The sequence below is a fragment of the Mesorhizobium helmanticense genome (genome assembly GCF_003034915.1).
Taxonomy (GTDB): domain Bacteria; phylum Pseudomonadota; class Alphaproteobacteria; order Rhizobiales; family Rhizobiaceae; genus Mesorhizobium; species Mesorhizobium helmanticense.
In genome coordinates, this window is the sequence record NZ_PZJX01000002.1 from 1 (window position 1) to 115,343 (window position 115,343).

Below are 115,343 nucleotides of genomic sequence, written 5' to 3' on the forward strand. Positions count from 1 at the left end.
TTGCCGGACATGGCCATGGAGCGGGGGCGAGGAGCGCAGCGCCTTCAAAATGACGAACAATTCACTTTGCCTCGGCCTTGAACCCTGCCTATCGTCTCGCCACGACAACCGGAGCCATCGATGAAACCTTCTGAATGGCTGCGCGCAACGCTGCTGACGCTGGCTCTGGCGACGACGCCAGCGCTCGCCGCCGACGATGGCACGGTGACGAATTTCCTGCTCGACAATGGCATGGAGGTGGTGGTCATCCCCGATCACCGCGCCCCGATCGTCACCCATATGGTGTGGTACAAGATCGGCAGCGCCGATGAGCCGCCGGGCAAATCCGGCATCGCGCATTTCTTCGAGCATCTGATGTTCAAGGCGACGACCAACCATGCCGCTGGCGAGTTCGACCGCGCCGTCTCGGCCATCGGCGGCTCCAACAACGCCTTCACTTCCTATGACTACACCGCCTTCCACGAGACGGTGGCGCCGTCGGCGCTCGGTGAGATGATGAGCTTCGAGGCCGACCGGATGCGCAACCTCATCCTCACCGACGATGTCATCAAGACCGAGCGCGACGTCATCCTGGAAGAGCGCCGCTCGCGCATCGACAGCAACCCGCAAGCGGTGCTGGAGGAGGAGGTCGACGCCACGCTCTGGCAGAACCAGCCCTACCGCATTCCGGTGATCGGCTGGATGCAGGAGATGGAGCAGTTGAACCGCGCCGACGCCAAGGCCTTCTACGACAAATATTACACGCCCAACAACGCCGTGCTGATCGTTGCCGGCGACGTGACGCCCGAGATGGTCAAGGCGCTGGCCGAGAAGACCTATGGCAAGGTTGCGCGCGGGCCGGACCTGCCGCCGCGCATCCGCCCGGTCGAGCCCGAGCAGAACACGAAGCGCACGGTGACGCTGACCGACGCGCGCGTTTCCGTGCCAGCCTTTACCACGCAATGGGTGGTGCCGTCCTATCACACGGCAAAGCCCGGCGAGGCGGAAGCGCTGGATCTGCTGGCCGAGATCCTCGGCGGCGGCAATCGCAGCCGGCTCTACCAGCAGCTTGTCGTCAAACAAGGCATCGCCGCCACTGCCGGGGCCTATTTCCAGGGCACCATGCTCGACGCCACCAATTTCACCGTCTACGGCGCGCCGCGCGGCGACGCCAGGCTGGCCGATGTCGAGGCCGCCGTCGACGCCGAGATCGCCCGCATCGCCAGCGGCGGCGTTACCGACAGCGAGTTGGAGAAGGCCAAGGACCGCTATGTCAGGGCGATGATCTTCGCCCGCGACAAGCAGGACGACATGGCCAACATGTATGGCGCGACGCTGGCGACCGGCGGCAATGTCAGGGATGTCCAGGAATGGCCGGATAGGATCCGCAAGGTCACCGCCGACGAGGTCAAGGCGGTCGCCGCGCGCTATCTCAAGCTCGACCATTCGACGACAGGCTATCTCTTGCCGCAGACACAGGCGGGGAATTGATGATGACGAACCAGCATAGCCGCGCGCCTTCCCTTCTCCCCTTGTGGGAGAAGGTGGATTGGCGCGCAGCGCCAAGACGGATGAGGGGTGTTGGCCGGAGCGCCATCGGTGCCAAGCTGGAGCACCCCTCATCCGACCGAGCTGCGCTCGACCACCGCCCGGGGGCGAGCCACGGGTCTCGCCCCGTCCTTCGGACCCCACAAGGGGAGAAGGGAAGGCCGCGCATAGAGGCTCCCCTCGCCACCTTGCTCCTCGCCATCCTCTTCCTCATCCTGCCCCCGCTCACCGCCCGCGCGGCGATGAACATCCAGCAGGTGACCTCGCCCAAGGGCATCACCGCCTGGCTGGTCGAGGATTATTCCGTGCCGATCATCGCCATCCGCTTCGCTTTCGATGGCGGCTCGACGCAGGATCCCGCGGGTAAGGAGGGGCTGGCCAATCTGATGAGCGGCCTGTTCGACGAGGGCGCCGGCGATCTCGACAGCGAGGCCTTCCAGGCGAAGCTGGACGAGGTCGGCGCCGAGATGAGCTTCGATGCGCAGCGCGACGGCACCTATGGCTCGATGCGCATGCTGGCCGAAGAGCGCGATGGGGCGTTCGACCTGCTCGGCATGGCGATCAACCATCCGCGCTTCGACCAGGCGCCGATCGACCGCATCCGCTCCCAGGTCCTGTCCGGCATCATCGCCAATGAGCGCGACCCCAACACGATCGCCCAGACCAAATGGCTGCGCGCCATCTACGGCGCGCATCCCTATTCCAGGCCCGACCAGGGCACCCGGCAAAGCATCGCCACCATCACGCCGGCCGATCTCGCCGCCTTCCACAAAGCGAATTTCGCCCGCGGCGGCCTGCATGTCGCAGTGGTCGGCGCCATCGACGCCGAGACGCTGAAGCAGAAGCTCGACTCCGTGTTTGGCGACCTGCCGGAAAAGCAGACGCTCGCCCCTGTCGCCGATGTCGCTCCCAAGCTGGGCGAGCATGTCGAGGTCGACTACGACCTGCCGCAGACCTCGCTGCAACTCGCTTATCCCGGCGTCGACCGCCAGGCGCCGGATTTCTTCGCCGCCGCGCTGATGAACGAGATCCTCGGAGGCAGCGCCTTCACCTCGCGCCTCTACCAGGAAGTGCGCGAAAAGCGCGGCCTGGCCTACGGCGCCAGCTCCGGCCTGGTCGACCACCAGCACGCCAACGCTTTGGTCGTCACCACCGCGACGCGCTCCGACCGGGCGGCCGAGACGCTGGCGCTGGTGCGCAAGGTGGTCAAGCAGATGGCCGATGAGGGCCCGACCGAAGCCGAACTCGAGGCAACCAAGAAATACATGGTCGGCGCCTATGCCATCAGCAATCTGGATTCCTCCGGCTCCATTGCCGCGACGCTGCTCGAGCTGCAGCTCGACAAGCTCGGCATCGACTACATCCAGCGCCGCGCCGCGCTCATCAACGGCGTGAGCCTGGATCAGGTCAAGGCGGTGGCGAAGAAACTGCTGTCGCCCGAGCCGTCGATCATGGTGGTGGGGCCGAAGCTGGGGAGCAAGGGATGAGCCGTTTCTCGCATCGCTCCCCCTTCTCCCCTTGTGGGGTCCGAAGGACGGGGCGAGACCCGTGGCTCGCCCCCGGGCGGTGTCGCCGAAGGCGACGGATGAGGGGTGCTCCAGCTAGGCACCTACAGCACTCCGTCCAACCATCCGTCTCGGCGCTACGCGCCGATCCACCTTCTCCCACAAGGGGAGAAGGGAAGGCGCGCGGGAGCCTCAAAAATGCCCGCTAGCCCCACCTTCGGCATCGCCTTTGGCGGCGGCGGCGCGCGCGGGCTGGCGCATATCCATGTCATCGAGGCGCTGGACGAGCTCGGCATCAGGCCGGTGGCGATATCGGGCTCCTCGATCGGCGCCATCATGGGCGCCGGCATGGCCGCGGGCATGACCGGCAAGGAGATGCAGGACTATACGCGCTCGATCCTCTCGCGCCGGGTCGAGGTGGCGACCCGCATGTGGCGCGCCAGGCCCGGCACCTTCGCCGAGGCGCTGCAGGGCGGCCTGCGCGTCAGCCAGTTCAATGTCGAGCGCATCCTGAAAGCATTCCTGCCCGAAGCCATCCCCGAGACCTTCGCCGAATTGAAGATCCCGCTGAAGGTGACGGCGACCGACTATTACGGCCACAGACTGAAAGTGATCAGCGACGGCGACCTGCATTCCGCCCTTGCCGCCTCGGCGGCCATTCCCGCCGTGTTCCGCCCGGTCACGCGCGACGGCCGCCTGCTGATCGACGGCGGCATCTACAACCCCGTGCCGTTCGATCTCATCGAAAAGGACGCCGACATCATCATCGCCGTCGACGTCGTCGGCGGGCCGACCGAGGCCGAGCGCAAGCACCCGACGTCCGTCGACCTGATGTTCGGCGCCACGCAGCTGATGATGCAGTCGATCATCGCCAACAAGCTGAAACAGTGCCGCCCCGACATCCTGGTGCGCCCGGCCGTCTCGAAATACCGCGTGCTCGACTTCATGAAGATCGACGCTTTGATGAACGAAACGGTCGCCATCAAGGACGAGCTGAAGCGCGAGATTGCGCTGGTGATGGAGGCGAGGGCAGGTGCGACGGTGAAGGGCAGGCGGGGGAAGCGGTTGGGGTAGAGCCCGACGCCGAAGCTGCCAATCTCCCCCCTCGTGGGGGAGATGGCCGGCAGGCCAGAGGGGGGCGCTGTCCCGCCAGCCTATCCACGAAATCGCAACTGCTACCGTTACGCTAATTGCTGACCGATCGCAGCCTGATCCTCAAATGCATGCGTTCCTTCGCGCCCCCCCTCTGCCCTGCCGGGCATCTCCCCCACGAGAGGGGAGATTGGCCGTCATCGGCGCCCCGCCTCACGCCTTCCCCGCCTCATACTCCAGCGCCACCACGCCATTGCTGAACGGCACGGCCGAAACCAACCCCAGCGCCACCTTCTCGCCTACCGGGAACAGCCTCTTCCCCAGCCCAACAGCGGCGGGATAAGTCAGCAGCCGAACACGGTCGACCAGCCCATGCCGCAGCAATTCCTGCGCGACGCTGAGGCTGCCATGCACATAGATGTTGCCACCGCTGCCTTGCTTCAGCGTCCTGACCGCATCCGGCAAGGCGCCCGTCAGCAGCTCGGCCGGTTTCCAGTCGAGCGTCTTCAAACTGGACGACGCGACATATTTCGGCAGCGCGTTGAACCGCTCGGCGAAGTCCCCGGTTTCGCTCGGCCACGAGCCGGCAAAAATCTCATAGGTCGTGCGCCCCAAAAGCATGGCGCCGCTGTCGGCAAGCTCATCCTCCTTGAACCTGTTCATCTCATCGTTCCAGGTCACGCCCGGCAGCTTCTCGACCTCGGCAATGCCATCGACGCTGATGAATTCGGTGACGATAAGTTTTCGCATGGCGCTCTCCTTTGGTCAGAGGACGGATGGCGCGGGGCTTTTGCGACAGGCTTTGTGAATTAACGCGGCGCTTTGTTGTTAGTCGATGTCAAAGGCAAGCCTCCATCGGCTATGCCCGAAGCCAATTGATGACTGGCGGCAAAAGGCAAGGACGAGTTGAAGCGGAATGTCGAGAAATCGCTGTACTTGCCACGACGCGCGGGCTACGATCACGTGAATGAATCAGGCTGAGCGGCATAATCATGAATATGGAATGGGCGAGCGCATTGGGATTGGCAGTTACGCCAATGTTTGCTCAAGAAATGTCGCCGCCCGGCCAGCATTTTATGCTGCTTGATGGCGTTCGGGGTAGCTTTGCTCTCTCCGAACAAACGATTTTAGACGAGGAGGTAGACGTTCAGAATTGGGCTTGGTCGGCTGGCGTCCTTCATCACGTTACTACAACTCCTGATCAAGTCATTGTAAAGCGCTGGGATCGTCCAGAGGTTTTGCGTTACACCCGTCAAAGCGTTTCCGATAGACTTGATCGGTTCTACGCACAACTCGCTGATAGCCAGTCGGCGACAAATCGAACGATTGCTAGTCACGCGGTTGAGTGTTTTGGGCGACTACGTTCAAGCTTCTCGGTCGATGAGCAACAGGACGCGTTAGCGGTTTTTCTCCTACTGCTGGGCTCTATGCTGCGCTCGCATGAGGATGTTACCGTATATGACCATGCGGATGAGATAACGAACGAATTCAGTTTGGACGGAGTTGCACCTAGTGCTTTGCGTCGCCTAAGTCCGGAGTTGTTGAGGCACTTCACGTCGGGTTTCCGTAGGCCCCTTTTTGCTCAGGCCCAGAAGATCGAGACAAAACCCTCACTAGTTGTGCGTCATGCAGGAGCGATGGTTTTTCAAGAGGCTCACTTCCAATTAATCCAACGGGGATCATCGGACTTGTTCGGTGTGCCTACTGCCGCCACGGTGGCACTTAACACCGGCAATGGTGTTCATTTCACCCCTCCGGGTCTTGCGCGTGCCCTTGTCGAGCAAGCGCTCGATGCTTACGGGGACCTCCCTCCCAGACTTACAATCTTGGATGCAGCGTGTGGATCTGGGTCGATTTTGCATGAGGCTCTCCGCATACTTCAGGATCGAAAATGCAAAAGCATTATAACAGTTATTGGATTCGATGAGTCGGAATATGCCGTTCAGATGACGAGGTTTTTGCTTGCTGCAGCAAAACACGATTGGCCTGAACTTGAATTTTCGATAGTAGTTGAGCAGCGAAATTCTTTGGACGAGCGGCCGTGGCCGCGGTCAGACATAATTCTGATGAATCCACCCTTTGTCTCCCTGCGTGATCTTACGTCGGAACAGAGGCAGCTTCTGACGGTTATCCTTGGGATATATGCCAAAGGGCGCCCGGATTTGTCGATGGCGTTTGTGGAGCGTGCCGTACATTCTCTAGCCCCCCATGGGGTTCTAGGAACGTTGGTGCCGGCCGGTGTCTTGAGCATGACTTTTGCGCAAGACTGGCGCCGACATTTGCTTGATGAAGCATCAGTGTCCTTTTTGGCTCTTTTTGGCGAGCTAAGCCTTTTTCGTCTCGCGACGGTAGAGACAGGCTGTATTGTGCTTCGAAAAGCACCGGCTGATGAGCATGAATTGTATAGATCCCTGTGGGTTGGAGAGAAACGAAACGCAACGCCAGAGGCACTTCGGTTTCTTAGGCGAGCTACCGCCCAACCTTCCAGTGATATCGAGCGGGATGCATGGACGTTGGCAGAACTTCCCGCAAAAACGTTGAAAGACGGCGCAAATTGGCGCCCTTCGCCTCAAACTTTGAGACGAGAGCTCCAAAAAATTGAGGCTCACGTCCCCACAACCGTGAGTTCTCTTTTTGATGTCAAGCAGGGCGCGCTGCCTGCACCCCGCGAAGCATTCATTCTCGCCGAACAAAAATGGAAGGAACTGCCTGAGAGGGAACAACGATGGTTTCGGAGCATCGCTGAGAACCAGAACATTCGCGGTGGGCAAATTTTGATTGGAGATAAGATCTTCTATCCAAAATCACCTGAACTGCCGCTTCTTCCAAGTGAGGAAGTTCTTCTGAAGGAGCTGCCGGCCTTTTCTGCCCACCTGTTTAGATTCAAGCCCGTGCTAGAAAGGCGCCGCGGCAAAGGGGAGCGTTGGTGGGAACTCGGAGAAGATAGAAAATGGCTTCGTGTACCGAGCAAAAAAATTGTTTCAACCTACTTTGGCCAAGCAGGCTCGTTCGCATATGACAAGGACGGCGATAGAATTGTGGTCCAAGGCTATGGCTGGCTTCCAAAATGGAGGCCATCTCGCTTTCTGCAAGTTGACTTTCTATTGGACGCATATGTCGCGATATTCAATTCTGTACTGTTCTCTGCGCTTCTTGCAGAAACATGTCCAACTGTTGGCGGTGGACAGCTTAATCTGAGCAAGAGATATTCTGAGAAGGTTCGACTACCAGACTTGGTCGAGAGGGTTGAGATGGCTGCAGGGGTAGATTCCGTGACTAAGGAGCTATCTTTCTTTGGTAACATTATTGGCCAAGCGGGATTGTCAGCCGTTCCGAGGGCGAAAATCGAGGAGTTGGTTCGAATTCTATACGGAGTGTAGAGGCGATGCCTCTGCTGACTAAGAGAGCCGACGAAATTAAAGGGCATTGGCACGCTGTTGCGTATGGTATGGGAGGGACACTACCTGGTCCCCCCAACACTTATCGAGCGATCTGGGAAGAGCCTGCGGCAGCCACCGCTACTCTCAAGTGTCAAAATTTTCCGGAAGAGATAGCGCTTCGGTACAACGGTGTAAGAGTGCCGGTTGTGCCCTTGATTGCTGCTTCGCCAGATGAATCACCTGTCTACTGGATGTCTTGGTTTGAAGAATGGGTTGCAGAGCCCAAAGTCAATTCTCGCCGTCTTCAATTCCAAGCATCAGCGATCACAATATACTATGGAATAATGGGTGAGCCAAAGCGGCAATTATTTCGTGCTGAGTGGGCTGGCGTTCAAAGGGTCGAAAAGCAGGTCGACATGTTTCCAGGTAATGGGGCGGCACATCCCCACTGGCATGTAGACGCAATACGCGGCTACGTTGATGGTATTAAGCAACAGCTTGAAGAGTTGCGCCAAGATGCCGAGTTGAACAGAGAGTTGGTTCTGGGTCGTGTACGCGACTTCGGAGACGGAGAAGCTGAGAGGGATGTCGCGGGTCTATTCTCGGCTCCGCAATTGCAGCTACCTACAAACGGCGAAATGAGTTGGACTGGAGTTCACTTGGCTGCAGACGCTAGATGGTCGGAGCAGCCTTGGCCGGGCCCCGCGGGGCCACATGACGTTCACGCAAAAGGTCCAAAAGACCTAGACGCCCTGCGCTGCTGGTTGGTATCGTGCGTCCGATATATACAAGCCGAAATCAACAAGGTTTAGCCCTCAGTTTTTGGCATAAAGATTTATGCTCAGCGGACTTTTGTTGCGGTGGTTCTAGGGTTAGCCTCGGCATTTCCCACCCCCCTTGCCATCCCCCACACCTTCCCCTAATCTCCCTCTGAGAAAACCTTTTCCCAAATCGCATTACACCCGCTGACCTCACCACCCAGCACCTCGCAGGCCAACAAGAGAAAACCTTTTCCCAACTAAGGAATTCGCCGCGCACCATGTCCTCCGACGCCTCGCCAGCGCAAACTCCCGTCACCCTCCGCGAGGTGGCCGCGGCCGCCGGCGTCAGCGTTGCCACGGCCTCAAAAGCGCTGAACGGGCAGGGGCGGATGAAGGCGCAGACGCGCGAGCGTATTCGCGAGACGGCGCAGCGTCTGGGCTTTCGGCCGAACAGCCTGGCGCAGAGTCTGCTCAGGCGGCGCTCCTTCACCGTCGGGTTGCTCACCAACGATACCTATGGCCGCTTCTCGCTGCCGCTGATGTCGGGCGTTTCCGATGCGCTGGTCGATGCCGGCGTCTCGGTGTTCCTGTGCAATGTCGAGGACGACACGCGGCTCGCCCAGCTGCATGTCGAGGCCATGCTCGACAAGCGCGTCGACGGCATCATCGCCACCGGCAAGCGCATCGACCGCCATCTGCCGGTCGATCTCGCCAATCTTCGCATTCCCGTGATCTATGCCTTCACCCAGCCCGATCCCGGCGCCATCGCCTTTGTGTCCGACGATGCCGGCGGCGCGCGTCTGGCGGTCGAGCATTTCTGCCGGCTGGGGAAGAAGCGCATCGCTCATGTCACCGGGCCCGCGAGTTTCGCCGTGGTGCATGCCCGGGCCGAGGCCTATCGCGACGTACTGACCGAGCACGGCCTGCCGGTCAGCGAGCCGCTGCTTGGCGCGTGGTCGGAAGCCTGGGGGCATGACGCCGTTGCAAAACTGTTCGGCGACAAGGCGGGCAGGGAAGGGGCGCCGGACGCCGTGTTCTGCGGCAACGACCAGATTGCGCGCGGCGTCATCGATGCGCTGCGCGAGCGCGGCATCGGCGTGCCCGACGATGTCGGCGTCATCGGCTTCGACAATTGGCAGATCGTGGCCGAGGCGACGCGCCCGCCGCTGAGCTCGGTCGACATGAACCTGGCAGCGCTCGGCCGCGAGGCCGGGCTCGCTCTGCTTTCGCTCGTCGGCGGCAAACCCGCCGAGCCGGGCATCAGGAAACTGCCGTGCCGGCTGGTGGTGCGTCAGTCATGCGGCCGTCCGCCGGGCGGTTAAAGTCAATGCAAAGCGAATGGCCGTTGCGCGGGAGGCACGGCCAAATGAGGAGGAGAATACAACCATGAGGAGGAGAACCATGAAGACCATGATTGCCGGGTTCGCGCTCGCCGCGAGCATCATTGCGTTACCGGCGGCAGCCGCCGAGACCGCCAACATCTGGGTGCGCGCCGACGGCTCGAATTTCATGCCGCGCATCGTCGATGCCTTCAACAAAGGGCATGAGAACCAGATCAAGCTCGACATCATCCCCAATGCCGAGATCATCCCGAAATATGGCGCCGCCGCCGCCGGCGGCACGGCGCCGGACGCGCTGTCGCTCGACCTGATCTACACGCCGGCCTTTTCCGCCGCCGGCCAGCTCGAAGACATCACCGACTGGGCGAAATCGCTGCCCTATTTCGCCAGCCTGTCGCCGGCGCATGTCAAGACCGGCACCTACAAGGGCCGCATCTACGGCCTGCCGTTCTCGGCCGATAGCTCGGTGCTGATCTGGAACAAGAAGCTGTTCAAGCAGGCCGGGCTCGATCCCGAGAAGGGCCCGGCGAACTGGGCCGAGATCGAAGCCGACGCCGAAAAGGTCAACGCGCTCGGCGGCAACATCAAGGGCTTCTACTTCTCCGGCAATTGCGGCGGCTGCAACATCTTCACCTTCACGCCGCTGATCTGGGCCTCGGGCGGCGATATCCTCTCAGAAGACGGCTCCAAGGCGACGCTGGACAGCCCGCAACTGCGCGGCGCCATCGACCTCTACCGCTCGATGGTCAAGAAGGATCTGGTGCCGTCGGGCGCGCAGACCGACACCGGCTCCAACTTCTTTGCCGCCTTTGCCGCCGGCAATATCGGTATTTCGCCGTCGGGCGCCTTCGCCATCGGCGCGCTCAACACGCAATATCCCGATGTCGACTATGGCGTCACCTTCCTGCCGGGCAAGGATGGCGGCTGGTCGTCCTTCGCCGGCGGCGACAATTTCGTCGTCACCAAGGGCACCACGAAGCTTCCCGTGGTGAAGGAGTTCCTCGACTTCGCCTATTCGCTCGAAGGCCAGACCATTTTGGCCAAATATGGCAGCCTGCCCGTGCGCGGCGACATCGCCAAGGACGCGCTGAAAGACCTCGACCCGCGCTACCAGATCGCCGCCGAAGCCATGGCCAAGGGCCGCACGCCCTATTCGGTGGTGTTCAACGATCTGATCAACTCCGCCAACGGCCCGTGGAACCAGATGGTCAACGAGGTCTTCTTCGGCGACGATGTCGACGGCGCGATATCGAATGCGCAGGAGACCATGCAGTCGATCATCGACCAGGCGCCGCAGAAGTAGACTGGCGCCGATCCGGCCGCCCGCCCGTCTCCCTGGTGCGGCGGCCGGACATTTGCATTCGTCCAACATCACGGCTGTCTTGCATGGAAGCTTTGAAGCATCTGTCCGGTCTGCTCTCACCTCTGATCCCTTTCCACGAGGAGGAGAGCAATTCTAGCTTGGGTTCCTCGCCCCCGCGGAGTGGGGGAGAGGTGGCTCGGCGAAGCCGAGACGGAGAGGGGGCTTTCGTAGGGCGCAGTCCCCCTCTCCGTCCGCTTCGCGGCCACCTCTCCCCCGCCGTTGGCGGGGGCGAGGAACCCAAGCCTTGTCGGGTCGTGCCGCAATCTTCCTACCCTCGCCACAAGGGGGAGGGTAAATGACCACCATCGCAACCACCTCCGCCCCCGCGCGCCGGCGAAAACTGGTCGGCGCCGGCCGCCGGCAGTGGATCGGCTTGCTCTATGTCGCGCCGGCCGTGGCGCTGGTCACCGTCTTCTTCATCATACCGCTCGGCATGACGGCATGGATGTCGCTGCACAACTGGCCGCTGATGGGCGCGCATAGCTTCATTGGCCTCGACAATTACGCGGCGATCCTGCGCGACAACAGGTTCTGGAATGCACTGCGCTTCACCGGCTATTACACGGTGATCGTCACCATCGCGATCTTCGCCGTCGCCTTTCCGCTGGCGCTGTTCATCGAGCGGCCGCGCCAGCTCACCGGCTTCTACCGCACGTCCTTCTTCATGCCGGCCGTCGTCGGCTTCGCCTCGGCCAGCCTGCTGTGGTCTTGGCTCTTGAATGTCGATTCCGGCCTGTTCAGCCCGGCCGCCTTCCAGCTCGGTCTGACCGAGAAGAAGGTCAATCTGCTGGCCACCTTCCAGCCGGCCTTCTGGTCGATCATCGCCATGGTGGTCTGGAAGGTGGCCGGCTTCACCATGATCATCCTGATGACGGGCCTGCAATCGATCCCGCCCGACCTGCAGGAGGCGGCAATGATCGACGGGGCAGGGCCGTTCGCCCGCTTCCGGGCGATCACGCTGCCCCTGATGCGCCGCACGCTGGCGCTCGCCCTGATCCTGTCGGTCGCCGGCTCGGTGCTCGCCTTCGACCAGTTCTACATCATCCTGCGCGGCGGCCCGCGCAACCAGACGCTGACCGCCGTCTACTGGATCTTCAACCAGTCCTTCGTCTCGTTCAAGCTAGGCTATGGCGCAGCCCTGTCGATGATCCTGCTGGTCATCCTGGTCGCGCTCAGCCTCGTCCAGCTCTGGCTGCTGCGCAAGCCCGAGGGGGTCGACTGATGGCGCAGGCAAGAAGCCGCAACAGCCGCCTCTGGCTCGGTTTTGCCGAGCATGCCACCGGCATTGTCGCCTCGCTGCTGTTCCTGGCGCCGATCGTCTGGACCGTGTTGTCGGCCTTCAAGCCGGCCGGCGAAGCGCGCCTGCCGCCACTGCCGCCCTGGCCGACGACGGGATTTTCGGTCGAGAACTATGCCACGCTCAACACCTTCGGCGACGGTCTGTGGCTGCCGGCGCAAAACAGCCTCTATGTGTCTGTCATGACGGTGGTGTTTTCCGTCATCGTCGGCGTGCTCGCCGGCTACGGCTTTTCACGCTTCCGCTTTCCGTTCAAGGACGCGCTCTTCATCGTCATCCTGTCGACGATCATGATCCCGTTCCAGTCGATCCTGACGCCGATCTTCCTGGTGCTGACCAAGATCGGCCTGCACAACACACTGACCGGGCTGGTCTGCGTCTATGTCACGCTGCAATTGCCGTTCTCGATCTTCATGATGCGCAACGCCTTCGACGCGGTGCCGCGCGAGATCGAGGAGGCCGCCCGCATGGACGGCGCCAACAATGTCACCATGCTGCTGAGGGTGATGCTGCCGCTGGTCTGGCCGGGCATCGTCACCATCGCGCTGTTCGCCTTCCTCGGCGCCTGGAATGAGTTCCTGGCGGCCCTGGTGCTGATGACCGACCAGTCGAAATTCACGCTGCCGATCATGATGACCGCGCTGCAGTCCGGCCGCTTCGGCGCCATCGACTGGGGCGCGGTGCAGGCCGGTGTCACCGTGATGATGGTGCCGTGCCTGATCCTCTTCCTGCTGCTGCAGCGCTTCTACATCCGCGGCCTCATGGCAGGGGCCGTGAAGTGACCAACCGCATTCGAACGGAGTTAAGTTGATGACCGCATCGCAATCCGCCAAAAAGATCTCCGCATCGGGCGGGCCGAAGCTCGCCTTCCGGCCGCTGCCCGTGCCGCAGGTCGATATCAGAGGTTTTTGGGGCGACCGTGTCGATGCGGTGGCATCGCGCACCGCCGACATCCTCTATGATCGCTGTGTCGAAGCGCGCATGCTGGAGCAGATCGACCCCGACCGGCCATCGCCCGGCGTCGTCATCCCGTTCCATTCTCCCTCACCCGACGAGGCGGCAAGCCAGGGCGCCGAATTCACCGGCTCGACGGTTACCACACAGATGTTCTGGGATTCCGATTGGGGCAAGACGATCGAGACCGCCGCCTACTCGCTCTACCGCCGCCGCAATGACAGCCTGGAAAGGAAGATCGACGCCGTCATCGACATGTACGGCAAGCTGCAGCAGCCCGACGGCTATTTGTCGAGCTGGTATCAGCGCATTGAGCCCGGCAAGCGCTGGACCAACCTGCGCGACTGCCACGAGCTCTATTGCGCCGGCCATTTGATCGAAGGCGCGGTCGCCTATTACCAGGCCACGGGAAAGCGCAAGCTGCTCGACATAATGTGCCGCTATGTCGACCATATCGCCGACACTTTCGGTCCCGGGCCCGGCAAGAAGAAGGGCTATTGTGGCCATGAGGAGATCGAGCTGGCGCTGGTCAAGCTGGCGCGGGCAACGGGCGAGCAGAAATACATGGACCTGGCAAAATACTTCGTCGACCAGCGCGGCCAGCAGCCGCATTATTTCGACGAGGAGGCGCGCGCACGCGGCACCGACCCGAAAGCCTATCATTTCAAGACCTACGAATACAGCCAGTCGCATAGGCCTGTGCGCGAGCAGGACAAAGTCGTCGGCCATGCGGTGCGGGCGATGTATCTGTTTTCCGGCATGGCCGATATCGCCACCGAATATGGCGACGACACACTCAGGGTGGCGCTCGACCGTCTCTGGGACGATCTGACGACCAAGAACCTCTACATCACCGGAGGCATAGGCCCGTCCGCGCACAATGAGGGTTTTACGGCTGACTACGATCTGCCCAATGAGACCGCCTATGCCGAGACCTGTGCCTCGGTCGGCCTGGTGTTCTGGGCCAGCCGCATGCTCGGCATGGGGCCGAACGCGCGTTACGCCGACATGATGGAGCGGGCGCTCTACAATGGCTCGATCTCGGGCCTGTCGCTCGACGGCTCGCTGTTCTTCTACGAGAATCCGCTGGAAAGCCGGGGCAAGCACAATCGCTGGAAATGGCACCGCTGCCCCTGCTGTCCGCCCAATATCGGCCGCATGGTCGCTTCGATCGGCAGTTATTTCTACGGCCTGTCGGACGACGCGCTCGCCGTCCATCTCTACGGGGACAGCACGGCCCGCTTCGACATATCAGGCCGGCAGGTCGAACTCATCCAGACCAGCAATTATCCCTGGGACGGCGCGATTTCGATCGAGGTTGAGCCGGAAGCGCCGGTCGAATTCACGCTGCATCTGCGTATCCCTTCCTGGTCCCGCAAGGCGGCGCTCACGGTGAATGGCGCACCAGTCGATCTCGATACCGTCATGGGCGACGGCTATGCCGCGATCCGGCGCGAATGGCGCAAGGGCGACCGCGTCGATCTCGATCTCGAAATGTCGATCGCCCGTCTCTTCGCCAACCCGCAGGTGCGCCAGGATATCGGCCGCGTGGCACTCGCGCGCGGTCCGCTGATCTATTGCGTCGAGGAAACCGATAATGCCGGCCAACTCCACCGCATCACTCTGCCGCGCACGGCCAAAGTCGAGGCGCATAAGGAGCAAAACCTTCTGGGCGGCGTCGTTACGCTCTCGGCCATCGGCAGCAAGGAGGCGGTGGAAAATTGGGAAAGCGGCCTCTACCGCACCGATCCGCCGGCCACCGAACAGGCTAAGCTCAAGGCCGTGCCGTACTTTGCCTGGGACAACCGCGAACCGGGCGAGATGCTGGTCTGGTTGCGGGACGGGTGAGGGGCCGCAGCGCCTTCATGCGTTGCGTCGTTTGCCAAACAGCAGCTTGCGCTACAGGCGCACGAAGGCCGTGAGCGGCAGATGATCGGAGGCGACCCGCGAAAGCGGGGTGTCATGCGCTTCGACGGCCGAGATCATCCCGTGCCGGTTGGCCATGATCCGGTCGAGCGCCAAGAGCGGAAGGCTCGATGGAAAGGTGGGAACCGCCGGCGGCAACGGGCCAAAGGTCGTATGCAGCGTGTTCAGGGAGGAACGGTTTCCGAGCCGCCATTCGTTCAGGTCGCCGAGCAGCAGCGTCGGCCTTTCGTCGGCGCTGCTCATGATGTCGAGCACGACACGGGCCTGCTCGGAGCGCGAGCGGCGCAGCAGGCCGAGATGGGCCGCGATGACGCGCAGCGTCGGTTTGTCGTCGAGATCGATCTCGGCAACGAGCGCCCCCCGCGGCTCGAGCCCCGGCAGCTTGATCTGGTGCACGTCGCGCACGGTGCCGCGCTTGAACAGAAGCACATTGCCGCGCCAGCCATGTCCCTTGCCGTTTCCGGCAATCGGCACCGGCACCAGTCCCGTTTCCATTTCCAGGCGGGCAAGATCGAGCAGTCCGGCTCGATCGCCAAAGCGGTTGTCGGCCTCCTGCAGCGCGATGACATCCGGGCTGATTTCCCGGATGACGCGAGCGGTGCGTTCGGGATCGAATTTCCGGTCGACGCCGATGCATTTGTGGACGTTATAGGAGGCAACCACCATTTCGGTGTCGTCAGTCCGCTTGCGCTGCTCGGATTTTGCCTTCCGCGCATTTCTGGCGCGGATCGACACCAGCACGGTCTCCGGAAGGCTGCGTTCGTTCTTATGCATGCGCCTGCTGCTTATTCCCTTGCTTCTAGAGATAGGGCGATCCCAACCACAGCACACGGTCGAACAGACGAACGATGAATGGTCGTGCTCGCAGGGCTTCGAGCGTTACGGGCACGGCACAGGCGATCGCCGAAGCGATCCTCTCCTCGACCTCCGAGGCAAAGCCGGCGTCGAGAACCTCCATATCGATCTCGAAATTCAGCCTCAGCGACCGGGCATCGAGATTGGACGATCCGACATAGGCCCACACGCCATCGATCGACATCAATTTCGAATGGTCGAACGAGCCCTCGTGGCGCCAAACGCGGCAATAGTGCTTCAGCACCTGGTCGAACTGGGCCGTCATCGCGCGGTCGACGAGGAAAAGGTTGTTCACGGCCGGCACGACGATATCGATTTCGACACCGCGCCGGCCGGCTGTCGTCAGCGCGCTGATCAGTTCCCGGTCCGGCAGGAAATAGGGCGACATGATGCGGATCGATTTGCGGGCGACGGAAAATGCCCCGATCAGCAATTTGTGGTTCGTTTCGATGCTGGCATCCGGCCCTGTTGCCACGGCGCGCACCAGCATCGGCTGGCCGGGCGGCGGCGAGAGGTCTTCTATTTGCCAGATGTCGCCTTTCAATGCCTCGTTGCCGGCGAAGCGCCAGTCCTCGGCCGCAACCGAGAAAAGGTCTGATACCACCGGGCCGGTGACCTGGAAATGCGTGTCCCTGGAGCTGTCGGGGCCGGCGAATTCGGCTGAAAAGCCCTTGCGGATGTTCATGCCTCCCGTGAACGCGACCATGCCGTCGATGACCAGGATTTTCCTGTGGGTTCTCAAATTAGCATAGGGAAGTCTCAGGCCCATGACGATATTGCCGTTGAAAAGATCGACGGTGATATCAGCCTCCTTGAGCTGCTTGAGGATGCTGGGCACCGAGTAGCGCACGCCGACCGCGTCGATCAGCACGCGTACGGTCACGCCGCGGCGGACGGCACGGCCAAGCGATTCGACGAAAAGCCGCCCGGCGGCATCATTGTCGAAGATGTAGGTCTCGAGAAGGACACTTCGCGTGGCGCCATCGATCGCCCGGCACATCGCCCCATAGGCCTCATCGCCCGTCCGCAGCACCGAGATCGTGTTTCCATAAGTCAAAGGGCGCCGCGCCACCCTGTCGCCCAACGTTTTCAGTCCGGCAAACCGCTGGCCGTATTGTGCCGTGATCAATGCCTCCGTGGCGGTGTCGTGGTCTTGCTTTGCCGAAGCGGCCTCGCCGGGCAAGGGCCGCATGGCGCTGATCGTCGCGCGGCGGATTCGATTGATGCCGGCGATGGCATAGATGATTACGCCAAGGAATGGCGAAAGCAGCATCACGCCCACCCACCCGGTGGCGGCGCGCACGTCTTCCTTCGTCATGACGGCATGGACGATGCCGACTGTCGCCATCATCCCTGAAATGATCGCGAGGATCTGGGGCCAGTGGGTCGCTAGGGCCTGCAACATTGCCGAACTATCCAGCGCGCGGCCGCGGAACGCAATGCATCTGCTTATTCCCGGTGTTGACGGGCTGTGCCCTGCGCCTCACTGTCGAAGGGCGGAGCCGGCCGCCTGTCGATGGTCGTAGTGGCGCACATGCCGCTTCGCCCATTGCAGAAGCGGCATCGGGACAATAGATGGTGCTGCAACGGCCGCCCCAATAGCCGGCTGAAAAAGCAGGATCACCAGTATGACGAATACGCTTGACGCAGCGAAATTGACCGATCGCGTCGCCGCCCTGGTCGAGGCCGCCAAGCGCGCCGGCGCCGACGCCGCCGACGCGGTCGCCGTACGCGGCCGCTCGGCAGGCGTGTCGGTGCGGCTGGGCAAGGTCGAGGCCACAGAGGCGTCCGAGAGCGAGGATGTCTCGCTGCGCGTCTTCGTCGGCAAGCGGGTGGCGAGCGTCTCGGCGACGGCGGCATCGGACCCGAAGCTGCTCGCCGAACGCGCCGTGGCGATGGCGAAAGTATCGCCGGAAGATCCCTATCAGGGCCTCGCCGATCCGGCCTTGCTGGTCCACAAGCCGCGCGATCTCGATCTGTTCGACGCGACAGAAGTCTCCGCCGACCAGTTGAAGGAAGCAGCGCTCGCCGCGGAAGCCGCGGCCCTGGCCGTCAAGGGGGTCACGAATTCGGCCGGCAGCGGCGCCAGCGCCGGGCTGGGCGGTCTGGTATTGGCCACCTCGCACGGCTTTGTCGGCCAGTATGTCGCGTCGCGCTTTTCGCGCTCCACCAGCGTCATTGCCGGCGAGGGCACCGGCATGGAGCGCGACTATGAATTCTCCTCGCGCCAGCATTTTTCCGACCTCGACGCGCCTGAGGATATCGGCCGCAAGGCCGGCGAGCGTGCCGCGCGGCGCATCGGCGCGCGCAAAGCGGCGACCGGGCCGGTCGATGTGGTGTTCGACCCGCGCGTCGCGCGCGGCATTGCCGGCCATCTCGCCGGCGCCATTAACGGCGCGTCCGTGGCGCGCAAGACCTCGTTCCTGCGCGACATGATGGGCAAGCAGGTCGCCGCCGCCGCGATCACCGTCACCGACGAGCCGCTGCGCCGCCGTGGCCAGGCGTCGCGTCCCTTCGACGGCGAGGGCGTCGAGGGCGAAAAGCTGTTCATGGTCGAGAAGGGCGTTCTGAACCACTGGTTCCTCTCGACCTCGGCGGCGCGGGAACTCGGTCTTGTCACCAACGGGCGCGGCTCGCGCAGCGGCTCCTCCGTCTCGCCGTCATCGACCAACCTCGCCATCGAGCCCGGTGAACGGACGCCGGAAGAGCTGATCAAGTCACTGAAGACCGGCTTCTACGTCACCGAAGTGTTCGGCCAGGGCGTCGACATGGTGACCGGCGAATACAGCCGCGGCGCCTCCGGCTTCTGGATCGAGAATGGCGAGCTCGCCTATCCCGTCGCCGAAGTGACCATCGCCTCGAACCTGAAGACCATGTTCCTGAACATGGTTCCCGCCAGCGATCTCGACCGCAATTTCGGCACCGCGGCGCCAACGCTGCTGATCGAAGGAATGACCCTTGCCGGAGCTTGATTCGATCACGGCAGCCGGGGCCGGCGAGGATTTGCCGCTGCTGCGCGACGCCGCCCGCGAGGCGGGCGCCATCGCCATGCGCTATTTCGGCAACAACCCGCAAGTGTGGATGAAGGGCGGCACCTCGCCGGTGAGCGAGGCCGACCATGCCGCCGACGCCTTTCTGCGCGACACGCTTTTGGCGGCGCGGCCGGACTATGGCTGGCTGTCGGAGGAAACGGCCGACGATCCGATAAGGCTTGCCGCGCGCCGCACCTTCGTCGTCGATCCGATCGACGGCACGCGCGGTTTCCTCGAAGGCCTTCGCTCCTGGTGCGTCAGCGTCGCCGTTGTCGAGGACGGCCGCACGCTGGCCGGCGTGCTCGAATGCCCGGCCAAGGATGAGACTTACTGGGCGCTGCCAGGCCAGGGAGCGTTCCGCAACGGCAAGCCCATTGCCGTGCGCCGCCCCACAGCGACGGTCGAGATCGGCGGGCTGAAGCAACTGATCGACCTCATGCCGGCGCAATGGCAGAGCCGGCTGCAGCGCGCGCCCCATATTCCCTCGCTCGCCTACCGGCTGGCGATGGTCGCCAACGGCGCGCTCGACGCGACCTTCATCAAGCCCAACGCGCATGACTGGGATATCGCCGCGGCCGATCTCATCCTGCGCGAGGCGGGTGGCGCTTTGCTCGACCAGAACGGCCGTGCGCCGCTTTATGCCGGCGAGGTGATCCGCCACGGCGCCCTGGTCGCCGGCAGTGGCGAACTCCTTGCCGTGCTGGCCGGGGTGATTGCCGGGCTTGACGGTTGAACGGACATCAATGGTTCCAAAGTCGGCGGCTTTGGTCTAGACCTGTCACAAACTCACGATATGTGAAGGACCGACATGGCCGCGGAAGACGGAAAGAAGCAGCTTTTGCACCTGGTGTTCGGCGGCGAGCTGAAGCAGCTGGGCGGGACTGAATTCCGCGATCTCGACGCGCTCGACATCGTCGGCATCTACCCGGACTATCAATCCGCGCGGACGGCGTGGAAAGCCAAGGCGCAAGCCAGCGTCGACAACGCCCATATGCGCTATTTCGTCGTTCACCTGCACCGGCTGCTCGATCCCGACAGCAAGGCTGCCGGTTGAAATCGATGGAGCATGAGGCAGTGAAAGGGTCCGCCACCAGGTCCGCGGTCGGAAGGCATCCCGGTGGCACGCCCAAGACACTCTGGCGCAAGATTCGCGAGCCTTTGGCGCAGTCGCGATTCGTCAAGAACATCATTGTCGGCTTGCTTGCCCAGTTCGTCCGCCTGGTCCGCCTGACCAACCGTGTGGTCGACGGGTCGGCAAAGATATCGGGCGGCGCCTATGCCGAGTTCGAACCCGGCATCATTGCGTTGTGGCACGGTCAGCACCTCCTGACCCCGGCCTACTATCCGAAAGGGCGGCCCCTGGTCGCCATGGTGTCGCGCAGCGCCGATGCCGAGCTCAACGCGCTGATGATCGAGAAATTCGGCATCGAGGCGGTGCGCGGTTCCGGCGGGCGCGACAGCTCCAGGCATCTCGACAAGGGCGGCGCCAAGGCGCTCATTGCCCTGAAAAAGTCGCTCACCGCCGGCAAGAACGTCGCCATGATTGCTGACATCCCCCACGGCACGCCGCGCGACGCTGGGCTCGGCATTGTTCTCCTGGCGCGGCTTTCGGGCCGGCCGATCCTGCCCGCCGCCATCGCCACCAGCCGCCGCAAGGTGCTGGAGAAGAGTTGGGACAAGACCACCATCAACCTGCCTTTCGGCCGTTCCTCGATCATCGTCGGCGCGCCTGTGTTCGTTCCGGCCGATGCCGATGAGGCCGAAATGGAACGCAAGCGCCAGGAGGTCACGGCCTCGCTCAATGCCGCGACCGCCGAGGCCTACCGTCTCGTGGATGGCCCGAAATGAGCGAGCGCTGGGCGCGCGCCTTCCTGACGGCGTATCGTTTTGCAGGGGCCGCCGCCTATCCGCTGATCGGACCTTACGTCGCCTGGCGCACCTCCATGGGCAAGGAAGACCGAAACCGACGGCGCGAGCGCTACGGCATCGCCGGGCGCGAGCGCCCCGACGGGCCGGTGATCTGGATCCATGCGGCAAGTGTCGGCGAGACGCTGGCCGTCATACCGCTGGTCAAGAGCATTCTCGACTACGGCGTCAACATCGTGCTGACAACGGGCACGGTTACCTCGGCGCAGGTAGCCGATGAGCGGCTCGGCGACCGTATCATCCATCAATATGTGCCGCTCGACCTCAAGCCGGCGGTCAGCCGCTTCCTCGATCATTGGCGGCCGGACCTGGCGATCATCGCCGAATCGGAGATCTGGCCGATGACCATCCTAGAACTTGGCGCGCGTCGTGTGCCGCAGGTGCTGGTCAATGGCAGGCTGTCGGACCGCTCGTTCAAATCCTGGAAGAAACGCGCCAACATCGCCGAGGCGCTGTTTGAGAATCTCGCCCATGTCGTCGCCCAGTCGGATGTCGACGGCGAGCGCTTTCTTTCGTTGGGCGCCCGGCCGGTCACGGTATCCGGCAATCTAAAGGTCGACACCACGCCGCCGCCGGCCGATGAAAAGGTATTATACGCATTGAGGCGCCAGATCGGCGCCCGCCCGACCTGGGCGGCGATATCGACCCATGACGGCGAGGAGGTGGTGGCCGCCGAGGTCCATGCGATGCTGCACAGGCGTCACCGCGGTCTTTTGACGATCATCGTTCCGCGCCATCCCGATCGCGCCGAAGCGCTTGCCGCGCAGATTTCCGGCATGGGCCTGAAGCTCGTCCGCCGCTCCAAGGGTGACAAGATCACCGCCGACACCGATATTCTGCTTGGAGACACGATTGGCGAGATGGGGCTCTATCTCAGGCTGACCGAAATCGCCTTCGTCGGCCGTTCGCTGACCTCGGAGGGCGGCCAGAACCCGTTGGAGCCGGCCATGCTCGAGACGGCGGTGCTGGCCGGCCGCAATGTCCAGAATTTTCGCGAGGCCTATCAGCGCCTGCTCGACAGCGGCGGCGCCAAGCTGGTGCGCGACCGCGACATGCTTGCTGGCGCCGTCAACTTCCTTTTGACCAACGAGGCGGCGCGCCACGAGATGATGGCGGCGGGTGCGGCGACCGTCGACGAGATGCGCGGCGCGCTGGCGCACACGCTGAGATCGCTCGAACCCTACATCCAGCCGCTGGTCGTCAAGTCGCGCCTGCAGGGCGCCAACGGCCGCTAAGGTGGCCAGCGAAGCACCACCCTTCTGGTGGGAAGAACCCGATTGGCGGGCGCTGGCGCTGACGCCGCTGTCCGCGATCTATGCACTCGTTGCCGGCCGCCGCATGCGCTCGGCGGCGCGCGAGAAGGTCGAGGCGCCGGTGCTGTGCGTCGGCAACTTCACCGTTGGCGGCACCGGCAAGACGCCGGTGGCGATCGCGCTGGCAAGACAGGCCAGGCGCATGCAGCTCAATCCCGGTTTCCTGTCGCGCGGCCATGGCGGCTCGTTTGGAGAGCCGCATATCGTCGATCCGCATCACGACGCCGCCAGGCATGTCGGCGACGAGCCGCTGCTGCTGGCCGAACACGCGCCGGTGGCTGTGACGCCGAACCGCGCAGCCGGCGCCAGGCTTTTGCTTGAGAAGCATGGCTGCGACTTCCTGATCATGGATGACGGCTTCCAGAGCGCGCGCATCCATATCGACTATGCGCTGGTCGTCGTCGACGCGCGCTACGGCGTCGGCAACGGCCGTGTCATCCCAGGCGGGCCGCTGCGGGCAAACATCGTCGACCAGCTGGTTTTCACCAGCGGGCTCCTCAAGATGGGCGAGGGCACCGGAGCCGATGCGGTCGTGCGCCAGGCGGCGCGCGCCGGCCGGCCGATCTTCGAGGCATATACGAGGCCAAGCCGGAAGACGGGGCTGGCCGGCAAGCGGTTTCTGGCTTTTGCCGGCATCGGTCACCCCGACAAGTTCTTCGATACGGTCCGTGAAGCCGGCGGCGAGGTGGCGCTGACCCGTTCGTTTCCAGACCATCATTTCTACGGCGCGGACGAACTTGCCGAACTGGCGGCGACGGCGCGCCGCGAGGGGCTCGGCCTCGTCACCACCGCCAAGGATGCCGCCCGGCTGCGCCATGACGCCGCCTCAGCCGATTTTCTTCGGCAGCTCGACGTGCTGGAGATCGACACCGTGTTCGAACCCGAGCACGTGCCCGAGCGCATCATCGGCGAGACGCTGGATGCCTGGCGGCAGCGCAAGCTGAAGGGTTGATCAGCGCCGGCTGCGCAGTTCCGGATGCGCCTCGATTTCGCGGCGCAGCGAAGCGATTGCGCTCACATAGGGTTCCTGCCTGGCGACGCTCCAGTATTTGAGTTCGTCCAGAGGAATGCTCTCGCCGGTCACGGCGCAACGCACGAAGGCGCCAGGACTGGTCACCTGGAAGTCGCCGTCGAGATAACGGATACGGGCTTCCTTGCCGCCGGGGCCTTCGAAACGGTTCATCATGGGGTGGCGCCGAAATTCATGACGATGTCATCGCCATAAATCCTGGCAAGGTCAAGCTTGGAGCGAAGTGACACCAGATTTGGTCACGTACGTCTCCCGGGAGCGCCAGGTCGGTCAAGCCGGCAAATGGATGTCTTATCCTTCGGCTACGATAAAATCCTCGATCTTTTCGGCAGAAAGCCCGGCCTGGCTTGCAATGCGGCGAGCGAGGTCTGCTGCCGCGGCGCGCGGCCGCCCCAGCGGCCGGTCGAGCCAATAGGATATCGGGCTCAGCACGCTGCGCTCGTCGACCGCGACAATGCGGCCCGACTTCAACTGATCCACCGTCATTGGCGGCCGCGCCAGCGCGATGCCAAGCCCGTGGGCTGCCGCATCGAGCACCAGATTGTAGTCCTCGAAGCGGCGGTCCTGCGGGCGCGGGCGGTAGTCCATGTCCTGCGCGGCAAACCAGGCGCGCCAGGCCGAAGCGTCGGAATCGTTGATTAGCGGAAATTTGAGCAGCCGGGCAGGGTCGCCGCGGCCGATTTCCCTGGCGAGCTCAGGCGAGGCGACGGGGAAAACATATTCCTCGAAGAGCTGCACCGAGACGCGGCCCGGAATGCGGCCGCGTCCGCAGCGGACCGAAAGATCGATGCCCTCGTCGGCAAGGTCGGCCTGGCGGTTGTCGACATCGAGCACGATGCGCAGCTTGCTGGGGTTGCTCTCAAGCGCGGCCATGCGCGGCATCAGCCACAGGCCGCTGACCGAAGGGATCGATGCCAACCGTACCACGGCGGTGCCGCGCGGCTCGATCCAGCGGTCCGAATTGCTGGCTATCAGCGCGAAGGCTTCGGTGGTGCGCAGATGCAGGCGCGTTCCCTCGATGGTGAGTGAGACCCCGCGCGCGCCACGGTCGAACACTTTCAGCCCGAGCCAGTCCTCGAGCTTGGCGATCTGTCGGCTGACGGCGCCATGGGTGAGATTGAGCTTTTCGGCGGCGGCAGAAAAGCTGCCCGTGCGCGCCGCCGCGTCGAAGGCGCGCAAGGTCTCGAGCGGCAGCATCTGTTCTGAGCTGTGATCCATACTCACAGGTGGCCCTCGATTTTGTCGTTTGTCAATTGGCCGGGGATGGCGTTTTCTCCTTTCATGACACCAAAGAGCGAGGACAGCGAGATGAGCGCTTACACCGGCACGTTGAATTCGACACAGCGCATGGATAGCACCGCGGCCATCGCGGTGGCGCTCACGGTGGTCGGCTGGGCCTCCGCTTTCCCGGCCATCCGCGCCGGTCTCGCCGCCTTCGATCCGCTGGAACTCGGCGCGCTGCGCTTTGCCATCGCCGCCGTGCCGGCCGCGATCTTCCTTGCCGTCAAGCGTCCGGCGCTGCCCAGGGTCGCCGAATGGTGGCGCTTCGCCTTTGGCGGCACCGTCTTCGTCGCGCTCTACACGGCCATGCTCAATTTCGGCGAACTGACCGTCTCGGCGGGTGCGGCCGGCTTCATCATCAATGTCAGCCCGATCTTCACCGCCATCATGGCGATGGCGCTGCTCGGCGAACGCTTCTCGGGCATGGCCTGGGCAGGCACAGCCATCTCCTTCGCCGGCATCGGCATCATCGCCATGGGCGAGGGGCAGGGCCTGCACTTCAACACCGGCGCGCTGCTCGTGCTGGGTTCGGCGCTGTGCTCGGCGGTCAACACCATCGTCCAGAAGCCGCTGTTTGCCCGCCACCACCCGCTGACCATCGCCGCCTCCAACATGGTGCTCGGCGCGCTCTGCCTGTCGCCCTTCCTGCCGAACGCACTCTCACAGGCAGCAGTCGCCGACACCGCGGGCCTCGGCGCCGTCGTCTTTCTCGGCATCGTGCCGAGCCTGATCGCCTACGCCGCCTGGGCCACTGCGCTGTCACGCCTGCCTGCCGCCCGCGCCTCGAACTTCCTTTATCTGGTCTCGCCGGTGGCGACGCTGATCGGCTTCTTCTGGCTCGGCGAAGTGCCGACCCTGCTCGGCATCATCGGCGGCGCGCTGGCGCTCGGCGGCGTAATCGTGGTGAATTTGAAGAGGTAAATCAGGGGATTGGGGGCGTCCCTTGACTCGAAAAGAGCCGCTGTACAGCGGCTCTTTTCGGACCCCCACCCCGCTGCTACGCAGCGACCCTACCCACAAGGGGGAGGGGTAAGCTCATCGCGAGGCGTCTGCCGCCAAGCTCCCTACCTCCCCCTTGTGGGGAGGTAGGACCGAAGGTCCGGGTGGGGGTCTGCGCCAGCGAACCTCGTAAGCCGCAGCCTTACCGCCGCCCAAACAGCCGCTCGATATCGGCAAGCTTGAGCTCGATATAGGTCGGGCGGCCATGGTTGCAGGTGCCGGAGCCCGGCGTCGCCTCCATCTGACGCAGCAGCGCATTCATCTCGTCGGCCTTGAGCAGTCGGCCGGAACGCACCGAGCCGTGGCAGGCCATGGTCGCCGCGATTCTGTCCAGCCGGCCTTTCAGCGTCTCCACCGTGTCATTGTCGGCGATCTCGTCGGCAAGGTCGCGCACCAGCTGCTGAACATTGGTTTCACCGAGCATTGACGGCGTCTCGCGCACGGCGACGGCACCGGGGCCGAAGCGCTCAATGCCCAGGCCGAAGCGGGCAAGCGTTTCGGAGTGAAAGGCGAGCCGCTCGGCATCCTCTTCCGGCAGGTCGACGATCTCCGGCAACAGCAGCATTTGGGACGGCACCGCGCGCGAATGGAGTGCGTTCTTCAGCGCCTCGTAGACCAGCCGCTCATGCGCGGCATGCTGGTCGACGATGACCAGAGAATCCCTGGTCTGGGCGACGATGTAGTTCTCGTGCACCTGCGCGCGGGCAGCACCGAGCGCCGTGCCAAGCAGCGTCTCAGATGCTTCATTGTGCCCGGCCCGCGCGTCGGCGCTGTGCAGCGGCCCGGCATCGAACGCCGCCTGGTCGTTCTCGCGAAACCCGCCATTTCCAACGCCGTCAAACCCCATATCGAGCGGCCGCTGCGGCGAGCGGTCGAAACCGGCGAAGCCGGAGGCGCGGGAAGCAGCCTCGTAACTGCGATGGCCGTTGGCCGGTCCAGGATGCGCGTAGGAGGCGGCACCCGGTCGGAACGCCGCCATCATCCCGGCAGCCCCCGTGGTCGCGGCGCGGATGCCGGCATTGGCCAGCGCCTCGCGGATGGCGCCGACGATCAGCCCGCGCACCAGTCCGGGGTCACGGAAGCGCACGTCGGCCTTGGCCGGATGGACATTGACGTCGACGATGGCCGGGTCGAGCGTCAGGAACAGCACGGTCACCGCATGGCGATCGCGCGGCAGCACGTCGGCGAAGGCGCCGCGAATGGCGCCGGCGATCAGCTTGTCGCGCACCGGCCTGCCATTGACATAGGCATATTGCTGCAGCGCGTTGGCGCGGCTGAAGGACGGGATCGAGACATGGCCGGCAAGATGCACGCCGTCACGCATCGCATCGATGGCAATGGCATTGTCCGGAAAGTCGGCGCCCATCACTTGCGCGACACGGCGCAAGTGGCCTTCCGCACTGTCATCGGTCGCCGGTAATTCGAGCGTCGAGCGGTCCGAGCCGGCCAGTGTGAAGCGCACGGAAGGGAAGGCGATCGCGATGCGTTTGACCACATCGCTGGTCGCCGAGCTTTCGGCGCGCTCGCCCTTCATGAATTTCAGCCGCGCCGGCGTGGCGAAGAACAGGTCGCGCACCTCGACCGTGGTGCCGCGATTGGCCGCCGCCGGCTTGACGGCGGATACGCGGCCGCCCTCGATGCCGATTTCGGCGGCGCTGTCGCCCGACGCCGTGCGCGAGCGGATCGACAGCCGCGCCACCGAACCGATCGACGGCAAGGCCTCGCCGCGAAAGCCGAGCGAGCGGATGTCGTGAATGTCCTCGGCGAGCTTCGAAGTGCAGTGGCGCGCGATCGCCAGCGCCAGCTCCTTTTCCGGAATGCCGGAGCCGTCATCGGTGACGCGGACCAGGTTCAGCCCGCCGCCGGCGGTGACGATCTCGACCCTGGAAGCACCGGCATCGAGCGCATTCTCGACCAGTTCCTTGACCACACTTGCCGGACGCTCGATGACTTCGCCGGCGGCGATCTGGTTGATCATCGTTTCGGAAAGCTGGCGGATGGGCATGGGAACACTATAGGCGGATTCGTGGGCTGTCGGGGAGGGGGAAATCGAGGAGGACGAACAGGCGGCAGAATGAAGACGGTAGCGATCCTTCGCGCCCCCCTCTGTCCTGCCGGACATCTCCCCCTCAAGGGGGGAGATTGGCCTGTCACTTCGGCTTTCGCCAATCTGCAATGTTGCAGGTTGGGCGGAGCGCCGAAGCTGCCAATCTCCCCCCTTTTGAGGGGGAGATGGCCGGCAGGCCAGAGGGGGGTGCTGTCCCGCCAGCGTCAAGGCGGTTCCGCCCTCAAGCCTGCGCGGCCAGCCAATCCCTTACCTTGCGGGCATTGTCGCTGAGTTCGCGGTTCTTCGGCCAGATGATGTGGAAACGCGTGCCGGTTCTCATCACATGGCTGGTGGCGCTCACCAGCAGGCCCGATGCCAGCAGCCGCTCGGCAAGGTGGCGCCAGCCGAGTGCAATGCCTTGCCCCTCCATCACCGCCTGGATCACCAGCGCGTAGTCGTTGATACGCAAGCCGCGCCCGGCCTCGGCCTCCTTCAGGCTGGCCCCGGCGGATTGGAACCATTCTTCCCAGCTCGCAGCCTCGCGAAACGGCTCCTCGAGATGGATGAGGCGGTGTGATGCCAATTCCTCGACGGTCTGCGGCAGGCCGAACTTCGCCACATAGCTGGCGCCGGCAACGGGAAATATCTCCTCGTCGGCCAGCGGCAGGCAATGATAGTCCGGCCATTCCCTGGGCTCGCCGCCGCGCACAGCGAGCGGAATGCCCTCGGCGATAATGTCGAGATCACGGTCGGCGGTCTGGATGCGCAGGTCGACGCCCGGCAATTCGTCGCGGAACTGCTGCAGCCGCGGCATCATCCAGAACGAGCCGAAGGCGGTCGACGCGGCAAGCGTCACATGGCCGCCGCTCGCCTGCAGGCGCAGATCCTCCGCCGACTTACGGATATGTGAGAGCCCCAGCGAGACGTCGGCATGAAAGCGCTCGCCGGCCTCGGTCAGGCTGACCTGCCGGTGGCGGCGCTGGAACAGCTTGGCGCCGAGCTTTTCCTCCAGCCCGCGCACCGCATAGGAGACGGCGGCCTGCGTCATGCCGAGCTCGCGCCCGGCGGCGGTGAAGCTCGACAGGCGGCCTGCCGCCTCGAAGACGATCAGGCTGCCGGCCGAGGGCAAGAGATGTCGCAGGCTTCGCATAAGCAGAGCTTATACAAGAGATCAGGATTTTCCAGCATCACAGTCATATTTCGTCTCGCTAAGTTGGCTGCTTGGGGAGGATGGAGTTGCCATGAGCGCACCGGCCGTTGAAGTGACCGAACACACCAACCGCCGCGGCGGTGGTCGCCTTGGGCGCAAGGCGCTGCGGGGCGCACCGATAGCGTCGTTTCCGACTCTGGTCCGCCAGATTCCCACCTATCAGATGGTCCCGGACGAGGCGGTGGAGCTGATCCATCTGGAATCGCTCTCCATCCTCGAAGAGGTGGGATGCGAGTTCCGCGACGACGAGGCGATCGCGATGTGGAAGGCGGCGGGGGCCGATGTCTCCGAGACACGCGTCCGCATCGACCGCGCTCTTCTGATGGAACTCGTCTCGAAGGTTCCGCCGGAATTCACGCTCAATGCAAGGAATCCGCAGCGTTCGGTGCGCGTCGGTGGAACCAACTCCATCTTCGTGCCGATGTACGGCGCGCCTTACGTGCGCGATCTCGACAACAACAGGCGCTACGGCACGCTCGCCGACCTCAACAATTTCCACAAGCTCGCCTATATGGCGCCGGCGCTGCACTCGTCGAGCTCGATCATCTGCGAGCCGATGGAAATTGCGGTGCCGAAACGTCACCTCCACATCATCCATTCGGCGCTAAAGCACTCCGACAAGCCGTTCATGGGTATCGTGACCTCCAGGGAACGAGCCGAAGACACGATGGCCATGGCAGGCATCGTGTTCGGCGAGGATTTTGTCCGCGACAACCCGGTGCTGGTGTCGATCACCAACTGCAACTCGCCGCTGGTGTGGGACGCCACCATGCTGGACGCGATGAAGGTCTATGCGCGCCACAACCAGCCGCTGATTCTGGCGCCCTTCGCCCTGTGCGGCGCCTCGACTTCGGCCTCCGCCGTGGGAGCGGTCGCGCAGGTCAATGCGGAAGCGCTGGCCGGCGTCGCCTTCACACAGTTGCTGCGTCCGGGTTCGCCGCAGATCTACGGACAGTTCATGGTGACAGTCGACATGAAGACCGGCGCTCCCATGGGCGGCACGCCGGAAGCCGCCCAGATGATGTATGTGATGGGCGCACTGGCGCGGAAATACCGGCTGCCCTGGCGCACGTCCGGCTTCCATGTCGGCTCGAAGCTGAACGACGCCCAGGCGGGCTACGAGGCCAACATGCTGATGCATGCGGCCATTCTTTCCGGCGCCAATTACATCTGGCACTCCGCCGGTTGGCTCGAGGCCGGCCTGACCTGCGGCTATTCGAAATTCGCCACCGACTGCGAACAGCTTGTCGGCTGGTACAAATATGCCGGCGGCCTCCCGTTCGACGATTTCAAGGAGGCCATGGCGGCGATCCGTGAGGTCGGGCCGCAGGGCCATTTCCTCGGCACCCAGCACACGCTCGACCACTTCCAGTCCGCCTTCTTCATACCAAGCATCATGGACTTCAATTCGTTCGAACAGTGGAAGGCCGAAGGGGCAAAGGACCACGATACGCGCGGCCGCGAAAAAGCGCGCAACATGCTCGCCGACTACGAGGAGCCGAAGCTCGATGAGGGCATCGCCGACGGTCTCAAAGATTTGATCGCGCTGCGCGAGGAGAAGCTGCCGGACAGCGTTAGTTGATGGACAGGCGAAGATCTGACGGAACCGTAAGGGAGGAAAAAATGACACTCTTCAGGAGCAATGGCGATCGTGTGCCGAGCGCCATCGAGGCAATGGCGAAAGAGACGCGCGCGGGTCGCATAGACCGGCGTGAGTTTCTTGCCTTGGCAAGCACCTTCGGTGCATCGACGGGCCTTGCCTATGGCATGATCGGTCTTGCCGTGCCGAAACAGGCTTTGGCCGAGGAGGCGAAGAAAGGCGGAACGCTGCACATATCGATGTCGGTGAAGGCGCAGAAGGACCCACGCACTTACGACTGGGTGGAACTGGCAAACATTTCACGCTGCTGGCTGGAGCCGCTTGTCCGCTACACCCGCCAATTCACCTTCGAGCCGGTTCTGCTCGAAAGCTGGGACGTCAACGACGACGCCACCGAATATGTGCTGCATGTGCGCAAGGGCATCACCTGGAACAATGGCGATGTGTTCAACGCCGATGACGTGGTCCATAATCTGACGCGTTGGTGCGAGAAAGCTGCCGCTGGCAATTCCATGGCCGCGCGCGTCGGTGCGCTGATCGACGCAAAATCCGGCAAGGCCAGGGACGGCGCGATCACCAAGGTCGACGACAACACGGTCAAGCTGAAGCTGAACGAACCCGACATCTCGCTGATCCCGAACTTTACCGACTATCCGGCGTTGGTCGTCCACCGCAATTTCGATGCCGACGGCGCGGATCCGATCAAAAAGCCGATTGGCACTGGACCCTTCGAACTGGTTTCTTACGATGTCGGCCAGAAAGCGGTCGTCAAGCGTCGCGAGAACGGCAAATGGTGGGGCGGGGAAGCGCCGCTCGACAGCGTCGAATTCATCGACTACGGCACCGACTTCAACGCCACGGTAAACGCCTTCGACTCCGGCGAGATCGATCTCAACTTCGAGAGCCCCGCCGATTTCATCGACATTTTGGACAAGATGGGGCTGGAGAAATCCGAGGTCGCGACAGCGACGACGCTCGTTGCCCGCACCAACATCACGCACAAGCCTTATGACGACCAGCGGGTGCGCAATGCCTTGCAAATGGCCGTCGACAACAATGCCGTGCTCGAACTTGGCTATGCCGGGCGAGGGACTGTCGGTGAAAATCACCATGTCAGCCCGATCCATCCGGAATACTACGCGCTGCCCAAGAAGACACGCGATGCGGCTGGCGCCAAGAAGCTGATGGCCGAGGCCGGACAGGCCGACTTCGAGCATGAACTGATCACCGTCGAGGACGATTGGCAAAAGAACACCGGCGACGCGATCGCCGGCCAGTTGCGCGACGCCGGCATCAAGGTGAAGCGCACCGTGCTGCCGGGTTCGACCTTCTGGAACGACTGGACGAAATATCCCTATTCCATGACGATCTGGTACATGCGCCCGCTCGGTGTCCAGGTGCTGGCGCTCGGTTATCGCACGGGCGAAGCCTGGAATGAAACGGCGTATTCGAATCCCGATTTCGACGCCAAGCTCAAGCAGGCGCTCTCGCTCATCGACGTTGAGAAGCGGCGCGAGGTCATGAAGGACGTCGAGCAGATCCTGCAGGATTCAGGCGTCATCATTCAGCCGTTCTGGCAGAAACTCTACAGCCACATGAACAAGAAGGTGAAGAACTACGCCGTCCACCAGACTTTCGAGATGGATCTCCAGAATGTCTGGCTGGACGCCTGAGTGAACTGCCGGCTCAAGAACCTCTGACAATGGACGAGGATTTCATGGGCCGCAAAAAAGCCGGCACACAGGATTCGTGGTATGGAACGGTCCCCACCACGAAAGCCTGGAGATTAACGGATGAGACTGACTGTGCTTGCCGCCGCCCTCTCGATCGCAGCACCCGCGGCCGCCCTGGCCGGGCCGGCATCCAATGCGGTGAAGTTCTTCTACGTGCCCGAGGTCAAGTTCGAGGCCGACGAGCAATACCGCGATCGCTTCACCGAGCCGGTGACCAAGCTTTTCGATCTCAACGACCAGGCTATCAAGAACAATCCGGACGAGGTCGCCTGCATCGACTTCGATCCCGGTCTCGACGCGCAGGACTATGACGAGAAGACGGTCGCCAAGACGCTCAAGCTGTCGGAAGCGGTGGATGGCGACAGCGCCAACGTGACGGTGACCTTCAACCTCTTCCCGGAAGGCGATGATTCCAAACGTGAAATGGTCTGGTCGCTGAAGAAGGTCGATGGCAAATGGAAGGTCGCCGACATCGCTTCCAAATCCAGCGGCTGGACGCTCAGCGCGCTGGAATGCATGCCCGGTCCGACGGCGGAGTGATGCAGTGCTTGGTCGCCTTGTCCTGGCATTCTCGTTGGTCTCGATGCTGGCTGCCGGGCTGAACGGCGGCGCCTTGGCGCAAGGTCTGTTCGGCGCGCCGCCACCGAACGCGCCGTCCGGCGACGCCGGCAATGCGCCGGCCGACACGTCGCCCCCACCGGCGACAACGGCGCCGACACCGGAACCAGCAGCGCGCGTGCTGCCCGGCTCGCCGACCGCCGTGGTAAAACCGTTCTACGAGCATCTCGGGCTGGAGCTCGACCCGGCCGAGCGCAAGAATTTCATCGACCCGGCCAGGACCGTCCTCGACAAGAGCGATGCGCTGCGCAAATCCGGGCAGGGCGAGTGCCTTGATCCCAACATGGCGCTCGACAACGCCGACTACGACAAGCTCGCGATCGACAGGAGCCTCAAGACCATCGAAGCGATCAATGGCGACGAGGCCAAGGTGGTCGTCGCCTTCTTCGTCGAAGGCAATGCGCACCGTCTCGAATGGAAGCTCAGGAAGGTCGGCGGCGACTGGAAGATATCGGACCTTTTGTCGGTGACCGGGGAATGGGCGCTCAGTCAATACCAGTGCGAATAGGGAAGCGATGAAGATCACCAATATCCGCGTCACTCATGTCAATGTCCCGCTCGACGCGCCGTTCTGGTGGACGGCCGGTCTTTATGGCGGTGCCTCGAAATCGATCATCGAGGTCGAGACGGACGAAGGCGTGGTCGGCCTGGGTGAGGCGCCGTGGTGGCATTTCGGCGAGGTGATCAAGGCCGAGATCGCGCCGGCGTTGATCGGCGCCGATCCGCTCGATATTGCCGATTGCGAGGCGCGCTGCGTGCCGCCCTGGCAGATCACCGCCAACACCGGCGAGAATGCCGCCTCCGTGGCCTTCGGCGCCGTCGAACTGGCGCTGTGGGACATCCGGGGCAAGGTCTTCAGCATGCCGCTCTACAAGGTGCTTGGCGGCGCCGTGCGCAAGGACATTCCTTTTTCTGAATATTTTTCCTTTCGCGCCGCCGCGCAGGGCGGGGCAGGCGGCGAGATGACGCCCGAAGCGATTGTCGATTACTGCCTCAAGATGCGCGAGGAGCATGGCTCGACGATCTTCGAGGGCAAGCTGATCATGGGCGATCCCGAGCTCGAGATCAGGACCGTGCGCATGCTGCGCGAGGCTCTCGGCGACAAGGCGCAAATCAAGCTTGATTCCAACATGCAGTGGTCGCTGACATCAGCGCGCTGGGTGCTACGCGAGATCGAGCCGTTCAACATCCGCAACTACGAGGATCCCGTCGCCACCTTCGAGGAGATGGCGGCACTTCGCCAGCATTCGCGCATTCCATTCTCGACCCACGTGCCGGATCTCCGGCGCGCGGTCGCGCTTGGCGCACCGGACTATTTCGTCTGCAATTTCGCCGCTCTTGGCGGCCTGTCGAAGACGCTGAAGTTCATCGCCGCCTGCGAAGCGATGGGCAAGGGCTTCTGGTGCTATTCGAACGATCTCGGCATCATGACGGCGGCCTATCTGCATGTCGTGGCGGCAACGCCATGGATCACCGAGGCGTCACAATCGCTGTTTGCCTGGCAGATCGGCGACGTTGTCAAGGACGGTCCGTTCCGGCAGAAAGCCAACACGGTACGCGTGCCGGAAGGTGACGGGCTAGGGGTCGAGCTCGACCCGGCGGCGATGAAGCGCTGGGCCGCGCATTTCGCCGAGCACGGGCCGATGCATCATTTCAGCGATCCGAACAATCCCGGCCGCTACCGCCGGCTGCCGCTGAACTGACGCCATGGACTTGCGCGACAGACCCGGCTCAACCCCGCCCGCGATAGGGCGCCACGCCGGTGTCGGGCAGCCAGACGCCTTCCGGCGGTGCCCCGGTCTGCCAGAACACGTCGATCGGAATGCCGCCGCGCGGATACCAGTAGCCGCCAATGCGCAACCACAATGGTTTCGTTGCCGCCACAATGCGGCGGCCGATCATGACGGTGCACTCCTCATGGAAGGCGCCATGATTGCGGAACGAGGTCATGAACAGCTTGAGCGACTTCGATTCCACCAGAAGCGCATCAGGGGCGTAGTCGATGACGATATGGGCGAAATCCGGCTGTCCGGTGACCGGGCAAAGCGAGGTGAATTCCGGGCAGGTGAAGCGCACGATGGCCGGCGGGCCGTCGGCGCGCGCAAATGGCACGGTTTCCAGGATCGCCGCGTCCGGGCTCTGTGGCGTCTCGACATGCGCGCCGAGCTGGGTGAGGGTTTTGGTGTCGATCATGGGCGGGTTCCTTGGATTTTGTCGCGCTCATTAGCATCGGACCGAAAAGTGCGCAGCGGTTTTCGGATGAATCCGATGCGTAAAATGGAAGCTGGAGCAACGCGCGCTGCTCCGACACAATTTGAAACCGCAGGAAGACGATGACCAGCAACGATCCGCTCCTTCAACCCTACCAGCTCAAGCACCTGACGCTGAAGAACCGCGTCATGTCGACCAGTCACGAGCCGGCCTATTCCGAGGACGGCATGCCAAAGCAGCGCTACCGGCTCTACCATGCCGAGAAGGCCAAGGGCGGCATGGCGCTGACCATGACCGCCGGTTCGGCGATCGTCTCGCGCGACAGCCCGGCCGCCTTCGGCAATCTGCATGTCTATGACGACCGCATCGTGCCATGGCTTGGCGAGCTGGCTGACGCGTGTCACGAGCATGACTGCAAGGTGATGATCCAGATCACCCATCTCGGCCGCCGCACCGGTTGGAACAAGGCCGACTGGCTGCCAGTGCTGTCCGCTTCGCCGGTGCGCGAGCCGGCGCACCGCGCTTTTCCCAAGACCATCGAGGACTGGGACATCGAGCGCATCGTTGCCGACTACGCGGCGGCGGCGCAGCGTTGCCAGGCAGCCGGCCTCGACGGCATCGAATTCGAGTCCTACGGCCATCTAATGGACGGCTTCTGGTCGCCGGCCACCAACCATCGCGACGACGAGTTCGGCGGCTCGCTCGACAACCGCCTGCGCTTCACCAACATGGTGCTCGATGCGGTGCGGGCCGCGGTTGGCGAAAAGTTCGTCGTCGGCATCCGTATGGTTGCAGACGAGGATTTCGAAAAAGGCCTGTCAAAGGAGGAGGGCGTCGAGATAGCCAGGCGGCTCGCCGGCTCCGGCAAAGTCGATTTCCTCAACATCATTCGTGGCTCGATCGAGAGCGACGCGGCGCTGACCAAGGTTATCCCGGTGACCGGCATGCGCTCTTCGCCTCATCTCGACTTCGCCGGCGAGGTGAGGGCGGCGACGAAATTCCCGACCTTCCATGCGGCACGGATCTCCGATGTCGCCACCGCGCGTCACGCCATCGCCACCGGCAAGCTCGACATGGTCGGCATGACCCGCGCTCATATCGCCGACCCGCATATTATCCGTAAGGTGATGGAGGGCCGCGAGCACGAGATTCGGCCTTGCGTCGGCGCCACCTATTGCCTCGACCGCATCTATGAGGGAGGCGAGGCGCTGTGCATCCATAATGCGGCGACCGGCCGCGAGGCCGAGATCCCGCACATCATCGTTAAAACCGCTGGCCCGAAGCGCAAGGTGGTGATCGTCGGCGCCGGCGCCGGCGGGCTGGAGGCAGCGCGCGTCGCGGCCGAGCGTGGGCATGATGTGACGGTGCTCGAAGCATCAAGCCAGGCCGGCGGGCAGGTACGGCTGGCAACGCAGAACCCGCGCCGCAAGGAATTGATTGGCATCATCGACTGGCGGCTGGCCGAGCTCGACCGGCTCGGTGTCGAGATCCGCTACGACACCTGGGCCGAGAAGGACGACGTGCTGGCGCTGTCGCCGGACGTGGTGGTGGTCGCCACCGGCGGCCTGCCGCAGAACCCACCGCTGGCGGCCGGCGACAACCTCGTCACCTCAAGCTGGGACATCATGGCCGGCAGCGCCAAGCCGGCCGAGAACGTGCTGCTCTATGATGACAATGGCGGCCATCAAGGCATGGGCGCAGCCGAGATCATTGCCAACAGCGGCTCGAGACTGGAGCTGGTTTCACCCGAGCGCTTCTTCGCCCCTGAAATGGGCGGCATGAACCATGTCCCCTATATGCGCGCCTTCCAGGAAAAGGGCGTCACCGTCACCATCAACACGCGGCTGCGCTCGGTACGGCGCGAAGGCAACCAACTGATCGCCGAACTGGCTTCCGATTTCGCCGACGGCTGGCGCGGCGAGCGGCGGGTCGATCAGGTGGTGGTCGAGCACGGCACCGCACCGCTTGATGACCTGTACCTGGCGCTGAAGCCGTTGTCGAAGAATGGCGGCGCGGTCGACTACGAGCGACTGGTCAGCGGCGGCGATATTTTCCCGGAGCGCAATCGGGAAGGCGGTTTCGTGCTGTTGCGCATCGGCGACGCGGTCGCCTCGCGCAACATCCACGCCGCCATCTACGATGGCATCAGATTTGGATTGCGGATCTGAGGACTGTCGACTGGTGGCGCGCAGCCGAACCCCCGTCCGGAGAGCCACCAGGGTACTTCGGTCCGTTCCGCGCACCGCGCACGCCGCCGGCCTGTTGCCGGACACCGTACGATCTTGTGACCTGTGAGGGCGAGGCGCTCAAAACATCCTGGCAGTCGCCATGCAGAGCACGGTGATGACCAGCAGCCCGCCGGCGATGCGTTCGCCTTTCGTCATTTTGGCGCGCAACTGGCTTTCCGTTGCCTGGTCGGCGCCGGCCAGTTGTCTGCTGGCGGAGCCGACCAACGCCCCCTGGACGCCGGCGGCGATCAAGGCCGCCACGATGCCCAGCGCCAGCACCTTCTCCATCGACCCGAAAACGCCTTCATGGAAAAAATACCACAGCAGAATGCCGGTGAGGAAAACCAGGCCGGCCGCCCCCATCTGCGGCCGGAAGAACCGTTCCGCCCGTATATCTGGGTCGCGGCCAACCGCGATGGTGGTGCCGGCCCAGAACACGCCGGCCAAGACGTGAAGGCCGAGGACGACGATGTAGACATATTGCATGATCGCTTTTCCTCTTGTGCCCGCCGCCTCTAAAGTTAGATATCGAATGATTCGATGTCAATGTATCGAGTCAAGTTCCGCTGATCCGATTGTTGCTCTAGTGTCGAATCATGACACCCTTTGACCGTCCGCCAGTCGGCATGAATCTCGCGCGCACCGCCAAGCTGGTCGCGCAGGCTTTCGACGCTGCGCTGGTCGAGGCCGGCGGCACGCTGCCGATCTGGCTTACCCTGCTGTCGATCAAGTCACGCGAACTCGCCAACCAGCGCGAGCTCGCCGGCATGATCGGCATCCAGGGCGCGACGCTGACCCATCATCTCAACGCGATGGAGGCGCAAGGCCTGCTGGCGCGGCGCCGCGATCCGGACAACCGCCGGGTTCACCAGGTCGCGCTCACCGGGGCCGGCGAAGCGATGTTCCTCAAATTGCGCACCGCCGCACTCGCCTTCGACAAGCGGCTGCGGGCCGGATTGCCTGACGAGCGGCTGGCCGAATTCGCGGAAGTGCTTGCGGCTCTACGCGCCAATGTGGAAGTCTAGATGAGATCAGGTTTCGTCAAAAAGGCCGCGCCCGTGCAATCTCAACTCTCCCGCGTCGCCGATACGCGTTTGACACATCCGTGAACAATATCGACACCGACGCACTCGCCACATTGATCGCGATCGTCGACGCCGGCGGTTTCGGCGCTGCCGCGCACAGGCTGGGTCGAACCCAGCCCGGCGTCAGCAACACCATCGCGCGGCTTGAGAACAAGCTCGGCAAGAAACTCATCAACCGGTCGCGACGTGGACCGCATCTCACCGATCATGGCGAGTTGCTGATCGGCTACGCGCGCCGGATCGTGGCGATCCAGGACGAGGCGCTGGCCGCGCTGCAGCCGGAGGCACTGGCTGGGCGGGTTCTGGTCGGAATGCCCGACGACTATCTCGGTGTGTTTGGAACGCCGCTGATCGAGCGCTTTGCCGCCCAGAATCCGCGCATCCAGGTCGAGATCCAATGCAATTTTTCCAGTGAGCTCGAAGGCTCGGTGGATCGCGGCGACATCGATATCGCGATCATCACCCGCGACGTGCACAGTCTTGCCGGAGAATTCCTGCGGCACGAACCTCTGGTCTGGTGCGCCTCGCCGGACGAGACGCCGGAGCTGCTGGATCCCTTGCCTCTGGCGCTTTTCCCGGAAAAGTTCTGTCGTGCCCGCCCGCACATCGTCGACGCGCTTGACCGGGCAGGGCGTCCGTGGCGCGTCGCCTGGACCTCGTCTCATCTTCCGTCCATCCAGACGGCGATCAGCCTGGGCAAGGCGGTGACGGCGCTCCCCGCATCGGTGATTTCGCCCATGCACAGGCGGCTCGGGTCAGAAGACGGCCTACCGGAATTGAAGCCCGTGGAACTGGCGTTGCTCTTGCCAAATGGCGCCCGCGCCGCGGTGCGGCGCATGGCAACCTTCATCCGCACGGAGTTCCGGGCGCTCTGAACGCGCCGATACCGGCACCTTAGAGCGACGCGGCAGCAACGCGGAACATGCCGATCATCTCCTCGATGATTTCCTTGTCATGCGCCGTCGACAGATACATCCGCCCGAAGGGTGACGGCATTGCGAGCAATCCCGCACGGCGCAGCGCCGCATGCAGATCGAAGGAGCGCCGCTCGTCGGCTTTCGCCGCGGCATCCCGGTAGTTTTTCGGTGCCGCGTCGCTGAACCACACCGTGAAGACGCTGCCATATCCGCTGGTGGTGACTGCCGTTCCGGCATTGGCGAAGGCCTGCTCAATACCAAGCCGAAGACTGTCGCCCCGCGCGACGAATGCGGGATAGTCCTGCCTGGCGAGCAAGGCAAGCGTCGCGGTCACGGCCGCGGTTGCGACCGGATTTCCGCTATAGGTACCGGCACGCGCAACCTGTCCATTCTCGCTGAGCGCCATGATTTCAGGCGTTCCGACCACGGCAGCCACCGCGATGCCGCTGCCGATCGCCTTGCCCACCGTGGCGAGGTCGGCTTCGATCGCCATGGCTTGTCCGGCAAGGCCGAAATGGGTCCGAAAGCCCATCAGCACCTCGTCGAGAATGACCATCGCGCCGTTGCGGCGGGCGATCGTCTCAACATGCTTGAGATATCCCGGCTCCGGCAGGATGCAGCCGGCATTGGCGAGCATCGGTTCCATCAGGACGGCGGCGATATCGCTGGATTCCGCGAACAGGCTTTCGACATCGTCGAAATCGTTGAAGCGCAGCAGTGTGGTGTCTCTTTGCCAGGGGCGTTCGTTTGCACGCATTTCGGCTTCCGCCGAACCGGCATTGCCGAAGGCAACGTCGTCGTACCAGCCGTCGAACCCGGCCGCCATCTTGGCGATCCGGCTGCGTCCCGTCGCTGCCCGGGCGAGCCGGCAGGCAAGATGGACCGCCTCGCTTCCAGTGTTGGTGAAGATCGCGCGTGACAGCGAACCAGTGGCGGCCGTCAGGGCTGCTGCTGCCTCTTCCTCGCCCGCATGGGCGAATGCCGGCATCGGACCGTCCAGAAGCGCCCTGGTGACGGCATTGACGACGACCGGATGGGCATGGCCGAGGACGGTCGCGCCAAAACCGAGGGCCGTATCGATATATCGGCGTCCTGTCTGATCCCAGATATGAGGACCACGGGAGCGCGAAGCCAGCAAGCTTGTCCCGTCGACGATGGGCAAGGCGCGACCGGCACTGGATATGCCCCCGACGAGATGGTTCATGTCAGTACTCGCTTCGATAGTTCAGAAACCCAGAAGCCGCGGCAGCCATTCCGTGGTTCCCGGGACGAATGCGATGAGCAGCAGGCAGATGTTGCTGGTGATGAAGAATGGGATCAGGCGCCAGGTGACCGCGTTGACGCCGATCTTGGCGATGTTGCAGACCACGAAGATGTTCGTTCCCACTGGTGGCGTGAACAGGCCGATGCCCAGGGCGACGGTGAAGATCAAACCAAGCTGGTAGGGAGCAAGGCCCGCATCGATGCCGATTGGATGTACGATGGGCGCAAGGATGATCAATGACGGGCCAAGATCGGCCCAGGTCCCGACGAAGGTCAGCAGCAGCAGGATCAGCAGTATAGTCACCGTCGGGCCGGCGCCTGACGCGGAGAGCAGGTCAGCGCTCCATTGCGGGATCTGCTCGACCGTCAGGATCCATGAGAACGGCGTCGACACAGCCATGATGGTCATGATCGCGCCTGTCATGCGCACGGCTTCGATGCCGACTTTCCAGGCAGCCGCCCAGGTGAGTTCACGATAGAGAAGCCCGCCGACCAGCAATGCCCAGACGACGGCGACGAACGCCGCTTCCGTTGTCGTTGCATAGCCGGTCAGCATCGAGCCAAGCACGACGATCGGCATCAGCATCGCGGGCAGCGCTCGCAGCAGGTGCTTCGAAAAGCTTTTTACCGTCGGCCGCGTGTCCGACTTGGGAAACCCTTCCCTGACGCCCACCCACCACGCGGTCAGCATGAAGGTGATGGCCAGCATCAGCCCGGGAATGATGCCGGCGGCAAACAGGCCGCCGATCGAGGTGTTGGTCAGGACGCCATACATGATCATCACCACGCTTGGCGGGATGATGATCCCAAGCGTGCCGGCCGCGGCCGTCACCGCCGCGGCGAATGCCGGCGGGTAGCCGCGCTCCACCATGGCCGGGATCATGATCGAGCCCACGGCGCCGGTGTCGGCGGTGGCCGAGCCGGTGATGCCGCCATAGACCATGCATGTGGCGACATTGACGACACCAAGTCCGCCGCGGACCCAGCCAAGCAGGTCGTCCGCGAGGTCGATGATGCGTCGCGTCAGTCCGCCCTCGTTCATGATGCCGCCGGCGACCAGGAACAGTGGGATGGCGGCCAGCGAGATCGAGTCGGCGCCACCATAGACCTGTTGCGCGAACCAGGATGGCGGTAACGGAACCAGACCGAAGAAGATCACGGCAAGCGTCGAGACCGCGATCGCCCAGGCAACCGGAACGCCGGTGTAGAGCGTCACCGCGAAGATGCCGAAGAGGACAAGCAAGGTCATGCGCGGATCACCGGAACAGTCGCACGATGCGGGCGATCGCGATGACGCAGAGGCCGAGCCCCATGAAAATTATGGTCGAATGGACGGTCCAGGATGGTATGCGCATCACCGGTGACGGCACGAAACCGGTACGCCCGAGCATGGCAAACCCGCTCCAGACCATGGCGGCCGCGACGAGAAGCAGTATCAGATTGTGATAGACGCGGAAGACCGTGCCCCGGCTGCTGGTAACGCTGTTGCCGTCGATCGAGACGTTTTCACCGGCGATCTCGGCCAGCACCGCGCCGATCGCCGTCGTCCACAGGAACAACATGCCGACGAGTTCGAACGACCAGGTTACCCCGTTGACATGCAGGTAGCGGCCGATCGCCCCAAGCCCGGTTGCCGCGATCAGCAAGACGATCACGCCCACGCCGGCCACCGACAAGGCCAGCGTCAGAAAACGCCCGGTGCGTTCCATCATGTTCGTCCTGTACGCATGGCTAGTCTCGTCGTCCGCAACCCGGCTTGCGTCGTTGGCCGGGTCAAGTTCGCGACAAATGCGGAACGCCTGGCAACCATGCCCGCCTGGAAGATGTTACTGGCCAGCCGCCGCCTTGCGGACATTGGCGACGAAATCCGCGCCCCATTCGGTGCCGAACTGCTGGTAGACCGGATCGACCAGCGCCCTGAACGGCGCGCCCTCCACTTCGTTGATCTCGACACCGGCTTGCGTCAGCTTGGCACGCACGTCGGCATAGACCTCGTCGAGCTTGCCGCGATACCAGACCGTTGTGTCGGTCACCGCGGTATCGATGACCGTGCGTTCAGCGTCCGTCAGCCCGTCATAGCGCTCCTTGTTCATGTACCAGTAGTTGGGCGTCCAGATGTAGTTTGAAACGGAAAGGTATTTCGCGCTCTCGTACCATTTCTGGTCGAAGAAATCGCGGATCTCCGGCTCGACGCCATCGACGACCTTGGCCTGGAGCGAGGTATAGACCTCGCCGAACGGGATCGATTGCGGCAGCGCGCCGAGCTGTTTTATCGTCGCCAGGATCACCGGGTTTGGCGGTGTGCGCAGCTTCAGCCCGGAAATGTCCTCAGGCGCCTTGATCGGATGCGCGCTGTTGGCGAACTGGCGAAAGCCCGAATCCAGCGCGCCAAGCATCCGGTAGCCGCGATCGCCGCCCGTGTCGAACACCGATTTGCCGACGGGACCGTCGAGGAATGCATGCGCCGCCTTCGCATCGGCAAACAGGAAAGGCAGCGTGACGACGTTGAGTTTGGGGTCGATCTGGTCGACCACGCCGCCCAGCCCGATGTCGATCGAGCCGGCGCCGACGCCATCGGCGATCGGGCCTTCGTCACCCAATTGCCCGTCCGGGAAAATCTGTACGGTAAGCTCGCCCTTGGATTTCTCTTTCACCTCGTCTGCGAATTTGGTCACCGCCTCGTTGATGAGACTGCTGGAGCTGGAGGCATGCGCCAGCCGCAAGACGGTTTCGGCCTGAGCGGCCTGAAAAGGAGCCACCACCGCCAGACAAAGCAATGACACGGAGATGATGCGACATTTGTCGGCGATGAAATTGGACATTGGACCCCACCATTTGATTAGCCGCCATAGTTAGCGCGCCCTCAACTCTGGGAGTCAATCAATGCAGCGGTCATCGATATTCGAAGAAACTATATAAACATCACAGATTGTGATGTTACTGAAGTTCTGCCCATTCCGGGGCCCTGTCCCAACGGAAGCTCAGCCGTCATAGCCGGTGATCGCGCCGAAAGTGTAGCCGCGCAGCTTCAGCGCGGTGATCAGCGCCGTCAAATTCGCCTTGCCGTTGAAGACGTCCTGGAACATCTCGTCATGCATCAGCAGGATCAGTTTGCCGGGCTTGACGAAGTGGCCGTAGCCGAACAGGTGATCGATCTCGCTGACCAGATGATCGACGGTCTGCACCGGCTTGCCGCTGTTTTCGTGAACCCATTCGTGATCCCAGCCGTAGAGATAGAAGCCGGACGCGGCGACGAACTCGTAATCGGGGTCCTCGCGGCCCTCTTCGGCCAGTCCGAGCGAGTTGTCATCCTTCGACATCGAGGGCAGCCGGAACACGTCGCGCCCCGGCAGCCGCGCATGCACTGCCGGTTTCAACCCCAGCACCGCGTTTGCCCGCAGCATGTCGGCGACGACGCCTTCGGTGTCCGAATAGAAATGCTGATAGTGGTTGTAGGCGTGGCTGTAGCTGTGGTTGCCGATCGTCACCAGCGGCATGGTTCTGGCGCGCTGCACCAGCGCCTTGTTGGCCGCGCTCGCCTGCGCATGCATGCCAACCATGAACATGGTCGCCGGCACCTGCTCGGCCTCAAGCACGTCGAGGATGTTGCTGGTGCCGGTCAGCGGACCGTCGTCGAAGGTGAGATAGACCGTGCGATCCGCGGCAATCGCGGGAAAAGCAAGAAACAATACGACCAGCACGGCAAGGCGAAACGGCGTCAGCATCCGGAATATCCATGTCCGATCGCGACAGGCCGCCATTTCCGGGCAGGATTGTCAAGTTTGCCGCCTACGCCAGGCTTCCCCGCAACACTGTCAACTTGGCCTTCCTGGGCGCCCGCGCGACCAGCCATTCGCGCGCCTTTTCCTGCGGCATCGGGAAGGCGATGGAATAGCCCTGCACCTGGTCGCAGCCGAGCGCCATCAACGAGTTGAGCTCGGCCTCGGTTTCGGCGCCCTCGGCGACAATCGAGATGCCAAGGCCGCGTGCAAGTTCGGTGATGGCGCGTACGATCTTGGTATTGTCGCCGTTCTCGTTGATTTTCTGGACAAACCGGCGATCGATCTTCAGTCGGTCGATCTCGTTCGGGTTGACATGGCTGAGCGAGGCATAGCCGGTGCCGAAATCGTCGAGCTCGAGGTGGACACCTGCTGCACGAATATGCCGCAGCTTTGCTGCTATGCCGGTCTTCTCGTCGTCGAGAATGACGGATTCGACGATTTCCAGCGACAGTTTTTCTGGCGGCAGGCCGGCCTTCTGCAGCGTGTCGAAGAGGAAGGCGTCAAAATCGGGCTCGCGCAACTCGGAGCCGGACACGTTGACGGCGAGCCGGCCGAAGGCAATGCCGTCGCGGTTCCAGTCGGCCGCCTCGTGGATCGCCTTGGCGATGACGATGCGGCCGATCTCGGGCATGAGGCCGCATTTCTCGGCGACGGGAATAAACTCGCCTGGGGCGATCGCGCCGCGCTCGGCATGTGTCCAGCGCACCAGCGCCTCGATGCCGCTGATCGAGCCGTTCGACAACGAAACCTGCGGCTGGAAATAGACCTGGAACTCCTTCTCCGAGATGGCGATCCTTATGTCATGCTCGAGCTGCTTGCGGTGGTCGAGCTCGCGGCGCAACTCCTCGGAGAAGAACGAGAAACTGCCGCCGCCCTGCTTTTTGGCGGAGTAGAGCGCGAGATCGGAATGGACGAGCAGATCCTGCGCATTGTTGGCATCGACAGGATAGACCGCGATACCGGCGCTGGCGCCCGGCAGGATGGTCGCGCCCTGGAATATGATCGGCTCGTTGATCTGCGCCAGGATGCGCTTGGCGGTCATGTTGATGTCCTCGGTGCCGCCGGCGCCATTGAGGATCATCACGAACTCATCGCCACCCAGGCGCACGCAGAGATCCGACGCCCGGCAGGCATCGCGCATGCGCTGCGCCGTCACCACGAGCACGTAGTCGCCCGCGGCGTGGCCAAGCGTGTCGTTGATCTGCTTGAACCGGTCGAGGTCGAGCTGGACCACCGCAAGCCGTTCCCGCCGGCGTTGCGCGCTCTTGATCAGCGTGTCGAAATGGTCGGTCAGGAAGGTGCGGTTGTAGAGGCCGGTAAGCCCGTCATGCACGGCGATGAAGGCCATGGAATTGCGTGCGTCCATGAGTTCATGCGTCTTGCGCAGAATGGCATTCGACATCGGCCTGAAGATGAAAAGCGCCACCAGAACGATGACGCCGATTGTGGCGTAGAACAGCGTGCGATGAAGATTGAGAAGCGTGTCCGACCGCGCATCGGCGTCGGCACTGATGCGCTGGCCAAGTGCGGCGTAGCCCGACAGGGTCGCATTGGCGACGGAAGCGTCGAGCTTGATGCGCTCGCTGCCGCCCTTGTAGCCGCCGTCAATGGCCATGCCGAGCTGCGATTCAAACCCCGAGACCAGGCGTTCGCCGTTGGCGATAAGCCCGACCGAGAAATAGTCGAGGTGGAACGGCTTGGCGAAAAGCACGTTCTGGACCGATTTTGGATCGAACCGTGCCGGCGACGTGGGATCGGCGGCGACCCGATCGAGCAGAAGATCGTAGTTCTTCTCGAACTCCGCCGTCGCTTGTTTGAATGCGGTGATCAGAGCCGGTTGTTGGTCGCGCGAAGCAGCACCTGCTGCGCCGGCAAGGAAGACGATGCGTTGCGAGAGCGCCTTTTGCGTGCCGACGATGTCGAGCAGCGAATCGTTGTGGCGCTGAGCAGCCATCATCTGCTGAAGAAGGATGAAGGACGCCATCACCATGGTGGCGATGATCAACAGCGCCAGCCAATAGCCGGCCTTGATCAGCAATATGAGCCTGCTCGAAATGGCTTGCACCGGCTGCTGCGACATTTTCTTGGGACGGCCTTTCTCGCCGACAGATTCCTGGTTGCGATAACCATTGGCTTGAAAGTATTAACAGGTTTGGAAATCAAGGACCTAGCGACCGCGGCGGCGCTGGAAAGCTCGCGAAATGGTTATCGCGTTCTTTCTCGACATATCTGCATTTGAACATCCGTCATTGGCGGCATTCCGAGACTGCATTCCGGCTACCCGCCTCTCCGCCGCCAAGGCGTCGCTTTTGCGATGGATTTTTCGCCCGTGCGGGGCGACAGTCCCTATCAAATCTCAACAGGGCCTGATCATGAGCGCGGCATTCCTCTCCCATATCGACAGCGAGCTTGAAGGGCTGAAAGCGGCGGGGCTCTATAAATCCGAGCGAGTGATCACCTCGACGCAATCGGCCGAGATTGAGGTTGGCGGCGACAGGGTGCTGAATTTCTGCGCCAACAACTATCTCGGCCTCGCCAACAGCGCCGAATTGCGCGCGGCGGCCAAGCAGGCCCTCGACCGCTATGGCTACGGCATGGCATCGGTGCGCTTCATCTGCGGCACGCAGGAAGAACACAAGCAGCTCGAGGCGACGATTTCTTCCTTCCTCGGCATGGACGACACCATCCTCTACGGCTCCTGCTTCGACGCCAATGGCGGCCTGTTCGAGACGCTGCTCGGCGAGGAGGACGCGGTCATCTCCGATGCGCTGAACCATGCCTCGATCATCGATGGCGTGCGGCTTTCGAAAGCAAAACGCTTCCGCTACGCCAACAACGACATGGCCGACCTCGAGATGCGGCTGAAGGAGGCCAAAGACTGCCGCTTCCGGCTGATCGCCACCGACGGGGTCTTTTCCATGGACGGTATCATCGCCAATCTGAAGGGCGTCTGCGACCTCGCCGAGAAATATGACGCGATGGTTATGGTCGACGACAGTCATGCGGTCGGCTTCGTCGGCGCCAATGGCCGCGGCTCGGCCGAACATTGCGGCGTCGAGGGGAGAGTGGACATCATCACCGGCACGCTCGGCAAGGCGCTGGGCGGCGCCTCCGGCGGCTATACATCGGGCAAGAAACAGGTGGTCGACTGGCTGCGCCAGCGCTCACGCCCCTATCTCTTCTCCAACACGCTGATGCCGGCCATTGCAGGCGCCTCGATCAAGGTGTTCGAATTGATCAGGAATGGCGACGGTTTGCGCAAGCAGCTCTACGACAATGCGGCGCGGTTCCGGTCTCAGATGGGCAAGCTCGGCTTCACGCTGGCCGGCGCCGACCACCCGATCATCCCGGTGATGCTGGGCGACGCGAGCTTGGCGCAGGAGATGGCGGCGCGCATGCTGAAGCGCGGCATCTATGTCATCGGCTTCTCGTTTCCGGTGGTGCCGAAGGGCCAGGCACGGATACGCACCCAGATGTCGGCCGCCCATTCCCGCGCCGACATCGACCGCGCGGTGGAGGCTTTCGGTGCCGTTGGCAGGGAACTGGGCGTCATCTCCTGAGCCGCCAAAAGCGATTCCGGATCAAGAGATTCAAGGAACAAAAGAATGTCGAACATGATGAAGGCGCTGGTGAAGGCCAAGGCCGAGCCGGGCATCTGGATGGAAGAGGTGCCGGTGCCGGAGATCGGCCCCAACGACGTTCTGATCAAGATCAGGAAGACCGCGATCTGCGGCACCGACGTCCACATCTACAATTGGGACCAGTGGGCGCAGAAGACCGTGCCTGTGCCGATGGTGACCGGCCATGAATTCGTAGGCACGGTCGCCGATTTCGGCGCGGCGGTGACTGAGTACAAGGTCGGCCAGCGTGTTTCGGGCGAAGGTCACATTGTCTGCGGCCATTGCCGCAACTGCCGCGCGGGCAGGGGGCATCTTTGCCGCAACACGCTCGGCGTCGGCGTCAACCGTCCTGGCGCCTTCGGCGAATATCTGGCGATCCCGCAGCACAATGTCGTGCCGATCCCCGACGACGTGCCGGACGAGATCGCCGCGATCTTCGATCCCTTGGGCAATGCCGTCCACACCGCATTGTCCTTCGATCTGGTCGGTGAGGACGTGCTGGTCACCGGCGCGGGGCCGATCGGCATCATGGGCGCGCTGGTGGCGCAATGCGTCGGCGCGCGAAAAGTCGTCATCACCGACATCAACCCGGTGCGGCTGGCGCTGGCGAAGAAGCTCGGCGTCCAGCATGTCGTCGATGCATCGAAGGAAAAGCTGCGCGAAATCATGCCGGCGCTCGGCATGACCGAAGGTTTTGACGTCGGCCTCGAAATGTCGGGCGCCGCACCCGCCTTCCGCGACATGATCGATACCATGAACAATGGTGGCAAGATCGCCATTCTCGGCATCGCGCCGACCGGCTTCGAGATCGACTGGAACAAGGTGATCTTCAAGATGCTGCATCTCAAGGGCATCTACGGTCGCGAGATGTTCGAGACCTGGTACAAGATGATCGCCCTTGTGCAAGGCCCGCTCGACGTTTCCGGCCTGATCACCCACCGCATCGGCATCGACGACTATATTTCGGGATTCGAAGCGATGAAGAGCGGCAATTCCGGCAAGGTGGTGATGGACTGGTGAGCGTCAAGAACCATCACTACACGCAGTGTCTACTCCTGTTTGGGTTCGTTCTTTAGGCTGTTGAGGCCGCTATCGAGAATGCGATCAAGTCTATCCGAATCGACCGCGGGTGGTTTCTTCTTGCCGCCTCCACCCGGAAAATTATCAACGATTACATGAGCAGCAACGTCAGGTGGTGGCGGCCCTGCAAATGCCATGTCCAGTGTGTTGATATTGCTCCGAGCGAGACGCCCGTTCACCGAGCCTGAGAGATTGGTAATACGGAATCCAGGCTTGGCTGCCCCCTCCGCGGTAAGAGTGAATTGCCTTCTGTAAGAAAAAGTCGGGAGTCTTTGCTCTCCGCTATTTTCTTTTACCCATTGTGCCGTACCGAAAATCCGATCGAATCCGAGTGCGGAAACGGATTCCTTGAGAGCCTCATCGGTACTGTATTGATAGTAGTAGGTCGGACATTTCAACTTTTTGAAATTAACTTTATATTTGTATACAATCTTATCCTGATTTGCGCGGGAAAATTTTCCTGTTGCCCCGAGTGAGAGCGGATAGGGAGAGTATGGGATAGTCCAGTCCAGAGTGCTAAGACCAATTTCACCGGTATTGGTCAAGTCAGAGGTTAATTCAAACGCTATGTTCCATTCGCGAATCCATCTGTTTTCTACGCTTGCTTTCTCATATTCTGAAACCGAGTAATCCAATGAACACTGTATTTCCGCTAACAATTTTTCGACGTTGATGCTTGGCTGATTGAGTGCATACGGAGCCAAATTCCCACACCCAGCCAGAAGCATCGATGCAGGCGAAAACAGGCAGAATAATTTCGAATACGAAGCCATTGGTCCCCCCTCCAATGAGTAAGTGTTATAAAATTAAATTAAGAAATATATATTTGCAAGCCCGATTATTTGAGAATGGGTTGGAGAAAACCGAACCACAACGGTGTTTCTTTTTTTTGTTTCTCGCTACTGAAAGCAATTTGGGTAATCGACATATTGTGTGATTAGCGGTTCGGCGTGTTTCGTGCGGATTTCTTTTAAATGGTTGAGCTTGGTGACGGTGTTCCTTTTCTCTCCAAACTGTAGATCACATCAAAGAGAACGGCTTGCTGGTGTAATTTCATGCGATTGATCAATTCACGCTCGAACGCCTTCGCCAACGGCACCATTTCGCGATAGGCGGCCAGCCCGGCCTTCGTCAGCATCAAGTGCTCAACACGGCGATCGTTCTCGTCCGGCGTGCGCGTCAGCCAGCGTCGCCGCTCCAGTTCCGCCACCGCTCGCGAAACCTTGGTCTTGTGCATCGCCGACTGTTTGCCAAGCTCCGTCGCGGTCATCGTGCCGTGCTGCCCGAGCCCCGAAAGCGTGCGCCATTCCGGCCGGCTCAGCCCAAGGCGGTCGCTGTAGACCTTGGAGAATTCGCGACTGACCGCATCGGCAAGCCGGTAAAGCCGGTAGGGCAGGAAGCTTTCGAGTTCGAGGATTTCCATGATGCGTACCGTGGACACAGGGTTCGCCGTTGATAGTTACATTTTCGATGGTTACAAATGAAACCAGTTTGGTCAACAACGCCGGTAGGCCGCGCTCCAGCGGGCTGAGAGACCGGGTCAGGGAGGATCGGATGACCTTTTCCTACATGCCGGGCTTCGGCAACGACTTCGAAACCGAAACCTTGCCCGGCTCGCTGCCGCAGGGACGGAATTCGCCGCAGCGGCCGGCCTATGGCCTTTATGCCGAGCAATTGTCCGGCTCGCCCTTCACCGCGCCGCGCGGCACCAATGAGCGCTCATGGCTTTACCGTATCCGTCCGAGCGTCAGGCACACCGGCCGCTTCAAGGCGGCGAGCTATCCCTCGTGGAAGACCGCCCCGAATGTCGGAGACCATGAACTGGCGCTTGGCCAGTATCGCTGGAACCCGGTGCCGATGCCGAGCGAGCCGACCGATTTCATCGCCGGCATGCGCTCGATCACCACTGCGGGCGACGTGCTCGGACAGACCGGCATGGCGGCGCATGTCTATGTCGCCAATACATCGATGACCGACGACCATTTCTTCAACGCCGACGGGGAGTTGCTGATCGTGCCACAGGTGGGCGCCTTGCGCTTCGTCACCGAAATGGGCCTCATCGAGATCAGGCCGGGCGAGATCGCAGTGCTGCCGCGCGGCCTCGTCTTCAAGGTCGAATTGGTCGACAACGAGGTGCGCGGCTATGTCTGCGAGAATTACGGCGCCAAGCTGACGATGCCCGATCGCGGCCCGATCGGCGCCAATTGCCTGGCCAATCCGCGCGATTTCAAGACGCCCTGCGCCTGGTTCGAGGACAAGGAAACCCCGTGCCGGATGATCGTCAAATGGTGCGGCAATTTCCACGTCACCGAGATCGGCCATTCGCCGCTCGACGTGGTGGCGTGGCATGGCAACTACGCACCCTACAAATATGATCTGGCGACGTTTTCACCTGTCGGCGCGCTCCTTTTCGACCACCCAGATCCGTCGATCTTCACCGTGCTGACGGCGCCGAGCGGCGAGGAGGGCACCGCCAATATCGACTTCGTCATCTTCCCGCCGCGCTGGCTTGTGGCCGAAAACACGTTCCGGCCGCCCTGGTATCACCGCAACATCATGAGCGAGTTCATGGGCCTGATCCACGGCCAGTACGATGCCAAGGAAGAGGGTTTTGTCCCTGGTGGCATCAGCCTGCACAATCTGATGCTGGCCCACGGGCCTGACGCCCCTGGCTTCGAAAAGGCCTCGCGCGCGGAGCTGAAACCGGTCAAGCTCGACAATACAATGGCCTTCATGTTCGAGACCCGTTTCCCGCAGATGCTGACCCGCTACGGCGCTGAGTTGGAAACCCGGCAAGACAATTACATCGACTGCTGGGCCGATCTGAAGAAGCGCTTCAACGGCACGCCCGAGGGAGATTGGAATTCGTGAAGGTAATAATTCCGGAAACGGGACAGATAGTTATCGTCCTATCCACCGAAGAGCTTGATCGCGATCTTCAAGCGTATCGAGGCGAGGCGTGTTCCCACACGCGGCAGGAGTTGAGAAGACTGAGCACCGCAAACGGGGGATACCAAGTCAAATTTCAGTGCTTGGGTTGTGGTAAGCGAATTGGCAATCCTCGCAAACAACAGTCTGATGACGACAAATTCCCACTGGCCGACAAAGGCGTTGAAGAGCGATATGAAAATCGCCGAAGCCAAGAACAAAGTGAAATTTATCTGAAGCACGCTCGGCTGCAGGTCGAGAAACAGAGTTCGTGGTGGAAAACCTACAACGCCTATCTTCAATCAGAGGAGTGGGCGACAAAGCGCGAGCTTGTTCTCAAACGCGCTCTCGGTATTTGTGAGGGGTGCCGAATTAAGAAGGCATCTGAAGTTCATCATCTGAGTTATTCTCACGTTGGAAAGGAATTCCTCTTTGAGCTAGTTGCTGTGTGTGAGGATTGCCATCAGAGGCTGCATGATGAGAAGCAGCCGGATCTCGATGAGTTTTTCGACTCTGACGACGATCCAGAGGATGACTGATCTTGAGCGCCCATCTGGTGGGAAATCGGCTGGTTCTTCTAGGCTCCAAGGGCGGCCCGGCGCTGCGGCAGGGTGGGCCATGGCCGAGTTCGTCACTGCTTGAGTTCGGCGGCCGCAGCATTGTCGTCGACTGCGGGCTCGGCGTGACGCGCGTAATGGCCGATGCCGGGATCAGCCTGAAAGCGCTCGACCTCATCTTCATCACGCATCTCCATTCCGACCATCTGTTGGAACTCGGCCCGCTGATCCACACTGCCTGGACGGCGGGCTTGGCGACACCTGTCACCGTGTACGGACCGCCCGGCACCGTCGACTACTGGCGACATTTCTGCCAGGCGATGGCGTTCGACATCGATATCCGCATCGTCGATGAAGGCCGACCGAATATTCGTGAACTGGTGTCGGTGGCCGAATTCGGTGAGGGCGCGGTCCTTGAAGAGAGTGGCCTGAAAGTCACGGCGCTGCGCGTCGACCATCCGCCGGTGACCGATTGCTTTGCGCTGCGCTTCGAGCATGCCGGGAAAAGTGTTGTGTTCTCGGCCGATACGGCATTTTTTCCGCCATTGGCCGATTTTGCCAGAGGCGCCGACATCCTCGTCCATGAAGCCATGCTGGAGCAAGGCATCGAGCGGCTGGTCGCCAGGACCGGCAATGGCGCGCGGCTGAGGGAACATCTGCTCGCCAGCCACAGTTTCGCCGAGGAGGCCGGCCGTATTGCCAGCGATGCCGGGGTGAAAAGACTGGTACTCAATCACCTCATTCCGGCCGACGATCCCGAGATCGGCGAGGCCGACTGGATCGCCGCTGTCAGGAAAACTTGGGCTGGCGACTTGACGATTGCCCGCGACGGCCTTGTTGTGGGTTTAAGCAGCGAGAAAGCTGTTCGAGGAGAGGAAACCGCATGAAGCTTGCCACATTGAAGGACGGGACGCGCGACGGAAAACTTGTCGTCGTCTCGCGCGACCTGACGCGCTTTACCGATGTCTCGTTCCTGGTGCGCACGCTGCAGGCCGCGCTCGACGATTGGGGCCGGATTTCGCCGCATCTCGCGACAATATCCGAATCGCTGGAGAACAATGCGGTGCCGTCCGCACGCTTTCACGAGCATGACGCCCATTCGCCGCTGCCGCGCGCCTATCAATGGGCGGACGGCTCGGCCTATGTGAACCATGTCGAACTGGTGCGGAAAGCGCGTGGCGCCGAGATGCCGGCAAGCTTCTGGACCGATCCGCTGATCTACCAGGGTGGCTCGGACAGCTTCGTTCCGCCGCGCGATCCGATCCGCATGGCCGACGAGGAATTCGGCATCGACATGGAGGCGGAGGTCGCCGTCATCGTCGACGACGTGCCGATGGGCGCGAGCCTCGATGCGGCGAAGGATGCGATCCGCCTCGTCATGCTGGTCAACGACGTCACGCTACGGTCGCTCACCGGGCCGGAACTCGCCAAGGGGTTCGGTTTCTTCCAGTCGAAACCGTCCTCGGCCTTTTCACCCGTCGCGGTCACGCCGGACGAGTTGGGTGACGCCTGGGATGGCGGCAAGGTCAGCCTGCCGCTGCTCGCCGATCTCAACGGCAAGCCATTCGGCCGCGCCGATGCCGGCATCGACATGACCTTCGATTTCCCGGCGCTGATCGTTCATGCCGCCAAAACACGGAAGCTGGCTGCCGGCACGATCGTTGGCTCGGGCACCGTCTCCAACAAGCTTGACGGCGGGCCGGGCAAGCCTGTCTCGGACGGCGGCGCCGGCTATTCCTGCATTGCCGAACTGCGTATGATCGAGACCATTGTATCAGGTGCACCGAAAACGCCATTCCTGCGCTTTGGCGACACGGTACGCATCGAGATGAAGGACAAGGCGGGGCATTCGATCTTTGGTGCGATCGAGCAGAAGGTCGAGAAATACGAGGGGTAAGGTTGGGAGACATCTGAAACGATGAACCTGCTGGACCATCTCCGCCGCATGGCCGGCAATAATCTCTGGTCGAACGACCGGCTCTACCGCGCCGTGTTGCAGCTCCAGCCCGGCGAATTCGAAGCCGAACGCACCAGCTTCTTTCCCTCGATCAAGGCAACGCTCAACCACATACTGGCGGTCGATCATCTCTATCTCGATTTCCTGGAGGAGGGTGGCGTCGGTGCTGCCGCCCACGACGATTATGTGCCCTTCGACGAACCACGGGCATTGTTTGCAGCCCAGACTGCATCGGACCGCCGGTTGATCGCCTTTTGCGACCGCCTGTCGGCCGACGATCTCGACCGGCGCGTCATCACCGACCGGCGCGAGGATGGCATGATCCCCGAAAAAATCGGCGACATTCTTGCTCACGTTTTGCTGCACGACATCCATCATCGCGGCCAGGTGCACGCAATTCTGTCCGGCACCTCGGTCGCGCCGCCGCAACTCGACGAGTTCCTGCTCGACTACGATTTGAAGCTGAGGAAAACCGAAGTCGAGCGGTTGGGGCTGGAATGATCAGCCCAACGCAACGTCATAGGCTGAAAAATGCCGATCCGCGGTGAGCAGCGTCAGGCCTTCAATTTGTGCCTGTGCAATCAGCAGACGGTCGAAGGGATCGCGATGATGGAGTGGCAAATGCTCAAGCCTCGCTGCGTGAAGTTCATTCAGACTTAGGACTGGAACCCCGTTCGATCGCAAGATATCCACGATGTTGCCGGTGAGCGTGATTTTGCCGAGCGATTTCTTGATGGCGATCTCTGCTACGGAGATGGCGCTGACAATCACATCCTCACCCGCAAGAAAGATGTCGCGATGGTGATCAGAGAGACGTGGATCTGCGTTGAGTACCCAAAGCAGAATATGGGTATCGACCAGATATTTGCGGCTCATTTAATGTATTCGTCCCATTCGGGACCGAGTTCATCAAAATCGTCCGATATCTGAATTTGGCCTTTCATGGCCCCAAACAGTCCTTTGCTCCCGCCAACCCGTGCGGGAGCGCTCAAGGTTGCGACAACCTCTCCGTGCCGTGTCAGATGGATTTCTTCGCCAGCCTGTGCACGTTTCACCAACTCGGAAAGCTGAGCCTTCGCTTTTGCCATCGGAATATTCATCGTCAACCTCTTATGACCAGAATTTAGGTCATAAGAGGTTGAGCCGCAAGTGAGTGGATCCGGTTCCTACGCCGCCTTGCCGTCCACTTTCAGGACTCCGCGCTTGATCTGGTCCTGCTCGATCGACTCGAACAGCGCGCGGAAATTGCCTTCGCCAAAGCCTTCGTCTCCCTTCCTCTGGATGAACTCGAAGAAGATCGGCCCGATCACCGTCTTTGAAAAAATCTGCAGCAGGATCTTGGTCGTGCCGCCGTCGACGACGCCTTCGCCATCGATCAGGATGCCGTGCTTCTTCATCCGCTCGATCGGCTCGTCATGGCCGTTCACTCTGTCATGGGACATGTCGTAATAGGTCTCGGGCGGACCTGGCATGAATTTTAGCCCATTGGCGGCCAGCCTGTCGGTGGCCGCGTAGATCTCGTCGGTGCCAACGGCGATGTGCTGGATGCCTTCGCCATTGTACTTCTTCAAATACTCGGCGATCTGGCTGGTCTCGTCCTTGGATTCGTTGAGCGGGATGCGGATCTTGCCGCAGGGCGAGGTGATGGCGCGGCTGACCAGCCCGGTGATCTTGCCGTCGATGTCGAAGAAATGGATCTGCTTGAAACCGAACAGGTCGCGGTAGAAATCCCACCATTTGTCCATCTGGCCGCGATAGACATTGTGGGTGAGGTGATCGAGATAATAGAAGCCGACGCCTTCCGGCTTCGGGTCGCGTGCGCCCAGCCACTCGAACTCGGCATCATAGGCCGAGCCCTTTTCCCCATAGGTCTCGATGAAATAGAGCAACGAGCCGCCGATGCCGACGATGGCCGGCACGTCGAGCGCCTTGTCGGTGCCTTCATAGGGGGTAGCGCCCTTGGCGACGGCATGCTCGAAAGCATGCTTGGCATCGACCACCCGCCAAGCCATCGAGGCTGCGCAGGGGCCATGCTTGTCGACGAATTTCATCGCATGCGAGCCAGGCTCGGCATTGACGACATAGTTGATGTCGCCTTGCCGCCAGACGGTGATGTCCTTGCTGCGGTGCTTCGCCACCGCGACATAGCCCATGCGGGTGAACAACTCGGCGAGTTTCTCCGGCTCGGGATGCGCGAACTCGACGAACTCGAATCCGTCGGTGCCGGCTGGGTTGGCCTTGCTGATCTTTGCGGGCGGCGCGTCGTGCGGGAAGGGACCCATGGCAATCCTCCAAGAACTGTTCGGCCGCTTGGGCCATCTCTCCCCATGATAGCGCCGGAGGGTCGCACGGTGCTTGCATTCAGGCGCTTGAAATGATCAAATCATGCGCGAAGTATGCAAGATTGCAGGAAAATCCATGGATGATGCGCGCATTGATCAGTTTGACCGCAAGATAATGGCGCTGCTCCAGGATGATGCCGGACTCACCAACGGCGATCTTTCCGAACGGGTGAACCTGTCGGCCTCACAATGCTCGCGCCGCCGTCAGCGGCTGGAGGAGGACGGCTATATCAAGGGCTATCGCGCCGTGCTCGACCGCGACAAGCTTGGCTTTTCGCTGGTCAACGTCATCTCGGTGACGCTCGCTACTCACAACCGCGACAATGCGCGGCGCTTCGGCGAATTGGTGGCGCGGCTGCCGGAGGTGCAGGAGGCGCACGCGCTGACCGGCGAGATGGACTATATATTGAAGGTGGTGACGCCGGACCTGAAGTCGCTGTCGGAATTCGTCAACGGCGTGCTGCTGCCGCATGAATCCGTGCAGCACGTTAAGACGGCGATCGTTCTGGAGACGCTGAAGGAAACCGGCGCGCTGCCGATTTGACAGGTCAGCCTCTGGATTGCTGGATCAGCCCATAGAGATTGGTGCAGCGGGCGCCGGAACGGCAATAGGCGAAGACCGGCCCTTCGAGTTCATCCAGCGCCTCGGCTTGGTCCTCGACATTCTCGGCCGTGATCTGGCCGCTGATGACGGGGATGTAGCGGAAGGCGAGCCCGGCGGCTTCGACCGCCGCCTTGACGCTGTCCGCCGAAGGCTGGCCGGGCTGCTCGTCATCCGGCCGGTTGCAGATGATGCTCTTGAAACCGGCCTGCTTGATGGCGGCGACGTCGTCGGGTTGGATCTGGCCCGAGACCGAATAGTCCTCGCTGATCTCACGATATTCCATGTCTTGTCCTCGCAATTCTGGTTTGGCGGCAGTCTTGCCATTCCCCGACGAGGCCGGCAATCCGCATCGGGGGAATTCTCTGCCAAATAGATATTGCGAGCCGGAAAATCCAACCGGGACGATAATGCCCCGGTTGGGTAGACGCTCGACTCAGCTGCCGAGGATCGCGCCTTTGATCTGGGCGATGTTGTTGTGCATCATGTCGATATAGGTCGAGGCCGGGCCATCGGGCTGCGACAGAGCATCCGAATAGAGCGTGCCGCCCACCTTGATGCCGGTCTCGCTGGCGATCTGCTCGATCAGGCGCGGATTGGTGATGTTCTCGACGAAGATCGCGGCTGCCTTGTCTTGCTGGACCTGCTTGACCAGCTTGGCGACATCGGCGGCCGAAGGCTCGGAGTCGGTCGACACGCCTTGCGGGGCAAGGAAGGTCAAGCCGTATGCGTGCTCGAAATAGCCAAAGGCGTCATGCGAGGTGATGACCACGCGCTTCTCCTCGGGTATCGACTGGATAGCCGCTTTCACTTCGCCTTCGACCGCGTCGAGCTTGACGGTATAGGCGGCGGCATTGGCCTTGTAGCTGTCGCAGCCCTCAGCATCGGCGGCGCAAAATGCATCGGCGATGTTCCTGACATAGATCTTGGCGTTGGCGATCGACTGGAAGGCATGCGGATCGGTGACCGTCTTGCCGCTGCCGGTGTCGGCGCCTTCGGCGGCGTCGGCATCGGCGAATTCCGGCTTGAAGTTGATCGGCGTCACCCCCTTGGTCAGGACAGCGATCGTCGCCTTGGTGGCGCTGGCGTCGACCAGGCGCTGCAGAAAGCCTTCGAAATGCAGGCCATTGACCAGAACCACGTCGGCCCCGGCCATCGCCACGGCATCGGCCGGGCTCGGCTCGTAGACATGTGCGTCGCCATCCGGTCCGACGATGGTGGTGATGTTGACCCGGTCGCCGCCGACATTCTTGGCGAAATCGGCGATGACGGTGAAGCTGGCGACCACTTTCAGCGGCTCGGCCAAGGCCGACGATGCGCCAAGGGCGCTTAATGTTATAACGCTCATCGCCAGGGCGGCACGGATCGATTTGAGCATTGGGCAGGTCTCCTTCAGGGGTTGGGGATCAGGCGGTTCTATGCCGGTGATGGATGATGCGGGCGCGCAGGATGCCGCGCGTGCCGAACAGGATCGAGGCGAAATAGACGACGCCGGCCGACAGGATGATGGCCGGGCCGGACGGCAGCGAGGCATGATAGGACAACAGCAGTCCGGCAATGCAGGAGGCAAAGCCGATCACCACCGCCAGCACGCACATCGGTTCGACGCGAGCGGTCCAGAAGCGGGCCGCCGCTGCCGGCAGCATCATCAGCCCGACCGACAGCAGCGTGCCAAGCGCCTGAAAGCCACCGACCAGGTTGAGCACGACAAGGCCGAGAAAGATGAAATGCACCGGGCTGCCCAGCCGGCTGACCGAGCGCAGGAACAGCGGATCGAGACATTCGGCGACCAGCGCCCGCCAGAAGATGGTAAGGCTGATCAGCGTCACCGCGACAATGCCGCCGATCAGCGCCAGCGCCTCGTTGTTGAGCGCCAGCACCGTGCCGAAGAGCACATGCATGAGATCGACGCTGGAGCCGCGGATCGACACCATCAGCACGCCGATGGCCAGCGAGATCAGATAGAAGGCCGCCATCGAGGCGTCCTCGCGCTGGATGGTGAAGCGCGAAACGGCACCGGCGCCGAGCGCCACGATGATGCCGGCGATCAGGCCGCCAATCGTCATCGGCAGGATTTCCAGCCCATAGAGCAGGAAGCCGGCGGCGGCGCCCGGCAGGATGGCGTGGGCCATGGCGTCGCCGGACAGGCTCATGCGCCTCAGCATCAGGAAGACACCGACCGGGCAGGCGCCGAGCGACAGCATCAGCGAGCCGATCAGCGCCCGCTGCATAAAGGCGAAATCGGCAAAGGGAGCGATGAAGAGGCCATAGAGCACGTCCATCAGGCAGCCCTCGGTCCGGCACCGTGATGGTGATCGTGGTCATGCGCGTGAGCAGGATCATGATGGTCGTGGTCATGCCCATGGTCATGTTCACCGGGCTCGCACCACGGCGCGTTCTCCTCCCAGGCCTCATGGAAGCGGCGCGCGCGCAGCAGGTTTTCCGGTTTCAGCGTTTCCCTGGTCTCGCCCCAGGCGACCGGCTGCCGGGCAAGCAGCAGCGTTTCGGGAAAATTCTGCCGTACCAGGTCGAGATCGTGGACGACGACCATGATTGTGCGTTCCTCGCCATGCCAGCGCTTGATCAAGGCAATGAGGTCACCGACCGTCTTCGAATCGACTGCGTTGAACGGCTCGTCGAGCAGGATGAGGTCGGCGTCCTGCAAAAGCACCCGGGCAAACAGCGTACGCTGCAACTGGCCGCCCGACAGCGTGTCGATCGGCCGCTTCTCGAAACCGCCGAGACCGACGGCCATCAGCGCCCGGCTAACCGAATCGCGATCTTCTCTGGTATAGCGGCCAAGCAACCCCCGCCGTGGCCACAACCCCAACGAAACCAGATCGACAACCCGGGCCGGAAAGGAGCGGTCGAGTTCCGACTGCTGCGGCAGATAGGCGGCGCGCACGCCCGGCGCCCGGATGACGGCGCCGGCCATCGGCTTGAGAACGCCGACGATCCCCTTCATCAGCGTTGACTTGCCCGAGCCATTCGCGCCGACCACGGCGGTCAGGGAACCCTTGCGGATCGTGCCGTCGAGATGATGGATTGCCGGATGGCTGTTATAGCCCAGCGTCAGGTCGCGGAAGGTCAGGCAGGCATTGATCATCAGACGATCCGTGGGCGGCGATCCGCGAAACTAGTGAGGTCGAGTCGATATGTGATGTTATTACATTAGTCAACAAGCCAATCCGGCGGAATTGCGACGCCCCGGTCAACTCGTTGTGTACGCGCCTGGTTCGGGACAGAGGGCTGTTGGCTCAAGAGCTTTCATCCGGGCGGCCTTGCTCGAAGCGAACCGCGACTCTAAAGAGGCGCAACCGACAAAAAGGAAGGAAACGCCCAATGAGCATTCGTCGCATCGATGTTGGCCCGCGCATGAGCCAGATCGTCATCCACGGCAACACCGTCTACCTGGCGGGCCAGGTCGGCGAACCAGGCGGCAATGTCGCATCCCAGACCAGGACCATCCTGGCCGCCATCGACGAATTGCTGGCCAAGGCTGGCACGGACAAGACCAAGATCCTGCAAGCGATCATCTGGCTGGCCGATATGAGCACCTTTTCCGAGATGAACGCGGAATGGGACAAGTGGGTGCCGCAGGGCCATACGCCGGCCCGCGCCACAGGCGAGGCCAAGCTCGCCGGACCGGAGTATCTGGTCGAGATCATCGTTACAGCGGCGATCTGAGGCATGGCGCTTTACCTTCTCCCCTTGTGGGAGAAGGTGGCCGAGCGAAGCTCGGTCGGATGAGGGGTGTTGGAAGGATCGCCACGGCGAAGCATTAAACACCTAATATCATTCGATATTATAACGCCTCATTTCCTCCAGCACCCCTCATCCGTCTCGGCGCTGCGCGCCGATCCACCTTCTCCCACAAGGGGAGAAGGAGCGCGGAGCTACCCCTGCGACGGCGTAAACCGCGCCACCAGCGTGTGGCTCTCCGCCGGATAAATGAAGCGGACATGGGTGACCGGGTGCTCGGCGCTCCATGTCCGCCGCTCGACCACCAGGCACGGCGCGCCGGCCTCGATGTCGAGGACATCGGCGATATGATCGCTGGCGGCAATGGCGCGGATGCGGTGCTCGGCTTGGCTCCACGGCACGCGCCCGATCAGCCACGGCCCAGGCGCGATGTCGAGAAACTCTTCCTCGCCGGCTTCTGCCACCGCGGCAAGGTTGATCAGCCGTTGCTCATGCGCGAATGGCCGCTGTCCCGCGAAATGCAGGCCCTTCAGCGCCAGCACCGGCCCCGAAGCGGCAAGTTCCAGCAGTGTGCGGTCTTCGGCGTTGCTGCGCCGCTTCAACCGCTCCAGCCTTTGATAGCGATAGGCAAGCCCAAGCGCCTCGACCTCGATCCTGATGTCATGGATCTCCAGCACCGCGGCCTGCGACTGCGGCCGGCGCACGAAGCTGCCCGAACGGCGGCGCCGTTCGATCAGCCCGGCCTTGGCAAGCTGCGACAGCGCCTTGTTCACCGTCATCCGCGAACAATTGTATTCGGCCGTCAGTTCATGCTCGAACGGAATGCGATGGCCGGGCGGCCAGGCGCCGGACAGGATCTTCTCGCTGATATCGGACAGGATGCGCTGGTGCAGCGAGACAGCCTCGCTGCCTTCCGCATCAACGGTCTCGATGATGCTCATGCCGAAAGTGCCGTCATCACGGAGCGGAAGCGCTGAGCAATCGCTTCACGTTTCGTATGCCTGCCGCCGCTGACCAGTTTCTGACCATGCACCCAGACGCAATCGACCTTGCTGCCGTTGGCGAAGATCCAGCCGTCCAGGATCGCGTCCCCGGTCTTGCCGGATAGCGAGGGGTGGTCGGCATCGAGCGAGACGAAATCGGCAGGCGCACCGGAGGCTATCCGCGACAGACCGGCGCCGAGAGCCACGCTACCGCCGTGGAGTGCCGCATCGAACAGCGCGCGGCCGGTCGAGCCGCCGGCCACCGCCAGCACGTTGCGGGCACGATGGGCGAGGCGCTGCGAGTATTCGAGCTGCCGCAATTCGTCGGGCAGGCCGATCAGCACATTGGAATCGGAGCCGACACCGAAGCGGCCACCATGTTCCCTGAACAGCGGCGCGGCGAAGGTGCCGTCGCCAAGATTGGCCTCGGTGATCGGGCAGAGACCCGCCACGGTGCCACTCTTGGCCATCGCGACCGTCTCGGCATCGGTCATATGGGTGGCGTGGATCAGGCACCAGCGCCCGTCGACACTGGTATTGGCGAGAAGCCATTCCACCGGCCGCGCGCCCGACCAGGCAAGGCAGTCCTCGACCTCTTTCATTTGCTCGGCGATGTGAATGTGGATCGGTCCGTCAGGTGCCATGGCGGCAATCGTGGCAAGTTCATCGGGCGTTGCGGCGCGCAGGCTGTGCGGCGCAACGCCGACGACGGACTGATTCAATGCGCGAACACATTCCCGGCTTTTCTCAAGCAATCGCGAGAACTGATTTACATCATTGATGAATCGACGCTGGCCTTCATTCGGCGCCGCACCGCCGAAGGAGGAATGCGCATAGAACACTGGCAGCAACGTCAGACCGATGCCGGTGTTGGCCGCGGCCGCGGCGATGCGCTCGGCCATCTCGGCGATGTTGGCGTAGGGTTTTCCATCGCGGTCGTGATGGAGGTAGTGGAATTCGCCGACGCGTGAAAAACCGGCCTCCAGCATCTCGACATAGAGTTGGGCTGCGACCGCCTCGACCTGGTCCGGCGTCATCGACAGCGCGAACCGGTACATCACCTCACGCCAGCTCCAAAAACTGTCCGCCGATGGGCCGCGCAATTCGGCAAGGCCGGCCATGCCGCGCTGGAAGGCGTGGCTGTGCAGATTGGGCATTCCCGGCAACAGGATGGCGTGACGTTCGTCGCCGGGCCGGAGCGATGCGCCGGGCTCAACCGTCGCGATACGGCCTTCACCCATCGTGATCCGCACATTGCTTTGCCAGCCGTCTGGCAGCAACGCCTGTTCCGCAAAGATCGCCGTCACGTTTTTCTCCGAATCCGAATGCGCAGGCGACGATGGCACTTGCGTCGCCTCTCAATATGTATATACATAATCACCATCAATTGAAACGGAAAAGATGATGGCGGCAAAGAACAAAAGCCGGGCAGGGGGCCTTCGCCTGTGGCGCAATGCGCGCCTGGGGACCATGACTGACCGCGCGGCCGGGCTGGGCATCGTCGAGAAGGGCGCGGTCGTCGCGCGCGATGGCCTGATCGCCTATGCAGGCCCGGAAACCGAGATGCCGTCGTCTCTCGGTCAGGGCGCAGAGACCATCGACTGCGAAGGCCGCTGGATCACGCCCGGCCTCATCGACTGCCACACCCATCTTGTCCATGCCGGCAACCGCGCCAATGAATTCGAGATGCGGCTGGCCGGCGCCACCTATGAAGAGGTCGCCAGGGCTGGCGGCGGCATCGCCTCCTCGGTCAAGGCGCTGCGCGCCGCCAGTGAGGACGAACTGGTCGCGCAGTCATTGCCGCGCCTCGATGCGCTGATTGCCGAAGGCGTCACGTCAGTCGAGATCAAATCGGGCTACGGCCTCGACCTCGAAAACGAGAAGAAATCGCTGCGCGCCGCCAGGCAGCTGGGCATTGAGCGCCCGGTGACGGTCAGGACGAGTTTCCTTGGCGCCCATGCGCTGCCGCCCGAAGCCAAGGGCGACAAGGACGCCTTTGTCGATCTGGTCGCAGACGAAATTCTTCCGGCGGTCGCCGCGGCGGGTTTGGCCGATGCCGTCGATGGGTTCTGCGAGGGCATCGCCTTTTCGCCGGAGCAGATTGCGCGTGTCTTCGACAAGGCCAAGGCGCTCGGCCTTCCGGTGAAGCTCCATGCCGATCAATTGTCCAATCTGCATGGCGCCGAACTCGCCGCAAGCTACGGCGCGCTGTCGGCCGACCATCTCGAATACACCGACGAGGCGGGTGCTGCGGCGATGGCCAGGGCCGGAACAGTCGCGACGATCCTGCCCGGCGCCTATTACTTCATTCGCGAGACTAAGAAGCCGCCGATTGCCCTGTTTCGTCAGCACGGCGTCAGGATGGCCGTCGCCACCGACAACAATCCCGGGACCTCGCCGCTGACCTCGCTGCTGCTGACCATGAACATGGCCGCGACCTTGTTCGGCCTCACCGTCGACGAATGTCTCGCCGGCGTCACCCGCGAGGCTGCCCGCGCGCTCGGCCTGCTAGGACAGACCGGGACGCTCGAGGTCGGAAAATCGGCCGACCTCGCGATCTGGGACATCGAGTGCCCGGCCGAACTCGTCTACCGCATGGGCTTCAACCCGCTGCACGCCCGCATCTGGAGGGGACAATGACCGAACTGGTACTGAAGCCGGGCAACGCGACCTTGGCCGACTGGCGTGCCATCTATCGCGGCGCCGTACCGAAACTCGACAATTCATGCTGGCCGAAGATCAAGGCGAGCGCCGAGGCCGTGGCGCGTATCGTCGCCAAGGGCGAGCCGGTCTATGGCATCAACACCGGCTTCGGCAAGCTGGCCAGCGTCCGCATCCCCGCCGCCGATCTCGAAACGCTCCAGCGCAACATCGTGCTGTCGCACGCCGCCGGCGTCGGCGAGCCGATGCCTGTCGCGGTAGCCCGGCTGATGATGGCGCTGAAGCTCGCAAGTTTGGCTCAGGGTGCCTCCGGCGTGCGGCTAGAAACCGTCGAATTGCTGGAAGCGATGCTGGCCAATGACGTCATTCCGGTGGTGCCGGCACAAGGCTCGGTCGGCGCCTCGGGCGACCTCGCGCCGCTATCGCACATGACGGCGGTGATGATCGGGGTCGGCGAGTGCTTTACCCCGCATGGCCGCTTTCCGGCCAAGGTCGCCTTCGTCTCGCACGGGCTGGAGCCGGTGACATTGGGCGCCAAGGAAGGCCTGGCGCTGCTCAACGGTACGCAGTTTTCGACCGCCTATGCGCTGGCCGCCCTGTTCGAGGCCGAAGTTCTCTATCAGTCGGCGCTGGTCGCCGGCGCGCTGTCGACCGATGCGGCCAAGGGCTCCGACGCACCTTTCGATCCGCGCATCCATCTCCTGAGAAAGCATCGCGGCCAGATCGAAACGGCGGACGCGCTGCGCAATTTGATGTCTGGCAGCGCCATCCGTGAATCGCACCGGGTCGGCGACGAGCGCGTGCAGGACCCTTATTGCCTGCGTTGCCAGCCGCAGGTGATGGGTGCGGCCCTTAGCGTGCTGCGCCAGGCCGCCGACACGCTGGGCGCCGAAGCCAATGGCGTTACCGACAATCCGCTGATCTTCGCCGAGGACGATACCGCGCTTTCCGGTGGTAATTTCCACGCCGAGCCGGTGGCCTTTGCCGCGGACATGATCGCGCTTGCCGTTTGCGAGATCGGCTCGCTGTCGGAGCGGCGCATCGCCATGCTGGTCGACCCGGCCCTGTCGGGCATGCCGGCGTTTCTCACGCCGAAGCCCGGCCTGAATTCCGGTTTCATGATCCCGCAGGTGACGGCGGCGGCACTTGTTTCGGAAAACAAGCAGAAGGCCTATCCGGCCAGCGTCGATTCGATCCCGACCTCGGCCAACCAGGAAGACCATGTCTCGATGGCCGCCCACGGTGCGCGCCGGTTGATCGGCATGGTCGAGAATGCGACGGCCGTCATCGGCATCGAATTGCTGGCCGCGGCGCAAGGCTGCGATTTCCATGCGCCGCTGACCTCCAGCGATGCATTAGAGGCGGTGCGCAAGCTGGTGAGGGCTGAAGTGCCGCATCTCGACAATGACCGGCATTTCCACCCTGATATGGAAAAGGCCATCGCCATGGTGCGCAGTGGCGCTGCGATAGACGCGGCGGGTTCGATTGCGCTGCCTTCCATCTCGGGAGCGGCATGATGGACAGTTGGCTCACCGTTACCCCCGGCACCGCACCCCTGCTGGTTTCGATCCCGCACACCGGCATCGATCTCGCCGGCCTCGAAAACCGTCTGGTTTTGCCCTGGCTTGGCCGTCGCGACTGCGACTGGTGGATCGACAAGCTCTATGACTTTGCCCAAGGTCTTGGCGCGACTGTCGTCCACACCGCGATCTCGCGCACCGTCATCGACGTTAATCGTGATCCGTCCGGCGCCTCGCTCTATCCCGGCCAGACGACCACTGGCCTGTGCCCGACCGAGACCTTCGACGGCGATCCGCTCTATCGCGAGGGCGAAGAGCCCGGACCGTCGGAAATCGACGAACGCCGCGAAAAATACTTCATGCCTTATCATGCGGCCTTGCAGGCCGAGATCGCCAGGCTGCGCGCTTTGCACGGACAGATCGTGCTCTACGACTGCCATTCGATCCGCTCGGTGCTGCCGCGCCTGTTCGACGGCACGCTGCCGGTCTTCAATCTCGGCACCAATGATGGCGTGAGCGCCGATCCGTCCCTGCAGGCCATGGTCGGCCAGATCCTGGCCGAAACCGGCGAGAGTTTTGTCGTCAACGGTCGCTTCAAGGGCGGCTGGATCACCCGCCATTTCGGCCAGCCGCAAGACGGCGTCCATGCGCTGCAGATGGAGCTCTCCAATCGCGGCTATATGCGCGAACCCGAAGGCAAGGGCGCACCGGACAATTGGCCGGTGCCCTACGATGCCGCGTTCGCGGCGCCCATCCGCGCCACGCTGGAGAATATCCTCAAGACCGCGATTGTCTGGGCGCAAAGCTGACGCGCGCGCCGCCTGCCTCATTCGAAAGGGAACGCCATGAACGATCCTCGCCACAATATCCGCGAAGTCCGCAGCCCGCGCGGCACTGAGCTCAACGCCCGGACATGGCTGACGGAAGCGCCGCTGCGCATGCTGATGAACAATCTCGATCCCGATGTCGCCGAAAACCCCAACGAGCTGGTCGTCTATGGCGGCATCGGCCGCGCGGCGCGCACCTGGAACGACTTCGACCGCATCGTCGCATCGCTGAAGACGCTTGGCGACGACGAGACGCTGCTGGTGCAGTCTGGCAAGCCGGTCGGCGTCTTCCGCACCCATGCCGACGCGCCGCGCGTGCTGATCGCCAATTCCAACCTCGTGCCGCACTGGGCGACCTGGGAGAAATTCAACGAGCTCGATAAGAAGGGCCTGATGATGTACGGCCAGATGACGGCCGGCTCGTGGATCTATATCGGCACGCAAGGCATCGTGCAGGGCACCTACGAAACCTTCGTCGAGGCCGGCCGCCAGCATTATGGCGGCAATCTCAGGGGAAAATGGATACTGACCGGCGGCCTCGGCGGCATGGGCGGCGCACAGCCACTCGCCGCTGTCATGGCCGGCGCCTGCTGCCTGGCCATCGAATGCGATCCCGACCGCATCGATTTCCGGCTGCGCACCCGTTATGTCGACGAGCGCGCCGATACGCTGGACGAGGCGCTGGAGAAGATCGAGCGCTGGACCAGGGCCGGCGAGGCGAAGTCGGTCGGTCTGGTCGGCAACACCGCCGACATCGTGCCGGAACTGGTGCGGCGGGGCGTCCGCCCCGACATGGTCACCGACCAGACGTCGGCGCATGATCCGCTGAACGGCTATCTGCCCAAGGGCTGGTCGCTGGCCGAATGGCGCGAGAAGCGGACGTCCGATCCGAGGGCAGTTGAGAAAGCCGCCCGCGCCTCGATGCGCGAACATGTCGAGGCGATGGTCGCGTTCTGGAACGCTGGCGTGCCGACGCTCGACTATGGCAACAACATCCGCCAGGTTGCCAAGGAAGAGGGCTTCGAGAACGCCTTTGCCTTCCCCGGCTTCGTCCCAGCCTATATCCGCCCGCTGTTTTGCCGAGGCATCGGCCCGTTCCGCTGGGCGGCACTCTCCGGCGATCCGGAAGATATCTACAAGACCGACGCCAAGGTGCGCGAACTGACGCCCGGCAACACCCATCTGCACAACTGGCTCGACATGGCGCGTGAGCGCATCGCCTTTCAGGGTCTGCCGGCGCGCATCTGCTGGGTCGGCCTTGGCGACCGCCACCGGCTCGGCCTTGCCTTCAACGAGATGGTGGCCAAGGGCGAGCTCAAGGCGCCGGTGGTCATCGGTCGCGATCATCTCGATTCCGGCTCGGTTGCGTCGCCGAACCGCGAGACGGAATCGATGAAGGACGGCTCTGATGCCGTCTCCGACTGGCCGCTGCTCAACGCGCTGCTCAACACGGCGTCTGGCGCCACCTGGGTGTCGCTGCACCATGGCGGCGGTGTCGGCATGGGCTTTTCGCAGCATGCGGGCATGGTCATCGTCGCCGACGGCACTCCGGCTGCGGCCAAACGGCTGGAGCGTGTGCTGTGGAACGACCCGGCGACCGGCGTCATGCGCCATGCCGACGCCGGCTATGACATCGCGATTGATTGCGCCAGGGAGCACCAGCTCAACCTGCCGGGTATTTTGGGCTGAGCCGACCGTGCGCATCCTCAGGGCCGCCGAATACCGTGTCATGCCGTGGAAGAACGGCGGCGGCACGACGACGGAGATAGCCGTCTCGCCTGATGGCGCCGGGCTCGACGATTTCGACTGGCGCGTTTCCATGGCGCGCGTCGAAAGCGGTGGTCCGTTTTCGGGTTTCGCCGGCGTCGACCGCACGCTGGCGGTGCTGGAGGGCGAGGGCATTGTCCTCGATATCGCCGGTCAGGCTCCGAAGGAACTGACCAGCACGTCCGCTCCGCTCTCCTTTCCGGCCGACGTGCCGACGCAAGCTTCCCTGATCGCCGGTCCCATCACCGACCTCAACGTCATGAGCCGCCGCGGACGAATGACGCACAAGGTCGAACGCCTGGTCATTTCAGCGCCTCTGGACATCCGCGCGGAGGCGGCAGCGACGCTCGTTCTGTGCGGCGACGGCACCGTCACGCTCGGCCTCGCGGGCACCGTGAAGCTGGAGCCCCGCGATACGCTGATTGTCGGATCGAATGCCCGGGAAATGCGCCTGGAGCCTGCCCGAACTGCGACACTGTTCGTGATCCGCATCGACCGCGTCCCGGCGAACGATTAACGCGTGTCTCCAAACATGATCGCGGCCCGGGCCGAATTTGGCGTAAGCTGCCGTCCGCATCACGAAAAAGCCCGAATCCTTTCTTCGATCAAATCGGATGGAAGAGAGGGGAGCGCTCGTCCGGAAGTTGTCGACGACGACGCCCTGTCGTGGTGCGGACGTAACTTTCGGCCAATTGTCGTGATGCAACCAATTGCATTTGAACCGGTTTTAGGGACATTGCCGTGGCGGTGACGCCGCACTGCGTCCCTCCATGCGGAATTTTCAATGAATATCCAGACAAATCCCACCCAGATGGAAAAGACGAGCGCGAGCTTCCCGGCCATCACGGAAGAGCCGATACGCTCCAATTTCCTGCCGGAAGATCGCCTGCGCGCGCTGGGCGCGAGCCTCGCCAAGGGCGACATCGAGGATTTGTTCGGCCTGACCCCGTTCGACTTTCAGGCGCGCATCCGCGACAGCGCCAAGAAGATCCTCGAAGTCTACCGCTCGACCAACGCCGCGCAGGCGAGGGGCGACACCATCACGCCGGCCGCGCAATGGCTGCTCGACAACAACTATCTGGTCGAGGAAACCATCTTCCAGGTCAAGCGCGACCTGCCGCGCCGTTTCTACCGGCAGTTGCCGACCTTGAAGCTGGCCGATGGCGCCAGCGTGCCTCGTGCGCTGGCGTTGGCCTGGACCTATGTCGCGCATTCCGACAGTTCCGTCTCGGCGAGCATGTTCAAGGCGATCGTCGAAGGCTTCCAGTCGGTCGAACCGCTGAAGATCGGTGAACTCTGGGCGCTGCCATCGCTGCTGCGCTTCGTCCTGATCGAAAATCTTCGCCGGATCGCGGTCAGGGTCAATCGCACAAGGCAGATGCGCCAGATCGCCAACGAGGTCGCTGACCGCGTGCTGGCGACCGACGGTAGCGCCGACCGCCAGGCCATCCTGTCCAATTACGTCGCCCATGCGCAGGACACCACCTTTGCCACCCAGTTGCTCTACCGTCTGCGCGACGGATCGCAGAACGCCGGCAGGGCGCTGGAATGGCTGGAAGGCGAGCTTGAAAAGACCGGCTCCGACGCCGAGGAAATCATCATCGGCGAGCATCGCACGCTGTCCGGCGGCAATGTGACCACCGGCAACATCATCCGCGGTCTCAGGCTGATCAACGATATCGACTGGACGGTGTGGTTCGAAGGCGTCAGCCGCATCGACACGCTTCTGCGCGAGCGCACCGATTTCGCCGCGCTCGACTTCTTCTCGCGCGACCAGTACCGGACCACGATCGAGGAGCTGGCGCGCCGCTCCGATCTTTCGGAATTCCGCGTCGCCGAAAAGGCCATCGAACTCGCCGGCCATGTCTCGGTCGTCGATGCCTCGGGCGTCGACGTCGCCGATCCGGGCGTTCACACCGACGTCGGCTTCTTTCTCGTCGGCCCGCGCCGGCTGGAGCTGGAACAGGCGATTGGCTATCGGCCGACCGTCAGCGTCGCGGTCAAGCGGGCGTTCCGCAAGACCGGATGGCTGGGCATCGTCGTGCCGGTGTTCGCGCTGACGGTCCTGCTTCTGCTCCTCTCAGGCAATGCGCTTGCCAATCTCGGACTGTCAGCGCCCTCAATCGTCTTGATGCTGGCGCTGTTTGCCGTGCCGGCCAGCGAAGGCGCGCTCGCCTTCTTCAACACCGTCGTATCGTTGTTCCTGAAGCCGACGCGTCTCATCGGCTACGATTACAGGCACGGTCTGCCAGTCGAGGCACGCACGCTTGTGGTGGTGCCGTCGCTGATCGGCTCGCGCGACGATGTCGAGGAGAATATCCGAAACATCGAAGTGCATCATCTCGCCAACACCGGGGACGAGATCTATTTCGCGCTGCTTTCGGACTGGCCGGACTCCAAGACCGAAATCGACACGGCGGATATCGAAATCCTGCAATATGCGCGGGATGAGATCGCGCGGCTGAACGCCCGCTATCCCAGCGAAGGCGCGCCGCGCTTTTATGTCCTGCACCGCCGGCGGCTCTACAATGAATCGCAGGGTGTCTGGATGGGTTGGGAGCGCAAGCGCGGCAAGCTGCACGAACTGGACCTTCTGCTGCGCGGTGACAGCGACACCACCTTCCTGCCGCTGGATGTGCCGTTGCCGGAACACGTCGTCCACGTGATGACGCTGGATGCCGACACGCGCACCACCCGCGATGCCGTCGCCACTTTGGCCGGCAAGCTTTGCCATCCGCTCAACCGTCCGCATTTCGATGCAACAAAACGCGTCGTTACCGCTGGTTACACCATCCTGCAGCCGCGCATCACCGCTTCGCTGACCAGTGGCGACGACGCCTCCTTCTTCCAGCGGGTGTTTTCGGCCAATCGCGGCCTCGATCCTTACGTCTTTGCCGTGTCGGATCTCTATCAGGACGTTTTCGGCGACGGCTCCTTCACCGGCAAGGGCCTCTATCATGTCGACGCCTTCGAGGCGGCGCTGAAGGGCCGCATCGAGGAAAACACCATCCTCAGCCATGATCTGCTCGAGGGCGCGCTGGCACGTGCGGCGCTGGTCACCGACGTCGAACTGGTCGAGGACTATCCCACCCGCTATTCGGTCGACGCCTCGCGCCACCATCGCTGGGCCCGAGGCGACTGGCAGCTTCTGGGCTTCATCCTCGATCCGCGCTCCGGCGTCCCGGCGCTGTCGCGCTGGAAGATGGTCGACAATCTGCGCCGCTCGCTGACACCGATCTTATGGGTGATGGCCGCGATCGCCGGCTGGACCTTGCTGCCGTTCACGCAGGCCGCACAGTGGCAGGCGCTGCTGATCCTCACGCTGTTCATGGCGCCGACCTTCGACATCGTCAATTCGATCCTGCCGAAAAGCGGTGACCAGACACCGCGCGGACATTTCTCTGCAGTGATGCGAGACGTGGTCTTCGGCACCGCCCTTGTGGCGCTGAAGATCGTGCTGATGGCGCACAATGCCTGGATGATGGGCGACGCCATCATCCGCACGCTGTACCGCCTGTTCGTCAGCCGGCAGAACCTGCTCGAATGGCGCACCGCCTCGCAGGCGCACAAGAATGGCGACAATGATCTCAGCTCCTACTATGGCATGATGTATGGCGCCGTGATCATCGGCGTCGTCGGCCTCGCCATACCGGTGCTGGCCGATTCCACCGGCGCCTTCGTCGCCTTCTTCTTCGCCCTGTTCTGGATCGGCTCGCCGGCTGTCGCCTGCTGGGTCAGCCGCTCGGCCGAAACCGAGGACCGGCTGCGCATATCGGCGGACGACATCCATGCCCTGCGTACCGTCGCGCGGCGCACATGGCATTATTTCGAGACCTTCGTGACGGCCGAGCACCACAATCTGCCACCCGACAATTTCCAGGAGAGCCCGGCGCCGGTCGTGGCGCCGCGCACCTCGCCGACCAATATCGGCGTCTATCTTCTGTCCGTGGTTTCGGCGCGCGACTTCGGCTGGATCAGCCTGTCCGACGCCATCACCCGCATCGACGCCACCATGACCACCATCGAGAGCATGCCGCGCGACCGTGGCCATCTCTTCAACTGGTATGACACGACGACGTTGAAGCCGCTCTATCCGCTCTATATCTCGGCCGTCGACAGCGGCAATCTCGCCGGCCATCTGGTGGCGGTGGCCGCAGCCTGCGCCGAATGGGCGGAAGCGCCGTCCGTCCACCTTCAGGGCGATTTCGAGGGCATCCTCGATACGGTGACGATCCTCGACGAGAGCCTCGAGGAATTGCCTGACGACCGCCGTCAGTTGCGGCCGTTGCGCCAGCGCCTCGCCGATCGCCTCGATGGCATGCGGCGGGCGGTCCTCTCGATCAAGGCGCAGCCCGAGATGGCGTCGATCCGCACCATCAACCTGGCTGTTTTGGCGGGTGAGATCCGCAAGCTCGCCGTGGCAATCCACACCGAGGCCGCGTCGACGCGCAGCGACATCATCGCCGACTGGGCGGCCAGGCTGGAGGCAACCTGCGAAGCGCATGTGCATGACGCCCACAGCGACGACAATGCCGTCGAGGCCCTGCGTGCCAAGCTCCTGGCGCTGCGCGAGCGTACGCGCCGCTTCGCCTTCGAGATGGATTTCTCCTTCCTGATGCGGCAGGAGCGCAAGCTCCTGTCGATCGGCTACCGGGTCGAGGAGCATCAGCTCGACGAAAGCTGCTACGACCTTCTCGCCTCCGAGGCGCGGCTGACCAGCCTATTCGCCATCGCCAAGGGCGACCTGCCGACCGAACACTGGTTCCGGCTCGGCCGACCGATCGTCGAAATCGGTTTCCAGGGCGCGCTGATGTCCTGGTCGGGCTCGATGTTCGAGTATCTGATGCCGCCGCTGGTGATGAAGGAGCCGCAAGGCTCGATCCTCAATCAGACCAGCAAGCTGATCATCAAGCGGCAGATCCAGTATGCCCGCTCGAAGAACGTGCCCTGGGGCATTTCGGAAGCGGCCTACAACGCCCGCGACCGCGAGCTGACCTATCAATACACCAATTTCGGCGTGCCCGGGCTCGGCCTGAAGCGCGGCCTTGGCCAAAACACCGTGATCGCGCCCTACGCGACGATCCTTGCGGCGCAGTTCACGCCACGCGAATCCGTGCAGAACCTGGCCAGGCTGAAGTCCATCGGCGCGCTTGGCCGGCACGGCTACTACGACGCGGTGGATTTCACGCCGCAGCGCGTGCCTGAAGGCACCGACCACGCCGTCGTTCTGAACTACATGGCCCACCACTCCGGCATGTCGATCGCCGCCGTTGCCGACGCCATCTTCGAAGGGCGCCTGCGCGACCGCTTCCACTCGGATCCGGTGATCGAATCGGCCGAGTTGCTGCTGCAGGAGAGGGCGCCGCGCGACATCCCGACCGCGACCGTCAGGACCGAGGCCGACGAGCGCTCGAAGGACGAAACCGAGGTCGAGAGCCCGGATACGCGCATCGTGCTCGATCCGCTCAAGGCGTTGCGTTCGACCAGCGTCATGTCCAATGGCCGTTATTCGGTCATGGTCACCGCCACCGGCTCGGGCTATAGCCGCTGGGGCGAGCTTGCCGTCACGCGTTGGCAGCCGGATCCGACCGAAGACCGGCTTGGCTCCTATATCTTCCTGCGCGACACCGGCACCGGCGACTGGTGGTCGGCAACCGCCGAGCCGAAGCGCGCGACGGATGAACGCGTGCAGACGCTGTTCTCCGACGACAAGGCGAGCTTCGTCAAATCTGTCGGATCGCTGCGCTCGGAGGTCGAATGCATCGTCATTTCCGAGGGCAATGGCGAAGGCCGGCGGGTGACGCTCCACAACGACGGCGCCACCGACCGGCACATCGAGGTGACCTCGTTTGCCGAACTGGTGCTGGGATCCGAGGCATCGGACTACGCACATCCGGCCTTCTCGAAGATGTTCGTGGAGACCGAAATCGCCGCCAACAAGGGTGCGGTTTTCGCGACACGGCGCAAACGCGAGACCGACGAGCCTGATGTCACCATGGTGCATTTCGTCACCGATCCGTCTGGACCGGCGCGCGACGCCGAGGCCGAGACCGACCGGCGCGCCTTCATCGGCCGCGGCCGCACCATCACCGAAGCCGCCGCCTTCGATCCAGGCGCCAAGCTCGGCGGCCATTCCGGCTTCACGCTGGACCCGGTCGCATCGCTGCGCCGACAGTTGCGCGTGCCCGCCAACAAGAAGATCTCGCTGACCTTCTGGACTATCGTCGGCGCCAAACGGGCCGAACTTGACGAGGCCATTGCGCGCCTCGACCATCCGGAAAGCTTCGCCCGCCAGGCGATGCTCGCCTGGACCCGCAGCCAGGTGCAGACCCGCCACCTCGGCCTCAGCCTGACCGACGCCGCCAATGTGCAGAAGCTGGCGCGCTATCTGATCTATCCCGATCCGTTCCTGCGCCTTCCCGCGGAATCCATCGCCTCCGGGCTCGGCAAGCAATCCAACCTGTGGCCGACCAGCATATCCGGCGATTTTCCGATCTTCCTGGTCAGGATCGGCGATGTCGCCGATCTGGAGATCGTCGCTCAGGCGCTCCGCTTCCAGGAATATATGCGCGCCCGCGGCATGATGATCGATTTCGTCGTCGTCAACGAACAGGCCTCGTCCTACGTGCAGGACCTGCAGCGGGCTGTCGAGACATTGTGCGAAAACAGCCGCTTGCGCGGCAAGGAGCTGGGACCGCGCCAGCATATCTTCGCGGTGCGTCGCGACCTGATGGACGAAGCGACCTACAAGACGCTGCTCGCGGCAGCGCGCATCGTGCTGCATACGCGCAACGGCACCATCTTCGACCAGATCGAGCGTGCCGAGTCTGCCGCACTTCAGGCGCGCGATGTCTTGCAGCCGGGTGGCGCCATGGCGCCTCGCGAACCGTCCTTGCCAGCGCCGATCAGCGCCCAATCATTGGCGGCCCAGTCTTTGATTGAAAGCAGGGCAGACGGCAGCGGGCTGAGTCTCTGGAACGGTTTTGGCGGCTTTGACGGCGACGGACGCCACTACGTTACGCGTCTTGCCGGACGGCGTACGACGCCGCAGCCCTGGATCAACGTCGTCTCCAACGCGTCGTTCGGCTTCCATGTTTCCGCTGAGGGCGCCGCCTTTAGTTGGAGCCGCAACAGCCGCGATTATCAGCTGACGCCATGGTCGAACGACCCGGTCTCCAACCGGCCGGGCGAGGGCATCTATGTCTACGATCATGCCAGCGGCAAGGCTTTCTCGCCGCTCGCCGCTGTGGTGCGCGATCCGGCCATGACCTACGAAACATGGCACGGGCAGGGTTTTTCGACCTTCCGTTCGAAGCGTGGACCGCTGTCGATGGACCTTACCCATGTGGTGGACCCGGTCGATCCGGTGAGGATCTCGAGGCTGCGCATCCAGAATTCGGGCTCGGTGCCGGCGCGGCTGCGCGTCTATGCCTATGCGGAATGGGTTCTTGGCAGCCATCGCTCGCGCACGGCGGCGACCATTGTTCCGTCCAGAGACTCCGCGACCGGCGCATTGCTGGCGCAAAACCCCTACGGGCTCGACTTCAGCGAGCGAGTCGCCTTCCTGGCCGCCGACGGCGCGGCACAGTCGGTGACGGCCGACCGCACGGAGTTCCTGGGCAGGCACGGCAGCAGCGAGTTTCCGCATGCGGTGCTGACCGGCGCTGCTCTGTCGGGCCGCGTCGAGGCCGGCGACGATCCATGTGCTGCAATCGCGCGCGACGTCGACATCGCTGCCGGCGGCGACGTGACGCTCATCTGGCTGCTCGGCGATGCGGCCTCCGCCGAGGAGGCCAGCAGCTTGGTCCAGCATCATCGCGGCCAGGATTTCGATCAGCGGCTGGCCGACAACGAGCGCGTTTGGCGAGGCTTTCTCGACACCATACAGGTCGAGACGCCGGACAAGGCGCTCGACGCCATGGTCAACCACTGGCTGCCCTACCAGAGCCTTGCCTGTCGCATCCGCGCCCGCTCGGCCTTCTACCAGGCGAGCGGCGCCTTCGGCTTCCGCGACCAATTGCAGGACACGCTGGCGCTGCTGGCCCATGACCCGAAACTGGCGCGCGACCAGATCCTCAATGCAGCGCGGCGGCAATTCCCCGAAGGCGACGTGCAGCACTGGTGGCTGCCGCGCACCGAGGCAGGCGTGCGCACCATGATCTCCGACGACGTCGTCTGGCTCGCCCATGCCACCGCGCGCTATCTGCTGGTGACCGGTGACAGCGCAATCCTTGGGGAGCAACTGCCCTTCATTGACGGACAGGCGTTGGGCGAAGGCGAGCACGATGCCTTCTTTACCCCGGAAATTTCGAAGAAGACCGCTTCGCTCTATGACCATTGTGCGCGAGCGCTTGATCTTGCCGTCAAGCGCAGCAGCCCGGCCGGGCTGCCGCTGATCCTCGGCGGCGACTGGAACGACGGCATGAACCGCGTCGGCGAGCACGGCAAGGGCGAGAGCGTCTGGCTGGGCTGGTTCCTGCTGAAGACGCTGGGCGACTTTGCCCCCGTCGCCAAGGCGCAAGGCGACACCAAGCGCGCGCAGGCCTGGACAAAGCACGCGGATGCGCTGAAGCGGGCATTGGAAAGCACAGCCTGGGACGGGGAATGGTATCGTCGCGGCAGCTTCGACGACGGCACGCCGCTCGGGTCGCGCAATTCCGAGGAGTGCAAGATCGACTCGATCGCGCAGTCATGGAGCGTGCTGTCGGGCGAGGGTGATCCGGCGCGCTCGACCACGGCGATGCAGCAGGCGATGAAGATGCTCGTCGACGACGAGCTCAAGATCGTCAAGCTGTTCACCCCGCCCTTTTCCCGGACGGAGAAGGACCCGGGCTACATCAAGAGCTATCCGCCGGGTGTCCGTGAAAACGGCGGCCAGTACACTCATGCGGCCACATGGTTTGTCATCGCGCTCGCTGAAATGGGGCGCACCGATGATGCCTACCGCTGTTTTTCGATGCTCAATCCGGTCAACCACGCGCTTGATGAGGCCTCTGCGGAGCATTATCGCGTCGAGCCCTATGTCGTGGCTGCAGACGTTTACGCCGGCGAGGGCAAGGGCGGTCGCGGCGGCTGGACCTGGTATACCGGCTCGGCCGGCTGGCTTTATCGAGCCGCGGTCGAAGGCATCCTCGGCATAGAGCGCCGGGGACAACGTATCCAGTTCAAGCCGAAACTCCCTAGCCATTGGGATGGCTATGCGGCAACGCTCAAGATGTTGGGGGCCGAACTGAAGGTTCGCGTTATCCGCGACAAGAAGGTGAAGGCCATATTGCTTGAAGTGAATGGCACAAAGACAAAAGCTTCGTCTTTCGAACCCAAGGCTGGCGACAAAGTCGAGGTGGTCGTTCGGATACCCGCCTAGTTTCAACGATTTTAGAATGTCTCTGCGCGTGTCCGCCGACGCGCAGGGCTCCACCGCCTTTGCTTGGCGCATAGTCCTTTAAAAAAAGCTGACCGCGGCCTTTGGGGCCGCGCGTAATCACTCGGTGATTAAAATTGTGGCAGCGCCCGCCCGCTGCCATGATTTCGCCGCAAGGCTGACATTTCACCTTTTATCTCAAACCGTTAGGTGATCACGGCAGATTTCGTACCGTCGCTATGTTTTGTTCGCGAAATGGGAACTGACACGGTACAGGAGCATTGTTTTGCGACGCATCAACCGGTACGACTTTGGAAATGATGCAGTGCACAATAATAGTTTGGCGGAGTAGCTGAAGTGTCCCTTCTGCAAATCTACTGGAGAGCCCTCGGTTATCTCGCGGCCGACAAGAAACGCGTGTCGTTGATCTGCGGCGCCAACGTTGCTCTCGCCATCATCGCGATCCTCGAGCCAATCATGTTCGGACGGGTGATCGACGCTATCTCGGACCGCGGCTCGGTCTTTTCGACGCTCGGGCTGTGGGCTGGCCTTGGCGCCTTCAACATCATTGCTTTCGTGCTGGTGGCGCGCGGCGCCGACCGCTTTGCCCATGCCCGGCGCAGCGAGGTCCTTTGCGAGTCTTTTGAACGCGTGATCACCATGCCGCTTGCCTGGCACCATCAGCGCGGCACGTCGAATTCGCTACACACTTTGCTGCGCGCTGTCGAAACGCTGTTCAGCCTCTGGCTCGAATTCATGCGGCAGCATCTGTCCACCGCGGTCGCTCTGGTCCTGCTCGTGCCCACGGCGCTGAGCATGGATATCCGCATGTCGATGGTCCTGCTTGCGCTCGGTGTGCTTTACGTCGGTATCGGTCGGCTGGTGATGCGGCGCACCAAGGCAGGCCAGGCAGCCGTCGAGCGGCACTACCACAAGGTGTTCGCGCATGTGACCGACTCGGTCAACAATGTCGCCGTGCTGCAGAGCTATAACCGCATTGGCCACGAAACCGACGCGCTGAAGCGCTATGTCAAGAACCTGCTCGATGCCCAGAACCCGGTGCTCGACTGGTGGGCGCTGGCCAATGCGCTGCACCGCCTGTCGTCGACCATCTCGATGATGGTCGTGCTCCTGATCGGCGCTTATCTGGTGACGCATGGCCAGCTGCGCATTGGCGACGTCATCGCTTTTACCGGCTTTGCCACCCTGCTGATCGCCCGTCTCGACCAGATGTCGGCTTTCGCCAACCAGATTTCCGAGGCGAGGGCGAAGCTGGAAGAGTTCTACCGGCTCGAGGATTCGGCTGCCGATGCGGCGGAACCGGAAGGCTTGCGCGAACTGGGCAGCGTCACCGGTCATGTGCGCTTCGAGAATGTCGGCTTCGAATTCGCGAATTCCGGACAGGGCGTCGACGACGTGTCATTCGAGGTCCAGGCCGGCCAGACCGTCGCCATCGTTGGTCCGACCGGCGCGGGCAAGACCACGCTCATCAACCTTCTGCAGCGCGTCTTCACCCCGGCCAGCGGCCGCATCCTGATCGACGGCATCGACATCCGCTCGGTGACCCGCAAGTCGCTGCGCCACTCGATCGCCACCGTGTTCCAGGATGCCGGTCTGCTCAACCGCTCGATCGAGGACAACATCCGCGTCGGCCGGGCCGATGCGACCTATGACGAGGTCCACGCTGCCGCCTACGCTGCCGCCGCGCAGGATTTCATCCTGTCGAAGAGCCAGGGCTACGACACGCTTGTCGGCGAACGTGGCGGCCAGCTTTCGGGCGGCGAGCGTCAGCGTATCGCTATTGCCCGCGCCGTGCTGAAGGACGCGCCCATTCTGGTGCTCGACGAAGCGACCAGCGCGCTCGATGTCGAGACGGAAGACCGCGTCAAGGAGGCCATCGACGACCTTCGTCGCGACCGTACCACCTTCATTATCGCCCACCGCCTGACCACCGTTCGCGACGCAGATCTGGTTGTGTTCATGGACAAGGGCAAGGTGGTCGAAATGGGCGGCTTCGCCGAATTGTCGATGCGCAACGGCCGCTTTGCCAGCCTGCTGCGCGCCGGCGGCCTGCTCAACGACGAGGAGGTCCGCCGCCTCAGCCGCACCGTGACGGGCGAGGCCGCCTGAGCGTGCACGGCTGTCCCTTCTCCCGCAAGGGGAGAAGGAAAGACTGGCTGCGACCACCATTCGATTGCCGCAGGCGCCCGGCCGGTCTATGTAAGGCCGCATGAGCGACACGACTTCACGCCTTGCAGGCTGGATGGATCTGGCCAACCCGACGCGCTTCGTCGGGCTGGCCGACAGGCTCGTGCCGTGGCTGGCGATTGTTGCCGCACTGCTCCTTGCTTTGGGGCTTTACATGAGCTTCACGGCGCCGGAGGATTTCCAGCAGGGCATCACCGTGCGCATCATGTATATCCACGTGCCTTTCGCCTGGCTGGCCATGATGTGCTACACGCTGATGGCGGTCTCCGCGCTTGGCACGCTGGTGTGGCGCCATCCGCTGGCCGATGTCGCGCTGAAGTCCGCCGCACCGATCGGCGCCGTCTTTACGGCGCTTGCCCTGATCACCGGTTCGATCTGGGGCAAGCCGATGTGGGGCACCTGGTGGGTGTGGGACGCGCGACTGACCTCGGTCTTCGTTTTGTTCCTGATGTATCTCGGCATCATCGCGCTAACCCGGGCGCTCGACGACGCAAGCCGAGCTGCCTGGGCCGCCGCTATCATCACCCTGGTCGGCTTCATCAACATCCCGATCATCAAATTCTCGGTCGACTGGTGGAACACGCTGCACCAGCCGGCTTCGGTGTTCCGCATGGGCGGCTCGACCATCGATCCGTCCATGCTGAGGCCGCTGCTGGTGATGGCGCTCGGTTTCACCGTGCTGTTCTTCGCGCTGCATCTGACGGCGATGCGTACCGAAATCCGCCGCCGCCGCGTTATTTCGATGCGCCGCGTCGCGGCCAGGCAGGCGGATAATCGCTATTAGAGGCGCCTGACTTGGCCGTCATCTCACTCTGGTTCGTGCGACAGCCACGTATCCTGCCATTAACATTATCCGTGACCAGCCGAAGCGGGCATGTTGCAATGCTGCAACAGCGATCTCCATAACTTCGACTCCGCACTCGTTTTCACTGTTGACAGTTAAGCCATGCACCGGAAGTGATGCATTATGTTTGCCTGTTAATTGCCGTGGGGGATTTTGCCGATGAAAGTGCGTCTGCTTGCTGGTGTCTCGGTAATGGCCTTGACGCTTGGCTGGAATTCGGCCCACGCCGCCGATGCGGCGGTCGAAGTTCCGGCGGCCCAGGATCTCTGGTATGTCACACTGTTTGGTGGCGCCAGCTTCCCGAATCGCGTGGACACACACGCTGACTACTACAACAACGACTTTTCGATGGACTTCGACACCGGCTTCGTGATCGGCGGCGTCGTCGGCAGGCGGATTAACGATGTGTTCCGCGTCGAAGGCGAACTGTCCTATGCGCGCTACAAGGCGGATACTTATCAAGAGGCCGTGAGCGCCTGGCTTCCGGCTGACGGCGATTTGTCCGCTACCTACCTGCTCGCCAACGTCTGGGCCGACGTTGCCCATTTTGGCGATGCCAAGCTTTACGTCGGTGGCGGCATCGGCGCCGCCTATGTGACCGCAGACACAACCTGGGATGGTCACACCTATGGATACGGGTCTGGCGGATGGGGTTTCGCCGGCCAGGCGGGAGCCGGCGTCACCTACGCACTGGCGCAGAATATCGACCTCGATTTCGGCTACAGGTTCAAGGCCGTCTCCGCCGTCGACTTCGAATCCTCCCGCGAAGGCGATGGTGTATTCCAGAACGGCAAGTTGAATTCCCACAATCTGCAGCTTGGCGTCACATTCAAATTCTGATTGGTTCACGCTGATTGCCGTGATGTCCGGCGATTGGGGGTGAAGGATGCCGCTCTTGCCACGCCGGCGGCCTGCCGGCCTACCGGCCATGGTTCAGGACTTTCTTCCGGCCGCTGGCGAGTCGGCGCCGGAGACGTTACAGCGCGGTATCGACCTGCAGCGCCGCAAGCGTTTTCGCGAAGCCGAATTCTGCTACCAGACCGTGCTTCGCCGGCAGCCAAAAAATGCCATGGCGCTCAACCTTATGGGCACGCTGGCGATCGAGGCCCAACAAATTGAGACGGCCATCGACTTTATGAAGAGCGCGGTCAAGCTTGAACCGGGCAACGCCATTTTCCGCAACAATCTCGGCAACGCCTACAACCTGGTCGGCAACATCGAGCTGGCGCGCAAGCACCTGAAAAAAGCGATCGAGCTCGACGGCCGGCTTGTCGAGGCCTTGTGCAATCTCGGCAAATCCTACCGGAGCCAACTCGAGGGGGACGTCGCCGAGGGTTTCTATCGCCGCGCGCTGGCGGTCGACAGCCAATCGCTGAAGGCGCTTGTCGGTATGGGCGACCTGCTCACCGACATGGGCCGGCAAGCCGAGGCGGTAGAATGCTTTGGCCGCGCCATCGCCATCGACAAGGCGAATGTCGAGGCGCTGTCCGGGCTGGCGCTCGCACGTCGGGCCGTCAAGGGCGATCCAGCCCTGGCCTTGGTGCAGGCCCGCCTTGAATTGCCGATGACCACCGATCGCGAGCGGGTCTACCTGCATCACGCCGCCGGAAAAATCCTCAACGACCAGCACGAGTATCGCCTGGCCATCCACCATTTCGCCAGGGCCAAGGCAATCTCGGGCAATGATTTCGACATTGCCCTGCACACGCGGCTCTATGACAGTTTCATCGAGACTTTCGACGCCGCCTTTTTCGAAGCGCGGCCAAAATTCGGCAATCCGTCCGAACGGCCGGTCTTCATCGTCGGCATGCCACGTTCAGGAACGACGCTGACCGAGCAGATATGCGCCAGCCATCACGATATCCATGGCGCCGGCGAATTGCCGATCATCCGTTCATTGGCCGGCGAACTCGGATTCGACCAGCTTGATCCGGCGATTTTCGCCAAGGCCATGGCGGCGCTCACGCCGACGAAGGCGAGGGAACTTGGCTCGAAATATCTCGACCATCTCAACAAGCGCAATGGCAAGGCGGCGCGTGTCGTCGACAAGATGCCGCATAATTTCGAGCTGCTGGCCTTCATCAGCCTCATTTTACCGAATGCCCGCATCGTCCACTGTCGGCGTGACCCGATGGACAATTGCACGTCCTGTTTCATGCATAATTTCTCCGATGCCCACGGCTACAATGCCGATCTGACCAAGCTTGGGCAGTATTATCGGCAATATGATCGCTTGATGCGCCATTGGGCCAAAGTCGTTCCGCTGGCCATCCACGACATGCCCTACGAAGAAACCGTGGCCGATTTCGAAACTCGCGCTCGTGGATTGATCGGATTTCTCGGCATGGAATGGGACGATGCGTGTCTGCGTTTCCACGAGACCGAGCGCACGGTGCGAACGCCAAGCCGCTGGCAGGTGCGCCAGCCGATCTATTCGTCCTCGGTCGAGCGCTGGAAACTGTATGGCGATGCCCTCGATCCGTTGAGGGCCGCGCTGGGTCCGCTTGTCCAACCCTGAGCCAAACGGTCGTTCGGTCTGAACGATGCCAAGCTCACCCCATCCGGCCACGCGCTGTTACCCGCAGCGTTTCCAGCACCTTGTCGCCGTCGACCAGATGCACCTCGTCGAATAGGTTTGTCACCACACAGCAATGGTCGGGCACGACGCGCACGCGCTCGCCGATGCGAAGTTTTGTCTCGCCCGAGAGCGTGACGTTGCCATGCTCTTCGCTGAGGCCGGTCACCCTGGCGCCGGGAATACCCAGCAGCTCGCCAAAATCGGCAAGGCCCAGCGTGTCGCTGGAGAGCGCCTTGCTGCCGGCGTCGAGGATGGCGCGCGCCGGTGTCGGGTGGCTGACCACCGTCGACAGCACCGTCAGCGCGCAATCGTCGAGGCTGCCGACGCCTTTGGCGACCTGGTAGCGGTCGAGATAGATGTAGGTGCCCGGCCTGTATTCGGTGACGACGCTGTCCTCGCCCGAGCGCCACATATCCGGCGTGCCGCCGCTGGAGATGCGCTGGCAATCAAGGCCGGAGGTGGCAAGAGCATCGCGTGCGCCGGCAAGCCAGGCTTCGGCCTCCGCGGCACGGCCGGCTGCCGGATAGGTCATCAGCCCGCCGAAGACGAGCCCCTTGGCCCTGGCGATCTCTCTGGCCAGCGCCACCGCCTCGCCAGGCGACTGCACCCCGCAGCGGCCCATGCCGGTGTCGCATTCCACCAGCACCTGCAACCGGTGCCTGGGATCGGTGAAGGTGGCGGCAAGCCCGTCGAGCGTCTCCCCGCTGTCCACCGTCACCGACAGCGTGACACGGCCATGTAGCGCCTTGAGACGCTCCAGCTTGGCGCGGCCGAGAATGTTGTAGGGCAAAAAAATGTCGGTCAGCCCGGCATCGGCCATCACCTCCGCTTCGCCGATCTTCTGGCAGGTGATGCCGATCGCGCCCGCGGCGACCTGCTTCTTGGCCCAATAGGGCAGCTTGTGCGTCTTGATGTGCGGCCTGAGCTTCAGCCCATGGCTGTCGGCATGGGCCTGGGCGCGAGCGATGTTGGCTTCGGCGCGGGCGGCGTCGATCAGGATTGCCGGCGTATCGAGGTCGTCTATGCTGCGCATGGATTGTCACCTTGGAATTGTGCCTGGACTTATGGCCTTGATCGATCCGGATGTCATGAGGCCAGCATGGAGTTTACGTCGACACCGGATCGGTGTTCGGTTATGCGCTGTAGGCGCCGCCTGAAGAAGGGATCACGACCATGAAACGTTCCACCGTCAACGACATCATCCGCGATGCCGATACTTTCATCCGCTCATTCGGCTATATCATGCCGCCCTTCGCCTATTGGTCGCCGGAAGAGATGAAGGCGCGCCGGCAGGATTCGTCGGCCATCTTCTCCTCCCGGCTTGGCTGGGACATCACCGATTACGGCCAGGGCAAGTTCAGCGATCTGGGCCTCTTCCTGTTCACCGTTCGCAACGGTCGCTACGAGGACATGAAGAAGGGCATGGGCATGCTTTATGCCGAGAAGATCATGATCTCGCGCAAGGATCAGCTGTCGCCAATGCACCGCCACAACATCAAGGCCGAGGACATCATCAACCGTGGCGGCGGCAGGCTGGTGCTGGAACTGTTCATGCACGATCGCGATGGCGGCATCGATCCGAAGGCCGAGGTTTCGGTGCCCGTCGACGGAACCATCCACAGGCTGCCGGCGGGCGGGCTCCTGAAGCTCGACCCGGGCCAGAGCGTCACGCTTCTGCCGGGCGTCTGGCACGCCTTCTGGGCCGAGGGCAAGGATGTGCTGATCGGCGAGGTTTCGACCGTCAACGACGATCTCACCGACAATGTCTTCCGCGAACCGATCGGCCGTTTCGCGGACATCGACGAAGATGTCGCGCCGCTGCACCTGCTCGTATCCGACTACGAGAAGTGGGTGGGGTAGGCGGGGACACGCAAAGGGCATTGCCACCGGCCCTAGCCTGCGGCAGGTGCTTTTCAATCAGCCGTCGAACCTTCCGGGCCGGAACGTTGCAAGCATCGGGTTGGGCGTGCCGGTGACGATTTCTTCGGCCAGAAACTCTCCCGCGACCAGGCCGAGCGTCGCGCCGCTATGGCTGAAGATGACGTGATAACCCGGGATGCCGGTCAACTGGCCGATCACCGGCTCTCCGTCCGCCGGAATTGGCTTTGGCCCGGTATGATAGCTCTTCAGGACGAGCGTAGGGTTTCCATCCAGCACCCTTGAAGCCTCATCGAGCAGTCCTGCAATTGTCGACGGCTTTGCCTCGTAGGTGCCGTCATCGCGCACAATGACTTCGTCCTCGGACCAGGCCGAGTCGAGCGCGAAGGCGCCGTCCGGCGTCGGCCGGATGGCGACGCGTGGCGTGTTCAGCACAGCTCGCAGCGGGTGCTGGATCGGTTTGGTGACGACGAGTAGCGCACGGGTCGTGCCGTCGCCTACGCGCTTGCCCGCTTTCGCCGCCATGCTCGGCACCGCCGGGCCTGTCGCAACCACGACTGAATCGGCAGCGATGGCCTGGCCGGAGGCGGTCTTCACACCACTGACCCGGCCATTGGCAAGAGTGACATCCGCGCCGCCGGCATCGGTGATGACACGGCCGCCGAGCGCGAGAAATTCCTTCAGGAGCAGGTCGATGAGCGAGGGAAGATCGACCCAGCCCTCGCCGGCATTGAAGATCGCGCCCTGGAATGAAACGGCTCTTGCGTCGACGCCCGGAGTGACGGCGGCGATATCGCCGGGCGCCAGCAACCGGGTCTCATAGCCGATCGCCTGCTCATGACGGAATATCTCGGGAATCTGGTTGGAGGCATCGTCGCCGTCCCAGGTGAGGCCACCGTCAAAGCGCAGCCAGGCGCCGCAGTCGCGCCCGGCCGCGAGCGTCCGGTAGCGGTCGAGGCCCAGCATGCGCAGCTTGTGATATGCGGCCGAGCGCTTGCGTGCGGAATTGAGCCAGGCAAGCGAGCGCGATGAGGCGCCATTGGCGACCGGTCCGTCGTTGACGATAGTCGTCTCAACGCCGAGGCGGGCGAGATGGACGGCTGAGGAGACGCCGAAGATACCACCGCCGATGACGACAATTTTGAGGGCCGAGCTATGAGTCATGGAATTCAACTTTCAATGATCAGGAGATTGGTTTCGGTGCGTAGGCAGGGCCGACTCGCTCGCGGCGGCATCGTCATAGAACCTCGGCGAGGAATTGCTTGAGCCGTGGGCTCTTCGGTCTGTCGAATATGTCCGCCGGCGGGCCGACTTCGACGATGCGGCCTTCATCCATGAAGGCGACCTGGTCCGCGACCTTGCGGGCAAATCCCATCTCATGAGTGACCACGATCATCGTCATGCCGCGCCGGCCGAGATCGGCCATGAGATTGAGGACGCCTTTGACGAGTTCGGGATCGAGCGCGCTCGTCACCTCGTCGAAGAGGATGACCTCGGGGTCCATCGCCAGTGCACGGGCAATCGCCACGCGCTGCTGCTGGCCACCCGAAAGGCGGCTGGGCCTATAATCCTTTCGCGCGGCGAGCCCTACTTCGGCAAGGCGTGCTTCCGCCTGGCGTCTGGCCTGGCTTGTCGCCGTGCCCTTGATCCTGGTGAGGGCGAGCATGACGTTCTCGAGCGCCGTATGGTTCGGGAACAGGTTGAAATGCTGAAAGACCATGCCGACGCGCCGGCGCAGTCTCTCCGGTCTCATCGCAAGGATACTCTCGCCATCGAGCAGCACGTCGCCAGCCTTGGGCTCGACCAGTCGGTTGAGGCAGCGCAGCAGCGTCGATTTTCCCGAACCCGACGGCCCGATGATGCAGGTGACCGTCCCCGGCTCGACCTTGAGCCTGATCTGCTTGAGAACCTGCAGATCGCCATAAGCCATGTCGAGATCGCGGACGTCGAGGCTGCCGGCCTTGAAAGCTGGCGACGCGGCACCGCCATCGAGCGACGCCGAAGCTTCGCCGCTCTCCAGTTCGCCGACCTCGACGAGGCCGCTGACAACGCCGCCAGATTTCTGCTTGCCGAGCCGCAAGCCATTGTCGATGTGATTGACCACATGGGTCAGCGGCACCGTGATGATCAGGTAGAATATGCCGGCCATCAGCAGAGGCGACAGGTTGCCGGTGACAACTGCCTGATCCTGTCCGATCCGGAAAATCTCGCGTTCGGAGGCAAGCAAGCCGAGAAAGTAGACGAGACTGGAATCCTTCACATTGCCGATGAATTGATTGACCAGGGCAGGAAGCACGCGGCGCACGCCCTGCGGGATCACGATCAGCCGCATGCCTTGGCCGTAACTCATGCTGAGCGCGCGGCACGCTTCCATCTGGCCGGTTTCGACACTCTGGATGCCCGAGCGAAAGATCTCGCCAATATAGGCGCTGGCGATGAGGCTGAGCGCGAGGATGCCAAGAGGGTAGGGGGAGGGACCAAAGATGTCCCGGCCGATGCGCGCGAATCCCTGGCCGATCAGCAGGATTGTAAGAATGGCGGGCAGTCCGCGGAAGATGTCGGTGTAGATCCGCGCCGGAATGCGCAGCCAGGCGGAGCGCGAAATGCCCATCACCGCAAGGACCATGCCGAGGAGGACACCGATCACGGTCGAGGACGCTGCCAGGATAAGCGTATTTTTCAGCCCGACCGCAAGCATCGTTGGCAAGACCGATGCCATCGCCTCCCAATCGAAAAAGCTGCGCTGAAGGTTCTCAAGCCAATTCATTTGCCAACCTGTCCGGTGATGACGGCGGCTTCGCCGGCCGCGCGATCTCGACATGCATGAAGACCAAGACCTGACGCGCGTTGCGCTCTGGAGGCCGCCGGCACCAACGCCGGCGGCCTCATTGCAGGTCAGTTCTTCTTGGGAAGATACTGCTCCGGCATCGGCGATCCAGGGAACCATTTCTGGTAGAGATCCCTCCAGGTGCCGTCTTCCATCGCCTCGTGAATGCCCTTGTTGAGCGCTTCACGGAATGCGTCGTTGCCCTTGCGGATGACAAAGCCGGCTGGCGCGTCGAAGGAGGGAATGTTTATCGCTATCTTCAAGGCCGGATAGCGCTCGCCATATTGTTTCGCCGCCTCGTAGTCGAGGAAGTGTGCGTCGACCGTGCCATTGTTGAGCGCTGCGATCGCCGAGTTGTTGTCCGGGAATTTTACCAGGTCCGTATTCTTGAAACTTTTCGCCGCATAGATCTCCTGCAGCGTGCCCTGGACGACCCCAAGGCGCTTGCCGGCCAGCCCTTCGGCACTGGTGATCTTGGCGTCCGCCGTCAGCACCGACAGGTATCCGGCCAGATAGCCATCGGAGAAATCGACGTTTTTCTTCCGCTCCGCCGTGGTGCCGATGGCGGCAACCGCGACGTCGAAGCGTTCATTGGCAACCGAGGGCATAAGGGCCGAGAATTCCTGGCCGGTGAAAGTGACCTGATCCGCCTTGAAGCCCATCCGGTTCACGACGTTGAGGAAGAACTCGATGTCGAAGCCGGTAAATTTTCCGTCCGTCGTCGCGAAGGCATACGGCTTGGCGTCGCCCATCGTGCCGACACTGATTGTCTTGGAATCGATCAGATTGTAGGGGTTGTCGCCGGCAGCCCATGCCTTGGGCAAGGACAGGGCAGTCAGCGCGATGGCGAAAATGATGGAGCCGAGGCGTTGCCGCGGGCTCGATGTGAGAAGGCCATTGATGCTCATTGTTGTTCTCCACTCTGAAGATCGGTCCGCGAGGGCGCTGAAGCTTTCACAACGGACACGCGCCAATTTTCGCTACGGCTTTCGATACGGCGCTTATGGGCGCTCTTTTCGTTGTGAGACCGGTCTCAACCGGGATTGAGACCGGTCTCTTGACATTTCTAACCACCAGATGGACCATCCGTCAACGAATTTGGAAGCGATTTTCCACGATGAAACGTCCGCCTAAGGCTTCCTCCATTACCGTCAGCGACGTCGCCCGCCAGGCGAAGGTTTCGAAAGCGACAGCAGCGCGGGTCCTGGGTGGCTATGGCAGGGTAAGCAAGACCGTGCGCGCCGCCGTGCTCGAGGCTGCGAAGGCGCTCGACTATCGTCCGAACGAGCTGGCGCGCAGCATGACGACCGGACGTTCCGGCAGCATCGGGGTGGTCGTCGGCGACATCGAAAATCCGTTCTTCTCGCTGGCGGTGCGCGGCATAAGCGACGCGGCGCGTCTGTCGGGCATCAATGTCATCCTGGCCAATTCGGGCGAGCAGGTCGAAGCGGAAAAGAGTGCGATACGCGTCCTCATGGCAAAGCAGGTTGATGGTCTGATCGTCACGCCGGCCCAATCGGGAGAGATCGCGCATCTTGTGGAGGTTGCCCAGTCCGGCTGTCCCCTGGCGCTTCTTGATCGGGCATTGCCGGACCTCGATGTCGATACGGTCACGGTTGATGACCGTGACGCCGCCCTGCGCGCAACCCGCATCCTGACACGAGCCGGCCATACCAGGATCGGCTATGTAACCGCTGCGGAACTGTCGGGAGATTTCTGCGGCAACGAGTCGAGGATCAACACGTCCAGCGTGCGTGAGCGCATTTTGGGTTTTCTCGACGCCTGCCGGGAAGCCGGCATAGAGGGAGCCGAGCGCAACATCCATTTTGGAGCCGGACGCTCCGACAGATCGCCGGCGGTGACGCATGCGCTTCTCGATCACCCCGAGCGGCCGACAGCGATCCTCGCATCCGACAGCGTCGTGGCGCTGGAGGTGTTCAAGGCCATCCGGGAATGCGGCCTGCGTATTCCGCAGGACATCTCGCTGATCACCTTCCACGACGCCGATTGGACGAGCGTGACAACGCCACCCATCACCGTCGTCGACCAACCGGTCTACGCGCTCGGCAAATGCGTCGCCGAGCTTCTGGTGCGCCGCCTGAAGGGGGATGACAGACCGCCCGAAAGGATCGTCATGCCGACAAGGATCATCGAGCGTATGTCGGTCGGGCAATCACCGGACAGACAGACCGTTCCCTGACACGCACTCACCGATCGTGCTTGTCGGCTTTGCGGTTGCCGAGCAGCAGTTTGCGCTCGAGATGCGCCCTGAGCTCGCCGTAATAGGCGGTCAGGAAGGCCTTGGAATCGATCGGCTCGATCTTCATGCCGATCTTGCGTCCGATCGTCTCCGCCACTGCTTTCTGCGCAAAATAATCGTCGCGGCGCAACACCTCTTCCAGCTTGTGTAGTTCGGCTATGCCATAGGCGTCGAGTTGGACCTGGCTGAACTGAAAGGCCTTGGCGACCGGATCCTGCTGCCTTGCCGACAGATCCTCCATAAGCGTGCGCTTCGGCGCTTCGACAACCCAGGTCCCTGCCAGCAGGTCGCCGATCCGCATGCGGTCGCGATTGAAAAGCGGGAACAGGGAAAAGAGCAGCGCCCATACCAACCCGAAGATCGTTGTCAGCGTATCGGCGACGCCGGTGCCGCCGCGCGCCGCGATGATCGAAAGCGGCAGGAACACCTCGATCTCGCGCATCAGATTGCGGGCGATCACCTGATCGACCGACAGGCCGGCTCCATTGCGTGACGCGACCCTGATGCCGACGATCCGCTTGCCCGGCGTCGCGGCGCGCCGGCCGGCTTCGAAGGCGATGAAATAGACGTTGCGCAGGAAAAAGATCAGGATGATCCAGACGACGAAGAGCGGCTGCAGTTCGCCGGTGCCAAGGCCCCTCAACCCGAACAGCGCGACGATTGTGATCACGACCGCGGCCGTGGCGATGAACACCACATCGAGCAGGAAGGCGGCAGCCCGGGTGCCGGCGTCCGCCAGCTTTATCCGGAGATCGACGCCTTCAGGCGTGATCAGCGGGCGTATGGTCGCCAGCGCGGGGCGTCTAGCTGTCGCCATTCTTCACCGCCCGGAACAGGTAGAAATAGCCGATCCACAGCGCCAGCATGCCGCCGCCGACGGCATAGCGCGTGGCATCGCTGGTGATCGTCTGCCTGCCGATGCCTTCGAGCAGCCCGGCAAACAGCAGCATGACCGAAACACCGACCATCGCAGTCGCCGCCACGCGCCCGGCATGGGCCGCCGCCGCCATACGGGTCAACTCGCCGGGAAAGGCGATGCGCGTGCCGATGCGCATGCCAGCAGCGCCGGCCAGCGCGATGGCGAACAATTCGGTGGTGCCGTGAATGGCCAGCCAGCCGCCGAGTTCCATGCCAAGCCCCTTTGCCCAATAGACTTGGAACATCGCGCCCAGCATGCAGCCGTTGAACAGCATCAGCAGCACCGTCGGCACCGCAAAGGCGAAGCCAAGCGCAAAGGCCAGGATCGCGACCTGGACATTGTGCGTGAAAAGATAGGCGGCAAAACCCGACAGGAAACCATTGTCGCCGTCATAGAGCATCCCGCGCAGGAACTCGGCCGAAGCATCGGGGCCGCGGCCTCCCGCCAGGCCAGACGGAATGATCGCGTCGAACCAATCCTTGTCGGACGCCACCAGCCAGGCGCCGACGCCGATGCCGACAAACATCAGCGCGAGCGACACCAGTGTCTCGCGCCACAGATCGCGGATGGCCGCGGGCCAGTCGTGCAGGAAGAAATCGGCGATGCGCTGTCCAAGCCCGCGGCGTGCACCGTAGAGATAGAAATAACCCCGCAGCGACAGCGATTCGAGATAGGCAACCAATGCGGCGTCGAGAGAGGTCGCTCTGGCCACCGAAAGGGAAGACAGCGCCGACCGGTAGAGCACCGGCAGTGACAGCAGCTCTTCTTCCGACAGCGTTCGCGGCGCGCGCTTCTCGACCCGGGCGAGAAGCGCCTCCAACGCCTTCCAGTCGGCCTCGCGCTCCCGACGGAAGCTGGCGAGCGACTGGCGTACGGCATTACCGCGTACGGCATTGCCGGTCACTGGCGCGTTCACAACAGATCCTCCTGCTTGAACTGCAGATAGCGCTCGACCAGCGCCGGCCCCAGTCTTTGATGGTTGGCCTCGATCACATGCGCGCCAAGCAGCCGCAGCCGGCCGATGACAACCTGCCTTTCGCGCAGCAGCCCGCCGGCGACGACGGCGCGCGCCACATCCTCGCCGGACTTAGGCGGCATGTCGGCCAGGGTCTCCAGCTCGACATCCCTCATCAGCATGAACAGCACCAGATGCCGCTCGGTGAGCCGGCCAACGGTGCGCAGCATCAACTCCGCGCTGATCGGATCGACGAAGTCGGTGAAGATGATCACCAGAGAGCGCCGGTCGAGCCGCCCCGCGAGCGTGGTCAGCGCCAGCGTGAAGTTGGTCTCCTCGCTGGAATAGTCGATCTCCGCCGCCAGCTTCTGGATCATTGCAAAGCTGGCGGAGCCGCGCACCGCGCCGCTGGCAATGCGTGGCCGCGCATCGAAGCCGAACAGGCTGACCATGTCGCCGCCCTTCAGCGCGATGAACGCCGACAGCAAGGCGGCGGTCACGGCCCGGTCCACCTTCGGCACGCCGTCGACCGGCTCGCACATCAGGCGTCCGCTGTCGATGGCCAGCACGATGTTGTTGTTTTCCTCGATGCGGAACTCGCGCGCCAGCAGCTTGCCGTGGCGGGCGCTGCGCTTCCAGTCGATCATCCGCCGGCCCATGCCGGGCTGATAGTCCTTGAGCGCCTCGAATTCCCGGCCCTGGCCGGCCCGGCGCTGTGCGTGGCCGTCGGGCAGGGCTTCGCGCTGCAGCAGCGTGATGGCCTGTTCGCGTGCATCACTGACGTCGGGCAGCACTGCAACCTTGCTTTCCATAGGCAGGACGACCTGGTTCCAGACCAGTCCGAACGGTCCGCGCCAGCGCAGCCACAGACGGTCGAAGCTGGCCATGCCGCGCCGCAGCGCCCGGAACCGAAGGTCGAGCGACCCGCCATCGCCGGTTGGGGTCAGCGCCCCACCGGTGCCGTTCAGCGGCGCCAGGCGTTCATCATGGCCGACACGCGCTTGCAGGGCGCGCGGCCGGCCCGGAAAACGCGCGGCGACGTGGACGGTGAACTCTCCGCCGATGCCGACTTGCGACGGCGCGTCGAGGCTGGCAGCCAGCGATGCCCGCCCGCGTCCCGCCGCTGCGTCCACCGCCAGGAAGGCGAGCAGCAGGCAGATCCACAGCAATCCAAGATACCAGAGCGACGGCAGCGCCAGCGCCACCAGCAGGGCCGGCACCGCGCCTGCCGCCGCCGCCCACACCGCTCGGCCGCTTGGATAGATCAACGTGGCGCTTCCGTCTGGTCGACAAGGTCGGAGACGATCTGCTCGACCAGGCGGCCGTCGATCTGCGCGGCTGGCGACAGGATGACGCGATGGCGCAGCGCCGGCACGGCCAGCGCCTTGACGTCGTCGGGGATCACATAGGCGCGCCCGTCAAGCGCCGCGCGCGCCCGCGCTGCCCTGGCCAGCATGGCGCCCGCGCGTGGGCTGGCGCCGACTTCCAGGTCCGGGCTTTCGCGGGTGGCGCGCACCAGCGCCGCGATATAGCCGACGACGTCGTCGACAAGGGTGACGGAACCGACGGTTTCGAGTGCCTTCTCCAGGGTCTTGCGATCCGTCCGGGCCTTGATGCCGTACTGCGCGATGTCGTGCGAAGCGGAGCCGCCGCCGTGATGGACGATAATGGCCCGTTCCTCTTGCGCGTCGGGATAGCTGACCCGGTGCTTGAACAGGAAGCGGTCGAGCTGCGCCTCGGGCAGGGGGTAGACGCCCTGGTGCTCGATCGGGTTCTGGGTCGCCACCACCATGAAGTTGCGGCCGAGCGAATACGTGGTGCCGTCGAAGGTGACCGCATGCTCCTGCATGGCTTCCAGAAGTGCGGCCTGGGTCTTGGGCGGCGTGCGGTTGATCTCGTCGGCGAGCAGCAGGTCGCAGAAGATCGGCCCGCGCGTCAGCGTGAACTGCCCGGTCTGGAAATTGTAGATGTTGGATCCGACGATATCGCCGGGCATCAGGTCCGGGGTGAACTGGATGCGTCCATAGGCGACGCCGAGCGCCTGAGCGAAACAGCGCGCCGTCATCGTCTTGGCGGTGCCTGGCGGTCCCTCCAGCAATATATGTCCGCCGGCGAACAGGGCAGTCAGCATCAGGTCGACCGTGTCGTGCTGCCCGGTGATGGCTTTCGCCACCTCTTCCCTGATCGCTGTCGCCAGGGTCTTCAGATCATCGACGTTCACTAAGCCTCCTTGCCGTCCAGTCGTGCAGCCGCTCCGCTGCCTCGTTCATTTGCGTCAGGTTTTTCGCCTCGCCGGCGGCTTGCGCCCGCGTGGTGAATCCCTTGGTCTCATCCTTGTCGCGGGAATCGAGCCAATGGTCGAGCGCTTCTCCTTGCAACCCCTGCGGTGCGCCAAGCAGTGCGCCGGCGCGCACCCGTGCCAGGGCCGCGTAGCGGTCTCCCAGTTCCTCCAGCCGCCCGGCGCGCCGCAACAGCATCGCCGTCGTGTCCACCAGCGCGCGCTTGCCGAAGGCAATGGCGCGCGATTCGGCACGCGCAGGGCCGAAACGCCCAAGGCCATGCAGGAACGCCAGCGCCGCCGCGATCAGGATCGTGAAGGTCAGCGCCAGGAACGGCGGCTCGACCAGAAGCTTGGCGAGATCGTATTTGCGGCCCGCCCCATGCAGCGTCAGATCGAACATGACCGGACCGCTTTCAGGCTGGAGCAAGGCGATCAGGCCGAGCGCCGCCGCTGCCTTTTCGGGGTCCTTGAGGCCTGCATTGTTGATCAGGTCGGGGTCGGTCAGGATGTAGAACGGCTTGTCCTCGACTTCGGTGAGCACAGCCTTGTCATTGCCGGCTGCTATGAGTGGCTGCTCGTCGGCCACCCACTGCAATTCGTCGGGTGCGGCAACCTTGTTGCCGTCGATGTCGAGTTGCTGCGTCGTGCCTTGGCCGACGCCGATCTTCGCATTGGCGATCCGGCCGAGCCAAGCGTTGATCACCGAATCTGGCAGCCGCTCCTTCTTCATCTCCCATCCCTCGTGCTGCCACAACGGCATGGTCTGCCATTTGGGCAGCACGAAGAGCGTGGCCAGCTCCTCACGAAGCTCGATGATGCGGCCGAGCGCTTCGGGATCGCTGTCGGGCGAAATGGTGACGATCAGCAAGGCAGGATCGGCCAGGTCGCTTTCGTTGCGCGCCATGGAAGGTGAATCGCCGGTCAGGCGCAGCCATTTCACCAGCCCTGCATAACCCGTGCCGCCGCTGGACAGCGGCGTCGGCCCACCATCGCTGGGTTGCCGAAAGTCGGGAGCATAGGTGGACAGCAGGAAGAAACCCGCCGCTGCGAGCAGGCTGGCGAAAATCCCCCAGAACAGCGTTCTTCGATTGAACGGTGCCTGCGCCTCGATCGCCGGTACGCTCATGCCCAGGCATCCCGGAAGGCGAAGCGCTCATAGGCGCCGCGCGCCTGTTGCCAGCCTTCGGCGCCGACCGGCCGGCGCGCGAACAGCGCTGCCTCGACGATGCGGGCGATCTCGGTGAAGGCGAGGCGCGCTCGTGCCGGCAGGGAAGGGGCGTTGGCGATGTCGCGCGCCGTCAGCGACGGGCGCAGGAAATCGGGCAGGCGTCCAGCGATGTCGGCAACGCTGCGGCGAAGCAGGAGATGGACCGCTTCGTCATAGTCGCCCCGCGCCGCCAGCGCGTCGGCCTCCGACAGCAGGATCTGCGCCGCGCCGGCATCGGGGTGCCACGCCTCCTTCGCCTCGATCTCGTGTTCGGTCCGCCGCCAGGGCAGGCGCCAGGCGACACCTTTCACCTCGAGGACAATCAGCAGCAGGATGATCGCGGCTCCCGATATCACCGCCCCCCAGAACAGATAGATCATGTAGGGGCCGAGCCAGGACAACAGGTCTGCCAAAGGTTTCAGCCATTCCGGCGGTTTGGGCGGCACATAGGCCGGCAGATCGAACTGGATCGAATCGTCCGCAAGCAACTGCTTGTGCAGTTCCGCCAGCTCCCCGATGTCCGGCCCTGCCGCTGCCACTTCGCCGCTCCCCCACGCAACCTGCGGTTCCGCGGACACTGGCAATGCTGCAAGACAATTGCAAGCGCGTCCAACCACAAGTATCAATCTTGGCGACTTATACTTTCTGATTTCAGATATCTATAAGCAGGGGGTAATATATATGGCTTCAATCGCGAGCGAGCGCCCGGACAAGTTCCGCATCGGCAGGGTTTTCAACGACAGTTTTGCGGTCATCAGCCGAAATCCCGTTCTTTGCCTCGGGCTGGCAGTGCTGTTTTCAGGTTTGCCGACGCTCCTCTACCAGCTTTGGATCTGGCAATCGGTGAGCGACATCGGAATAGTCGCCCCGGAATTCTCGGCCCAACGCGCTACTGCCACGGTCGTTGCCGTGCTGGTTTCCATGGTCCTGGCCGCGATTTTACAGGCGGCATTGGTGCGCGCGGCCATCGAGGATCTGAACGGCAAGCGGCCTGCAATAGGCGATTGTATCGGCACGGCGCTCTCGCTCCTGCTGCCGGTGATAGGCATTGCGGTGCTGGTCACGCTTGGCGCGGGACTGGGCTTCATGCTCCTCATCGTTCCCGGCATCATATTGTGGCTTCGCTGGTCGGTCGCGGTGCCGGCTCTGGTTCAGGAGCGGTTGGGGGTGTTCGGCAGCATGAAGCGCAGCCGCGACCTCACCAAGGGCAGCCGTTGGGCACTGTTCGGATTCTGGATCATCCTGATCATCGCCGCGATCGCCATCCAGCTTGTGCTCAGCCAACTCGTCGCGATCTTCGGCATGACCGTGGCTCTCATCCTGGACGCGCTTGTGACATCAGTCGTGTCCGTGGTGACATCGGTCGCCCCGGCGGTCAGCTATGTCGAACTGCGCGAAGTCAAGGAAGGCACCAGCGTCAACGAACTGGCGGAAATCTTCTCCTAGCGGGCCGATCGACCACATCATGCCCGTCTGCCACACCATGCCCGACTACCACATCATGAACGAGGCGACGTTCGCGTCGGAAACCTTGCCGGCGCTGACATCGGCCATCGCCTGATCGACGATGGCCACGCCCTCGGTCACCGGCATGAATTCGAGCACATTGGCCTTCAGCTTGCCGATCTGGGCGATGGTGGCCGCGTCGCGCTCGCGCAGGCTGAGATTGCTTATGAAGCCTTCTCCGTCTGTTGCACAGGCAAGGCGTCGGCGAGGCGGTTCGCCCATGCCTCGATGTCCGGGCGGCTCGCCAACAGGTCCTGCCTGATCTCGATGAGTACGGCGGGGATACCGCGATCGTCGCCATGGATCGGTACGGCGTAGTCGGCGTCGCGGCTGATCACGTAGGGCACGTTGGCCGCGACGTTGAGCGTGCCGTCGCGGCGCAGACCTTCAAGGATTGTTTCGCCAAATTCGCCAGCGCGGTCGTAAAGCACGCCGGCATGCCAGGGCCGGGCAATCCCGAGGAAGACCGGCGTGAAAGAGTGGATCGTCGCGATCCGTGTCGGCCTGCCGTCCTTCGCGCGGCGGTCGAGATGCGCGGCCACCCGGTCATGAAACGGGGTGAACATGATTGCGGCGCGCCGTTCGCGCTCGGCCGCGTCAAGCCCGACATTACCGGGAATCTCGGTGTCCTCGGACAGCACCGGAATGCTGCCGCTAGTCCCGAGCGGCCGGTTGAGGTCGATCAGCAGCCTCGAATAACTGCTGAGGAAAGCTGGCGCGTCGAGCAATGCCGACAGCAACCGCGTCACCTCGGCGGCGCCGATATCCCAGGCGATATGGCGCTGCAGATGGCTGGTATCGAGCCCAAGCTGGCTATATTCGACCGGCATATGGTTTGACGCGTGCTCGCACAAAAACACGATATCGGAGCGCCCGTTCTCGTTGAGCACCTCGACGGCTGCCGGCCAACCTTTCTCAGGCCCGGTTTCATGCTGGAAGGCCATCAATAGAGCGTCCGGTAGAGATCGCAGACAGCCACGGGATCGAGGCCTGCCAGGCGCTCGCTCTCATGCCGCTTGAGGCCGACGAAAGTCTCGACGAAGACAGGCGCGAACCATCCGGTGACGGTGCTGTCGGCGGTCAACGCATCGAGTGCGGCCGGCAGCGTTTCCGGCAGTCGCACAAGGCCCAGCTTGGTGCGCTCCGCCTCGCTCATCAGCGTCGGATCGCCTGTCACCAGCGGCGGCGTCGGCAGCTTGGCCTTCAGTCCCTCCAGTCCCGCGCGCACGATGGCCGCCAGCGACAGATAGGGATTACCGGTGGCGTCGGCCGCCCGATATTCGATATTATACTGCTTGGCCGGATCCCGCCCGCCGATCGTCACTGTCGGGCAGATGCGCAGGGACGCCTCGCGGTCGCGATCGGCCAACCAGGTATAGGACGAGCTCCAGCTATGCGGCTTCAGCCGGTAGTAGGACGACACACTTGACGCCGTCATGGCGGTGATCCCGGGCAGATGCCGCAGCACGCCGGCACAGAAGGCGCCGGCCCGGCTGGACAGCCCGCCTGGACCCTTCGGATCGTAGGTCGCCGGCTTGCCGGCCTCGTCGACGAAGCTGAAGTGAATGTGGACGCCATTGCCGACCGCATCTGGCGCGGCCTTTGGCGTGAAGCTGGCGCGCCAGCCGGCGGTGCGCGCCACTTCGCGCGTGATCTCGCGGATGGCGACCGCGCGGTCGGCGGCGGTGAGCGCGTCCGCGGGCTCGTGCGTCACTTCGAATTGGTCGCTGCCGAATTCGGCGATCACCACTTCTGGCGCTACGCCTGCTTCCTCCAGCGCCGCCATCAGATTGGGCGCGAACGGATCGGCGCGACGTAGCGCGGCGAACGACATCGAGTGGCCCGGCGCGAAGCCGGCGTCGGCAATGTGGAATTCATGCTCGAAGGCGGCGATGACCGACAGCCCGGTCGCGGCCTTCAGCTCCGCCAGAGCGTCTTTCAGCATGGTGCGCGTGCAGCCGACCCACGGGCTGCCGTCGAGCTCGACGATGTTGCCGGCGACCATGTCGAAGGGCGTCGCCGATCCTGTCAGCGTCGTGCGGAAGCGCGCGTTGAGATCGGGCAGCAGCCGCACGTCGCCGGACGAGCCCCAGGGGTTGGGATCGACGATGGAATTGAACGGCGTCAGCGACAGATTGGCCTGCAGCCAGCCGACGCCGGTGGCGGCGATCTTCTGCAGCTTGCTTTCGACCACCGAGCGGCCGCGTGTGATGGCGGAAAGATCGGTGGTAACGACGGCAACGAGCGGTTCGACGGTCGATGTCATGCAGCTTTTCCCAAGGCCTTGAAGCGGGCGACGACCGTGTCGGTGTCGGTGACCCAGCAGTATCCGCCGAACGCCTTGAGGGCGATGTCGTGGCGCTCCTGGGTGATGGTCGCGCAGGCGTCCGATACGCAGGTGACGAGATAACCGCGGTCGGCGCCATCGCGCACCGTCATGTCGACGCATTGATCGGTGAGCACGCCGACCACGACGAGGTAGCGAACGCCGAGGTTCTTCAGGAGATAATCGACATTGGTCGAATTGAAGATGCCGGACGACGTCTTCGGCAGCATGATCTCGTCGCCGACCGGCGCCAGCGACGGCACCGGCAGGCCTTCCGGCAGGCTGGGAGCGATATGGATCGGCGTCAGCTTGTGGTCGAGCGAGCGGTCGCGGCCGTCTTCCGTCAGGCTCTGGATGATGGTGTGGAGGACCTCGACGCCGTTGGCGCGGGCCGCCGCCAAAAGGCGCTCCTGGTTGGGAATCGTCTGCGACGATGTCTGCCTGTAAAAATAATGATCGGAGCCGCGCTCGGGGTGCCCCGGGTCGGCGCCGGGCTCCAGCCAGACGCGTTGCATATCGACCAGCAGCAGCGCGGTTTCGCCGGCGCGGAAGGGCTCGTCTCGTTTGGGCAGTGGCTGGCTCATGCTTTCTGGTCCTGTTTTGCTGATTTGGTTTGGGCCGATTTGGCCTGGCTTGAATTGGCTTGGCTTGATTTGGGCCCGGGCGCGCTGCGCGCGCCCTTCTCTTCTGTGCTGTCGAGGGTCACGGCATTGGCGTGGCGTATCTCCTCCAGCCGCTCGATGCGTTCGTGCGCGGCCTCGCTCAGCGTCGAGATGATGTGGGCGACCAGCGCTTCCATCTGCGCAATCGCCGGCGCCAGCGTGTCATAGGGCGAGGCAACCTCGAGCGGGCTGACGATGGTGACCTCGGCGAGATCGGCGATCGGCGACAGCCATTGGTCAGTGAACAGCACGATATGGACATCGCGCGCCGCTGCCTGCCTCGCGTATTCGATGACGTCGAACTGATAGCGGCGGTAGTCGAAGACGACGAGCACATCACGGCGGCCGAGATCGGCCAGCGTGTCGAAGGCCTGTGCCGACAGTGTGCCGATGTCGCGCACGCCCGGCCTGAACTGCAGCAGGTAACCGGCGAACATGCTGGCGACATGGCGGCTGAAACGGCCGCCGAGCAGGGCAACTTCGCCCTTCGTCTCCATCAAAAGCCGGGCGGCGCGGTCGTAGCTCTGCAGCGGCGTCAGGCTGACCGATTTCGCGAGCGCCGTGCTGACCGAGCCGAGATAGGCGAGGATGGCGCTGTCTTCGGCGCCGGACGGCCGCTTGGCCTCCATCATCAGCAGCGGCGAATGCAGCCTTGCCTCGACCTCGGCCAGCAGCTTGGCCTGGAAATCCGGAAATCCCTCATAGCCGAGCTTCACCACCAGCCTGACCACGGTCGGGTCGCTGACGCCGGCGCGCCGCGCCAGCGCCGAGGCGGTGCCGAGGCCGGATGTCGGATAGTCGGTCAGAAGCAGCCGGACGATTTTTTCCTCCGACGGCGTCAGCGCCAGGTCCTGTCGCATCAGAACATCGCGTATCGCCATTGGCCTCCCCGAAATCCGCGTTGGGCTCTCTGCCTCATTGTGTTGAGTTTATTACAGGGATTTTAATTTCGGTCAACAATGAAGAGATATTGACACAATCGAACGACTGGTCGCAGCTTGTTCGAAAGTAGCCAGGACACTGTGGGGGGGAGCAGCCATGCGGAACGGAAGTATCGCCATCGTCGTATAGTGGGATCGAGCGCCGCCTATCATCTGGTCGGGGCCGGTGCGGCGGTGACGCTCTTCGAACAGACGCACCCCGCCGGCGGGTCAAGCAGACGGCCGGTGTAGCGCCCGCCGGTAACCTGGGGCGTGACATCGGCAGGTAAATAGCGTATATTGACATAAAGATGTCTTTATGTGACTTAAGCGCGACCGTCGCCTTAAGGATGAAAAATGTCGCAAAACTCTTCATCATTGGACGATCTGTTTGGCCCCGTTGCGGAAAAGCCGGACGGTTCGGAAGTGCTTGCGGCGCTAACGGCGGCGGCGCGCGAGCGCATCCTTATTCTCGACGGCGCCATGGGCACGCAGATCCAGGGCCTGGGCTTCGACGAGGACCACTTCCGTGGCGACAAATTCGCCGACTGCGCCTGCCATCAGCAAGGCAACAACGACCTGCTGATCCTGACGCAGCCCGCGGCGATCGAGGAGATTCACTATCAGTACGCCATCGCCGGGGCTGACATTCTCGAGACCAACACCTTCTCCTCGACCGCCATCGCTCAGGCGGATTACGGCATGGAGGATGCGGTCTATGCGCTGAACCGCGACGGTGCGCGGCTGGTGCGCCGGGCTGCGCTGAGGGCTGAGCAGGAGGACGGCAAACGCCGCTTCGTCGCCGGCGCGCTCGGGCCGACCAACCGTACCGCGTCGATGTCGCCGGACGTCAACAATCCCGGCTACCGCGCCGTGACTTTCGACGAATTGCGCCATGCCTATGGCGAGCAGCTGCGCGGTCTCATCGACGGCGGCGCCGACATCATCCTGATCGAGACCATCTTCGACACGCTGAATGCCAAGGCGGCGATTTTCGCCTGCAACGAGATCTTCATCGAGAAGGACGTCCACCTGCCGGTGATGATCTCCGGCACCATCACCGACCTGTCGGGCCGCACACTCTCTGGCCAGACGCCGACGGCTTTCTGGCATTCGGTGCGCCATGCCAGCCCGTTCACGATCGGGCTGAATTGCGCTCTCGGCGCCAACGCCATGCGCGCGCACCTGGCCGAGATTTCCGGCGTCACCGACACCTTTGTCTGCGCCTATCCGAATGCCGGCCTGCCCAATGAATTCGGCCAGTATGACGAAAGCCCGGAATTCATGGCCGCGCAGATCGAGGATTTCGCCCGCGATGGCCTGGTCAATGTCGTCGGCGGCTGCTGCGGCTCGACGCCGGACCACATCCGCGCCATCGCGGCGGCGGTGAAGCAATATCCGCCGCGCGCTGTTCCCGAAATCGAACCGAAGATGCGCCTGTCAGGGCTCGAGCCGTTCACGCTGACCGACGAGATTCCGTTCGTCAATGTCGGCGAGCGCACCAACGTTACGGGCTCGGCGAAATTCAGGAAGCTGATCACGGCGGGCGACTATGTCGCCGCGCTCGATGTCGCGCGCGACCAGGTCGCCAACGGCGCCCAGATCATCGACATCAACATGGACGAAGGCCTGATCGATTCGAAGAAGGCGATGGTCGAATATCTCAACCTGATCGCCGCCGAGCCTGATATCGCGCGCGTTCCCGTGATGATCGACAGTTCCAAATGGGAGATCATCGAGGCCGGCCTGAAATGCGTGCAGGGCAAGCCGCTGGTCAACTCCATCTCGATGAAGGAGGGCGAGGAGGCCTTCCTGCACCATGCCAGGCTCGTGCGCGCCTATGGCGCGGCCGTGGTCGTCATGGCCTTCGACGAGGACGGCCAGGCCGACACCAAGGCGCGCAAGGTCGAAATCTGCACCCGCGCTTACAAACTTTTGACCGAGCAGGCCGGCTTCCCGCCCGAGGACATCGTTTTCGATCCGAACGTCTTTGCCATCGCCACCGGCATCGAAGAGCACAACAATTACGGCGTCGACTTCATCGAAGCAGCACGGCAGATCACGGCGACGCTTCCCCACGTCCACATTTCGGGCGGCGTGTCGAACCTGTCCTTCTCGTTCCGCGGCAACGAGCCGGTGCGCGAGGCCATGCACGCCGTGTTCCTCTACCACGCCATCCAGGCGGGCATGGACATGGGCATCGTCAATGCCGGGCAGCTTGCCGTCTACGACACGATCGATCCGGAACTGCGCGAAGCCTGCGAGGATGTCGTCAACAACCGCGAGCCGAAGGGCGGCGGCACGGCGACCGAACGCATGCTGGAGCTCGCCGAACGCTTCAAGGGCACGGCTGGCAAGGAGGCGCAGGAACGCGATCTCGCCTGGCGCGACTGGCCGGTCGAGCAGCGTATTTCGCACGCGCTGGTCAACGGCATCACCGAATTCATCGACGCGGACACGGACGAGGCGCGGCGCGCCGCCGAGCGTCCGCTGCATGTCATCGAAGGTCCTTTGATGGCGGGCATGAATGTCGTCGGCGACCTGTTCGGCGCGGGAAAAATGTTCCTGCCGCAAGTGGTGAAGTCCGCCCGCGTCATGAAGCAGGCAGTGGCCGGCCTGCTTCCGTACATGGAGGCGGAGAAGCTGGCGAACGCCGCCAATGGCATCGACAATGGCGAGCGCCAGACCGCCGGCAAGATCCTGATGGCGACGGTGAAGGGCGATGTCCACGACATCGGCAAGAACATCGTCGGCGTGGTTCTGGCCTGCAACAATTATGAGATCATCGACCTTGGCGTCATGGTGCCGGCGGCAAAGATCCTGCAGACGGCGCGCGAGCAACAGGTCGACATCATCGGCCTGTCCGGCCTGATCACGCCGTCGCTCGACGAGATGGCGCATATGGCGGCCGAGATGGAACGCGAAGGCTTCGACATTCCGCTGCTAATCGGCGGCGCGACGACCAGCCGCGTGCATACGGCGGTCAAGATCCATCCACGCTACACCAACGGCCAGACGGTCTATGTCGCCGATGCCAGCCGCGCGGTCGGCGTGGTGTCGGCGCTGCTGTCGAACGAGGCCAAGGGCGGCTATGTCGACAATGTCCGCGCCGAATACAAGAAGGTCGCCGATGCGCATGCGCGCTCAGAAGCCGACAAGCAGCGCCTGCCGATCGCCAAGGCACGGGCCAACGCCCACAGGATCGACTGGTCGGCCTATGAGCCGCCGAAGCCGTCCTTCCTCGGCGTCAAAGTCTTCGAAGGCTGGGATCTGGCCGAGCTTGCCCGATATATCGACTGGACGCCGTTCTTCCAGACCTGGGAGTTGAAGGGCCGGTATCCCAAGATCCTCGACGACGAGGCGCAAGGGCCGGCGGCACGCCAGCTCTTCGAGGACGCGCAGGCGATGCTGAAGAAGGTCATCGCCGAAAAATGGTTCGCGCCGAAGGGCGTCATCGGCTTCTGGCCGGCCAATACCGTCGGCGACGACATCAGGCTGTTCACGAACGAGAAGCGCTCGCAGGAGCTGGCGACCTTCTTCACGCTACGCCAGCAACTGGCCAAGCGCGACGGCAAGGCCAATGTCGCGCTGTCGGATTTCGTCGCACCCGCCGACAGCGGCAAGGCCGACTATCTCGGCGGCTTCATCGTCACCGCCGGCATCGAGGAAGTGGCGATCGCCGAGCGTTTCGAACGGGCCAACGACGATTATTCCTCGATCATGGTCAAGGCGCTGGCCGACCGTTTCGCCGAAGCCTTCGCCGAGCGCATGCACGAGAAGGTGCGCAAGGAATTCTGGGCCTATGCACCCGATGAGGACCTGGCTCCGGACGACCTGATCGGCGAGCCCTATCGCGGCATCCGCCCGGCGCCCGGCTATCCGGCGCAGCCCGACCACACCGAGAAGGCGACGCTGTTTCGCCTGCTCGACGGCGAGCGCAATGCGGGCGTCAGCCTGACCGAGAGTTTTGCGATGTGGCCGGGCTCCTCCGTGTCCGGCATCTATCTGTCGCATCCCGAAAGCTATTATTTCGGCGTCGCCAAGGTCGAACGCGACCAGGTAGAGGACTACGCCCGGCGCAAGGCGATGCCGCTGGCCGAGGTCGAGCGCTGGCTCGGCCCGATCCTCAACTATGTCCCGGCGCAAGGGCTCGACGCGGCCGCTTAAGACCGCGCTACGCCCGCGTTGGAGCTGGACCATCGTGTGCCGCGCCGTTGCCCATGCCGGGCACCCGGCAGAATCTGTCTCCAGCCTGTAGACATCGACGCGCCGATCACCCAATCTTGGCTGCGGGAACAACAGCGCCGCAAAAGACGGCGCGGGCACATGAGTGCGCATGACCAAGGGATGGACATTGTACGATTCGCGGCTGGCATGGACGCTGGTCGCGCCGGTGCTGCTGCTGCTGGTCTTTTTCCTGGTGCTTCCGATCGCCGTGATGGCGGTCTACACCTTCTTCACCTTCGTCACGGCCGGGGTTGAAGCGACCACGCTGACCCTGGCGAACTGGCAGGAATTCTTCACCGACAGCTATTACCACGGCTTTTTGTTCAAGACGCTGCGGGTAGGGGCCGTCACCGCGCTCATCTGCGGGGTTCTCGGCTATTTTCCAGCATATTTCATCTGGGCGACGACCTTCAAGCACAAATGGCTTTTGCTACTTTTGCTCATCGTGCCGTTCTGGATCAGCTTCACCATCCGCACATTCTCGTGGATCCATATCCTGGGCGAACAGGGGATCATCAACGTCACGCTGCTCAAGCTTGGTCTGATCCATGAGCCTTTGCAGATGCTCTACACCGAGGGCGCGGTCATCATGGGCCTGCTGCACTTCCTGCTGCCCTACATGATCCTCAATGTCTATGTCAGCCTCGAAAGCATCGACCGAACGCTGATCGCCGCGGCCCGCTCGATGGGCTGCACCAGCGCGCAGGCGTTTCGCGAGGTCACGCTGCCGCTTTCGCTGCCCGGCCTGGGCGCCGGTCTGCTGCTCTGCTTCGTGCTGGCGGCCGGCAGCTACGTGACGCCGCAATTGCTCGGCTCGGGTCGTGATGCGCTGTTCGGCAACCTGATCTACGACACCATCATGGGGCAATTGAACTGGCCGATGGGTGCAACGCTCTCCATTGTCCTGTTCGTCGTGTTGGGCTGTTTCGCTGCTGTCTACACCCGCTACATGGGCATGTCCCAGATCGTCAAAGGGCTGTCGGGATGAGCGCGGCGCATCCGGACAAGGAAGGCAGATGGGCCTGGCGGCTAACCGGTTTCGTCACGCTGTGCGTCTATATCTTCATGTTCGCGCCGATCATCGCGACCATCGTGCTGTCGTTCAATTCGTCGATGTTCGGCGGCTTCCCGATGACAGGTTTCAGCCTGCAGTGGTACGGCAAATTGCTCGAAAACGAACAGGTTCTTGCGGCATTCCGGACCTCGCTGTGGATCGCGCTGGTCACCGCGCTCGTCACCACGGCCCTGGGCGTCGTGACCGCGTTCGCGCTGGTCCGGTTCGAGTTCCCCGGCAAACAGACGCTGAGCACGCTGGTGATCCTGCCGGCGCTGGTGCCGGAAACCATTCTAGGCGTCGGCCTGCTGGTGCTGATCAAGGCAGTCGACCAGCCGCGAACGCTGCTTCTGCTGGTGCTTGGGCACATTCTTCTTGCCATGCCCTATGTCGTGCTGATCGTCCAGGCGCGCATGGTCGGCATCCGGCGCGTCTATGAGGAAGCAGCGCTTTCGCTCGGCGCCTCGCGCTCGGCATCGTTCCGCGAGATCACCCTGCCGCTGCTCATCCCGGCGGTGGTCGCCGGCGCGCTGCTCGCCTTCACCATCTCGTTCGACAACACCTCGGCAAGCCTGTTCTGGCGCCCGGCCGGCGTCGAAACGATGCCGACCCAGATCCTGTCCATGCTGAAGATTTCGATAAGCCCTGAGATCAACGCGCTCGGCACGGTCATGATCCTGGTGACGGTCGGCATTCCGCTGATCGGCGGGCTCATCCTGCAGGGCTTCACCCGATTGAGAAGACGCAACAAACCAAGGAGGAATGACAATGAAAATGTCGAACACCAGGCGGCTTGAAAGGCTGCATGAGCGGTATGTCAACGGCGACCTCAGCCGCCGGACTTTCCTCACGCTGACGGCCGCTGCCGCGACATCTGCGGGCCTGTCGATGCCGTGGATGGGGCGGGCGCTCGCCGCCGCCAAGGAAATCCGCTTCGACGGCTGGGGCGGCACGGTGCAGGAAGCCATCGATAAATATGCCTTCAAGCCCTACACGGCCAAGACGGGCGTCGGCGTCGTGCAAGGTACGTTCGGCGACGAGAACGAGATCATCACCAAGATAAAGACGTCGAAGCCGGGCGACTTTCAGGTCGTTCACTCATCCGGCGTCAACTATTACATCAAATACGTGAACGCCGGCATGGTTTCGGAGATCAACGAGGCCAACATTCCCAACATGGCGAATGTGCTTCAGCCGATGATCGAACCATTCCGCAAGCTGACGCCGAAGCTGTCGGCCGTGCCTTACGACTACGGCACCACCGGCATCGCCTACAACACCACCGTGATTTCGCCGGAGGAAGCGAAGGAAAAGGGCGCCGGACTGCTTGCCGACAAGAAATACGCCGGCAAGATCGGCGGCTATGCCGATATGACCACGCGGGTTTGGTACGCGGCCCTGGATACCAAGCAGGATCCCAACAACATCAAGGACATGGATGCCATATGGGCCAAGGTTCGCGAGACGCGCGACCTTGCCAAGAAGTTCTGGAGTTCCGGCGCGGAGCTGATGGATCTGCTTTCCAAGGGCGAGATCGTGGTGACCGATGCATGGTCGGGCCGTGTCGCGGCGCTGCAACAGCAGAACCATCCGATCGGCTATCTCGACCCGGCAGGCTCCTACGCCTGGATGGAGGACATGCTGATCCTCAAGGGCTCGCCGATGGCCGAGTGCGAGGAACTGGTCAACTTCATGCTCGATCCGGCGACCGCCATCGCCGTGGCCGAAGGCCAGAGCTATCCGCCGTCCCTCGATCCGACCAAGGTCAAGCTCACGGACAAGATTGCGGCACTTCCGGCCTTCGATCCGACAGGCTCGATGAAGTCGTTGACATTCGCCGATCCGGTCTACTGGGCGAACAACGAAGACGCCTGGACCAAGCAGTGGGACAGGATTTCGAAAGGTGCCTGACAGCTCGCGAACCTTGCGGCCATCCCGGCCTGGATCGGCCGGGATGGCGCCGGACTTGACCGTCAACGGCGAGGAGCCGGCGGTCAAATTCAGCAATATCGAAATCGCCTACGGCAAGTTCGTCGCGGTGCGCGATTTTTCGCTGGCCATGCGCAAGGGAAGCTTCGTCACACTGCTGGGCCCGTCCGGTTGCGGCAAGACCACGATCCTGCGTTCTATTGCCGGGCTTGTCGACATTTCCAGCGGCGAGATCTCGATCGGCGGGCGCAGGGTCGACGACATTCCGATTTACAAGCGCAACATCGGCCTGGTCTTCCAGAGTTACGCGCTATTCCCGCACAAGAACGTCTTCGACAATGTCGCCTTCGGCCTGAAATACCGCAACGTGCCAAAGGCCGATATCGCCCGGAAGGTGAGCAAGGCGCTCGAAATGGTTCGGCTGCCGGGCAGCGAAAAGAAGCTGCCGTCGCAACTGTCGGGCGGCCAGCAGCAGCGCATCGCGCTGGCGCGCGCCATCGTCTTCGAGCCCGAAGTGCTTCTCCTCGACGAACCGCTTTCGGCCCTCGACGCCAACATGCGCGAGGAGATGCGCGTCGAGATCAAGAAGATCCAGAAGCAGACCGGCATCACCGCCCTGTTCGTGACGCACGACCAGGAAGAGGCGCTTTCCATGTCGGACCAGATCGTGGTCATGAATGCCGGAGCGGTGGAGCAGATCGGTACGCCGGAACAGGTGTATGAGACGCCGGCTACCGCCTTCGTGGCCGATTTCCTCGGCAAGGCCAATATGCTTGCCGGCACGGTGAGCGCCGTCGATGGGCTGAGGGCGAAGATCTCGCTTGCGGCTGGTCAGACGGTCACGGTCATTTCTCCCAAGGCTCTGGTGCCGGGCACGCCTGTCACCGTGGTGGTGCGGCCGCAGAAACTGCCGGTTGGTTCCGCCGCAACGACCAACCGGTTGGCCGGACGAGTCGTCTCCACCTCCTATCTCGGCGGCAGCGCCATCTACGAAATCGACATCGGCGGCAGGACGACCATCCGCGCCAACACGCAGATCAATGGTCGCGTGGCGCGTGAAGGCGAAGCGATCGATGTTGGCTTCGATCCGGCCGGCTGCGTTCTGCTGGATGAAAGCGGACGGCGAATTTCGTAGCTGCTGCTGACATCCGGCGTGGTCTACCTGGCAGTCTGCGCAACGTCACTTGCTGCCCCTTCAATGCCGAAACGCAGGCTTCAATGACAGCAGCCTTGCGCCGGTTGTGCGCTCGTCCTGCACAGACAGGACGAACTGATCGGCACGTCCGCCTTGGCGAGCGCGGCGGCAAGCCTGGTCTGCAGGGCGGGTAACTCCTCAGTCTCGCGGCGCAGTTTCAGGCATTCCACCAGCCCGTGTAGCGCCCATACATTGTTCGGATGCTGTGCGCAGCGCTGCACTGCGCCGCTTAGGCCGAGATCGTCGCGGTAGACCTGCTCGGCCTCTTGCGCGAAGCCCTGGTCCAGCAGCAGCGCCGCCAGCGCATGGCGTGGCGGGTGCATCCACGCCCAGGGCTCGGTGTAGGACAGATTGTCGTCCAGCTCGACCGCTTGCCGCAGATGCGCATAGGCCTCATCATGGTGGCCCTGGTGATAGGCGAGCTCGCCATCGAGCAAAGCCGCGCCGACGGCCAGCGAAGCCCGTGTCGGGTTGCTGAGGAAACGCCGCTCAGGTGGAATACGCGCCAGATGCCGATGGAACCGTTCGCGTTCCTGCTCTGCCCTGGAAAAATCCCTGAGCGTGGCATGCGCGACGCCTTTGGCGTAGTGCTGCATGGCCGTGGTCAGGAGGTAAAGCTCAGGCTCGTCATCCATCGGTTCGTCGACGATCTCCTGCCAGCGGCCGAAGCGCACCAGCACATGCGATTTCATCGCATGGTAGCCTTCCACCGTCTGGGTGAGCTTTGGCCGGTCCGGGATGCTGACGACGTCGCGCGTCACCAGGCTGCGCACCTTGTCGGCGGCCCACAGCGCCGGCCGGTACTGGCCAAGCAACATGCAGGTGAACATCATCAGATGCAGGTCGTGGCCGCAGCCAAGCAGATAGTAGGTGGGCTGATCCGCATAGGCCAGATAGAGGTCGTTGGCGCGAACCGCCTTTTCGCTGGTCAGCTTCGCCTTCTCGTATTCGCCGCACAGCACGTAGATATGCCCCGGCATGTGGTTCATGTGCCCGGCATCGGGGCACATCGTGCCGAGCAGGTCGGCCGAGCGCATGCCGCGCTCCGGCATGGTCGACATTTCCAGCAGGTGGATGTGAAGGTGGACGATCGCCGGGTGTGGTGCCGCACCGGCCTCGTCGGCGAGCCGGATCGACCGCTCGCAAACCTCCAGCGCTTCCAGCACATTCGAATTCGCCGCGGGCTTGCCGGTCTTGAGATCCCACAGACGCCGCACGGTGCGCATCATCAACGCCTCGACAAAAAGCGCCATCACATCATGATCGTCGGGAAAGCTTGAGTAGACCCGCCGCATCTCGATGGCGTAGGCATCGTCCCATTGCTCGAATTTCGGCGGGGCCGAGACATGCGGCTCGGGGAAACGGCAGGCCAACGCCTCGATCAGACGCCTTTCCACATCGCTGGCGCGAGCGGCGTTGGCGCGCGCAAGCTGGACATGCTGGAAGCAGCGCCTGGCCGCCCGGTTGGCCTCGGCCTCGCCGTGCTCCTTCCAGGTCAGATTGTAGAAAGGCCCGGCGGCATAGGCGATGCCCCAATGGACCATCGGACAGTCGGCGTCCGTTTCCAGCGCCTTCTCAAAGCACTTGATGCCTTCCTCGTGGTTGAAGCCGTAGCACCAGTTGAGGCCGATATCGAACCAGCGCTGGGTTTCCACTGAGTGGGTGGAGATAGGGCGGCGATAGGCGCCAAGGTCGAAGCGATCCATGAATTCTCACGCAATTGCCGGCGAGCCCGAGCCGGATTCATCTGCGATCAATTTGTGCTGAATGCGCATGGCAAACACAACCGCCGTGAGGTTGCCGGAGAAGCGGCCTCGATGGACGGCCTTGCGACGCGTTGGTGCACCGGCCCCGCCTTGGATTGACGCGTGACACTTTAGCTGCAAGGTATATTAACGTTTTGTTTACCAAAAAGTTGGTCTCGGCAGGACCTTGGGGGGCAATTTGGAAACGTTTCTGGGTGCGAACCGCCTTAATTGGGATGATCGGGCCGAACTGCATTCGACCGACACGACGGGCAGCTACCACATCGAAAATGTGCTGGCAGGCGGATCCAATCTCTATGAGCTGGAGACGCGTGAGGTCGGTGATATCATCGGCAAGGACATCGTCCATCTGCAATGTCATATCGGGCTCGACACGATCAGCTTGAAGAATCTGGGCGCGGGCAGCGTGACCGGCCTCGACTTTTCGCCGACCGCGATTGCAGCGGCACGGGATTTTGCCGCGAAGGCAGGTACAGATGATGTGCGTTTCGTGGAAGCGCCACTGTTCGAGGCAGTCGAAGCGCTCGGCCGAACCTTTGACATCGCTTACGTTACCTGGGGTTCGGTAAACTGGCTGGACGACGTGTTCCGCTGGGCGCGGGTGGTTGCCGATCTCCTGCGGCCCGGCGGCCGGCTATATCTGGCCGAGGGCCATCCCCTGATGTTCCAGTGCGACCGCAAGGCTGCGGCGCTGGAGTTCAAGCACGACTGGCGAACGCCAATAGCGCGGCCGCTCGCATGGAACGAGGAACGGACCTATACCGGCGACGATCGTGTCTTGAAACATCCTCGCTACTATGAGTGGATCCATCCGGTCAGTGACGTGGTCAACGCGCTGATTGCAGCCGGGCTGACGCTTGATTTTCTCAATGAGCACGACATGGTTTCGTGGCAGCACTTTTCATTTGCCGTGAGGGCCGGCAAGGATATGTACGGCTTGCCGGAGAACTCGCCTAAGATCCCGATGGCCTATTCCATTGGCGCGACGAAGCGCAGCGTCGGCAAGATACCATATCTTGTTACTCCCAAGACGATTGAGGGCCATTAGGGCGACGTGCGTCCATCTTTCGGGCCGATGCGATAGTCCTGCCATTCCAGTTTGCATTGTCATCGCGGGAGCTATGCTCCTTTCCGAGCAAGCCGCTAGTCAGTATCTTCTTCATGTCGATCCGCTTCGCGGTCGCGCAGCGGCGGTCCTTTCGAGCGCCCATAGACAGCCCGTAATCCTTCAGAAACGTGCGGACGGTAGTGTCGGTACCTTAGCCGGCGTCGGTGACAACAAGCGGCTGGGATCTCGGGTGGAGCCGCAAGTACGTTCCAGCGCTCAGCCGCCAGCGTTAGAAAGTGCAAAAGTTTTAGGACGAGTGAAGGTCAAAATTAAATACTTGAAAGCTAATATTCCACCATCGGATCGGTCCGTGAACTCGACTGGCAGCTGAGGAATCGCCTATTGGCTCTTTTCCGCGCTAGGTTCGGCGGTGTTAAAAAGGCTGTGTTTTCGCCGGCAAATATTCCGGCGGCAGTGGCCGTGCTGGTTATTGCCATTAGTGCGGTATTCGCGGACCACCAGAACAAGGTCCTCTCGGACCAGGCCGCTCGCGCGGACGTTCTGGCCAAGGTCAATCTTATCCGCGCCAAGCTTGAAGGTAACATCAACGGAAACCTTCAACTCGTGCAGGGACTGGTCGCGGCGGTCGTGACCGAGCCCTATATGGGACAGCAACGCTTCGCCTCGCTCGCGAGCAACCTGCTTGGCGGGGGCTCGCAATTGAAGAACATTGCCGGCGCGCCAGATCTGGTCATTTCCCTGATGTACCCGATGAAGGGCAACGAGAAGGCGCTGGGCCTCGACTACCGCAAGGACGAACGGCAGCGTGCGGGCGCGCTGAGGGCGCGGGACGAACGCAAGCTCATCCTGGCCGGTCCCGTCGATCTGAAGCAGGGAGGGCAGGGCTTCGTCGGTCGTATTCCGGTTTTTGTACCGAGCGCGGGCAACACCGAACGGTTCTGGGGCATCATTTCGGCCGTTGTCGACGTGCAGCGCCTTTACAAGGCGAGCGGCCTGCTTGACGATGATCTTGGGATTGACATAGCGCTGATCGGCAAGGACGCTCTCGGTCCAGCTGGAGATCAATTCTTCGGCAATGAGCGCGTCGGCAAAAGCCATCCGGTGACGGCCGATGTTCTGCTCCCGTCCGGTTCATGGCGGATCGCAGCCATTCCCAAGGATGGCTGGCCTGCGACGCCCGCCAATGCGTGGTTCTTGCGCGCAATCATGGGGCTGGCCGGGGCGCTGGTTGTGATCCCCTTCCTGGTTACGGGTCGCCTGATTGGCGAGAGACAGCGCAACTATGCGGAACTGCGTCGATTGTCGAGACGCCTGGAGCTCGCTCTCGAAGCGTCGGCTATTGGCGTTTGGGAACACGATCTCGCCACCAACGAACTGACGTGGGACGATCGCGTCAATGAAATATACGGCAAGCCGACTGGTGAGGGCCGCGGCTACACGGACTGGGCGGGAGCAATCCACCCGGATGATTTGGCTGGCGCCAACGCCGATTTCGACAAGGCGATGGCCGACGGCGGACCATATTTGTCGGAGTACCGGATCATTCGTCCGGATGGCGAGATTCGTCATGTTCGATCCAAGGCGATTATTTACCGGGTCGCCGACGAGACCCCGAAGATGATTGGCGCGGAATGGGATGTGACAGCCGATGTCCTGCTGAACAAGGACCTCGTTCGCGCAAAACAGCTTTCCGAGTCAAAAAATGCCGAACTCGAGTCGGCCAGGGCGCGCATAGAGCACATCGCGCTGCACGATTCGCTGACCGGCTTGCCCAACCGGCGTTACCTCGACCAGGTGCTGGAAGACTACGCAGCCAGCGCCAGGCGCTCCGGCGGGCATGCGGCACTGCTTCACATCGACCTGGATCGGTTCAAGCACATCAACGATACGCTTGGCCACGCCGCGGGCGACGCAATGCTTGTTCACGCGTCGACTGTCCTGCGGTCCAAGGTCGATGGTGAGGGATTTGTCGCTCGCATCGGCGGAGACGAATTCATCATCCTGTGCGTGGTGCATGACGATATCAAGCAACTGGCGCAGCTCGCCGAGCGCGTCATCAGCCAGATGCGCGAGCCCGTCTACTATCAGGGCCACCGATGCCGTTTTGGGGTGAGCGTCGGAATTGCAGTCGACAGCCGAAAAGATATCGAAGCCAAACACCTGCTGGTTAATGCTGACATCGCGCTTTACCGGGCAAAGAGGCGCGGGCGCAATCGATACGAATTCTTCACCGAGGCAATGCAAAGCGAAATCGTCGACACAAAACGGATTGCCGACGAAATTCTCGGCGGCCTTGAGCGCAACGAGTTCATTCCCTTCTACCAGCCGCAATTCGACGCAAAGACGCTCGAAATTGTTGGGGTTGAGGCGCTGGCGCGATGGAAACATCCGGCGAAGGGCATTTTGGCGCCCGATATCTTCCTGAAGACCGCGGAAGAACTGAATGTCGTCTCGATCATCGATCGAACCATACTGGAGCAATCGCTCTCGGATTTCAAAGCGTGGTCCGCCGCGAATATTCGCATTCCGCGGGTATCGGTCAACGTTTCGG

The 115,343-nt window shown here is 62.8% G+C and carries 95 protein-coding genes (1 of these 95 running past the window's edge); 53 read left to right on the top strand and 42 right to left on the bottom strand.

Features of this window, described 5'->3' with window-relative positions:
- Positions 1-120: 120 nt before the first annotated feature.
- The 3 genes from C9427_RS00145 (at position 121) to C9427_RS00155 (ending at position 4,106) form a co-directional block, all read left to right on the top strand.
- Complete coding sequence (locus tag C9427_RS00145; protein ID WP_107647221.1) at positions 121-1,470, top strand: M16 family metallopeptidase; 1,350 nt, start codon at positions 121-123, stop codon at positions 1,468-1,470.
- Between the two features lie 224 nt (positions 1,471-1,694).
- The gene (locus C9427_RS00150) at positions 1,695-3,014 is read left to right on the top strand and encodes a M16 family metallopeptidase (RefSeq protein WP_107647309.1); all 1,320 of its coding nucleotides are present in this window, start codon (positions 1,695-1,697) and stop codon (positions 3,012-3,014) included.
- 216 nt (positions 3,015-3,230) lie between these two features.
- Complete coding sequence (locus C9427_RS00155) at positions 3,231-4,106, top strand: patatin-like phospholipase family protein (RefSeq protein WP_107647222.1); 876 nt, start codon at positions 3,231-3,233, stop codon at positions 4,104-4,106.
- A gap of 231 nt (positions 4,107-4,337) precedes the next feature.
- On the opposite strand, the gene C9427_RS00160 is transcribed toward C9427_RS00155, so the two are convergent.
- Complete coding sequence (locus C9427_RS00160; RefSeq protein ID WP_107647223.1) at positions 4,338-4,874, bottom strand: dihydrofolate reductase family protein; 537 nt, start codon at positions 4,872-4,874, stop codon at positions 4,338-4,340.
- Between the two features lie 242 nt (positions 4,875-5,116).
- On the opposite strand from C9427_RS00160, the gene C9427_RS00165 reads away from it, so the two are divergent.
- The 6 genes from C9427_RS00165 (at position 5,117) to C9427_RS00195 (ending at position 15,067) form a co-directional block, all read left to right on the top strand.
- Positions 5,117-7,504: an HsdM family class I SAM-dependent methyltransferase gene (locus tag C9427_RS00165; RefSeq protein ID WP_107647224.1), complete on the top strand. Its 2,388-nt coding sequence runs from the start codon at positions 5,117-5,119 to the stop codon at positions 7,502-7,504.
- Positions 7,505-8,543: 1,039 nt separating this feature from the next.
- Complete coding sequence (locus C9427_RS00175; protein WP_107647226.1) at positions 8,544-9,587, top strand: LacI family DNA-binding transcriptional regulator; 1,044 nt, start codon at positions 8,544-8,546, stop codon at positions 9,585-9,587.
- 79 nt (positions 9,588-9,666) lie between these two features.
- On the top strand, positions 9,667-10,908 hold the full coding sequence (locus C9427_RS00180) for an ABC transporter substrate-binding protein (RefSeq protein ID WP_107647227.1): 1,242 nt from the start codon (positions 9,667-9,669) through the stop codon (positions 10,906-10,908).
- 355 nt (positions 10,909-11,263) lie between these two features.
- Complete coding sequence (locus tag C9427_RS00185; protein WP_107647228.1) at positions 11,264-12,190, top strand: carbohydrate ABC transporter permease; 927 nt, start codon at positions 11,264-11,266, stop codon at positions 12,188-12,190.
- Positions 12,190-13,047 carry a carbohydrate ABC transporter permease gene (locus tag C9427_RS00190; RefSeq protein WP_107647229.1) on the top strand — a complete coding sequence of 286 codons (858 nt, stop codon included), beginning with the start codon at positions 12,190-12,192 and terminating at the stop codon, positions 13,045-13,047. Before C9427_RS00185 ends, C9427_RS00190 begins: the two co-directional genes overlap by 1 nt.
- A gap of 28 nt (positions 13,048-13,075) precedes the next feature.
- The gene (locus C9427_RS00195; protein ID WP_107647230.1) at positions 13,076-15,067 is read left to right on the top strand and encodes a glycoside hydrolase family 127 protein; all 1,992 of its coding nucleotides are present in this window, start codon (positions 13,076-13,078) and stop codon (positions 15,065-15,067) included.
- A gap of 51 nt (positions 15,068-15,118) precedes the next feature.
- On the opposite strand, the gene C9427_RS00200 is transcribed toward C9427_RS00195, so the two are convergent.
- Positions 15,119-15,919, bottom strand: a complete 801-nt coding sequence (locus C9427_RS00200; protein WP_107647231.1) for an endonuclease/exonuclease/phosphatase family protein — start codon at positions 15,917-15,919, stop codon at positions 15,119-15,121.
- A 25-nt stretch (positions 15,920-15,944) separates the two neighbouring features.
- Positions 15,945-17,405, bottom strand: a complete 1,461-nt coding sequence (locus tag C9427_RS00205; RefSeq protein WP_107647232.1) for a phospholipase D-like domain-containing protein — start codon at positions 17,403-17,405, stop codon at positions 15,945-15,947.
- A 223-nt stretch (positions 17,406-17,628) separates the two neighbouring features.
- Here C9427_RS00205 and C9427_RS00210 point away from each other — a divergent pair, with 223 nt between their 5' ends.
- From C9427_RS00210 to lpxK, 6 genes are all read left to right on the top strand, one after another.
- Positions 17,629-18,972 carry a TldD/PmbA family protein gene (locus tag C9427_RS00210; RefSeq protein ID WP_107647233.1) on the top strand — a complete coding sequence of 448 codons (1,344 nt, stop codon included), beginning with the start codon at positions 17,629-17,631 and terminating at the stop codon, positions 18,970-18,972.
- A complete protein-coding gene (locus C9427_RS00215) occupies positions 18,959-19,765 on the top strand; it encodes a 3'(2'),5'-bisphosphate nucleotidase CysQ (protein WP_107647234.1) in 807 nt (268 codons plus the stop codon). The genes C9427_RS00210 and C9427_RS00215 overlap by 14 nt, the downstream gene beginning before the upstream one ends.
- A gap of 75 nt (positions 19,766-19,840) precedes the next feature.
- Positions 19,841-20,086, top strand: coding sequence for a DUF4170 domain-containing protein (locus C9427_RS00220; RefSeq protein WP_107647235.1), 246 nt, complete (start codon positions 19,841-19,843; stop codon positions 20,084-20,086).
- 5 nt (positions 20,087-20,091) lie between these two features.
- On the top strand, positions 20,092-20,880 hold the full coding sequence (locus tag C9427_RS00225; RefSeq protein WP_107647236.1) for a lysophospholipid acyltransferase family protein: 789 nt from the start codon (positions 20,092-20,094) through the stop codon (positions 20,878-20,880).
- Entirely contained in the window at positions 20,877-22,193 is a 1,317-nt protein-coding gene (gene waaA, locus C9427_RS00230) for a lipid IV(A) 3-deoxy-D-manno-octulosonic acid transferase (protein WP_107647237.1), read from the top strand. Before C9427_RS00225 ends, waaA begins: the two co-directional genes overlap by 4 nt.
- A 1-nt stretch (position 22,194) precedes the next feature.
- Entirely contained in the window at positions 22,195-23,223 is a 1,029-nt protein-coding gene (lpxK, locus tag C9427_RS00235; protein WP_107647238.1) for a tetraacyldisaccharide 4'-kinase, read from the top strand.
- Here the strand turns inward: lpxK and C9427_RS00240 are convergent, their stop codons facing one another.
- The gene (locus tag C9427_RS00240; protein WP_107647239.1) at positions 23,224-23,457 is read right to left on the bottom strand and encodes a DUF2093 domain-containing protein; all 234 of its coding nucleotides are present in this window, start codon (positions 23,455-23,457) and stop codon (positions 23,224-23,226) included.
- Positions 23,458-23,592: 135 nt separating this feature from the next.
- Complete coding sequence (locus tag C9427_RS00245) at positions 23,593-24,519, bottom strand: LysR substrate-binding domain-containing protein (RefSeq protein ID WP_107647240.1); 927 nt, start codon at positions 24,517-24,519, stop codon at positions 23,593-23,595.
- Between the two features lie 90 nt (positions 24,520-24,609).
- On the opposite strand from C9427_RS00245, the gene C9427_RS00250 reads away from it, so the two are divergent.
- Positions 24,610-25,503, top strand: coding sequence for a DMT family transporter (locus C9427_RS00250; protein ID WP_107647310.1), 894 nt, complete (start codon positions 24,610-24,612; stop codon positions 25,501-25,503).
- A 220-nt stretch (positions 25,504-25,723) separates the two neighbouring features.
- On the opposite strand, the gene mutL is transcribed toward C9427_RS00250, so the two are convergent.
- Together mutL and C9427_RS00260 are read right to left on the bottom strand one after the other, a co-directional pair.
- Complete coding sequence (gene mutL / locus C9427_RS00255) at positions 25,724-27,586, bottom strand: DNA mismatch repair endonuclease MutL (RefSeq protein WP_107647241.1); 1,863 nt, start codon at positions 27,584-27,586, stop codon at positions 25,724-25,726.
- Positions 27,587-27,869: 283 nt separating this feature from the next.
- Positions 27,870-28,778, bottom strand: a complete 909-nt coding sequence (locus tag C9427_RS00260; RefSeq protein ID WP_107647242.1) for a LysR substrate-binding domain-containing protein — start codon at positions 28,776-28,778, stop codon at positions 27,870-27,872.
- Between the two features lie 91 nt (positions 28,779-28,869).
- On the opposite strand from C9427_RS00260, the gene C9427_RS00265 reads away from it, so the two are divergent.
- From C9427_RS00265 to C9427_RS00285, 5 genes are all read left to right on the top strand, one after another.
- The gene (locus C9427_RS00265) at positions 28,870-30,420 is read left to right on the top strand and encodes a trimethylamine methyltransferase family protein (RefSeq protein WP_107647243.1); all 1,551 of its coding nucleotides are present in this window, start codon (positions 28,870-28,872) and stop codon (positions 30,418-30,420) included.
- A 41-nt stretch (positions 30,421-30,461) separates the two neighbouring features.
- The gene (locus C9427_RS00270) at positions 30,462-32,111 is read left to right on the top strand and encodes an ABC transporter substrate-binding protein (protein WP_107647244.1); all 1,650 of its coding nucleotides are present in this window, start codon (positions 30,462-30,464) and stop codon (positions 32,109-32,111) included.
- A 120-nt stretch (positions 32,112-32,231) separates the two neighbouring features.
- Positions 32,232-32,711, top strand: coding sequence for a DUF3828 domain-containing protein (locus C9427_RS00275; protein WP_107647245.1), 480 nt, complete (start codon positions 32,232-32,234; stop codon positions 32,709-32,711).
- A 4-nt stretch (positions 32,712-32,715) separates the two neighbouring features.
- A complete protein-coding gene (locus C9427_RS00280; protein WP_167434196.1) occupies positions 32,716-33,297 on the top strand; it encodes a hypothetical protein in 582 nt (193 codons plus the stop codon).
- A gap of 7 nt (positions 33,298-33,304) precedes the next feature.
- The gene (locus tag C9427_RS00285) at positions 33,305-34,492 is read left to right on the top strand and encodes a mandelate racemase/muconate lactonizing enzyme family protein (protein WP_107647246.1); all 1,188 of its coding nucleotides are present in this window, start codon (positions 33,305-33,307) and stop codon (positions 34,490-34,492) included.
- A 28-nt stretch (positions 34,493-34,520) separates the two neighbouring features.
- On the opposite strand, the gene queF is transcribed toward C9427_RS00285, so the two are convergent.
- A complete protein-coding gene (gene queF, locus C9427_RS00290; RefSeq protein ID WP_107647247.1) occupies positions 34,521-34,982 on the bottom strand; it encodes a preQ(1) synthase in 462 nt (153 codons plus the stop codon).
- A gap of 140 nt (positions 34,983-35,122) precedes the next feature.
- Between queF and C9427_RS00295 the strand changes: the two genes are divergently transcribed.
- Positions 35,123-37,168, top strand: coding sequence for an oxidoreductase (locus C9427_RS00295; RefSeq protein ID WP_107647248.1), 2,046 nt, complete (start codon positions 35,123-35,125; stop codon positions 37,166-37,168).
- 138 nt (positions 37,169-37,306) lie between these two features.
- Here the strand turns inward: C9427_RS00295 and C9427_RS00300 are convergent, their stop codons facing one another.
- Entirely contained in the window at positions 37,307-37,714 is a 408-nt protein-coding gene (locus tag C9427_RS00300) for a hypothetical protein (RefSeq protein WP_107647249.1), read from the bottom strand.
- Positions 37,715-37,824: 110 nt separating this feature from the next.
- On the opposite strand from C9427_RS00300, the gene C9427_RS00305 reads away from it, so the two are divergent.
- On the top strand, positions 37,825-38,253 hold the full coding sequence (locus C9427_RS00305; RefSeq protein ID WP_107647250.1) for a MarR family winged helix-turn-helix transcriptional regulator: 429 nt from the start codon (positions 37,825-37,827) through the stop codon (positions 38,251-38,253).
- A gap of 80 nt (positions 38,254-38,333) precedes the next feature.
- Positions 38,334-39,188: a LysR substrate-binding domain-containing protein gene (locus C9427_RS00310; protein ID WP_107647251.1), complete on the top strand. Its 855-nt coding sequence runs from the start codon at positions 38,334-38,336 to the stop codon at positions 39,186-39,188.
- 19 nt (positions 39,189-39,207) lie between these two features.
- Here C9427_RS00310 and C9427_RS00315 read toward each other — a convergent pair whose 3' ends face one another.
- From C9427_RS00315 to C9427_RS00340, 6 genes are all read right to left on the bottom strand, one after another.
- Positions 39,208-40,434 (bottom strand): aminotransferase class III-fold pyridoxal phosphate-dependent enzyme, encoded by a 1,227-nt coding sequence (locus C9427_RS00315; protein WP_107647252.1) that lies wholly within the window; start codon positions 40,432-40,434, stop codon positions 39,208-39,210.
- A 21-nt stretch (positions 40,435-40,455) separates the two neighbouring features.
- Complete coding sequence (locus C9427_RS00320) at positions 40,456-41,742, bottom strand: TRAP transporter large permease (protein WP_107647253.1); 1,287 nt, start codon at positions 41,740-41,742, stop codon at positions 40,456-40,458.
- Between the two features lie 7 nt (positions 41,743-41,749).
- Entirely contained in the window at positions 41,750-42,205 is a 456-nt protein-coding gene (locus tag C9427_RS00325; RefSeq protein WP_245436932.1) for a TRAP transporter small permease, read from the bottom strand.
- Positions 42,206-42,319: 114 nt separating this feature from the next.
- Positions 42,320-43,315 (bottom strand): TRAP transporter substrate-binding protein, encoded by a 996-nt coding sequence (locus C9427_RS00330; protein WP_107647254.1) that lies wholly within the window; start codon positions 43,313-43,315, stop codon positions 42,320-42,322.
- 159 nt (positions 43,316-43,474) lie between these two features.
- A complete protein-coding gene (locus C9427_RS00335) occupies positions 43,475-44,218 on the bottom strand; it encodes a polysaccharide deacetylase family protein (RefSeq protein WP_167434197.1) in 744 nt (247 codons plus the stop codon).
- Between the two features lie 64 nt (positions 44,219-44,282).
- A complete protein-coding gene (locus C9427_RS00340) occupies positions 44,283-46,355 on the bottom strand; it encodes a putative bifunctional diguanylate cyclase/phosphodiesterase (RefSeq protein ID WP_107647255.1) in 2,073 nt (690 codons plus the stop codon).
- 292 nt (positions 46,356-46,647) lie between these two features.
- On the opposite strand from C9427_RS00340, the gene C9427_RS00345 reads away from it, so the two are divergent.
- Positions 46,648-47,835 (top strand): glycine C-acetyltransferase, encoded by a 1,188-nt coding sequence (locus C9427_RS00345; RefSeq protein ID WP_107647256.1) that lies wholly within the window; start codon positions 46,648-46,650, stop codon positions 47,833-47,835.
- A 45-nt stretch (positions 47,836-47,880) separates the two neighbouring features.
- A complete protein-coding gene (tdh, locus tag C9427_RS00350) occupies positions 47,881-48,915 on the top strand; it encodes an L-threonine 3-dehydrogenase (RefSeq protein WP_107647257.1) in 1,035 nt (344 codons plus the stop codon).
- A 29-nt stretch (positions 48,916-48,944) separates the two neighbouring features.
- Here tdh and C9427_RS33690 read toward each other — a convergent pair whose 3' ends face one another.
- The gene (locus C9427_RS33690) at positions 48,945-49,748 is read right to left on the bottom strand and encodes a hypothetical protein (protein WP_146172476.1); all 804 of its coding nucleotides are present in this window, start codon (positions 49,746-49,748) and stop codon (positions 48,945-48,947) included.
- A gap of 197 nt (positions 49,749-49,945) precedes the next feature.
- Positions 49,946-50,398 carry a MarR family winged helix-turn-helix transcriptional regulator gene (locus C9427_RS00355; RefSeq protein WP_107647258.1) on the bottom strand — a complete coding sequence of 151 codons (453 nt, stop codon included), beginning with the start codon at positions 50,396-50,398 and terminating at the stop codon, positions 49,946-49,948.
- A 131-nt stretch (positions 50,399-50,529) separates the two neighbouring features.
- Between C9427_RS00355 and hmgA the strand changes: the two genes are divergently transcribed.
- From hmgA to C9427_RS00380, 5 genes are read left to right on the top strand one after another with little or no spacing between them, the layout of a single operon-like run.
- Positions 50,530-51,846 carry a homogentisate 1,2-dioxygenase gene (gene hmgA / locus C9427_RS00360; RefSeq protein ID WP_107647259.1) on the top strand — a complete coding sequence of 439 codons (1,317 nt, stop codon included), beginning with the start codon at positions 50,530-50,532 and terminating at the stop codon, positions 51,844-51,846.
- Positions 51,843-52,442, top strand: a complete 600-nt coding sequence (locus C9427_RS00365) for an HNH endonuclease (RefSeq protein ID WP_107647260.1) — start codon at positions 51,843-51,845, stop codon at positions 52,440-52,442. The genes hmgA and C9427_RS00365 overlap by 4 nt, the downstream gene beginning before the upstream one ends.
- 2 nt (positions 52,443-52,444) lie before the next feature.
- A complete protein-coding gene (locus tag C9427_RS00370) occupies positions 52,445-53,347 on the top strand; it encodes an MBL fold metallo-hydrolase (RefSeq protein ID WP_107647261.1) in 903 nt (300 codons plus the stop codon).
- The gene (locus C9427_RS00375) at positions 53,344-54,357 is read left to right on the top strand and encodes a fumarylacetoacetate hydrolase family protein (RefSeq protein WP_107647262.1); all 1,014 of its coding nucleotides are present in this window, start codon (positions 53,344-53,346) and stop codon (positions 54,355-54,357) included. Before C9427_RS00370 ends, C9427_RS00375 begins: the two co-directional genes overlap by 4 nt.
- Positions 54,358-54,378: 21 nt before the next feature.
- Entirely contained in the window at positions 54,379-54,918 is a 540-nt protein-coding gene (locus tag C9427_RS00380; protein ID WP_107647263.1) for a DinB family protein, read from the top strand.
- On the opposite strand, the gene C9427_RS00385 is transcribed toward C9427_RS00380, so the two are convergent.
- The 3 genes from C9427_RS00385 to hppD form a co-directional block, all read right to left on the bottom strand.
- Complete coding sequence (locus C9427_RS00385) at positions 54,919-55,293, bottom strand: type II toxin-antitoxin system VapC family toxin (protein ID WP_107647264.1); 375 nt, start codon at positions 55,291-55,293, stop codon at positions 54,919-54,921.
- A complete protein-coding gene (locus C9427_RS00390; protein WP_006332371.1) occupies positions 55,290-55,517 on the bottom strand; it encodes a type II toxin-antitoxin system Phd/YefM family antitoxin in 228 nt (75 codons plus the stop codon). Before C9427_RS00390 ends, C9427_RS00385 begins: the two co-directional genes overlap by 4 nt.
- A gap of 66 nt (positions 55,518-55,583) precedes the next feature.
- On the bottom strand, positions 55,584-56,699 hold the full coding sequence (hppD, locus tag C9427_RS00395; RefSeq protein WP_107647265.1) for a 4-hydroxyphenylpyruvate dioxygenase: 1,116 nt from the start codon (positions 56,697-56,699) through the stop codon (positions 55,584-55,586).
- Positions 56,700-56,835: 136 nt separating this feature from the next.
- Here hppD and C9427_RS00400 point away from each other — a divergent pair, with 136 nt between their 5' ends.
- Positions 56,836-57,303: an Lrp/AsnC family transcriptional regulator gene (locus C9427_RS00400; protein WP_107647266.1), complete on the top strand. Its 468-nt coding sequence runs from the start codon at positions 56,836-56,838 to the stop codon at positions 57,301-57,303.
- 4 nt (positions 57,304-57,307) lie between these two features.
- On the opposite strand, the gene C9427_RS00405 is transcribed toward C9427_RS00400, so the two are convergent.
- The 4 genes from C9427_RS00405 to aztA all read right to left on the bottom strand — a co-directional run bounded on the left by C9427_RS00405 (position 57,308) and on the right by aztA (position 60,466).
- The gene (locus C9427_RS00405; protein WP_097576261.1) at positions 57,308-57,646 is read right to left on the bottom strand and encodes a protein tyrosine phosphatase family protein; all 339 of its coding nucleotides are present in this window, start codon (positions 57,644-57,646) and stop codon (positions 57,308-57,310) included.
- Between the two features lie 150 nt (positions 57,647-57,796).
- Positions 57,797-58,738, bottom strand: coding sequence for a zinc ABC transporter substrate-binding protein AztC (gene aztC / locus C9427_RS00410; RefSeq protein ID WP_107647267.1), 942 nt, complete (start codon positions 58,736-58,738; stop codon positions 57,797-57,799).
- A gap of 28 nt (positions 58,739-58,766) precedes the next feature.
- On the bottom strand, positions 58,767-59,642 hold the full coding sequence (gene aztB / locus C9427_RS00415) for a zinc ABC transporter permease AztB (RefSeq protein ID WP_107647268.1): 876 nt from the start codon (positions 59,640-59,642) through the stop codon (positions 58,767-58,769).
- On the bottom strand, positions 59,642-60,466 hold the full coding sequence (gene aztA / locus C9427_RS00420; RefSeq protein ID WP_107647269.1) for a zinc ABC transporter ATP-binding protein AztA: 825 nt from the start codon (positions 60,464-60,466) through the stop codon (positions 59,642-59,644). Before aztA ends, aztB begins: the two co-directional genes overlap by 1 nt.
- A 236-nt stretch (positions 60,467-60,702) precedes the next feature.
- On the opposite strand from aztA, the gene C9427_RS00425 reads away from it, so the two are divergent.
- Positions 60,703-61,047, top strand: coding sequence for a RidA family protein (locus C9427_RS00425; protein WP_107647270.1), 345 nt, complete (start codon positions 60,703-60,705; stop codon positions 61,045-61,047).
- 209 nt (positions 61,048-61,256) lie between these two features.
- Here the strand turns inward: C9427_RS00425 and hutC are convergent, their stop codons facing one another.
- Positions 61,257-62,003 (bottom strand): histidine utilization transcriptional repressor HutC, encoded by a 747-nt coding sequence (gene hutC / locus C9427_RS00430; protein ID WP_107647271.1) that lies wholly within the window; start codon positions 62,001-62,003, stop codon positions 61,257-61,259.
- A complete protein-coding gene (locus C9427_RS00435) occupies positions 62,000-63,352 on the bottom strand; it encodes a formimidoylglutamate deiminase (RefSeq protein ID WP_107647314.1) in 1,353 nt (450 codons plus the stop codon). The genes hutC and C9427_RS00435 overlap by 4 nt, the downstream gene beginning before the upstream one ends.
- A 97-nt stretch (positions 63,353-63,449) precedes the next feature.
- On the opposite strand from C9427_RS00435, the gene hutI reads away from it, so the two are divergent.
- The 10 genes from hutI (at position 63,450) to C9427_RS00485 (ending at position 83,751) form a co-directional block, all read left to right on the top strand.
- Positions 63,450-64,685: an imidazolonepropionase gene (gene hutI, locus C9427_RS00440; protein ID WP_107647315.1), complete on the top strand. Its 1,236-nt coding sequence runs from the start codon at positions 63,450-63,452 to the stop codon at positions 64,683-64,685.
- Positions 64,682-66,223 carry a histidine ammonia-lyase gene (gene hutH, locus C9427_RS00445; RefSeq protein WP_107647272.1) on the top strand — a complete coding sequence of 514 codons (1,542 nt, stop codon included), beginning with the start codon at positions 64,682-64,684 and terminating at the stop codon, positions 66,221-66,223. The genes hutI and hutH overlap by 4 nt, the downstream gene beginning before the upstream one ends.
- The gene (hutG, locus tag C9427_RS00450; protein WP_107647273.1) at positions 66,220-67,035 is read left to right on the top strand and encodes an N-formylglutamate deformylase; all 816 of its coding nucleotides are present in this window, start codon (positions 66,220-66,222) and stop codon (positions 67,033-67,035) included. Before hutH ends, hutG begins: the two co-directional genes overlap by 4 nt.
- 36 nt (positions 67,036-67,071) lie before the next feature.
- Positions 67,072-68,742 (top strand): urocanate hydratase, encoded by a 1,671-nt coding sequence (gene hutU, locus C9427_RS00455; RefSeq protein WP_107647274.1) that lies wholly within the window; start codon positions 67,072-67,074, stop codon positions 68,740-68,742.
- A gap of 7 nt (positions 68,743-68,749) precedes the next feature.
- Positions 68,750-69,337 (top strand): HutD/Ves family protein, encoded by a 588-nt coding sequence (locus C9427_RS00460; RefSeq protein ID WP_107647275.1) that lies wholly within the window; start codon positions 68,750-68,752, stop codon positions 69,335-69,337.
- 267 nt (positions 69,338-69,604) lie between these two features.
- Positions 69,605-78,184 (top strand): glycoside hydrolase family 94 protein, encoded by an 8,580-nt coding sequence (locus C9427_RS00465; protein WP_107647276.1) that lies wholly within the window; start codon positions 69,605-69,607, stop codon positions 78,182-78,184.
- 354 nt (positions 78,185-78,538) lie between these two features.
- Positions 78,539-80,311, top strand: coding sequence for a glucan ABC transporter ATP-binding protein/ permease (locus tag C9427_RS00470; RefSeq protein WP_107647277.1), 1,773 nt, complete (start codon positions 78,539-78,541; stop codon positions 80,309-80,311).
- A gap of 100 nt (positions 80,312-80,411) precedes the next feature.
- Positions 80,412-81,173 carry a heme ABC transporter permease gene (locus tag C9427_RS00475; protein WP_107647278.1) on the top strand — a complete coding sequence of 254 codons (762 nt, stop codon included), beginning with the start codon at positions 80,412-80,414 and terminating at the stop codon, positions 81,171-81,173.
- A 219-nt stretch (positions 81,174-81,392) separates the two neighbouring features.
- Positions 81,393-82,073: an outer membrane protein gene (locus C9427_RS00480; protein WP_107647279.1), complete on the top strand. Its 681-nt coding sequence runs from the start codon at positions 81,393-81,395 to the stop codon at positions 82,071-82,073.
- An 88-nt stretch (positions 82,074-82,161) separates the two neighbouring features.
- Entirely contained in the window at positions 82,162-83,751 is a 1,590-nt protein-coding gene (locus tag C9427_RS00485) for a tetratricopeptide repeat-containing sulfotransferase family protein (protein WP_245436933.1), read from the top strand.
- Positions 83,752-83,785: 34 nt separating this feature from the next.
- On the opposite strand, the gene C9427_RS00490 is transcribed toward C9427_RS00485, so the two are convergent.
- Positions 83,786-84,844, bottom strand: coding sequence for a D-TA family PLP-dependent enzyme (locus C9427_RS00490; RefSeq protein ID WP_107647281.1), 1,059 nt, complete (start codon positions 84,842-84,844; stop codon positions 83,786-83,788).
- A gap of 140 nt (positions 84,845-84,984) precedes the next feature.
- Between C9427_RS00490 and C9427_RS00495 the strand changes: the two genes are divergently transcribed.
- Positions 84,985-85,671, top strand: a complete 687-nt coding sequence (locus C9427_RS00495; RefSeq protein ID WP_107647282.1) for a D-lyxose/D-mannose family sugar isomerase — start codon at positions 84,985-84,987, stop codon at positions 85,669-85,671.
- 57 nt (positions 85,672-85,728) lie between these two features.
- On the opposite strand, the gene C9427_RS00500 is transcribed toward C9427_RS00495, so the two are convergent.
- From C9427_RS00500 to C9427_RS00510, 3 genes are all read right to left on the bottom strand, one after another.
- Complete coding sequence (locus C9427_RS00500; RefSeq protein WP_208636321.1) at positions 85,729-86,853, bottom strand: NAD(P)/FAD-dependent oxidoreductase; 1,125 nt, start codon at positions 86,851-86,853, stop codon at positions 85,729-85,731.
- Between the two features lie 73 nt (positions 86,854-86,926).
- On the bottom strand, positions 86,927-88,456 hold the full coding sequence (locus C9427_RS35190; RefSeq protein ID WP_107647284.1) for an amino acid ABC transporter permease/ATP-binding protein: 1,530 nt from the start codon (positions 88,454-88,456) through the stop codon (positions 86,927-86,929).
- Positions 88,457-88,584: 128 nt separating this feature from the next.
- A complete protein-coding gene (locus C9427_RS00510; RefSeq protein ID WP_107647285.1) occupies positions 88,585-89,424 on the bottom strand; it encodes an ABC transporter substrate-binding protein in 840 nt (279 codons plus the stop codon).
- Between the two features lie 209 nt (positions 89,425-89,633).
- Here C9427_RS00510 and C9427_RS00515 point away from each other — a divergent pair, with 209 nt between their 5' ends.
- A complete protein-coding gene (locus C9427_RS00515) occupies positions 89,634-90,716 on the top strand; it encodes a LacI family DNA-binding transcriptional regulator (protein ID WP_107647286.1) in 1,083 nt (360 codons plus the stop codon).
- Positions 90,717-90,723: 7 nt separating this feature from the next.
- Here the strand turns inward: C9427_RS00515 and C9427_RS00520 are convergent, their stop codons facing one another.
- Genes C9427_RS00520 through C9427_RS00545 form a run of 6 tightly spaced genes read right to left on the bottom strand, consistent with a single transcriptional unit; the run spans position 90,724 to position 96,677 of the window.
- Positions 90,724-91,593: an RDD family protein gene (locus tag C9427_RS00520; RefSeq protein WP_107647287.1), complete on the bottom strand. Its 870-nt coding sequence runs from the start codon at positions 91,591-91,593 to the stop codon at positions 90,724-90,726.
- Positions 91,580-92,611, bottom strand: coding sequence for a stage II sporulation protein M (locus tag C9427_RS00525; RefSeq protein ID WP_245436934.1), 1,032 nt, complete (start codon positions 92,609-92,611; stop codon positions 91,580-91,582). The genes C9427_RS00520 and C9427_RS00525 overlap by 14 nt, the downstream gene beginning before the upstream one ends.
- Positions 92,608-93,918 (bottom strand): DUF58 domain-containing protein, encoded by a 1,311-nt coding sequence (locus C9427_RS00530; RefSeq protein WP_107647288.1) that lies wholly within the window; start codon positions 93,916-93,918, stop codon positions 92,608-92,610. The genes C9427_RS00525 and C9427_RS00530 overlap by 4 nt, the downstream gene beginning before the upstream one ends.
- Positions 93,915-94,871: an AAA family ATPase gene (locus tag C9427_RS00535; protein ID WP_107647289.1), complete on the bottom strand. Its 957-nt coding sequence runs from the start codon at positions 94,869-94,871 to the stop codon at positions 93,915-93,917. The genes C9427_RS00530 and C9427_RS00535 overlap by 4 nt, the downstream gene beginning before the upstream one ends.
- Positions 94,858-96,057, bottom strand: a complete 1,200-nt coding sequence (locus tag C9427_RS00540; RefSeq protein WP_107647290.1) for a hypothetical protein — start codon at positions 96,055-96,057, stop codon at positions 94,858-94,860. The genes C9427_RS00535 and C9427_RS00540 overlap by 14 nt, the downstream gene beginning before the upstream one ends.
- On the bottom strand, positions 96,054-96,677 hold the full coding sequence (locus tag C9427_RS00545; protein WP_107647317.1) for a DUF4129 domain-containing protein: 624 nt from the start codon (positions 96,675-96,677) through the stop codon (positions 96,054-96,056). Before C9427_RS00545 ends, C9427_RS00540 begins: the two co-directional genes overlap by 4 nt.
- A gap of 58 nt (positions 96,678-96,735) precedes the next feature.
- Here C9427_RS00545 and C9427_RS00550 point away from each other — a divergent pair, with 58 nt between their 5' ends.
- Positions 96,736-97,584, top strand: a complete 849-nt coding sequence (locus C9427_RS00550; RefSeq protein ID WP_245436935.1) for a YciC family protein — start codon at positions 96,736-96,738, stop codon at positions 97,582-97,584.
- Between the two features lie 45 nt (positions 97,585-97,629).
- Here the strand turns inward: C9427_RS00550 and C9427_RS00555 are convergent, their stop codons facing one another.
- Genes C9427_RS00555 through C9427_RS00575 form a run of 5 tightly spaced genes read right to left on the bottom strand, consistent with a single transcriptional unit; the run spans position 97,630 to position 101,513 of the window.
- Entirely contained in the window at positions 97,630-97,866 is a 237-nt protein-coding gene (locus C9427_RS00555) for a hypothetical protein (RefSeq protein ID WP_107647292.1), read from the bottom strand.
- Positions 97,809-98,588: an N-formylglutamate amidohydrolase gene (locus C9427_RS00560; RefSeq protein WP_107647293.1), complete on the bottom strand. Its 780-nt coding sequence runs from the start codon at positions 98,586-98,588 to the stop codon at positions 97,809-97,811. Before C9427_RS00560 ends, C9427_RS00555 begins: the two co-directional genes overlap by 58 nt.
- Entirely contained in the window at positions 98,588-99,910 is a 1,323-nt protein-coding gene (locus tag C9427_RS00565; protein ID WP_107647294.1) for a glutamine synthetase family protein, read from the bottom strand. The genes C9427_RS00560 and C9427_RS00565 overlap by 1 nt, the downstream gene beginning before the upstream one ends.
- A complete protein-coding gene (locus C9427_RS00570; protein WP_107647295.1) occupies positions 99,907-100,554 on the bottom strand; it encodes a cysteine hydrolase family protein in 648 nt (215 codons plus the stop codon). Before C9427_RS00570 ends, C9427_RS00565 begins: the two co-directional genes overlap by 4 nt.
- Positions 100,551-101,513: a MurR/RpiR family transcriptional regulator gene (locus tag C9427_RS00575; RefSeq protein ID WP_107647296.1), complete on the bottom strand. Its 963-nt coding sequence runs from the start codon at positions 101,511-101,513 to the stop codon at positions 100,551-100,553. Before C9427_RS00575 ends, C9427_RS00570 begins: the two co-directional genes overlap by 4 nt.
- A 396-nt stretch (positions 101,514-101,909) precedes the next feature.
- On the opposite strand from C9427_RS00575, the gene metH reads away from it, so the two are divergent.
- The 5 genes from metH (at position 101,910) to C9427_RS00605 (ending at position 109,897) form a co-directional block, all read left to right on the top strand.
- The gene (gene metH / locus C9427_RS00585) at positions 101,910-105,719 is read left to right on the top strand and encodes a methionine synthase (RefSeq protein ID WP_107647297.1); all 3,810 of its coding nucleotides are present in this window, start codon (positions 101,910-101,912) and stop codon (positions 105,717-105,719) included.
- Positions 105,720-105,888: 169 nt separating this feature from the next.
- A complete protein-coding gene (locus C9427_RS00590; RefSeq protein WP_107647298.1) occupies positions 105,889-106,767 on the top strand; it encodes an ABC transporter permease in 879 nt (292 codons plus the stop codon).
- Positions 106,764-107,630 (top strand): ABC transporter permease, encoded by an 867-nt coding sequence (locus C9427_RS00595; protein WP_107647299.1) that lies wholly within the window; start codon positions 106,764-106,766, stop codon positions 107,628-107,630. The genes C9427_RS00590 and C9427_RS00595 overlap by 4 nt, the downstream gene beginning before the upstream one ends.
- Positions 107,602-108,744, top strand: coding sequence for an extracellular solute-binding protein (locus tag C9427_RS00600; RefSeq protein WP_107647300.1), 1,143 nt, complete (start codon positions 107,602-107,604; stop codon positions 108,742-108,744). Before C9427_RS00595 ends, C9427_RS00600 begins: the two co-directional genes overlap by 29 nt.
- 43 nt (positions 108,745-108,787) lie before the next feature.
- A complete protein-coding gene (locus C9427_RS00605) occupies positions 108,788-109,897 on the top strand; it encodes an ABC transporter ATP-binding protein (protein ID WP_107647301.1) in 1,110 nt (369 codons plus the stop codon).
- Between the two features lie 80 nt (positions 109,898-109,977).
- Here C9427_RS00605 and C9427_RS00610 read toward each other — a convergent pair whose 3' ends face one another.
- The gene (locus C9427_RS00610) at positions 109,978-111,663 is read right to left on the bottom strand and encodes a hypothetical protein (protein ID WP_107647302.1); all 1,686 of its coding nucleotides are present in this window, start codon (positions 111,661-111,663) and stop codon (positions 109,978-109,980) included.
- Positions 111,664-111,901: 238 nt separating this feature from the next.
- Here C9427_RS00610 and C9427_RS00615 point away from each other — a divergent pair, with 238 nt between their 5' ends.
- Together C9427_RS00615 and C9427_RS00620 are read left to right on the top strand one after the other, a co-directional pair.
- Entirely contained in the window at positions 111,902-112,771 is an 870-nt protein-coding gene (locus C9427_RS00615; protein ID WP_107647318.1) for a class I SAM-dependent methyltransferase, read from the top strand.
- Positions 112,772-113,245: 474 nt separating this feature from the next.
- Positions 113,246-115,343 carry the 5' portion of a bifunctional diguanylate cyclase/phosphodiesterase gene (locus C9427_RS00620; RefSeq protein ID WP_107647319.1) on the top strand. Its footprint extends 482 nt past the window's final position, so the window shows 2,098 of its 2,580 coding nt (coding positions 1-2,098); it begins with the start codon at positions 113,246-113,248; its stop codon lies beyond the right edge, outside the window.

What these genes read in the sequence shown, in the direction of transcription:
- tdh (WP_107647257.1), top strand. Translation starts at nt 47,881, where the DNA reads ATGTCGAACATGATGAAGGCGCTGGTGAAGGCCAAGGCCGAGCCGGGC.
- C9427_RS00190 (WP_107647229.1), top strand. Translation starts at nt 12,190, where the DNA reads ATGGCGCAGGCAAGAAGCCGCAACAGCCGCCTCTGGCTCGGTTTTGCC.
- C9427_RS00570 (WP_107647295.1), bottom strand. Translation starts at nt 100,554, where the DNA reads ATGAGCCAGCCACTGCCCAAACGAGACGAGCCCTTCCGCGCCGGCGAA.
- hutG (WP_107647273.1), top strand. Translation starts at nt 66,220, where the DNA reads ATGATGGACAGTTGGCTCACCGTTACCCCCGGCACCGCACCCCTGCTG.
- C9427_RS00515 (WP_107647286.1), top strand. Translation starts at nt 89,634, where the DNA reads ATGAAACGTCCGCCTAAGGCTTCCTCCATTACCGTCAGCGACGTCGCC.
- C9427_RS00390 (WP_006332371.1), bottom strand. Translation starts at nt 55,517, where the DNA reads ATGAATATTCCGATGGCAAAAGCGAAGGCTCAGCTTTCCGAGTTGGTG.
- C9427_RS00400 (WP_107647266.1), top strand. Translation starts at nt 56,836, where the DNA reads ATGGATGATGCGCGCATTGATCAGTTTGACCGCAAGATAATGGCGCTG.
- C9427_RS00185 (WP_107647228.1), top strand. Translation starts at nt 11,264, where the DNA reads ATGACCACCATCGCAACCACCTCCGCCCCCGCGCGCCGGCGAAAACTG.
- queF (WP_107647247.1), bottom strand. Translation starts at nt 34,982, where the DNA reads ATGATCGACACCAAAACCCTCACCCAGCTCGGCGCGCATGTCGAGACG.
- C9427_RS00605 (WP_107647301.1), top strand. Translation starts at nt 108,788, where the DNA reads ATGGCGCCGGACTTGACCGTCAACGGCGAGGAGCCGGCGGTCAAATTC.
- C9427_RS00560 (WP_107647293.1), bottom strand. Translation starts at nt 98,588, where the DNA reads ATGGCCTTCCAGCATGAAACCGGGCCTGAGAAAGGTTGGCCGGCAGCC.
- C9427_RS00155 (WP_107647222.1), top strand. Translation starts at nt 3,231, where the DNA reads ATGCCCGCTAGCCCCACCTTCGGCATCGCCTTTGGCGGCGGCGGCGCG.
- C9427_RS00265 (WP_107647243.1), top strand. Translation starts at nt 28,870, where the DNA reads ATGAGCGCACCGGCCGTTGAAGTGACCGAACACACCAACCGCCGCGGC.
- hutI (WP_107647315.1), top strand. Translation starts at nt 63,450, where the DNA reads ATGGCGGCAAAGAACAAAAGCCGGGCAGGGGGCCTTCGCCTGTGGCGC.
- C9427_RS00340 (WP_107647255.1), bottom strand. Translation starts at nt 46,355, where the DNA reads ATGTCGCAGCAGCCGGTGCAAGCCATTTCGAGCAGGCTCATATTGCTG.
- C9427_RS00180 (WP_107647227.1), top strand. Translation starts at nt 9,667, where the DNA reads ATGAAGACCATGATTGCCGGGTTCGCGCTCGCCGCGAGCATCATTGCG.
- C9427_RS00335 (WP_167434197.1), bottom strand. Translation starts at nt 44,218, where the DNA reads ATGCTGACGCCGTTTCGCCTTGCCGTGCTGGTCGTATTGTTTCTTGCT.
- C9427_RS00210 (WP_107647233.1), top strand. Translation starts at nt 17,629, where the DNA reads ATGACGAATACGCTTGACGCAGCGAAATTGACCGATCGCGTCGCCGCC.
- C9427_RS00575 (WP_107647296.1), bottom strand. Translation starts at nt 101,513, where the DNA reads ATGGCGATACGCGATGTTCTGATGCGACAGGACCTGGCGCTGACGCCG.
- C9427_RS00300 (WP_107647249.1), bottom strand. Translation starts at nt 37,714, where the DNA reads ATGCAATATGTCTACATCGTCGTCCTCGGCCTTCACGTCTTGGCCGGC.
- C9427_RS00485 (WP_245436933.1), top strand. Translation starts at nt 82,162, where the DNA reads ATGGTTCAGGACTTTCTTCCGGCCGCTGGCGAGTCGGCGCCGGAGACG.
- C9427_RS00205 (WP_107647232.1), bottom strand. Translation starts at nt 17,405, where the DNA reads ATGTTGCAGGCCCTAGCGACCCACTGGCCCCAGATCCTCGCGATCATT.
- C9427_RS00225 (WP_107647236.1), top strand. Translation starts at nt 20,092, where the DNA reads ATGGAGCATGAGGCAGTGAAAGGGTCCGCCACCAGGTCCGCGGTCGGA.
- aztB (WP_107647268.1), bottom strand. Translation starts at nt 59,642, where the DNA reads ATGGACGTGCTCTATGGCCTCTTCATCGCTCCCTTTGCCGATTTCGCC.
- C9427_RS00425 (WP_107647270.1), top strand. Translation starts at nt 60,703, where the DNA reads ATGAGCATTCGTCGCATCGATGTTGGCCCGCGCATGAGCCAGATCGTC.
- C9427_RS00220 (WP_107647235.1), top strand. Translation starts at nt 19,841, where the DNA reads ATGGCCGCGGAAGACGGAAAGAAGCAGCTTTTGCACCTGGTGTTCGGC.
- C9427_RS00555 (WP_107647292.1), bottom strand. Translation starts at nt 97,866, where the DNA reads ATGGGCGAACCGCCTCGCCGACGCCTTGCCTGTGCAACAGACGGAGAA.
- C9427_RS00490 (WP_107647281.1), bottom strand. Translation starts at nt 84,844, where the DNA reads ATGCGCAGCATAGACGACCTCGATACGCCGGCAATCCTGATCGACGCC.
- C9427_RS00590 (WP_107647298.1), top strand. Translation starts at nt 105,889, where the DNA reads ATGACCAAGGGATGGACATTGTACGATTCGCGGCTGGCATGGACGCTG.
- C9427_RS33690 (WP_146172476.1), bottom strand. Translation starts at nt 49,748, where the DNA reads ATGGCTTCGTATTCGAAATTATTCTGCCTGTTTTCGCCTGCATCGATG.
- aztA (WP_107647269.1), bottom strand. Translation starts at nt 60,466, where the DNA reads ATGATCAATGCCTGCCTGACCTTCCGCGACCTGACGCTGGGCTATAAC.
- aztC (WP_107647267.1), bottom strand. Translation starts at nt 58,738, where the DNA reads ATGCTCAAATCGATCCGTGCCGCCCTGGCGATGAGCGTTATAACATTA.
- C9427_RS00500 (WP_208636321.1), bottom strand. Translation starts at nt 86,853, where the DNA reads ATGACTCATAGCTCGGCCCTCAAAATTGTCGTCATCGGCGGTGGTATC.
- C9427_RS00520 (WP_107647287.1), bottom strand. Translation starts at nt 91,593, where the DNA reads ATGGCGACAGCTAGACGCCCCGCGCTGGCGACCATACGCCCGCTGATC.
- hppD (WP_107647265.1), bottom strand. Translation starts at nt 56,699, where the DNA reads ATGGGTCCCTTCCCGCACGACGCGCCGCCCGCAAAGATCAGCAAGGCC.
- C9427_RS00270 (WP_107647244.1), top strand. Translation starts at nt 30,462, where the DNA reads ATGACACTCTTCAGGAGCAATGGCGATCGTGTGCCGAGCGCCATCGAG.
- C9427_RS00240 (WP_107647239.1), bottom strand. Translation starts at nt 23,457, where the DNA reads ATGATGAACCGTTTCGAAGGCCCCGGCGGCAAGGAAGCCCGTATCCGT.
- C9427_RS00165 (WP_107647224.1), top strand. Translation starts at nt 5,117, where the DNA reads ATGAATATGGAATGGGCGAGCGCATTGGGATTGGCAGTTACGCCAATG.
- mutL (WP_107647241.1), bottom strand. Translation starts at nt 27,586, where the DNA reads ATGCCCATCCGCCAGCTTTCCGAAACGATGATCAACCAGATCGCCGCC.
- C9427_RS00405 (WP_097576261.1), bottom strand. Translation starts at nt 57,646, where the DNA reads ATGGAATATCGTGAGATCAGCGAGGACTATTCGGTCTCGGGCCAGATC.
- C9427_RS00325 (WP_245436932.1), bottom strand. Translation starts at nt 42,205, where the DNA reads ATGATGGAACGCACCGGGCGTTTTCTGACGCTGGCCTTGTCGGTGGCC.
- hutH (WP_107647272.1), top strand. Translation starts at nt 64,682, where the DNA reads ATGACCGAACTGGTACTGAAGCCGGGCAACGCGACCTTGGCCGACTGG.
- C9427_RS00610 (WP_107647302.1), bottom strand. Translation starts at nt 111,663, where the DNA reads ATGGATCGCTTCGACCTTGGCGCCTATCGCCGCCCTATCTCCACCCAC.
- C9427_RS00375 (WP_107647262.1), top strand. Translation starts at nt 53,344, where the DNA reads ATGAAGCTTGCCACATTGAAGGACGGGACGCGCGACGGAAAACTTGTC.
- C9427_RS00475 (WP_107647278.1), top strand. Translation starts at nt 80,412, where the DNA reads ATGAGCGACACGACTTCACGCCTTGCAGGCTGGATGGATCTGGCCAAC.
- C9427_RS00600 (WP_107647300.1), top strand. Translation starts at nt 107,602, where the DNA reads ATGAAAATGTCGAACACCAGGCGGCTTGAAAGGCTGCATGAGCGGTAT.
- C9427_RS00565 (WP_107647294.1), bottom strand. Translation starts at nt 99,910, where the DNA reads ATGACATCGACCGTCGAACCGCTCGTTGCCGTCGTTACCACCGATCTT.
- C9427_RS00495 (WP_107647282.1), top strand. Translation starts at nt 84,985, where the DNA reads ATGAAACGTTCCACCGTCAACGACATCATCCGCGATGCCGATACTTTC.
- C9427_RS00295 (WP_107647248.1), top strand. Translation starts at nt 35,123, where the DNA reads ATGACCAGCAACGATCCGCTCCTTCAACCCTACCAGCTCAAGCACCTG.
- hmgA (WP_107647259.1), top strand. Translation starts at nt 50,530, where the DNA reads ATGACCTTTTCCTACATGCCGGGCTTCGGCAACGACTTCGAAACCGAA.
- C9427_RS00260 (WP_107647242.1), bottom strand. Translation starts at nt 28,778, where the DNA reads ATGCGAAGCCTGCGACATCTCTTGCCCTCGGCCGGCAGCCTGATCGTC.
- metH (WP_107647297.1), top strand. Translation starts at nt 101,910, where the DNA reads ATGTCGCAAAACTCTTCATCATTGGACGATCTGTTTGGCCCCGTTGCG.
- waaA (WP_107647237.1), top strand. Translation starts at nt 20,877, where the DNA reads ATGAGCGAGCGCTGGGCGCGCGCCTTCCTGACGGCGTATCGTTTTGCA.
- C9427_RS00465 (WP_107647276.1), top strand. Translation starts at nt 69,605, where the DNA reads ATGAATATCCAGACAAATCCCACCCAGATGGAAAAGACGAGCGCGAGC.
- C9427_RS00595 (WP_107647299.1), top strand. Translation starts at nt 106,764, where the DNA reads ATGAGCGCGGCGCATCCGGACAAGGAAGGCAGATGGGCCTGGCGGCTA.
- C9427_RS00175 (WP_107647226.1), top strand. Translation starts at nt 8,544, where the DNA reads ATGTCCTCCGACGCCTCGCCAGCGCAAACTCCCGTCACCCTCCGCGAG.
- C9427_RS35190 (WP_107647284.1), bottom strand. Translation starts at nt 88,456, where the DNA reads ATGAATTGGCTTGAGAACCTTCAGCGCAGCTTTTTCGATTGGGAGGCG.
- C9427_RS00195 (WP_107647230.1), top strand. Translation starts at nt 13,076, where the DNA reads ATGACCGCATCGCAATCCGCCAAAAAGATCTCCGCATCGGGCGGGCCG.
- C9427_RS00355 (WP_107647258.1), bottom strand. Translation starts at nt 50,398, where the DNA reads ATGGAAATCCTCGAACTCGAAAGCTTCCTGCCCTACCGGCTTTACCGG.
- C9427_RS00275 (WP_107647245.1), top strand. Translation starts at nt 32,232, where the DNA reads ATGAGACTGACTGTGCTTGCCGCCGCCCTCTCGATCGCAGCACCCGCG.
- C9427_RS00385 (WP_107647264.1), bottom strand. Translation starts at nt 55,293, where the DNA reads ATGAGCCGCAAATATCTGGTCGATACCCATATTCTGCTTTGGGTACTC.
- hutU (WP_107647274.1), top strand. Translation starts at nt 67,072, where the DNA reads ATGAACGATCCTCGCCACAATATCCGCGAAGTCCGCAGCCCGCGCGGC.
- C9427_RS00480 (WP_107647279.1), top strand. Translation starts at nt 81,393, where the DNA reads ATGAAAGTGCGTCTGCTTGCTGGTGTCTCGGTAATGGCCTTGACGCTT.
- C9427_RS00305 (WP_107647250.1), top strand. Translation starts at nt 37,825, where the DNA reads ATGACACCCTTTGACCGTCCGCCAGTCGGCATGAATCTCGCGCGCACC.
- C9427_RS00330 (WP_107647254.1), bottom strand. Translation starts at nt 43,315, where the DNA reads ATGTCCAATTTCATCGCCGACAAATGTCGCATCATCTCCGTGTCATTG.
- C9427_RS00320 (WP_107647253.1), bottom strand. Translation starts at nt 41,742, where the DNA reads ATGACCTTGCTTGTCCTCTTCGGCATCTTCGCGGTGACGCTCTACACC.
- C9427_RS00160 (WP_107647223.1), bottom strand. Translation starts at nt 4,874, where the DNA reads ATGCGAAAACTTATCGTCACCGAATTCATCAGCGTCGATGGCATTGCC.
- C9427_RS00540 (WP_107647290.1), bottom strand. Translation starts at nt 96,057, where the DNA reads ATGAGCGTACCGGCGATCGAGGCGCAGGCACCGTTCAATCGAAGAACG.
- C9427_RS00145 (WP_107647221.1), top strand. Translation starts at nt 121, where the DNA reads ATGAAACCTTCTGAATGGCTGCGCGCAACGCTGCTGACGCTGGCTCTG.
- C9427_RS00345 (WP_107647256.1), top strand. Translation starts at nt 46,648, where the DNA reads ATGAGCGCGGCATTCCTCTCCCATATCGACAGCGAGCTTGAAGGGCTG.
- C9427_RS00285 (WP_107647246.1), top strand. Translation starts at nt 33,305, where the DNA reads ATGAAGATCACCAATATCCGCGTCACTCATGTCAATGTCCCGCTCGAC.
- C9427_RS00380 (WP_107647263.1), top strand. Translation starts at nt 54,379, where the DNA reads ATGAACCTGCTGGACCATCTCCGCCGCATGGCCGGCAATAATCTCTGG.
- C9427_RS00200 (WP_107647231.1), bottom strand. Translation starts at nt 15,919, where the DNA reads ATGCATAAGAACGAACGCAGCCTTCCGGAGACCGTGCTGGTGTCGATC.
- C9427_RS00510 (WP_107647285.1), bottom strand. Translation starts at nt 89,424, where the DNA reads ATGAGCATCAATGGCCTTCTCACATCGAGCCCGCGGCAACGCCTCGGC.
- C9427_RS00315 (WP_107647252.1), bottom strand. Translation starts at nt 40,434, where the DNA reads ATGAACCATCTCGTCGGGGGCATATCCAGTGCCGGTCGCGCCTTGCCC.
- hutC (WP_107647271.1), bottom strand. Translation starts at nt 62,003, where the DNA reads ATGAGCATCATCGAGACCGTTGATGCGGAAGGCAGCGAGGCTGTCTCG.
- C9427_RS00250 (WP_107647310.1), top strand. Translation starts at nt 24,610, where the DNA reads ATGAGCGCTTACACCGGCACGTTGAATTCGACACAGCGCATGGATAGC.
- C9427_RS00245 (WP_107647240.1), bottom strand. Translation starts at nt 24,519, where the DNA reads ATGGATCACAGCTCAGAACAGATGCTGCCGCTCGAGACCTTGCGCGCC.